At 72.2% G+C, this 115,343-nt stretch carries 96 protein-coding genes, 2 pseudogenes and 2 riboswitches (1 of these 100 only partly in view); of the genes and pseudogenes, 47 read left to right on the forward strand and 51 right to left on the reverse strand.

Annotated elements, in window-relative coordinates; translation table 11 throughout:
- Together Pma05_RS08825 and Pma05_RS08830 are read left to right on the forward strand one after the other, a co-directional pair.
- Window positions 1-2,107: the 3' portion of a PEP/pyruvate-binding domain-containing protein gene (locus tag Pma05_RS08825; protein WP_203856833.1), read on the forward strand. It extends 311 nt beyond the left edge of the window; only the last 2,107 of its 2,418 coding nucleotides appear in the window; its start codon lies off the left edge, out of view; the stop codon is at window positions 2,105-2,107.
- A gap of 102 nt (window positions 2,108-2,209) precedes the next feature.
- Window positions 2,210-3,205 (forward strand): endonuclease/exonuclease/phosphatase family protein, encoded by a 996-nt coding sequence (locus tag Pma05_RS08830; RefSeq protein ID WP_239311994.1) that lies wholly within the window; start codon window positions 2,210-2,212, stop codon window positions 3,203-3,205.
- 239 nt (window positions 3,206-3,444) lie between these two features.
- Here Pma05_RS08830 and Pma05_RS08835 read toward each other — a convergent pair whose 3' ends face one another.
- Window positions 3,445-4,398 (reverse strand): helix-turn-helix transcriptional regulator, encoded by a 954-nt coding sequence (locus Pma05_RS08835; RefSeq protein ID WP_203856834.1) that lies wholly within the window; start codon window positions 4,396-4,398, stop codon window positions 3,445-3,447.
- Between the two features lie 89 nt (window positions 4,399-4,487).
- Here Pma05_RS08835 and Pma05_RS08840 point away from each other — a divergent pair, with 89 nt between their 5' ends.
- Window positions 4,488-4,904: a VOC family protein gene (locus Pma05_RS08840; protein WP_203856835.1), complete on the forward strand. Its 417-nt coding sequence runs from the start codon at window positions 4,488-4,490 to the stop codon at window positions 4,902-4,904.
- A 147-nt stretch (window positions 4,905-5,051) separates the two neighbouring features.
- Window positions 5,052-6,014 carry a LysR family transcriptional regulator gene (locus Pma05_RS08845; RefSeq protein WP_239311996.1) on the forward strand — a complete coding sequence of 321 codons (963 nt, stop codon included), beginning with the start codon at window positions 5,052-5,054 and terminating at the stop codon, window positions 6,012-6,014.
- Between the two features lie 97 nt (window positions 6,015-6,111).
- Here the strand turns inward: Pma05_RS08845 and Pma05_RS08850 are convergent, their stop codons facing one another.
- From Pma05_RS08850 to Pma05_RS42415, 4 genes are all read right to left on the reverse strand, one after another.
- Window positions 6,112-6,921 (reverse strand): hypothetical protein, encoded by an 810-nt coding sequence (locus tag Pma05_RS08850; RefSeq protein WP_203856836.1) that lies wholly within the window; start codon window positions 6,919-6,921, stop codon window positions 6,112-6,114.
- 150 nt (window positions 6,922-7,071) lie between these two features.
- Window positions 7,072-8,298: a DEAD/DEAH box helicase family protein gene (locus Pma05_RS08855; RefSeq protein WP_203856837.1), complete on the reverse strand. Its 1,227-nt coding sequence runs from the start codon at window positions 8,296-8,298 to the stop codon at window positions 7,072-7,074.
- A gap of 132 nt (window positions 8,299-8,430) precedes the next feature.
- Entirely contained in the window at window positions 8,431-8,769 is a 339-nt protein-coding gene (locus tag Pma05_RS42410) for a hypothetical protein (protein ID WP_239311999.1), read from the reverse strand.
- On the reverse strand, window positions 8,762-9,043 hold the full coding sequence (locus Pma05_RS42415; RefSeq protein ID WP_239312063.1) for a class I SAM-dependent methyltransferase: 282 nt from the start codon (window positions 9,041-9,043) through the stop codon (window positions 8,762-8,764). Before Pma05_RS42415 ends, Pma05_RS42410 begins: the two co-directional genes overlap by 8 nt.
- Between Pma05_RS42415 and Pma05_RS42420 the strand changes: the two genes are divergently transcribed.
- Window positions 8,972-9,358: a hypothetical protein gene (locus tag Pma05_RS42420; RefSeq protein WP_239312074.1), complete on the forward strand. Its 387-nt coding sequence runs from the start codon at window positions 8,972-8,974 to the stop codon at window positions 9,356-9,358. The genes Pma05_RS42415 and Pma05_RS42420 overlap by 72 nt on opposite strands.
- A gap of 331 nt (window positions 9,359-9,689) precedes the next feature.
- Here Pma05_RS42420 and Pma05_RS08865 read toward each other — a convergent pair whose 3' ends face one another.
- Window positions 9,690-10,157, reverse strand: coding sequence for an HNH endonuclease (locus tag Pma05_RS08865; RefSeq protein ID WP_203856838.1), 468 nt, complete (start codon window positions 10,155-10,157; stop codon window positions 9,690-9,692).
- A 148-nt stretch (window positions 10,158-10,305) separates the two neighbouring features.
- Between Pma05_RS08865 and Pma05_RS08870 the strand changes: the two genes are divergently transcribed.
- Window positions 10,306-11,301, forward strand: a complete 996-nt coding sequence (locus tag Pma05_RS08870; RefSeq protein WP_203856839.1) for a tyrosine-type recombinase/integrase — start codon at window positions 10,306-10,308, stop codon at window positions 11,299-11,301.
- 191 nt (window positions 11,302-11,492) lie between these two features.
- Here Pma05_RS08870 and Pma05_RS08875 read toward each other — a convergent pair whose 3' ends face one another.
- Window positions 11,493-12,218, reverse strand: a complete 726-nt coding sequence (locus tag Pma05_RS08875; protein WP_239312002.1) for a recombinase family protein — start codon at window positions 12,216-12,218, stop codon at window positions 11,493-11,495.
- 391 nt (window positions 12,219-12,609) lie between these two features.
- On the opposite strand from Pma05_RS08875, the gene Pma05_RS08880 reads away from it, so the two are divergent.
- Complete coding sequence (locus Pma05_RS08880; protein WP_203856840.1) at window positions 12,610-13,155, forward strand: TetR/AcrR family transcriptional regulator; 546 nt, start codon at window positions 12,610-12,612, stop codon at window positions 13,153-13,155.
- Between the two features lie 86 nt (window positions 13,156-13,241).
- Entirely contained in the window at window positions 13,242-14,657 is a 1,416-nt protein-coding gene (locus Pma05_RS08885) for an MFS transporter (RefSeq protein ID WP_203856841.1), read from the forward strand.
- Between the two features lie 49 nt (window positions 14,658-14,706).
- Here Pma05_RS08885 and Pma05_RS08890 read toward each other — a convergent pair whose 3' ends face one another.
- Complete coding sequence (locus Pma05_RS08890) at window positions 14,707-17,709, reverse strand: Tn3 family transposase (protein WP_203856842.1); 3,003 nt, start codon at window positions 17,707-17,709, stop codon at window positions 14,707-14,709.
- A 581-nt stretch (window positions 17,710-18,290) separates the two neighbouring features.
- On the opposite strand from Pma05_RS08890, the gene Pma05_RS08895 reads away from it, so the two are divergent.
- Window positions 18,291-18,830, forward strand: coding sequence for a DUF1062 domain-containing protein (locus Pma05_RS08895; RefSeq protein ID WP_239312005.1), 540 nt, complete (start codon window positions 18,291-18,293; stop codon window positions 18,828-18,830).
- A 94-nt stretch (window positions 18,831-18,924) separates the two neighbouring features.
- Here Pma05_RS08895 and Pma05_RS08900 read toward each other — a convergent pair whose 3' ends face one another.
- On the reverse strand, window positions 18,925-19,410 hold the full coding sequence (locus Pma05_RS08900; protein WP_203856962.1) for a cytidine/deoxycytidylate deaminase family protein: 486 nt from the start codon (window positions 19,408-19,410) through the stop codon (window positions 18,925-18,927).
- A gap of 389 nt (window positions 19,411-19,799) precedes the next feature.
- Complete coding sequence (locus Pma05_RS08905) at window positions 19,800-20,366, reverse strand: hypothetical protein (protein ID WP_203856844.1); 567 nt, start codon at window positions 20,364-20,366, stop codon at window positions 19,800-19,802.
- 285 nt (window positions 20,367-20,651) lie between these two features.
- Here Pma05_RS08905 and Pma05_RS08910 point away from each other — a divergent pair, with 285 nt between their 5' ends.
- Complete coding sequence (locus Pma05_RS08910) at window positions 20,652-22,073, forward strand: hypothetical protein (protein ID WP_203856845.1); 1,422 nt, start codon at window positions 20,652-20,654, stop codon at window positions 22,071-22,073.
- 150 nt (window positions 22,074-22,223) lie between these two features.
- Here the strand turns inward: Pma05_RS08910 and Pma05_RS08915 are convergent, their stop codons facing one another.
- The 4 genes from Pma05_RS08915 to Pma05_RS08930 all read right to left on the reverse strand — a co-directional run bounded on the left by Pma05_RS08915 (window position 22,224) and on the right by Pma05_RS08930 (window position 26,172).
- Window positions 22,224-23,240, reverse strand: a complete 1,017-nt coding sequence (locus Pma05_RS08915) for an ABC-2 membrane transporter-related protein (protein WP_203856846.1) — start codon at window positions 23,238-23,240, stop codon at window positions 22,224-22,226.
- Window positions 23,237-24,154 (reverse strand): ABC transporter ATP-binding protein, encoded by a 918-nt coding sequence (locus Pma05_RS08920; protein WP_203856847.1) that lies wholly within the window; start codon window positions 24,152-24,154, stop codon window positions 23,237-23,239. Before Pma05_RS08920 ends, Pma05_RS08915 begins: the two co-directional genes overlap by 4 nt.
- Before the next feature lie 195 nt (window positions 24,155-24,349).
- On the reverse strand, window positions 24,350-25,213 hold the full coding sequence (locus Pma05_RS08925) for a hypothetical protein (RefSeq protein ID WP_203856848.1): 864 nt from the start codon (window positions 25,211-25,213) through the stop codon (window positions 24,350-24,352).
- Window positions 25,210-26,172: an ABC transporter ATP-binding protein gene (locus Pma05_RS08930; protein WP_203856849.1), complete on the reverse strand. Its 963-nt coding sequence runs from the start codon at window positions 26,170-26,172 to the stop codon at window positions 25,210-25,212. Before Pma05_RS08930 ends, Pma05_RS08925 begins: the two co-directional genes overlap by 4 nt.
- Before the next feature lie 96 nt (window positions 26,173-26,268).
- Between Pma05_RS08930 and Pma05_RS08935 the strand changes: the two genes are divergently transcribed.
- The 4 genes from Pma05_RS08935 to Pma05_RS08950 all read left to right on the forward strand — a co-directional run bounded on the left by Pma05_RS08935 (window position 26,269) and on the right by Pma05_RS08950 (window position 28,925).
- Window positions 26,269-27,492, forward strand: a complete 1,224-nt coding sequence (locus Pma05_RS08935; protein ID WP_203856850.1) for a sensor histidine kinase — start codon at window positions 26,269-26,271, stop codon at window positions 27,490-27,492.
- Window positions 27,489-28,148, forward strand: a complete 660-nt coding sequence (locus Pma05_RS08940) for a response regulator (protein WP_203856851.1) — start codon at window positions 27,489-27,491, stop codon at window positions 28,146-28,148. The genes Pma05_RS08935 and Pma05_RS08940 overlap by 4 nt, the downstream gene beginning before the upstream one ends.
- Window positions 28,149-28,359: 211 nt before the next feature.
- Entirely contained in the window at window positions 28,360-28,611 is a 252-nt protein-coding gene (locus tag Pma05_RS08945) for a hypothetical protein (protein WP_203856852.1), read from the forward strand.
- The gene (locus Pma05_RS08950) at window positions 28,608-28,925 is read left to right on the forward strand and encodes a type II toxin-antitoxin system PemK/MazF family toxin (RefSeq protein WP_203856853.1); all 318 of its coding nucleotides are present in this window, start codon (window positions 28,608-28,610) and stop codon (window positions 28,923-28,925) included. The genes Pma05_RS08945 and Pma05_RS08950 overlap by 4 nt, the downstream gene beginning before the upstream one ends.
- A 60-nt stretch (window positions 28,926-28,985) precedes the next feature.
- Here Pma05_RS08950 and Pma05_RS08955 read toward each other — a convergent pair whose 3' ends face one another.
- Entirely contained in the window at window positions 28,986-29,489 is a 504-nt protein-coding gene (locus Pma05_RS08955; RefSeq protein ID WP_203856854.1) for a MarR family winged helix-turn-helix transcriptional regulator, read from the reverse strand.
- A 69-nt stretch (window positions 29,490-29,558) separates the two neighbouring features.
- On the opposite strand from Pma05_RS08955, the gene Pma05_RS42425 reads away from it, so the two are divergent.
- Both Pma05_RS42425 and Pma05_RS08960 read left to right on the forward strand, forming a co-directional pair.
- On the forward strand, window positions 29,559-30,794 hold the full coding sequence (locus Pma05_RS42425) for an MFS transporter (RefSeq protein ID WP_239312008.1): 1,236 nt from the start codon (window positions 29,559-29,561) through the stop codon (window positions 30,792-30,794).
- A gap of 73 nt (window positions 30,795-30,867) precedes the next feature.
- Entirely contained in the window at window positions 30,868-31,365 is a 498-nt protein-coding gene (locus Pma05_RS08960) for a GNAT family N-acetyltransferase (RefSeq protein ID WP_239312010.1), read from the forward strand.
- 30 nt (window positions 31,366-31,395) lie between these two features.
- On the opposite strand, the gene Pma05_RS08965 is transcribed toward Pma05_RS08960, so the two are convergent.
- Window positions 31,396-32,070, reverse strand: coding sequence for a TetR/AcrR family transcriptional regulator C-terminal domain-containing protein (locus tag Pma05_RS08965; RefSeq protein WP_203856856.1), 675 nt, complete (start codon window positions 32,068-32,070; stop codon window positions 31,396-31,398).
- 121 nt (window positions 32,071-32,191) lie between these two features.
- On the opposite strand from Pma05_RS08965, the gene Pma05_RS08970 reads away from it, so the two are divergent.
- On the forward strand, window positions 32,192-32,710 hold the full coding sequence (locus Pma05_RS08970; protein WP_203856857.1) for a hypothetical protein: 519 nt from the start codon (window positions 32,192-32,194) through the stop codon (window positions 32,708-32,710).
- A 138-nt stretch (window positions 32,711-32,848) separates the two neighbouring features.
- Here Pma05_RS08970 and Pma05_RS08975 read toward each other — a convergent pair whose 3' ends face one another.
- Window positions 32,849-33,886 carry a helix-turn-helix transcriptional regulator gene (locus Pma05_RS08975; protein WP_203856858.1) on the reverse strand — a complete coding sequence of 346 codons (1,038 nt, stop codon included), beginning with the start codon at window positions 33,884-33,886 and terminating at the stop codon, window positions 32,849-32,851.
- Window positions 33,887-33,978: 92 nt separating this feature from the next.
- Between Pma05_RS08975 and Pma05_RS08980 the strand changes: the two genes are divergently transcribed.
- Entirely contained in the window at window positions 33,979-34,971 is a 993-nt protein-coding gene (locus tag Pma05_RS08980; protein ID WP_203856859.1) for a tyrosine-type recombinase/integrase, read from the forward strand.
- Between the two features lie 31 nt (window positions 34,972-35,002).
- Here Pma05_RS08980 and Pma05_RS08985 read toward each other — a convergent pair whose 3' ends face one another.
- Window positions 35,003-35,374: a VOC family protein gene (locus Pma05_RS08985; RefSeq protein WP_239312012.1), complete on the reverse strand. Its 372-nt coding sequence runs from the start codon at window positions 35,372-35,374 to the stop codon at window positions 35,003-35,005.
- A gap of 94 nt (window positions 35,375-35,468) precedes the next feature.
- Entirely contained in the window at window positions 35,469-37,169 is a 1,701-nt protein-coding gene (locus Pma05_RS08990) for an acyl-CoA dehydrogenase family protein (protein WP_203856860.1), read from the reverse strand.
- 222 nt (window positions 37,170-37,391) lie between these two features.
- Here Pma05_RS08990 and Pma05_RS08995 point away from each other — a divergent pair, with 222 nt between their 5' ends.
- Window positions 37,392-37,850, forward strand: a complete 459-nt coding sequence (locus Pma05_RS08995; protein WP_203856861.1) for an Rv0361 family membrane protein — start codon at window positions 37,392-37,394, stop codon at window positions 37,848-37,850.
- 48 nt (window positions 37,851-37,898) lie between these two features.
- On the opposite strand, the gene Pma05_RS09000 is transcribed toward Pma05_RS08995, so the two are convergent.
- The 4 genes from Pma05_RS09000 to Pma05_RS09015 form a co-directional block, all read right to left on the reverse strand.
- Window positions 37,899-38,570: a thymidine kinase gene (locus Pma05_RS09000; RefSeq protein ID WP_372441445.1), complete on the reverse strand. Its 672-nt coding sequence runs from the start codon at window positions 38,568-38,570 to the stop codon at window positions 37,899-37,901.
- Window positions 38,571-38,730: 160 nt separating this feature from the next.
- Window positions 38,731-39,102 carry a hypothetical protein gene (locus Pma05_RS09005; protein ID WP_203856862.1) on the reverse strand — a complete coding sequence of 124 codons (372 nt, stop codon included), beginning with the start codon at window positions 39,100-39,102 and terminating at the stop codon, window positions 38,731-38,733.
- A gap of 111 nt (window positions 39,103-39,213) precedes the next feature.
- A complete protein-coding gene (locus Pma05_RS09010; protein WP_203856863.1) occupies window positions 39,214-40,590 on the reverse strand; it encodes an MFS transporter in 1,377 nt (458 codons plus the stop codon).
- Window positions 40,591-40,630: 40 nt separating this feature from the next.
- The gene (locus tag Pma05_RS09015) at window positions 40,631-41,404 is read right to left on the reverse strand and encodes a glycerophosphodiester phosphodiesterase family protein (RefSeq protein WP_203856864.1); all 774 of its coding nucleotides are present in this window, start codon (window positions 41,402-41,404) and stop codon (window positions 40,631-40,633) included.
- Window positions 41,405-41,565: 161 nt separating this feature from the next.
- Here Pma05_RS09015 and Pma05_RS09020 point away from each other — a divergent pair, with 161 nt between their 5' ends.
- Window positions 41,566-42,930, forward strand: coding sequence for an Hsp70 family protein (locus Pma05_RS09020; protein ID WP_203856865.1), 1,365 nt, complete (start codon window positions 41,566-41,568; stop codon window positions 42,928-42,930).
- Window positions 42,931-42,984: 54 nt separating this feature from the next.
- Here the strand turns inward: Pma05_RS09020 and gnd are convergent, their stop codons facing one another.
- The 4 genes from gnd to Pma05_RS09040 form a co-directional block, all read right to left on the reverse strand.
- A complete protein-coding gene (gene gnd, locus Pma05_RS09025; RefSeq protein WP_203856866.1) occupies window positions 42,985-44,451 on the reverse strand; it encodes an NADP-dependent phosphogluconate dehydrogenase in 1,467 nt (488 codons plus the stop codon).
- Between the two features lie 108 nt (window positions 44,452-44,559).
- Window positions 44,560-45,198, reverse strand: a complete 639-nt coding sequence (locus Pma05_RS09030) for a hypothetical protein (protein ID WP_203856867.1) — start codon at window positions 45,196-45,198, stop codon at window positions 44,560-44,562.
- A complete protein-coding gene (locus tag Pma05_RS09035; protein WP_239312017.1) occupies window positions 45,191-47,122 on the reverse strand; it encodes a dynamin family protein in 1,932 nt (643 codons plus the stop codon). Before Pma05_RS09035 ends, Pma05_RS09030 begins: the two co-directional genes overlap by 8 nt.
- A complete protein-coding gene (locus Pma05_RS09040; protein WP_239312020.1) occupies window positions 47,119-48,552 on the reverse strand; it encodes a dynamin family protein in 1,434 nt (477 codons plus the stop codon). Before Pma05_RS09040 ends, Pma05_RS09035 begins: the two co-directional genes overlap by 4 nt.
- A gap of 289 nt (window positions 48,553-48,841) precedes the next feature.
- Between Pma05_RS09040 and Pma05_RS09045 the strand changes: the two genes are divergently transcribed.
- Together Pma05_RS09045 and Pma05_RS09050 are read left to right on the forward strand one after the other, a co-directional pair.
- Entirely contained in the window at window positions 48,842-51,484 is a 2,643-nt protein-coding gene (locus Pma05_RS09045) for a LuxR C-terminal-related transcriptional regulator (RefSeq protein WP_239312022.1), read from the forward strand.
- Between the two features lie 20 nt (window positions 51,485-51,504).
- Window positions 51,505-52,035, forward strand: a complete 531-nt coding sequence (locus Pma05_RS09050) for a LuxR family transcriptional regulator (RefSeq protein WP_203856870.1) — start codon at window positions 51,505-51,507, stop codon at window positions 52,033-52,035.
- Between the two features lie 153 nt (window positions 52,036-52,188).
- Here Pma05_RS09050 and Pma05_RS09055 read toward each other — a convergent pair whose 3' ends face one another.
- On the reverse strand, window positions 52,189-52,653 hold the full coding sequence (locus tag Pma05_RS09055; protein WP_203856871.1) for a hypothetical protein: 465 nt from the start codon (window positions 52,651-52,653) through the stop codon (window positions 52,189-52,191).
- A gap of 313 nt (window positions 52,654-52,966) precedes the next feature.
- Between Pma05_RS09055 and Pma05_RS09060 the strand changes: the two genes are divergently transcribed.
- On the forward strand, window positions 52,967-54,814 hold the full coding sequence (locus Pma05_RS09060) for an RNA ligase family protein (RefSeq protein ID WP_203856872.1): 1,848 nt from the start codon (window positions 52,967-52,969) through the stop codon (window positions 54,812-54,814).
- Between the two features lie 2 nt (window positions 54,815-54,816).
- Window positions 54,817-57,765: a poly(A) polymerase gene (locus tag Pma05_RS09065; protein ID WP_203856873.1), complete on the forward strand. Its 2,949-nt coding sequence runs from the start codon at window positions 54,817-54,819 to the stop codon at window positions 57,763-57,765.
- Window positions 57,766-57,858: 93 nt separating this feature from the next.
- On the opposite strand, the gene Pma05_RS09070 is transcribed toward Pma05_RS09065, so the two are convergent.
- Window positions 57,859-58,656 (reverse strand): lysophospholipid acyltransferase family protein, encoded by a 798-nt coding sequence (locus Pma05_RS09070; RefSeq protein ID WP_203856874.1) that lies wholly within the window; start codon window positions 58,654-58,656, stop codon window positions 57,859-57,861.
- Window positions 58,657-58,851: 195 nt separating this feature from the next.
- Between Pma05_RS09070 and Pma05_RS09075 the strand changes: the two genes are divergently transcribed.
- The 3 genes from Pma05_RS09075 (at window position 58,852) to Pma05_RS09085 (ending at window position 62,386) form a co-directional block, all read left to right on the forward strand.
- Window positions 58,852-60,306 (forward strand): cytochrome ubiquinol oxidase subunit I, encoded by a 1,455-nt coding sequence (locus Pma05_RS09075; RefSeq protein WP_203856875.1) that lies wholly within the window; start codon window positions 58,852-58,854, stop codon window positions 60,304-60,306.
- A 45-nt stretch (window positions 60,307-60,351) separates the two neighbouring features.
- Window positions 60,352-61,347, forward strand: coding sequence for a cytochrome d ubiquinol oxidase subunit II (cydB, locus tag Pma05_RS09080; RefSeq protein WP_203856876.1), 996 nt, complete (start codon window positions 60,352-60,354; stop codon window positions 61,345-61,347).
- A gap of 175 nt (window positions 61,348-61,522) precedes the next feature.
- Window positions 61,523-62,386: a siderophore-interacting protein gene (locus Pma05_RS09085; RefSeq protein ID WP_203856877.1), complete on the forward strand. Its 864-nt coding sequence runs from the start codon at window positions 61,523-61,525 to the stop codon at window positions 62,384-62,386.
- Between the two features lie 206 nt (window positions 62,387-62,592).
- On the opposite strand, the gene Pma05_RS09090 is transcribed toward Pma05_RS09085, so the two are convergent.
- Complete coding sequence (locus Pma05_RS09090; RefSeq protein WP_239312024.1) at window positions 62,593-64,131, reverse strand: glycine hydroxymethyltransferase; 1,539 nt, start codon at window positions 64,129-64,131, stop codon at window positions 62,593-62,595.
- 19 nt (window positions 64,132-64,150) lie between these two features.
- Window positions 64,151-64,241: riboswitch (ZMP/ZTP riboswitch) on the reverse strand.
- A gap of 49 nt (window positions 64,242-64,290) precedes the next feature.
- Window positions 64,291-65,016, reverse strand: coding sequence for a hypothetical protein (locus tag Pma05_RS09095; protein ID WP_203856878.1), 726 nt, complete (start codon window positions 65,014-65,016; stop codon window positions 64,291-64,293).
- A gap of 235 nt (window positions 65,017-65,251) precedes the next feature.
- Between Pma05_RS09095 and Pma05_RS09100 the strand changes: the two genes are divergently transcribed.
- From Pma05_RS09100 to Pma05_RS09120, 5 genes are all read left to right on the forward strand, one after another.
- Entirely contained in the window at window positions 65,252-65,980 is a 729-nt protein-coding gene (locus Pma05_RS09100; RefSeq protein ID WP_203856879.1) for an SDR family NAD(P)-dependent oxidoreductase, read from the forward strand.
- A gap of 134 nt (window positions 65,981-66,114) precedes the next feature.
- Window positions 66,115-66,564, forward strand: a complete 450-nt coding sequence (locus Pma05_RS09105) for a helix-turn-helix transcriptional regulator (protein WP_203856880.1) — start codon at window positions 66,115-66,117, stop codon at window positions 66,562-66,564.
- Between the two features lie 5 nt (window positions 66,565-66,569).
- Window positions 66,570-66,980, forward strand: a complete 411-nt coding sequence (locus Pma05_RS09110; protein ID WP_203856881.1) for a VOC family protein — start codon at window positions 66,570-66,572, stop codon at window positions 66,978-66,980.
- A 233-nt stretch (window positions 66,981-67,213) separates the two neighbouring features.
- A complete protein-coding gene (locus Pma05_RS09115) occupies window positions 67,214-69,589 on the forward strand; it encodes an ATP-binding cassette domain-containing protein (protein WP_203856882.1) in 2,376 nt (791 codons plus the stop codon).
- Window positions 69,590-70,346: 757 nt separating this feature from the next.
- Complete coding sequence (locus tag Pma05_RS09120; protein ID WP_203856883.1) at window positions 70,347-71,363, forward strand: tyrosine-type recombinase/integrase; 1,017 nt, start codon at window positions 70,347-70,349, stop codon at window positions 71,361-71,363.
- Here Pma05_RS09120 and Pma05_RS09125 read toward each other — a convergent pair.
- The 3 genes from Pma05_RS09125 to def form a co-directional block, all read right to left on the reverse strand.
- Window positions 71,360-74,098: an Hsp70 family protein gene (locus tag Pma05_RS09125; RefSeq protein ID WP_203856884.1), complete on the reverse strand. Its 2,739-nt coding sequence runs from the start codon at window positions 74,096-74,098 to the stop codon at window positions 71,360-71,362. The two genes, Pma05_RS09120 and Pma05_RS09125, sit on opposite strands and share 4 nt — an antisense overlap.
- A 369-nt stretch (window positions 74,099-74,467) precedes the next feature.
- On the reverse strand, window positions 74,468-75,247 hold the full coding sequence (locus Pma05_RS09130; RefSeq protein WP_203856885.1) for an endonuclease/exonuclease/phosphatase family protein: 780 nt from the start codon (window positions 75,245-75,247) through the stop codon (window positions 74,468-74,470).
- Window positions 75,248-75,398: 151 nt separating this feature from the next.
- A complete protein-coding gene (def, locus tag Pma05_RS09135; protein ID WP_203856886.1) occupies window positions 75,399-75,902 on the reverse strand; it encodes a peptide deformylase in 504 nt (167 codons plus the stop codon).
- A 119-nt stretch (window positions 75,903-76,021) separates the two neighbouring features.
- On the opposite strand from def, the gene Pma05_RS09140 reads away from it, so the two are divergent.
- Window positions 76,022-79,102, forward strand: coding sequence for an SCO1167/SCO6262 family helicase (locus Pma05_RS09140; protein WP_239312026.1), 3,081 nt, complete (start codon window positions 76,022-76,024; stop codon window positions 79,100-79,102).
- A gap of 99 nt (window positions 79,103-79,201) precedes the next feature.
- Window positions 79,202-80,449 carry an SWIM zinc finger family protein gene (locus Pma05_RS09145; RefSeq protein ID WP_203856887.1) on the forward strand — a complete coding sequence of 416 codons (1,248 nt, stop codon included), beginning with the start codon at window positions 79,202-79,204 and terminating at the stop codon, window positions 80,447-80,449.
- A 24-nt stretch (window positions 80,450-80,473) separates the two neighbouring features.
- Here the strand turns inward: Pma05_RS09145 and Pma05_RS09150 are convergent, their stop codons facing one another.
- Window positions 80,474-81,691, reverse strand: a complete 1,218-nt coding sequence (locus tag Pma05_RS09150; protein ID WP_203856888.1) for a chorismate-binding protein — start codon at window positions 81,689-81,691, stop codon at window positions 80,474-80,476.
- A 123-nt stretch (window positions 81,692-81,814) separates the two neighbouring features.
- On the opposite strand from Pma05_RS09150, the gene Pma05_RS09155 reads away from it, so the two are divergent.
- A complete protein-coding gene (locus Pma05_RS09155) occupies window positions 81,815-82,015 on the forward strand; it encodes a DUF5999 family protein (RefSeq protein ID WP_101365960.1) in 201 nt (66 codons plus the stop codon).
- A gap of 56 nt (window positions 82,016-82,071) precedes the next feature.
- On the opposite strand, the gene gcvP is transcribed toward Pma05_RS09155, so the two are convergent.
- Window positions 82,072-84,930, reverse strand: a complete 2,859-nt coding sequence (gene gcvP, locus Pma05_RS09160; protein ID WP_203856889.1) for an aminomethyl-transferring glycine dehydrogenase — start codon at window positions 84,928-84,930, stop codon at window positions 82,072-82,074.
- A gap of 80 nt (window positions 84,931-85,010) precedes the next feature.
- A riboswitch (glycine riboswitch) is annotated at window positions 85,011-85,107 on the reverse strand.
- A 328-nt stretch (window positions 85,108-85,435) separates the two neighbouring features.
- Between gcvP and Pma05_RS09165 the strand changes: the two genes are divergently transcribed.
- The 5 genes from Pma05_RS09165 to Pma05_RS09185 are packed head-to-tail and all read left to right on the forward strand — an operon-like array spanning window position 85,436 to window position 91,264.
- Window positions 85,436-87,109 carry an ABC transporter substrate-binding protein gene (locus tag Pma05_RS09165; protein ID WP_203856890.1) on the forward strand — a complete coding sequence of 558 codons (1,674 nt, stop codon included), beginning with the start codon at window positions 85,436-85,438 and terminating at the stop codon, window positions 87,107-87,109.
- A gap of 7 nt (window positions 87,110-87,116) precedes the next feature.
- Window positions 87,117-88,100 (forward strand): ABC transporter permease, encoded by a 984-nt coding sequence (locus Pma05_RS09170; protein ID WP_203856891.1) that lies wholly within the window; start codon window positions 87,117-87,119, stop codon window positions 88,098-88,100.
- 1 nt (window position 88,101) lies between these two features.
- Entirely contained in the window at window positions 88,102-89,022 is a 921-nt protein-coding gene (locus Pma05_RS09175; RefSeq protein ID WP_203856892.1) for an ABC transporter permease, read from the forward strand.
- Complete coding sequence (locus Pma05_RS09180; RefSeq protein ID WP_203856893.1) at window positions 89,019-90,272, forward strand: ABC transporter ATP-binding protein; 1,254 nt, start codon at window positions 89,019-89,021, stop codon at window positions 90,270-90,272. Before Pma05_RS09175 ends, Pma05_RS09180 begins: the two co-directional genes overlap by 4 nt.
- The gene (locus Pma05_RS09185) at window positions 90,269-91,264 is read left to right on the forward strand and encodes an ABC transporter ATP-binding protein (protein ID WP_203856894.1); all 996 of its coding nucleotides are present in this window, start codon (window positions 90,269-90,271) and stop codon (window positions 91,262-91,264) included. The genes Pma05_RS09180 and Pma05_RS09185 overlap by 4 nt, the downstream gene beginning before the upstream one ends.
- Here the strand turns inward: Pma05_RS09185 and Pma05_RS09190 are convergent.
- Entirely contained in the window at window positions 91,261-91,896 is a 636-nt protein-coding gene (locus tag Pma05_RS09190) for a carbonic anhydrase (RefSeq protein WP_203856895.1), read from the reverse strand. The genes Pma05_RS09185 and Pma05_RS09190 overlap by 4 nt on opposite strands.
- A 323-nt stretch (window positions 91,897-92,219) precedes the next feature.
- Here Pma05_RS09190 and mgrA point away from each other — a divergent pair, with 323 nt between their 5' ends.
- Window positions 92,220-93,215, forward strand: a complete 996-nt coding sequence (gene mgrA / locus Pma05_RS09195; protein WP_203856896.1) for an L-glyceraldehyde 3-phosphate reductase — start codon at window positions 92,220-92,222, stop codon at window positions 93,213-93,215.
- 32 nt (window positions 93,216-93,247) lie between these two features.
- On the opposite strand, the gene Pma05_RS09200 is transcribed toward mgrA, so the two are convergent.
- The 7 genes from Pma05_RS09200 to Pma05_RS09230 all read right to left on the reverse strand — a co-directional run bounded on the left by Pma05_RS09200 (window position 93,248) and on the right by Pma05_RS09230 (window position 99,598).
- On the reverse strand, window positions 93,248-94,156 hold the full coding sequence (locus Pma05_RS09200; RefSeq protein ID WP_203856897.1) for an SDR family NAD(P)-dependent oxidoreductase: 909 nt from the start codon (window positions 94,154-94,156) through the stop codon (window positions 93,248-93,250).
- 107 nt (window positions 94,157-94,263) lie between these two features.
- Entirely contained in the window at window positions 94,264-94,971 is a 708-nt protein-coding gene (locus Pma05_RS09205; RefSeq protein ID WP_239312028.1) for a response regulator, read from the reverse strand.
- Window positions 94,968-96,095, reverse strand: a complete 1,128-nt coding sequence (locus tag Pma05_RS09210; RefSeq protein WP_203856898.1) for a sensor histidine kinase — start codon at window positions 96,093-96,095, stop codon at window positions 94,968-94,970. Before Pma05_RS09210 ends, Pma05_RS09205 begins: the two co-directional genes overlap by 4 nt.
- Window positions 96,092-96,676: a hypothetical protein gene (locus tag Pma05_RS09215; RefSeq protein ID WP_203856899.1), complete on the reverse strand. Its 585-nt coding sequence runs from the start codon at window positions 96,674-96,676 to the stop codon at window positions 96,092-96,094. Before Pma05_RS09215 ends, Pma05_RS09210 begins: the two co-directional genes overlap by 4 nt.
- Window positions 96,673-97,809 (reverse strand): hypothetical protein, encoded by a 1,137-nt coding sequence (locus Pma05_RS09220; protein WP_203856900.1) that lies wholly within the window; start codon window positions 97,807-97,809, stop codon window positions 96,673-96,675. The genes Pma05_RS09215 and Pma05_RS09220 overlap by 4 nt, the downstream gene beginning before the upstream one ends.
- Before the next feature lie 14 nt (window positions 97,810-97,823).
- On the reverse strand, window positions 97,824-98,237 hold the full coding sequence (locus Pma05_RS09225; protein WP_203856901.1) for a hypothetical protein: 414 nt from the start codon (window positions 98,235-98,237) through the stop codon (window positions 97,824-97,826).
- Complete coding sequence (locus Pma05_RS09230; RefSeq protein WP_203856902.1) at window positions 98,234-99,598, reverse strand: DUF8832 domain-containing protein; 1,365 nt, start codon at window positions 99,596-99,598, stop codon at window positions 98,234-98,236. Before Pma05_RS09230 ends, Pma05_RS09225 begins: the two co-directional genes overlap by 4 nt.
- A gap of 436 nt (window positions 99,599-100,034) precedes the next feature.
- Between Pma05_RS09230 and Pma05_RS43935 the strand changes: the two are divergent.
- Window positions 100,035-100,109 (forward strand): annotated as a pseudogene (locus Pma05_RS43935) (hypothetical protein); the annotation flags it as partial.
- A gap of 44 nt (window positions 100,110-100,153) precedes the next feature.
- Here the strand turns inward: Pma05_RS43935 and Pma05_RS43735 are convergent.
- A pseudogene (locus tag Pma05_RS43735) lies at window positions 100,154-100,472 on the reverse strand (DUF4158 domain-containing protein); the annotation flags it as partial.
- 262 nt (window positions 100,473-100,734) lie between these two features.
- Between Pma05_RS43735 and Pma05_RS09245 the strand changes: the two are divergent.
- From Pma05_RS09245 to Pma05_RS09255, 3 genes are all read left to right on the forward strand, one after another.
- Entirely contained in the window at window positions 100,735-101,130 is a 396-nt protein-coding gene (locus tag Pma05_RS09245; RefSeq protein ID WP_203856903.1) for a hypothetical protein, read from the forward strand.
- Between the two features lie 570 nt (window positions 101,131-101,700).
- On the forward strand, window positions 101,701-102,018 hold the full coding sequence (locus tag Pma05_RS09250; RefSeq protein WP_203856904.1) for a hypothetical protein: 318 nt from the start codon (window positions 101,701-101,703) through the stop codon (window positions 102,016-102,018).
- Between the two features lie 45 nt (window positions 102,019-102,063).
- Window positions 102,064-103,617, forward strand: a complete 1,554-nt coding sequence (locus Pma05_RS09255; protein WP_203856905.1) for an FAD-dependent monooxygenase — start codon at window positions 102,064-102,066, stop codon at window positions 103,615-103,617.
- Here the strand turns inward: Pma05_RS09255 and Pma05_RS09260 are convergent.
- Complete coding sequence (locus tag Pma05_RS09260; RefSeq protein ID WP_203856906.1) at window positions 103,513-104,271, reverse strand: HpcH/HpaI aldolase family protein; 759 nt, start codon at window positions 104,269-104,271, stop codon at window positions 103,513-103,515. The genes Pma05_RS09255 and Pma05_RS09260 overlap by 105 nt on opposite strands.
- Before the next feature lie 269 nt (window positions 104,272-104,540).
- On the opposite strand from Pma05_RS09260, the gene Pma05_RS09265 reads away from it, so the two are divergent.
- Both Pma05_RS09265 and Pma05_RS09270 read left to right on the forward strand, forming a co-directional pair.
- Window positions 104,541-107,066, forward strand: coding sequence for a M4 family metallopeptidase (locus tag Pma05_RS09265; RefSeq protein ID WP_203856907.1), 2,526 nt, complete (start codon window positions 104,541-104,543; stop codon window positions 107,064-107,066).
- A gap of 79 nt (window positions 107,067-107,145) precedes the next feature.
- Entirely contained in the window at window positions 107,146-111,003 is a 3,858-nt protein-coding gene (locus Pma05_RS09270) for an NIDO-like domain-containing protein (RefSeq protein WP_203856908.1), read from the forward strand.
- A gap of 303 nt (window positions 111,004-111,306) precedes the next feature.
- On the opposite strand, the gene Pma05_RS09275 is transcribed toward Pma05_RS09270, so the two are convergent.
- The 5 genes from Pma05_RS09275 to Pma05_RS09295 all read right to left on the reverse strand — a co-directional run bounded on the left by Pma05_RS09275 (window position 111,307) and on the right by Pma05_RS09295 (window position 115,222).
- Entirely contained in the window at window positions 111,307-112,248 is a 942-nt protein-coding gene (locus Pma05_RS09275; RefSeq protein ID WP_203856909.1) for a hypothetical protein, read from the reverse strand.
- Window positions 112,245-112,577, reverse strand: a complete 333-nt coding sequence (locus Pma05_RS09280; RefSeq protein WP_203856910.1) for a PadR family transcriptional regulator — start codon at window positions 112,575-112,577, stop codon at window positions 112,245-112,247. Before Pma05_RS09280 ends, Pma05_RS09275 begins: the two co-directional genes overlap by 4 nt.
- A 325-nt stretch (window positions 112,578-112,902) precedes the next feature.
- On the reverse strand, window positions 112,903-113,619 hold the full coding sequence (locus Pma05_RS09285; protein ID WP_203856911.1) for a DivIVA domain-containing protein: 717 nt from the start codon (window positions 113,617-113,619) through the stop codon (window positions 112,903-112,905).
- Complete coding sequence (locus tag Pma05_RS09290) at window positions 113,616-114,794, reverse strand: globin domain-containing protein (RefSeq protein ID WP_203856912.1); 1,179 nt, start codon at window positions 114,792-114,794, stop codon at window positions 113,616-113,618. The genes Pma05_RS09285 and Pma05_RS09290 overlap by 4 nt, the downstream gene beginning before the upstream one ends.
- A 2-nt stretch (window positions 114,795-114,796) precedes the next feature.
- Window positions 114,797-115,222: a group I truncated hemoglobin gene (locus Pma05_RS09295; RefSeq protein ID WP_203856913.1), complete on the reverse strand. Its 426-nt coding sequence runs from the start codon at window positions 115,220-115,222 to the stop codon at window positions 114,797-114,799.
- Window positions 115,223-115,343 lie beyond the last annotated feature (121 nt).

The following is a 115,343-nucleotide window of genomic DNA, read 5'->3' on the forward strand; positions in this document are numbered from 1 at the left end:
CAAGTGCTGGAGTTCGCTGTACGCCGAACGGGCCGTCGCCTACCGGGAGGCCAACGACATCGACGGCGGGACCGTCCGGATGGCGGTGGTGGTGCAGTGCATGGTCGACGCCACGGTCGCCGGGGTGCTGTTCACCGCCAACCCGCTCACCGGGTGCCGTACCCAGATGGTGGTCGACGCCGCACCCGGGCTCGGCACCGCCGTGGTCGACGGCACCGCCCCGGCCGACCACTACGTCCTCGACGGCACCCGCTACGACGACCGCGGCTGCCTCACCCCCGCCCAGCTCGCCGAGCTGCACCGGGCCGGCGAGCGGGTTCAGGCCCACTTCGGCGCACCGCAGGACATCGAGTGGGCGATCGACCCCGACGGCGTACTCTGGCTGCTCCAGTCCCGGCCGATCACCACACTGTTCCCGCTGCCGCCGCCGACCGACCGGCCGCAACCCCGGATCTACCTGGAGTTCGGGCACGTGCAGGGGATGCTCCGCCCGGTCACCCCGATGGGGATGTCCGCGCTGCGGGAGATCCTGGCCGGCATCCTCGGCTCCTTCGGCATCAGGGCCGAGATCGTCGACATCGGCGGACGCCTCTACGGCGACCTGACCGACCTGGTCCGCGACCCGGCGACCCGCAAACGGCTGGTGAAGCTGATGGCGGTGGACTTCGGCCCGCGCGCCCAGGCCGTGGTCGCGCACATCCTGACCGACCCCCGGTTCGCGCCCGCGCCCGGTGTTCGGTCCGACCGTGGCGGTGGCCTCGGCCCGGCCCTGCGCAGCGCGCCACGGGCGGTCGCCGGGATCGTGGGTGCGCTGGCCCGGCCCGAGGCGACCCGGACCCGGCTGTTCGCGGAGATCGAGCAGCTCCGGCAGCGGGCCGCCGCCGCGCCGGCCGGGCTGCGTACCGCCGCCGAACGGCTGGACTTCGTCGCGGGCCAGGACCCGTCGACCCGGTACGACCGGATCATCTGGCCGATCGTGGCCGGCATCCTGACCACCGCCCTGCCGGCCGAACTACTCAAGGGGATCGCCAGCCAGTCCGAGATCCACACCGTACTCGGCGGCATGCCGCACAACGTCACCATCGAGATGGACCTGGCGCTGTGGCGGCTCGCCGAGCGGGCCAGCGCACACCGCGAGCTGCTCTCGACGACCCCGCCGGACGAACTCGCCGCGCGGTGGCGGGCCGGCACCCTGCCGGAGATCGGACTGTCGGCGTTCCTCGACACATACGGGCACCGGGCCGCCGCCGAGGTCGACCTCGGGGTACCCCGCTGGGCCGAGGACCCGACCCCGATCCTCGCCTCGATCGCGAACTACCTGCGGGTCACCGACCCGGAGCAGGCCCCCGACCGGCGGTTCGCCCAGGCCGCCGCCGAGGCCGAGGCGGCACTCGCCGAACTCGTCGCCCGGGCCCGTCGCCGCCGACCCGTCCGGGGCCGGATCGCCGGATTCCTGCTGCGCCGGGCGCGGGTGCTGGCCGGGCTGCGCGAGTCGGGCAAGTTCGCCGGGCTGTATCCGCTGCGGGAGAGCCGCCGGCAACTGCTGCTGGTCGGCGCGGAACTGGTCGACGCCGGGCAACTGGCGCAGGCCGACGACATCATGTTCCTGACCCTCGACGAGGCACGTGCCGCCGTACGCGACGGGGGTGACCAGCGGGCGCTGGTGGCGGAGCGCCGGGCGACGTACCAGCGGGAGCTGCGCCGCCGGCACGTACCGGTCTCGGTGCTCTCCGACGGTACCGACGTCGAGGCCGTGCTCGCTCCGGCCACGGCGGCTCCCGGCGCGCTACGTGGGGTCGGCGCGGCGCCGGGCACGGCGACCGGCCCGGCCCGGGTGGTGCACGACCCGGCGACCGCACACGTCGAGCCCGGCGAGATCCTCGTCGCCCCGACCACCGATCCCGGCTGGACGCCGCTGTTCCTGACCGCCGGGGGACTGGTGACCGAGACCGGCGCGCCGATGGCACACGGCCCGACGGTGGCCCGCGAGTACGGCATTCCCGCCGTCATCTGTGTTCCCGGCGCCACCGATACGATCAGAACCGGTCAGCTCGTCACCGTCGACGGCGCCGCTGGGACGGTGACGGTGGTCGACCGGGTACGGTAGGCGGCCGACGTCGGCAACGTCCTGTTCGGACGGCCGCTCCGGCCGGCGGTCCAGCGCGGAGGGCCACTGGCCGGTGGCCGTGGTGTGGGAGGGTTCGACCGGGTGGACGACGTTGCGACGGCGGTCCGGTGGCGGCCGAAGTGGCGGCACCGGGGCGTCGACGGACCCGGCCGGTCGGCCTGGCGACGCGGCTGGCTGCCCGCCGCCCTGGCGCTGCTGGTCAGCCTGCTGCTGATCGGGCACACCGTGCTGCCCAACGGGTTCGGCCGGCTGGGCAGCCTGCTGGAGACCTTCCTGCCCTGGCTGGGAGCCGCCGTTCCGGTACTGCTGGTGCTGGCGCTGCTGCGCCGCTCCGCTGCCGCCCTGGTCGCGCTGGCGCTGCCCGCCACCGCCTGGCTCGGGCTATTCGGCGCGGAGCTGGTGCCTGAGGAAGGTTCCGTCGGGGACATCACGGTGGTCCAGCACAACGTCAGCGACACCAATCCCGATCCGGCGGGTACGGCCGACGCGTTGACCCGGGTCCGGCCCGACCTGATCGGGATGCAGGAACTGACCGAGCCGGCGCTGTCGGCGTACGCGGCGGCGCTGGGGTGGGACTACCCGTACCGTACGGTGCACGGCACCGTCGGCCTCTGGTCGCGGTATCCGCTGCTGGACGACCAGCCGCTGGACATCAGACCGACCGGGTTCGGCCCGGACTGGAACCGGGGGCTGCGGGCCACCGTACGGCTGCCCGGCGGTGACGTCGCCGTCTACGTGGCGCACCTGCCGTCGGTGCGGATCGGCCTGCCGGACGGGTTCGGCACCACGCGGCGCGACGAGAGTGCCCGGCTGCTGGCCGGGGTGCTCGACACGGAGCGGCTGGGCACGGTGATCCTGCTGGGTGACCTCAACAGCACCGTGCACGACCGGGGGTTGGCGCCGGTCAGGGCACTGCTGCCGTCGACTGGCCGGGCCTTTCCGTTCAGTTGGCCGACGGCACTGCCGGTCGCCCGGATCGACCAGGTGATGGCCCGGTCGGCGACCGTCGCCGACCTGTGGTCGCTGCCGGCCACCGGCAGCGACCACCTGCCGATCGCCGCCCGCCTCAGGCTCTGAACGCGACACGGCCGAGCGGGATCCGACCGGCGGGGCCGAGCGCCCGCCCCGAGGGTGGCGCCGCCGAGCGGAAGCCGGCCGGCTGGGCTCCGAGGGTTGCGCGGTCGAGCGGGATCCGGCCGGCCGGGCTCCGAGGGTTGCGCGGTCGAGGATTGCGCCGCCGGGCGGGATCCGGTCGGCGGTGTCGGGGTGGCGGCAGGCTGGTGGTCACCGGGCGCCGGTGGGGCGATCGGCGCCGGTCAGGCTTCGGCAGAGTAGCGGGCGGCGAGTTCGGCGCCGATCCGGGCCAGTTCGGCCCGGACCGACGGTGGTGCGAGCACCTCGACCAGGTCGCCCCAGCCGGCCAACTGGCGGGCGATGTCCAGCGCGGTGGGTGCGGCGAGCCGGACCTGGGTACGCCCGTCGGCCCGCTCGCCGTCGTCAGGATGGCAGTGCCGGCCGAACTGGTCGCGCAGCACCGGCAGGTAGCGGGCCGGCACGAGTACCATGGCCCAGGTCCGGGAACGGCGCTGCTCCACCTCGCCGACCACGGTGCGCCAGGCGGCGTCGAGGGTGAAGTCGTCCGGGCGTGCGGCGGGCAGTTCGGTCGACTCGGCCGCGACGATCCGGTCGACCCGGAACGTCCGCTGCCCCCGCTCCGTGCCGGCCAGCAGATACCAGACGTCGTCCTTGTCGACGAGTCCCCACGGGTCGACCAGCCGTTCGGTACGTTTCCGGTCGCCGCCGACGTAGCGCAGCCGGACCTTCCGCCGGCGGATCACGGCCGCCTGTAGCAGGTCGACCAGGGCGGGGCGGGGCCGGTTCCGGCCGCTCCACCGGGTCGGGTCGAGCATGGTGGCGCTGGCCGCCGCCTCGGCCTCGGCCCGGAAGGTCTGCGGCAGTGCCCGGACGAGCTTGCGCAGCGCCGCGCGGGCCTGGTCCGAGGCGGCCGCTGCCGGGCCGACGAGCAGGAACAGGGCCCGCGCCTCCGTCGCGGACAGGCCGGTGAGGTCGGTGCGGGCGCCGCCGACCAGGGACCAGCCGCCGTTGCGGCCGGGCTGCGGATACACCGGTACGCCGGCAGTGCAGAGCGCCGCCAGGTCGCGGCGGGCGGTGGCCACCGAGACCTCCAACTCCTCGGCCAGCTCGGCGGCGGTCACCCGGCCCCGGGCCTGCATCAGCAGGAGGACGGCGACGAGACGGTCGGCGCGCATTCCAGCAGCCTGCCGCAAAAAGTGCTCAGTTGGTGAGCACTTCTGCTCCGAGGATGGAGGTTGTCACCGACCGGAAGGAAGGAACTGCCATGTTGCGTGGAGTCACCACCATCAGCCTCTTCGCCGACGACGTCACGGCGGCCCGGAACTGGTATGCGGAGCTGCTCGGCGTCGAGGCGTACTTCGTGCGCCCGATCGAGGGGCCACCGGCGTACGTCGAGTTCCGGATCGGCGACTACCAGCACGAACTCGGCATCATCGACAGCCGGTACGCCCCGCACGGCCGTCCCGACCAGGCCGGCGGCGCGGTCGTCTACTGGCACGTCGACGACCTCCAGGGCAGCTTCGACCGGCTGCTGTCGCTCGGCGCCACCGTGCACGAGAAGCCGAACGAGCGCGGCCCCGGCTTCGTCACCGCCTCCGTGGTCGACCCGTTCGGCAACATCCTCGGCGTCATGTACAACGAGCACTACCTGGGGGTGCTCCGGTCGCGGACGGGCCGCTGACGGCGTAGGCGCCATCAGGCCGTACGTCCTCCGCGTCGGACAACTCACCGTTGATCGCTGTGATCAACGCAAGGGTCGGGATGACGGACCAGACAACCGAACCGGCGGTGAGCCACAACTGATCGTTGTGTACGTAGGATCTGGTCCGTGGACTTCGACGCTGTCCGTACCTTCGTCGCCGTTGCGGACGCCGGCCAGTTCCAGGACGCCGCGGCCGTGTTGTCGATCACCCAGCAGGCCGTGTCCAAGCGCATCGCCGGGCTGGAGAAGGATCTGGAGGTACGGCTGTTCACCCGCACGGCTCGCGGCGCCCAACTCACGGTCGACGGCCAGGTCTTCCTGCCCCACGCCCGGGAACTGCTCCGGGTGCAGGCGCGCGCCGACGCTTCCGTGCGCCCCGGTCGGCGCGCGCTCCGCGTCGACGTCCACAGTCGACGGATCGCGTCGGCGGTGCTGCTCCAGGACTTCCACCGTACGCATCCGCGGATCGAGCTGGATGTCGTGACCCTCGACGCCGATGTCCATGCCGCGACCGCCGCCGTCGAGGCGGGGACGATCGATGCCACCTTCCACGCCGTCACCGTCCCCGCGCGCCAGTTGTCAGGGGCGATCAGGACCGCCCGGGTGATCGACGAGCATCACGAGGTCCTCGTCGGGCCACGCCATGCGCTCGCCAACGCCCGCGCCGTCACGCCCGCACAACTCGCCGAACACCGCATCTGGATGCCCGGCATGGCCGCCGGTACCGAATGGGCCGACTACTACGACGAACTCGCCGCCGCGTTCGGCCTCACCATCGACAGGGTCGGGCCGGTCTTCGGAAACGAGGCACTGCTGGCCGAGATCGCCGACTCCGCGGAACTGGCGACGCTGGCCGGTGAACGCACCCGATACCTGTGGCCGGACAGCTACGACCTACGGCGCATTCCGGTACGCGACCCGGCACCGGTCTACCCCCTGTCACTGATCTGGCGCGACGACAACCCGCATCCCGCGCTCAGCAAACTGCGCGGCTACCTCGACTCCAGACGAGCGGAGGCACCCGTCACCGAGGTCTGGACACCGACCTGGGAGTCGCGATCGGCCTCAGCGGCACGAGCCAGACATTGACGAGGTCGTCCCGGAATTCCTCGTTTCCGGGCCCCCTCACCGGACGCCGAGATCATCCTTGGTACGACGTTCCCGAACGTCAGTTCCTCAGGTGCCGTCAATCGTCTCCGGGCGGCGTGAGATCCCATCCCCAGAGCACACCCTGCCCTCGCTCGACGGCGATAGCGGCGACGGCGCGGACGGTGGCGCGTAGGCGTGGATGGCTCTGGCCGTCCGCGCACGTCCCGATCCCGCTCGCCCGAGCGGCCCGGATCGCGGCGAAACTGGCGTCGATCGGCGGCAGCGCGACCTGGTCCAGTTCGTCAGCGAGAAACCAGGTCTCGACCGGGTCGAGCCAGCCCCGTACCCCGATGACAGCGTCCTCGTCGCCGAGGCTCCAGGCGCGGCCACGCTCCGCCAGCCACTCCAGACAGGCCCGAACATCGGGGTGGAACATCACCGGTTCGTCGAGGCAGAAGGCGAGTTCCGGGGCGTCCACGGCGTTGCCCACGAAGACACCGGCACCGAGGCACGTCGTCTCCACCGCCAGCCGGAAAAGGTGCCGCAACTCCTGCCACTCCCGCTCGTGCTCGACCGCCTCCTGCTCAACCGCTTCGGGGTCGCCCGGACCATCACCCGGGCCGCCGGTACGCGCCGCCGGTCGACGCCTTCGAGGGCGCGTGGGCGGCGCGATCAGCCCGGACGGTGTGGTGCCGGCGAGATCGGGGCTCGCGATCAGATCCGCTGTCACCTCACGAAGATGTGACGTGAAGCGGGGTACGGGCGTTGGCGGGTGGTGCCTGCTCTGCCACGCCGCCTCGAGCCACGGCTCGACCTGGCCGGTGGCGTGTAGCCGCCGAACGGCGGAAACGACCCGCTCCCGATAGAGCCGATGGTCGAACAGGTAGATCCCGGCATCTACGATCATCGACCAGCTCTCGTCTCGTCAGGTACGCGGTCGTGGCCGGTGGCGATACCACCGGACGATCTTCGCATTGTCGACGGAGTAGCGCGGTTTGCCGCAGGAACGCGGGAGGGACCCTGTGGCAGCGGCGAACCGGCGGGGGCGGCACCGGGATCACCGAGCGCGGCCGGTCGGCGCCAGCGGGAATCGGCCGGGTCCGTCCAGCCAGCCGAGCTGCCGAACTACGCCCCGGGCGATGTCGGGCACCGGTCGGCCGTCCGCGTCGACGCGCAGGTCGCCGAGCGCCGCGCTCTCCAGGGCCTCGGCGACGGCCGTCGCCTCGTCGGCGACGTCGCGCAGCCGCGTCGCCGGCTGTCCCTTCAGCTCGTCGCCCGCGATCAGGGGACCCTGACCCCGACCCCGGAGCATGACCCGCTCGGTCAGCGAGTCGCGGCCGGCGTGCAGCCGGCACAGTGTGATCCGCACCGACGGCAGCGCTTCCCGGTACGTCCGCACGGCCTCGGCACTCTCGACCGGACCCACCACGATCAGGCGCTCCAGACCGGTGGCCCGGTAGGTCTGCCAGACTGTGGCGAGGTTGCTCGCCCGGAGTCGATGGTCGATCGGAGCCCGGGTACCGGCCGGGCAGAAGAACCCGATCTGGTCGAGGTCCACGAACCCGCACCAGACCCCGGCGTTGCTGACGGTGGTGAAGATCTCCCAGCCCACCGCGGACTTGCCGACCGCGGTCGCACCGCACAGCCACAGCATCTCGCCGGTACCGGCGGGATAGCTGGGGTAGCGTCCCGACGTTCCGTCCGGGGCCACCGACGGTGTCGTGCGCGGACCCGCCGGTGCCGGCCAGCCGCTGGTCTCGCTCAGCACCAGTTCGAGGACCTCGGCGACGCTCCGGCCCGTCGTGTCGACGCAGGGGCCGGCCGGATGGTTGCGGTCCAGCGCCTCCGCGTACTCCAGCACCTGGTCGGCGGCCTCGTCGCCGGCCCGGCCACGCCCGGCCAGCCGCTGCCGCAACTCGTACGGCTCGGCACGCAGCCGGCATGTTGTCAGCGCCGCGTTCGGCAGCAGGTCGACCTCGATCCCGCGGACGGCGTCGACGACCCCCGAGACGACGAGGCAGCGGGCGCCAGCGGCCCGGACGTTCGCCGCCACCAGGTCGAGGTTGCGGGTCTGCCGGCGGTGGCGACCCGGGTCGGAGGCCGGCTCCGGCGCCGATTCGTGCACAGTGGGCGCGGCGAAGCACATGCCCAACTGGTCGAGGTCGACGTAGCCGGTGGGGATCCGGCGGGACAGCTCGGTGAACAGCTTCCAGGCGACCGTGGTCTTCCCGACGGCGGGCGGGCCGTAGAGCCACAGCACCGGCAGCGGGGCCGCGACGCTCATCGGCGGGCTCGTCGACGTGCCCGCAACGGAGACACCATGGCCCGGGTCATGGGCTCGAGTATCGTGACGGCTCGCGGCCCGGTCCATCGATTACCCGGCCGTGACGGCCCGGGGCAGGGCCGGCGGTGGCGCTCACGCACCTCCTGGCGCGGTCGTCGCCGGGCTGTCGGGCGGGATGCGGTAGACGGAGACGTGGGACCGGGACTCGGCGGTGAATTCGGAACCGGTCCAGTCCGCGTGTCTGGTCTCCAACGCGAAGCCGGCGAGCTGGGCCATGAGATCCAGTTCGGCCGGCCAGATGTAGCGGTGCGGGCTGCGGTACAGGCGTGCGTGCCGGCTGTCGTCGAACCGGAAGTGGTGCGACACCACCTGCTGGCGCAGCGGGTCGTAGGTGTCCAGTCCGATGTAGCCGGTCTCCGCCCCGAAGACGACGGCCTGCTGCCCGGGTGGAAGTTTGCGCAGCTCAGGCACCCATAGCTCGATGACGAACCGACCACCGGGCAGTAGGTGACGGGCGGCGTTGCGGAAGCACTCGACCTGCTCGGTCTGGGTGAGCAGGTTGGAGATCGTGTTGTAGACGAGGTAGACGAGGGTGTACCTCCCCGCGGCGGTGGCGGTGGCCCATGTCTCCGATGACAACCGGGACCGTCGCCTCGTCGGCCTTGGTGCGCAGTTGGTCGACCATCGGACGGGACAGTTCGATGCCGGTGACCGGTACGCCGCGTTCGGCGAGCGGAACGGCCACCCGTCCGGTCCCGATGGCGAACTCCAGCGCCGGCCCACCGGCGGCGAGTGTGGCGAGGCGGTCGACGGCTGGCCCGAGGACCTCGGGCGCGAACATTCCGCTGCCCGGGGTGTCGTAACGCTGGGCGCTGTCGGCGTCCCAGATCTCCTCCTGTCGCATGCCGCCAACGATCGTGGACCGTCGACCGCGCTGTCCATCGAATTCGCCAAGGAGCTGGCCGGGGTCGAGTACGTACCGCCGGATCTCGACGATTCGGGCGCCGCCCCGGCCACGGACCTGCACCTGGACGGGGGTCCTCGGCGGGGCAGCCGCTGAGTGGGTTATCAAATTGTCGTTACTGGTAATCCGATAATTGGGTGCCGGAGAGGCTGCGGAAGCGATGCGATGAACGTGCATCATAATGACAGTTCTTTGCCGTAAGGGGCTAGGCTGGTGTAAGCCAGTCCTCGCTGCGACCGTCCCGAAGCCCGGCTCGACGGCGCGTACCCGATGTCGATCGACAGCGGTCCGTCAGCGGTTCAACCTTGGGGGCGCGGGCCTGCCGTGCGACGTCAGCGACGTCGGCGGCTCTCTTCCCGCCGAACGTTCTGGTGTCGTTCAACACGAGCGCCCGGAGACGCCGAAGCTCCGGATCCTGCGGCCGGCGTCAGTCCGTTGCGCGGCCGTAGCTGGCGCGGCCCTCGGCAACCTGGCGTGCTTGCCGTTCGCGCCACCGCTTCTGCGCGTCGCCGTTGCAGCGTCGGCAGACCTTGCGATAGCGGCCGGTGTGGATATCGATCTCACGGTCGTGTCCATTGCGGCACCGAGGTTGCTGCTTGCGTCTACGACAGTTCTCGGCATGACTGACCTGACGCAGGTGGGTCGGCTCGATACAGTCCGGCACACCGCAAAGGTGGTCGACTTCCAACTCAGGATCGTAGTCGCCGACAAAGACGACGTATGCGGCGATGTGGGCCCATGCCCGGCCCGCGAGCTTCTGGTACTCGCCGCGCTGGCTACCGTAGCCGCGTACGACGAGGCAGCCGTCTTCCACACGCGCCGAGCGGTCCAACAGGTACGCCCGGAGCGTTTCCTCGGTGAAATGGCGGGACAAGCCTTTGATCTGGGAGAGCACGTCGGGAGGATAGCGAGCGCCTCCGATATTCCCTGTGGTCGGCGGCACTACCCCGCCATCCTGACCCGACCGGCGGGTCACCGGACGATGGCGTTCCGCCGGGCGCGCCTCGGCACGAATCCGCAGATCAGCTGAGAGTCTTTCTCACATGCTCTCTCCCGAAGTCGTGCCCCGCAGGTCGAGCAGCCCCGCGCTGCCAGCCGCTGGCCCCGCCGACTTCACCGAAGCCTGGCTGTACAACCGCCGGCTGTCCGAGCACACCCGCGACGCGTACCGGCGGGACGTCGCCGGGTGGCTGAGGTGGTGCGAGAGCCGAGACCTCGATCCGCTGCGGGCCACGTTCCTCGACGTCAACGCGTACGCCCGTCAACTGGAGGCGACGCTGGGGCTCCGCAGTGGCCGCCCGCTCGCCCCGAGCACCGTCGCCCGCCGCCTCTCCGCCTTGTCCAGCTGGTACGAGTTTCTGGTCAAGCTGCACGCCGTCGAAGCCAATCCGGTGGCCGCCGCCGACCGCCCGCGGGTCGACCGGGACCACTCCGCCACCGTCGGGTTGACCCCCGACGAGGTCGATGCGCTGCTGGCCGCGGCCGAGGCCGACACTGGACCGACCGCCATCCGGAACCGGGTCACCATCACCCTGCTGGCCGATCTGGGGCTGCGGGTCGGTGAGTTGATCTCGCTGGATCTGACCGACCTCGGTACCGAGCGTGGGCATCGCAGCATCCGCTTCGTCGGCAAGGGGGGCAAGGTCCGTCGCCGCGCCCTCAGCCCCGGCACCGCGTACGCGGTGGACGCCTATCTGGCCGCCCGGGCCGCCGCCCAGGGGCTGAGCGTGCCGGAGCTGACCGGTCCACTGCTGGTCACCGCGACCGGTGCGAGGCTGGATCGGAACACGGTGTTCCGGCTGGTCCGCCGGCTCGCCCAGGCAGCAGGCATTCACGCCTGGGCGAGGCTGTCGCCGCACTCGCTGCGGCACGCGTTCGCCACCACCGCCCGCGCCGAAGGGGTGTCCCTGGAAGACGTGCAGGATGCGATGGGACACGCGGACCCGCGCACGACCCGCCGCTACGACCGAGACCGGCACAACCTCGACCGCGATCCTGCGTATGTCATCTGGGCGGCCCGGGCCCGCCGGCGCGGCTGACGGAACGGGATCGGCGAGCCGAACGTCTCTTGAGACGCCGGTTCTTCCCACGTTGTCTGGTCACCCCGCCCTGTGGTGCTGCCAGACAACCGCGTGGGGGTTTCGGTTTGGCGGCTGTGAAGGGCACTCGGGGTGCTGGTAAGAAACGTGTCACCGGCCGCAAACGGCGTTGATCTCGCGGTGGGGTGGCCTCACTTGCCGTGCGTGGACAGCAGTCCGTCGTGCGGCTCGCCGGAGGGCGCCGGCCGACGGTCGGCGGGCAGCCGGGCGATCTGGGCGTCCGGCCGGGTCTGGGCGAGTTGGGGTGGGACGAGTTCGGGCAGGGCTTTGTAGAGGGTGCTGCGGGAGATGCCGAGCAGTTTGGCGATGGAGGACATCGACCGGTCGGGCTCGGCGAGGAGTTGGAGCGCGTAGGCGACCTTCTCGGGGGTCATCACCGGTGGGCGGCCTAGGCGTTGTCCTCGGGCGCGGGCGGCGGCTAGGCCCTCGTTGGTGTTGGCCACGATGATGGTGCGGATGAACTCGGCCAGGGCGGCGAAGACGTGGAATACGAACATGCCGCCGGCGGTGGTGGTGTCCAGCTTCTCGTGCAGGGACTGGAATCCGACGCCGGTGCGCTTGAGCTGGCCGACGATGGTGATGAGGTCTTCCAGGGAGCGGCCGAGTCGGTCGAGGGACACGACGGTGAGCGCGTCGCCGGGGCGCAGGTACTCGAACGCGTCGTGCAGGCCGGGCCGGTCGGCGTTCTTCCCGCTGGCCTTGTCGAAGAAGCACTTGGCGCAGCCGGCCACGGTGAGCGCGGCCTGCTGCCGGGCGAGGTTCTGCTCCCGGGTCGAGACCCGGCCGTAGCCGACGAGCACACCGGCAAGCGGGGTCGGCGCGAGCAGGTCGCCCTGGACGGGCGTGGGGGTGGCCACTCGGTCAGGCTGCCCGACAAACGCCTCGCCGCGTTGTTGGACACGCCGGTTTTTCGGACGGGTTTTTCGTACGGGGCTGCCCGCCTGCGCTACTCGTTTTTGATCTTGTCCGGGAATCGGCCGATTCCCGGACAAGATCAGGAAGCTGGGTGTTCACCGAGGGGATGATCAGTTGGCGTCGCTCGGCCTGGCGCACACGGAGGCCCATGCTGGCCGACGCAGTGCCATTGAGTCGACGTGCCGGTTTGCTGCCTGAGAGCGGCAGCCCGTCCTGCTTGCAGCCGGAGTGCCGAGGATGTTCCCCGGGCGGGTGGCGAGCGACGGAGACCCCCAATCAGATCGTGCGCGGCCTGACTTGACACCGCCATTATGCGAGTGATTAATTACTTCCATGATGAGCAAGCCGCGGCAACGCTCGACCGCCGACGAGCGCCGGCAGACTGTGCTGAGCACCGCGATCCGTGCTTTCGCGGCTAAGGGCTACTACGGCACCACGACCGTCGAGGTGGCCAAGGCCGCGGGGATCTCGCAGGGTTACCTGTACCGCCTGTTTCCCGACAAGGAGTCGCTGTTCATTGCGGTGATCGAGCACTGCTCGCAACGCCTGCGCGAGAACATCGCCAAGGCCATGGCGAGCGTGACGAGCACCGAGCCATCAGTCGTACTCTCCCAGCTGTCCGCCTCCTACCTCGCCCTCATCGCCGACCGCGACCTGCTGATGCTGCTCATGCATGGCAACTGTGCGGCTGGCGAGCCGGCCATCGGCGAGGCCGTACGGCAGTGTTACGCCCAGCAGGTCGAGTACGTCAGGGCCGCGTCGGGCGCCTCGGACGAGGAACTGCGCCGCTACTTCGCCGAGTCGCTGCTGGCCAACGTCGTGATGGCCGTCGGCGCCGAGTCCGTCGATGCTCCTTGGGCCCGCACCCTGCGCGCCTGATCCGCTTTCCTCTCCGGCCGCTTCGGCGGCCTCTCTTTTGACTACAGATGTAAGCGGTCAACCGCTTACTTAGAAGGGAATGTCTCGTGCCCAAGACCGTTCGCCGGACCGGCCCGCTCCTGGCCCTCCTGGCCTTCGCCCAGTTCATCAGCGCCATCGACTACAACATCGTCTACGTGGCCTTACCCGAGATCGGTCGAGAGGTCGGATTCTCCGCGCAGAGCCTGCAGTGGGTGGTCAGCGCCTATGCCGTGACCTTCGGCGGGTTCCTGCTTCTCGGTGGCCGAGCCGCCGACCTACTGGGCCGACGCCGCATGTTCGCCCTGGCCCTGGCCCTGTACGGCGCCTCCTCCCTCGCTGGCGCACTGGCGAGCGCGCCCGGCCTGCTCGTGGCAGCGCGCGCCGTACAGGGCCTTGGCGGAGCGCTGTTGCTGCCCGCCACCCTGTCCCTGATCAACACAACGTTCGCTGAGGGCGCTGCCCGCAACAGGGCCATGGCCGTCTGGGGCGGGGCGGGCGCGGTGGGCCTGGCTCTCGGTTCCCTGCTCGGCGGTGTGCTGACCAGCGCGTTCGGCTGGGAGGCGGTGTTCTATGTGAACGTGCCGCTGGCCCTGGGCGCGGCCGCCGCCGCCTTCGGCGTGATCGCCGCCGACGCTCCCCGCACGGCAGGCCGCGGCTTCGACCTACTGGGCGCGCTCACCGCAACCATCGGTTTCACCACGCTGGTCTTCGGCATCGTCCAGGGTCCGGAACTCGGCTGGACCAGCCCGGCGACCCTGGCCGGCCTCCTCGGCGGTATCGCACTCGTCGGACTGTTTCTGCTTGTCGAGAGCAGGACAGCGCACCCGCTCATGCCGCTACACCTGCTCCACAACCGCAGCCTCGTCACCGCCATGGGGATCACGTTCATGTTCATGGCCACCTTCGGCTCCCAGTACTACTTCTTCACCATCTACCTGCAAAACGTTCACGGCTTCAACGCGCTGCAGACCGGGCTGGCCTTCCTGCCCTCCGCCCTGATCGGAATGATCGGCACCAAGACCAGCGAGAAGCTTCTCGGCAGGCTCGGCATGCGGCCCACCCTCCTCATCGGTCTGCTACTCGGCGCGGCCGGAATGACGCTACTGGCAGCCGCCATGTCACCGACCAGCGGCTACCCGGCGCTGCTGCCCGGGCTGGCCCTGCTCAGCCTCGGTCAGGGCATCGCGTGGACCGCGATGTTCGTCGCGGCGGGCACCGGCGTTGACGCCGCTCAGCAGGGCATCGCCTCAGCGATGGCCTCAACGACGCAGCAAATCGGCGCCGCTGTCGGCCTGGCCGTCCTGGTCGCCGTCGCCAGCCTCGGCGAAAGAGAGACGACCGGCGCCGCACTGGTCCCCGGTCTGCGTGTCGCCGTATGGGTCGCAGCCGCCCTCACACTCGTCGGTGCCGGCATCGCTCTCACACTCCGTTCCCAGGGCGGGGCCACCATCGATGAGCGTCCGCTCGTCACCACCGGGTAGCCGAAGAATCAAATCACCGCATCATCTGGCTTGACCGGCTCGATGCGGGTCAAGGCTGCGGCCCGGTATCAAGTTCCCTGATCCGGGACACCGTGTTCGGAGCACCGAGTGCCAGTCGGCTGTTCATGTCGAGCTTGACCTCGCCGTACGGGGCCACGTGGGTCCAGAACAGCGGGGTCAAGCCGCGCCGGTCGGCGTCGGTCAGCCGCGTCGCCCAGTCCTTGTCGGCGAGGACGTCCTGCACCATCAACGTGTTGACGTAGACCAGCGCCGCCTGCAGCACGCGCAGGCAGAGCACGGAGAGTTCCTGCTCGTCGCGGCGGTTCGTGGCGATGTCGCCACCCTTGCCGTAGAAGATCACGCTGTTCGCCCGGTTCCACGACTCGACGACATTGAGGCCCTCGTTGATCTCGCGTTGCAGGTAACGGTTACGCAGGTAGCGGGCGACGAAGATGGTGCGCTGGGCTCGGCCGACCTCAATCATCGCCTGGTAGGTGGGGTGGATCGCGTTGGTCCGGGTGAATCGGCGCAGGATCGCCTCGGTGCTCGCGGTACCGGCCCGGATCGCGGTCGCGTACTTGATCATCTGGTCGTACTGTTCGGCGATGATGTCCCACCGGATCGGCCGCGACAGCGCCGGCATGAGCCTCGGGTACGCGTCGGGTTCGCCGGCGGCCGGGCGGTAGAGCCGGACCTTGTTGATCCGCTTGATGCGCGGTAGCAGATCGAAGCCGAGCAGGCGGGTGATGCCGAAGCCGACCTCGGACTGGCCGTGGGAGTCGACGTAGTTGCCCTCGACCTCCATGGTCGTGCCGTGCCGCATCGCGCCCTCGACCATCGCGGCGACCTCCGAGGCGGTGCACGAGATGAGCTGGGAGTGGATGGCCATGCTCTTGCGTTCGACGTGCCAGTAGATGAGCACGCCGCGGCCTCCGTAGCGGGAGTGCCACTCGGTGAAGATGTTCTGGTCGAACGCGCCGAAGTGCGTCGAGTCGCTGGCCACGGCGGTGGAGCCGGCGCCCCAGACGGTCTGTGCCCGGGCCGCGAAGGTGGCGTTGGCGATCTCGGTCGCGATCGTCCGGGCGACCTCGGCGGTCAGGTACCGGCGCCGCACGTAGCGGATGTCGTCCTCGCCGTGACCGTGCTGGGCGTTCCCGGCGATCGCCCGGATCCCGGTGTTGGTGCCGTACGCGTAGATCGCCAGCAACAACCGTTCCGCGAGCACCTCCGGCGCGAGGTCGCCGCGGCCGGCAGCGCCAGTCACCCCGTTCAGGCAGCCGGTGCGCAGCACCGCTTCCTTGAGCATGTCGATCAGCGGAACCGTGCCCCACCGGGTGCGGACCTCGTTCTTGAGCCGTCGCAGGTTCCGCGGCTCGGGCGCGGCGTCCAGGTCGGTCAGCTTGATCGCTCCGTTCTTGGCCCGGTCGGCGATCTCCAGCCAGGCCAGCTTCGGCAGGCCGGCGTCGAGCGCGGCCAGCTCGTCGCGCATCTCCTCGCGCAACTGGTCGATGAACGCGGTCGGGTCGAGCGGTTTGCGCAAGGCGGCGTAGTGGGCGTCGCGGTGGGCCTCGAAGTCGTGCGGAAGGTCCTGGTCGGGGTTGCGCCACTTGTCGGCGCCGACGACCCAGATCTCCTTGCAGCGCAGTTGCTCGCGCAACGCCTGGAAGGTGCAGATCTCGTACACGCTGCGGACCACCCGCCGGCCGGCCTTGCCGGCGTCCTTGAACACCAGGGTGGTCCAGTCGCCGAGCACACCCTTGTGGCTGGGTACGGTCTCGCCGGCCGGGTAGTAGGTGAGCCGGGCGTCGGCGTGCCGTTTGATCAAGTCCAGGGCGTCGAGAACCGGCCGGTGGGTGGCGTTGTTCGACCTGAACTCAAGCACGTCCAGCAGCTCGATCAGGCCGCGACGGTAGTGGTTGGAGTAGGACGCCTTCAGCGTGGTCTGCACAGTCCGCCGGTAGACCGGGCCCTTGGTCTTGAACTCGTGCACAAGCTCGCGCAGGGTCTGCTCGCCGCCGGACACGACCGGATAGACGACCTCGCGTACGGCGTCGTCGGGCCTCTCCAGCGCGGCCTCGGCGATCGCGAATAGTAGGTTCTCCTTGCCGGTGACCCGCTTGAACGCGTTGACCAGTTCCTCGGTGACCTTCCGGTCCGCGCGGGCGCCGATCCGGTGCACCGTGGAGATCAGCAGCTCGACCAGGGTGTCGGTGATCTCCCGCAGCCGGGTGTGTAGCAGGGCCGCGAGCAGGGTCAATGTCAGCGGCTCGGGGTGATCGCGCAGGTGCGACGGGGACTCCACCATCACGCGGGCCCGCCACCCGGCGAGCACCCGTGGGGCGACGTCGGCGAACAGGTCGCCCGGCAGGCCGATCGCCCGGGCCGCGCGCAGCTTGCGGATCTCGGTGAGCATCGACTCCAAGCTGACGTTGCCCGGCACCGACTTGATCAGCGCCAGCACCGAGTCCTCGCCGGTGTCGTCGTCCAGGACCTCGACCTCGACCGCGACCAGGGCGCGCAACCGATCGGCGACGTCGGCGGGAAGCCTGGCCGCGATCCGCGAAGTCACCGTCTGCTCGGCCTGGTGCAGCGCCGAGCGCACGATCCGATCGATCCGCCCAGCCGCAGGCGGCTCAATCCGCTCCGTCCGGCACCGTCCGAACAGCTCGTCGCGGACCAACTCCGGGCGACGCTCGGCCTCGCACACGTTCGAGGTAAGCCACTCAGTCAGCTTGTCCGCGTCAGCGACCGTGCACTCCCGGAAGCCCAGATGGGCCCGGATCTGCGCCCGGTGGTACTCGATCGTGCGGCCCGACCACTCGTACAGCCCGAGCACGCCCTGATCGACGCCAACCTGCCGAGCCACGAACTCGACCGCTTCGCCCGGCAGCTCGCTACGGCCGCGCGGAAACCGGCCGGCCCGGACGTAGAACTTCAACAGCAGCGCGAACCCGAGCCTCGTCGGCCCGCGCTTGCCCGCGATCAACTCTCGCTCGTCATCCAGCAACGTCCAATGCTCGATCAGCTCATCGAGATCCAGCGATCGCGCCATAACCAGACATCATGTCGTACCAGTCCCCAGGCTCAGGGTCGCCCCTCGCCAGGCCGCACCCCACCCTCCTGACCAGCGCGATCGCTCTCGTTTGCGGCCGGTGACACGTTTCTTACCAGCACCCCCACTCCGCGGCGAACCCTTGACCGCCTCGATCGGCTGTACGGCCGGTGGGGGAGTCGGGGTGCCATCGCCCACTCACAGCTACTTTGCGGCTCGCCGTAGCTTCGGGAGTCCCTGGCCCCACAGGCCGACATCGCACAGCAGTCGGATGATCGCGCGGGTGCGGAGGGCGGCCAAAGGCCAGGTCGGGCTCGACCAGTACGCCACCGGAAAACCCTTTGAGCCTTCCTTCCGCGTTCCCGTAGGTTGCCTGCGGCCCCGTCGTAGTGAGGACCGAGGACAACCGCGTGACCCCGCCTGCTCTCTAGACCTGACACCTTCTTCCGCGCACCTTCAAGCTGACCCTCCGGTCGGCTCTGCCGGGCTGCCCGTGTGCGCCCAGTCACTCAGCGTTTGAGGCCGCGCGCAATCGGCCTCGTGTCAGGTCTAGAGAGATCATGTCTTCACAACCTCATATCGTGCTGCCCTGGGTCGTTCGTCGAACCAGGCTGCCTCTGCTGTCGCTGCGCTGCGTGCGCTGCCGGTCGGAGTCGGCCACCACTGGCGAGGGCAGATTCCGCGTCAACGCCAACGGCAACCTGCTGGACGTGTGGCTACTGGTCCGCTGCGCGTCCTGCGATCGGACGAGCAAGCTCACCGTGCACGAGCGAGCGCCGGTCAGATCCATCGATCCGGTCGAGCTCGACGGCTATCACGCCAACGATCCGGAACTGGTGGCGGCCAGGCTGTTGGATCCGCTGCTCGCCCGGCGCAACCGCTTCACCCTGGACTGGAAGGGGGCCTGGCGGCTGGACACCCCGTCGGCATGGCACGCCGAGGCGTGGCCGGTGAAGGTGGAGGTCGTCTTCGAGGATCCGGTACCGGTGCGCCCGGAGTGGCTCATCGCGCAGGGGCTCGGCCTCAGCAGGAACGAGGTGCTGCGCCGGATCAAGTGCGACATTCCGCTACGCCGTTCGACGAGCTCCGGGTTCGCCTTCACGGTGATGGCCGGGGACTAGTGGGGATGTAGCCGCAGGCGCGGATCCCCTCAAGGATCCGTGCGAGATCGGCCTCATCCGGGGGCGGCTCCGGCGGCATGGAGTCGCCCCCGGCTCACCAGCCGTCGCGGGTACGGTCGGCCGGCCCGAGTACGTGGGCGTTGATCTCGGCCACGAGATGGCCCAGCTCGCTGATCTCGACGACGTCGACCCCACTCCGACGGAGGGTCTCCACGCCGTCGCAGTCGGCGAAGAGGAGCGGCTCCCGCAGCGCCAGCACCACCCGCGCGATGCCGGCGTCGAGCAGTAGGTCGGTGCAGGGATCCGGCCGTGACCTGCGGACGGTGCAGGGTTCCATCGAGGTGTAGATGGTCGCCCGGGACAGCTCCAGGTCGGCGCGGCCGGCAAGCTTCGCCAGGGCGGCCTCCTCCGCGTGGTAGTGCGGGTCGGTCTCGCCGGTGTAGCCGGTGGCCAGCGCGACGCCGTACCGGTCGACGATGATCGCGCCGACGGCGTAGTGGGTGGGCGAGGGTGGCGACAGCCGGGACAGTTCGATGGCCGACCTCAGCCATCGCCGATCCTGTACGGTGCCGTCGTTCATGCCCGGCCGTGCCGGACCGGCCCGGTCGTCACACATGCCGGGTCACCCGCGCTGCCGACGGTCACCACGTCGCCGACGCGGTGCCGGGCCCTGTCCTGCGCCCGCGACGCACGCCCCAGCCTCCCGAGCCTCTCGGTGTTCGCCCCCCGCTCCCCGTACGCTACGGCCGTGGTCAGGGGCCTGCTGCTCGGTTTCTACGGCACGGTGGTGGATGACGACGACGTCAAAATGGACGAGATCGCCGAACGGGTGGCCGCCACCGCTCACGGTGTGCGGGACGTTCTCGACGGTGTCGTCCTGCGGCTGCTTCGGAATCAGCCGTCGCTTCGGATACGGAATCTCTCGCCCGTCCTCGGTCACATGCACGGCGGACGGCACAGCGGAACTCTTCATCCTTCAAAGTCCACTCCTGTGCCTTCCAGCAAAATCCGCGCATTCTCTCTGACGTGCCCGACAGGATCATGATCTCGTAGATGCTCGACCAAGCCAAGCAAACCCGGCCACGGGACATACCCCGCAGCGATAGTCAAAGCCTGACGTACCCCCGCATCCGGGTCTTCCAAGAACTCTCGATAAGCATTGACCAATGAATCATCTTGACTCTTTGGCGCGGTAAGTGCAGCCGCATGGATAGCGACCAGCTTGTCAACTCTTGACCTCGCGATACGCAGCCGGTCAGTAGCTTCCGAAAATGACCAGAGATCGCATCGTTCCATCAACTGTGCGACCACGCTAGCACCGCCCTCTCCGCGCAACGTGATGTACCGCATCCCGATTGGACGGTCGTCTACGAAGTGGATCTCGACCCGCCCGTCATAGGTGACCCAAATATCAATGAGCGCCCCAGCCTCCTTCCTGCGAAAATCCACAACATCCCAATCGAGATCCCAAGCAACCCTCAGCAGCTCAGATCGTTCATAGTCAGGCTTCAGTACGAGCCGATTTTCGAATTTCATAAGACCCACTCCGCTCACTCAAGTCCGTAGAACCTTAGTCGGCGGACCCTCTCGCGAGACAGCACTGGGCAGGGTGGTCGAGTCATCGGCCGCCGTCACGCGCCGCCGGTCGGGCGGTACGGCGTCGGTCCGGCCACCCGCCGGTCGGCGATGGTTCGCTGGGTTGGTGCACCGCGCCTAGATTGACAGAGTGTGTGATCTCCGGTGGCTGGCCCGCGCGCGGAATGAACGCAGGTCGGGCCGTTCCGCTGAGCTACGCCGCTCGCCCCGGACGGGGCAGGGCTGATGATCGGCCGGAGAGCCGCCAGTTCGGCGCTGGCCGCGTTGCTTGACCGGTCGGTCGCGCAGATCGGGGCGGCTTCCGACGCCCGCCGGTTCGACCGGAGTGCGATCTACCGGGTCGCCGACGTCTGGGACAACAACACGTTCGCGCTGTTCCGCGCGGCCGTGACCCGGCCGTCCTGGTGTCGGGAGCGTCGATCCCGGGCGGCGCTCGCCTGGATGGCGGACCTCGGCCCGACCCGTCGGCAGTGGATGACAGAGCAGGCCGAGGCCGCCGGCTGTACCCTCGCCGGCCTGCTGCCGCCGCCGATGGAGGAGCCGGCGCACCACCGGGACCATCGGGGCGTCGTGATGCCGGCGGACACCCCGCTCACCGCCGGCGTCGCGGTCGACCTGGAACAGGACTACCACCTCGCCGGGGGTGAACTCCGGGCGCTGCGGGTCGAACGGGCGGGACACCGGCACGACGGCCTGCTCACCATCGCGGTTCCGCGCCGTTACCCGGTGCCGGGGGAGCCCGACGAGCCGGCGCTGCTGCGGCTGACCCTCACCGACGTGTCCACGGCGGACGTCGACTCGGCCGACACGTCCGGCGTACGCCTGCATGCCGGCCCGGACGGCGGCAGCGTACGCGTCGGGACACACGGCGTCGTACGCGCCACCGGCATCGACGTCGGCTACGAGGATCCAAGCTGGCATCTGTCGGCCGTCGGCCGTGCCGCCGACGCGCGGACGCCCCGACGGCAGGACCGACCACGACGCCCACGTCCGGTCGAGTCTCCTCCGTTGACCGAGGCCGGCGCGGTCGCCGCCCACGTGGTCCACCGGGCGATGCTCATGATCCGCATGGTCGGCCACCAGCACCTCGTCGACACGGTGCCGCTGCGCGCCCTGTGCCTCGCCTTCGCCGACGCCGGAGCGAAGGTCTTCCGGGCGGGTGCGACCGTACCGCGCCGCCGGGAACAGGCGTTCCGGACGCTGGTGGAGGAGTGGGTCCAGCACGACGCCCTGCCGGCCGGGTGGCCTGGACGGCTCCTGGAGCTGCCCCGGCGAGGAATCCGGGACGGGCAGACCGCCGAATGGCTGCGGGCACTGGTGTCCGACGCCGATGTGCGCCCGCGTACCGACCAGCCGCCCGCCGGGCTCCGGTCGACCGCCGAACTGGCGCTGGTCTCGTACACCGCCCGCCACGACCGGTACGGCGTCCAGCGGGACGCCTCGGCCGTCGTCCAGTTGGCCCTGCCGCCAGACAACCCGGACGACACCTGGCGGCTGCGGGGGCTGCGGATCGACGCCGTGCGACGTTTCCGCCTGACGGGTGCCGCCCTCGACGGTACGCACACCGTCCAGGTCGGCGACGGCGGCGACTCGGTGGAGACGGTCGACGGGGCACTCGCCGTGACCGGCGGACCGGCGGCGGTGTGACGGCGGCGTACCGGCAACCGAGCTGGTACTCCGACACCCCGGCACACCGCCGTCACCCGCTCGACCGACCCCCGCCGCTCGGGCGGGCCGATCGCGGACGAGCGTTCTCTGCTCGTCAGTCGGTCGTGACCGTGCCCCCGTCCGGCCGTACTAGCTGACCCGTCGCTGGATCCGCCACAGCCCGAAGACGGTCAACAGTGCGCTGAGGGCCAGGTAGATCACCGACTCCAGCCACTGGAACGGCCAGTAGCGGTGGTTGGGCTGGTAGGAGAGGTCGACGTGCAGGTCCAGCTCGCCGAGGCAGCGCGCGGCATCCCCGAACGTGCCGGTCGCCCCGGTCTTCGGCGGCCGCATCAGGCAGTCGTCGAACCGGTCGGCGTCGAGCGCCCGGCCGTCGGTGGTACGTAGTTCGCTGGTCCGGGTGACCCAGGCGTCGGGCACGGTCAGGCCCCGGACGACCGCGGCGCTGCTGATGCTGCCCAGTCCACGCGCCTCGTTGATCGCCTCGGCGGTCATCGGCCGGGTGACGTCGACCGGCGTCATCAGGTACGGCCGGACCAGGTTCGGCATGCCGAACTGGACGACGCCGAAGACGAGGATCGTGAGGGCCATCGCGGGCAGGGTACGCCGGACGAGGAGTCCGACGACGGTGCCGACCGTGACCGCGAAGAGGGCGTACCCGATGGGTGCGATGTTCCGGGCGCCGAACACGACGGTGCTGAACCGGTCGTCGGCGACCGCGTCGACCGGGCTGGCGGCCCAGGTGAGCAGCAGGCTGACCAGGCCGGTCATCGCCGCGCCGGCCAGGCCGACGAAGAGCAGCCGGGTCAGCAGCCAGCGGCGGCGGGAGACGCTCTGGTTCCACACCAGGCGGTGGGTGCCGGCGTCGAGTTCCCGGGCGACCAGCGGCGCGCCCCAGAACATCCCGAGGATCCCGGGGAGCAGGCCGAACAGGCCGGCCAGGATCAGCAGGGTGTTCTGGTGTTCGCCGACGAACTGGCTCATCGCCTGGGCGCAGTCGCCCTGCGGTTGGCAGCGGCCGAGATAGCTGTCCCGGCTGTCGCGGATCCGCATCCCGAGCTGTAGCAGGTAGGCGGCGAGCACCGCCAGGGCACCGACGCCGACGATCGCCTGGGTGCGGAACTGTCGCCAGCTCATCCAGATCATCGCCGGACCTCCCCGGCGGACGGCGCGGCACCGGCGGCGGACGACTCGGACGCCCGGGTCAGGTAGCCGAGGACCAGCTCTTCGAGCCGGACCGGCTCCACCGGCCACGGTATCGGCGGCAACCCGCCGGCGGCCCGGACGAGCACCCGAACGTGCCGGTCGGCCCGCTCCGCCCGGATCACCTCGACCCCGGTCGGCAGCCGGTCCAGCTCGTCACGGGGCGCGAGGATCCGGTGGTGCGCGGCGAGCAGATCGGGTACGTCGCCAGCCACCTGCACCCGGGATCCGGAGAGCACCACCAGGTGGTCGCAGACCCGTTCGACGTCGTCGAGCAGGTGCGACGACAGCACGGCGCTGGCGCCGAGTTCGGCGACGAACTCCCGCAGGTTTCCCAGGAATCCGTTACGGGCCAGCGGATCGAGCGCGGCGGCCGGCTCGTCAAGGATCAGCAGCTCGGGGCGTTTCGCGGCGGCGACCGTCAACGCCAGTTGGGCACGCTGGCCGCCGGAGAGCCGGCCCGCCCGCTGCCCGGGGTGGAGCCCGACCTGTGCGATCCGGCGTTCGGCGAGGGCCTGGTCCCACGATGGGTTCAGTCGGGCGCCCATCCGCAGGTGGTCGGCGACGGTGAACGACGCGTACACCGGGGTGTCCTGGGCGACGAAGCCGACCCGGGCCAGGTGTGCCGGGGTCGACGCCGGGCGTGACCCGAGCACCCGCAGGGTACCCGAGGTCGGGGCGATCAGGCCGCAGGCGAGCTGCAACAACGTCGACTTGCCGGCCCCGTTGGGGCCGACCAGGCCGATCAGCCGCCCGGCGGGGATCGTCAGGTCGCAATCGGTCAACGCCGGCCGGCGACCGTAGCGTTTCGTCAGGTGCTCGGCGTGCAGCACCGCAGGGGAGTCCGCTGTTCGCATCGCCCCATGCTTCGGCGGCCGGACCGCCACCGGCATCGGTCCACAGTACGGTCGCCGGTGCTCACGACCGTACTTCCGGCCGGTTCGGGGCAGGTCGGATCCTTCGTAGCGGGGTGCTGCCGGGTGGCGGCCGGCCGGAGCGCCACCCGGCCGGTCCGGGTACCGGTGACGCGGCGCTCCGGCCGGGCGGTCGGGTCAGACGTCGCGGCGGCGTACCACGATCAGGGCGAGGGCGATCGCGACCAGTGGCCAGGCCGCGTAGACGACCCACGACTCGGCGACGCCGGGCCGGTAGAAGCCGTCACCGGAGGGCGGTGCCCACATCGCGGTCAGCCGTTCCCAGGCGGTGAGCACCATCGCGTGGTTGATCTCGGCGGACCAGCGTGTCCGGATCGAGAAGAACTGCGGCAGCATCAGCAGGGTGAAGATCCCGGTGACCATCGTGGTGGCGCCGTGCCGGATCAGGACTCCGAGGCCCAGCCCGATCAGCGCGCAGACCGTGGGGAGCAGCGCCGCCGCGACCAGGGCGCGCAGCGCGACCGGTTCGGTGATCGAGATCGCGGCGTCCCGCCCGCTGAGGATGGCCTGGGAGACCGTGAACGCGCCGCTCGCGGCGATGGTGCCGGTCACCGTCCAGAGCGCGGTCACCACGACCGCCTTGGCCAGCACCACCGATTCCCGGGCCGGTACCGCGACGGTGGTGGTCCGGATCAGGCCGCTGCCGTACTCGCCGACCACCACGATCGCGCCCGCGCTGACCGCGACGAGCGCCAGTGTCCAGTAGCCCATCAGCGGAAACGCGTCGGAGAGCGCGAACATCGGCTCCCGCTGCATTGCCGGGTTCATGTTGGGGAAGGCGCGGTAGTCGTCGATCGCCTCCAGCGTGGCGGTACCGACGACGAAGAGCGTGCTGACAAGCAGGGTCCAGGGTGTCGAGCGCAGCGACCACACCTTGATCCACTCGGCGGCGACCAGGTCACGGAACCGGGCGGGTGGCTCGGCGACCGATTCGGAGCGGCTCGGCGGCGGCGCTGCCGAGGTGGCGGTGTCGGTGCTCATCGGGGCTGCCCGGCCAGGTAGTCGACGCGGTCGGCGGTGAGTTCCATGAAGGCGTCCTCCAGTGAGGCGGTCCGGGTGGCCAGTTCGTGCAGGATGATCCGGTGGTCGAAGGCGAGGGTGCCGATCTCCTCGGCCAGCAGCCCGGTCACGGTGAGGGTGCGTACCCCGGAATCGACCTCCTCCGCCGACTCCACCCGGGCCCCGGCGGCGGTGAGCAGCGCGGCGAGTTCGGCGTCCCGTGGGGTACGCACCAGAACGCTGCGCCGGCTGCCGCGCCCGGCGAAGCTGGCCAGCGACTCGGCGGCGACCATCCGGCCCTGGCCGATCACGACGAGCTGGTCGGCGGTGTTCTCCATCTCCGTCATCAGGTGGCTGGAGAGGAAGACCGTCCGGCCCTCGGCGGCCAGCCGACGGAACAGGTGGCGGACCCAGAGCACCCCCTCCGGGTCCATCCCGTTGATCGGCTCGTCGAAGAGCAGCACCGGCGGGTCGCCGAGTAGCGCCGTCGCGATGCCGAGCCGCTGCTTCATGCCGAGCGAGAACCCGCCGACGCGTTGCTGGGCCACCTCGGTCAGCCCCACCTCCCGGAGCACCTCGTCCACCCGCCGGGCGGGGAGGCCGTTGCTGCGGGCCAGCGCGGACAGGTGTGCCCGGGCGCTGCGTCCGCCGTGCAGGTGGGTCGCGTCGAGCAGGGCGCCGACGTGCCGTAGCCCACGCCGGTGGCTCCGGAACGGCACGCCGCCGACCGTGGCGGTGCCCCGGGTCGGCGCGTCCAGGCCGAGGATCATCCGCAGTGTGGTGGTCTTACCCGCCCCGTTCGGACCGAGGAAGCCGGTGACGTGCCCCGGCCGTACCGTGAAGGAGAGGCCGTCGACGGCGGTCTTGCGGCCGTATCGCTTGGTCAGGTCGTGAACTTCGATCACGACCGCAACCCTGCCGGGCCGGCCGGATCCGGACATCGGGCCGGCGGCGGTAACCGTCGGCCCGCCGCCAGCCTGCGGGATTACGTCCGTGGACTGATGCCGGGCCCGCCGGTCGGTGGCTAGTCTCGCGGCGTGGACACCCCGCACCTGCTCCGGCCATCGCTGCGGCACCGCTTGCCGACGGCGGTGCGCACGGCCCTGGTCTGGTGCGGAATAGCCGCGTTTCCGCTGGTACTGGCCCTTACCGTGGCGATCGTCCCGGACGATGGTCCCGGCCGCTACTACTACAACGTGCTGGAGACGATTCCCCGGTATGCGTTACCGGCCCTGGTGATGGCGCTGCCCGCCGTCCTGCTGCGGCGCAGCCCGCTGACCACCCTGGTCCTGATGCTGCTCGGGTCGGCGGCGATGACCGTGCTGATCCACTCGTGGGAGCGGGGCTACCTGGCCGACCTGCGGTACCTGCAACTGTTGGCGATCAACCTGGTCGTCGGGTTCGTCGCGGCGACCAGGTCCCGTCGGTTCTCGGTGACCGTCGCCGGGCTGACGCTCATCGCCGAGATCCTCATCGGCTACATCGAACCCGGCGACAACGCCGTCTTCCAGCCGGAGATCCCCACCCTGGGCATGCTGGCCACCTGGATGCTCGGCAATTCGGTGCGGACCCGGCGGCGGTACGCCGAGGCGCTGCGGTCGCAGGCCACCGCCCAGGCGGTCACCGCCGAACGGCTGCGGATCGCCCGCGAACTGCACGACCTGGTGGCGCACAGCATCGGCATCATCGCGATCCAGGCCGGGGTGGGCAGCCGGGTGATCCAGACCCAGCCGGCCGAGGCCGGCGCCGCGCTGCGGGTGATCGAGACGACCAGTCGGGAGACCCTGGCCGGGCTGCGCCGGGTGCTCGGCGGGCTGCGTCAGGCGGGCCCGTCCGACCCGGTGTCCCGGGATCCGGCGCCCGGGCTGGCCGACCTGGATCGGCTGGCCGTGGCGACTGCGGAGGCCGGAGTCCGGGTCGAGCTGTGCTGGCGGGGGGAGCGGCGCCCGCTGCCGGCCGACATCGAGCTGTCCGCGTACCGGATCGCGCAGGAGGCGGTGACCAACGTCGTCCGGCACGCCGAGACGCCGCAGTGCCGGGTCACCCTCGACTACCGGGACGACGACCTGTACGTCGAGATCGTCGACGAGGGGCGCGGCGGTCCGGTCGCGGCCACCGGGTTCGGGATCACCGGGATGCGGGAGCGGGTCGGCCTGCTGCACGGCGACTTCGAGGCGGGACCGGTTCCCGGAGCCGGTTTCCGGGTGGCGGCCAGGCTGCCGTTGCCGGAGAGCGTCCCGTCCTCGGCGGTGCCGGGATGAGCGTCCGGGTGGTACTCGTCGACGACCAGCCGCTGGTCCGCTCCGGTCTGCGGGTACTCATCGCCGACACCCCCGACCTGTTGGTGGTCGGCGAGGCCGGGACCGGCGCGGAGGCGGTCCGGCTGGCCCGGGACGTCCGGCCCGACGTGGTGGTGATGGACATCCGGATGCCCGGCATGGACGGTATCGAGGCGACCCGGCAGATCGTGGCCGGTAACGGACCGACCCGGGTACTGGTGCTGACCACCTTCGACGAGGACGAGCACGTCTACGGGGCGCTCCGGGCGGGGGCCAGCGGTTTCCTGGTCAAGGACATGGCCGTGGACGACATCCTCGGAGCGGTCCGGGTGGTCGCCGCCGGTGACGCCCTGATCGCGCCGAGCGTCACCCGCCGGCTGATCGCGGGCTTCGTCAGGGCCGCCCCGGCGACCGCCCGTCCGGTACGCCCGGTCGCCGGCATCACCGAACGGGAGCGGGAGGTGCTGACCCTGATCGGGCAGGGCCGGTCGAACGGCGAGATCGCCGAGGAACTGTTCATCACGATGGCGACCACCAAGTCGCACGTGGCCCGGCTGCTGACCAAGCTCGACGCCCGGGACCGGGTACAGCTCGTGATCATCGCGTACGAGCTGGGGCTGGTCGCGCCGGCCCGCTGACCGGCCGGCCGGTGTCCCGGGATTCCGGTCGCCGGGACCGTCCGCCGGGTGTTCGCCGCCGTCCTGACCGGGGACGCCGGATCGGGACGCTGGGCCGCGACCCGGTCCGTCGATGGTCGGGTTGGCCGGCGTCGACGACACGGTTGCGGTGTCGCCCCGACACACGCGCGCGAATACCTCCGCCGATACCACCGGGCGTACGATCCCGGATATGGCAGACAAGGTCACGCTCAGCCTGAACCCGGACACGCTCGCCCGAGCACGTGCCGCGGCGAAGCAGGACGGCCTGTCCCTGTCCGCCTGGATCGACCGGGCGGCCCGCAAGGAGGCGCTCCGGGCCGCGGCCGCGCAACACGAGGCGTGGCTGGCCGCGCACCCGGAGGTGCGGGACGAACTCGACGCCTTCGACCGCTACGCCGACCGGGTCGACGCGGGCTGGGCCGACCTGGCCGGCGCCGCGTGAACCGGGGCGAGATCTGGACCGTCGGCGACCGTACCCAGCAGGCCAGACACCGGGTCATCGTGCTCTCCGGCGCGGGGCACAACGACCGGCCGTCCACCTCGCCGTACTGTGCCCCGATCGTCCGGCAGCGCGGCAGCAGTGAACTGCCGCCGTTCGTGGTACCGCTGGCCGAGACGGATCCGGTGACCGGGGTCGTGGTGGTGAACCGGCTGCGCCGGGTGCCGGCGGCGGTGGCGGTGGAGCGGGTGGGGATGGCGACCGGCGCGAGCATGGCCCGGATCGGCGAGGCGCTGCGGGACCTGTTCGAGCTCTGACCCGTCCGCCCGGCGTTCGACGACCTCGGCCTGCCGCGGCCCGCCCGGCAGTGGTGCCGGTCAGGACGTCGGCGGTCGCTCGGCGGCGATCATGACTCGGCGCAGCAGGTCGGAGAGGGTCCGCCGTTCGTCTGCGGTCAGCGTGCCGAGCAGCCGGTATTCCTCGTCGCCGAGGATGTCCATCGCGCCGAGCCAGGCGGCCCGGCCCTGCTCGGTCAGCTCGACGTCGACCCGGCGCCGGTCGGTGGCCGACGGGGTCCGCCGGACGAAGTCGCGGGCGACCAGGGCGTCGATCCGGGCGGTGACCGAGGGTGGCGCCAGGTTGAGGTCGTCGGCGAGTTGGGACGGTACCGCCCGACCGTGCCGGCCGGCGAGCGCGTGCAGGGTGTCGAACTCGGGCCGCTGGAGGTCGAAGTCGACCAGCGACTTCTCCCGGACCCGGCGCAGGTGCTGGGCCAGCAGTTTCGCCCGGGTCACCGCGCCCTCGACGTCCGGGTCGAGGGCGGGCAGCACGGGGAGCCAGCGGGCCACGTGCCCGTCGGTCCAGTCCTCCTGATGGTCCACACCCGGATTCTACGTCGAAGCGGAATTATTCGTTGACGAAAGGTTCGGCTCCGAAATAATCTCCGGGACGTGACCCACCCGCTCCGGCTCCGCGCCTTCCAGTTGCTCTTCCTCGGCCGTACGCTCTCCGCGCTCGGCGACGCCGTCATCCCGGCCGCGCTCGCTCTCGCCGTACTGCGGGCCACCGGTTCCAGCTCCGCGCTGGCCCTGGTGCTCGGCTGTGCGATGGTGCCGAGACTGCTGCTGCTACCCCTCGGCGGCGTGCTCGCCGACCGGGTAGACCCCCGGATCGTGGCCATCGGCAGCGACCTGGTCCGCTGCGCCACCCAGGTCTTCGTCGGTGTCGAGCTGCTCGGCGGCGAACCGACCCTGCTGTCGATCGCCATCGCCTCGGCGGTCGGTGGGGTCGCGTCCGCCTTCGCGATGCCCACCACCTCACCGCTGGTCGCCGGGGTGGTCGACGCATCCGGCCGGCAGCGGGCCAACGCCGCGCTCGGCGCCGCCCGCAGCGCCACCAGCCTGGCCGGACCGGCGCTGGCCGGCGCGTTGATCTGGGCCGCCGGCCCCGGCTGGGCGTTCGTGCTCGACGGTGCCAGCTTCGCGGTCAGCGCCGCCCTGCTGGCCGTGCTCCGGGTACGCCGCACCACTGTGGAACGCCGCTCGCTCCTCGCCGACCTGCGGGAGGGCTGGTCCGAGGTCCGCTCCCGCGACTGGTACTGGACCAGTCTGGTCGCGCACGCGGTCTGGAACGGGGTGGCGGCGGTACTGGTCACCCTCGGCCCGGCGGTGGCGATCGACCGGCTGGGCGGCGAGGGTGTCTGGGTACTGGTGCTGGAGGCGGGTGCCGTCGGCCTGCTGGTCGGCTCGCTGCTGGCCGGGCGGGCCCGGCTGCGCCGGCCGATCCTGGTGGCGAACCTGGGCCTGGCCACGTACGCGCTCCCGCTCACCCTGTTCGCGGTGGCCGCTCCACCGTGGACCGTGGTGGTCTCGTACGGCGTCGCGCTGGCCGCCCTCGGCTTCCTCAACCCGGTCTGGGAGACCGTCGTCCAGGCGGAGGTCCCGCCGCACGTACTCGCCCGGGTCACCTCGTACGACTGGCTGCTCTCCCTCGCCGCGATGCCCCTCGGGTACGCGCTCGCGCCGCTCGCCGCCGATGCCTGGTCGCCGGCCGTTCCGCTGGCATTCTCCGCGGTCGCGGTCGCGGTGGCCTGCCTGGGCACCGCCGCGGTCCCCGGGGTACGCCGGCTCGTCGCCACCCGTCCGGAGGCCGCACCGGAACCCGAGCCGGTCACGGCCGTCCGCTGACCGGCCGCCACGCCGCGCTGACCGCCTGCTTGGAGCGGGGAAAACCGCTGGACGCGACGGTCAGACTGACCGGGTGGGAGACATCCTGACCCTGGGCTGGACAGTCCGCGCCGAGCCCGTCGACGGTCCGGTGGCGAGCGCCCTGCTGCGTGACTACTACACCGAGATCGTCAGCCGGTACCACCGCCGGCCGGCCGACGACACCGAGATCGACCAGGTGCTGGCGGACGAGCCGAGCGACGACCTGACCCCGCCGACCGGGCTCTTCCTGGTCGGCTGGTACGCCGGCGGGCCGGCCGGCTGTGTCGGCGTACGGCTCGGCGCCCTGCCGTACGCCGAGGTGACCCGGGTGTTCGTCCGGCCCGGCGCGCGACGGCGCGGGGGCGGGGCGCGACTGCTCGCCGCCGTGGAGGAGGCCGCTGCGGCGCACGGTGCGACGACGATGCGGCTGGACACCCGGCACGACCTGGTGGAGGCCCGGGCGCTGTACGCCAGGCACGGCTACCGGGAGGTGCCGGCCTACTCGACGGACCCGTACGCCGACCACTGGTTCGAGAAGCGGCTGGGTTGACCCTGCTCCGGACCCGCTCGGCCGGCCGGGCTATGCGGCGACTTGCTGCTCCAGGCCGTCGAGGAGGATCTGGAGGCCGACCTCGAATGCCTGGTCCGGGGCGGCGGCGTAGGTGGCCGCCGCCGGGGTCTCCAGGCGGGCGCGTAGGTGCGGGTAGCGCATGGCGATCTCCTGGGCCTTGGCCATGGCGTCCTGGAACTGTTCTTCGGCGGCGGTGTCGTCCCGGGTGAGTTTCCGGGTGAGCGAGGCGGTCGCGGCGACGCCGGCCGCGTTGCCGAGGACGTAGGTGAACACGGCGGAGGCGGCCTGGTCGGCCTGGTCGCGGGTGAAGCCGGCGGCCTCGTAGACGGCGAGGCTGTGGTCGTCGTGGCGGGCCTTGCCCTCGCCGTAGAGGACGTGGGCGGCGAATGCCTGCACCAGCCAGGGGTGCCGGGTGAACATCCCGTACAGGTCGACGGCCATGGCGGTGGTCGCGGTGCGCCAGTCGACCGCGTCCAGGTCGGGCAGCTCGAGTTCGCCCCACACCTGGTCGGTGGCGAGCAGGACGAGGTTGTCCTTGTTCTTGACGTGCCAGTACACAGCCGTGGCGGCGGAGTCGAGTCGCTTGCCCAAGGCGCGCATGTTCAGGCCCTCGAGGCCCTCGGCGTCCAGGAGCGCGACGGCGGTGTGGACGATCTGGTCCCGGGTGAGGGTGTCGCGTGGCATGACCGACACGGTACGCAGTGTCTTGCACAAAGTTCAAGATAGCTCTTGCACTTTGTTCAACTTGCCGGCTACGGTCGTTCCCGCCAGACGGTTGAACTAAGTGCAAGTGAAGGAGAGTCCAATGAACACCCTCGCCGCCGTCATGCAGCTACTCGTCGCCGTCGCCTTCGTCAGCATCCCGGTGGTCCGCCATCGCTTCGGCCCTGTCGCGAAGGCCGCCGCGGAGGCCGAGCTCCGCCGCCAGAACGTCCGCCCCGAGGTACTGGCGGAGAACAAGATCCGGTTCGACGCCAGCGGCCATGAGACCGCGGCCCCGGTGACCGTCGCCGCGGTGATGACCGCCACCGCGGCCCTGAACCTCGTCGGCGCCGACCTGGCCCAGCTACTGACCTGGATCTTCTCCTCGCTGGTCGTGCTGATGAACGTGGCGATCATCTACAGCAACCTCACCGCGGTGAAGTCCGTGCAGGCCGCCTTCCGCCGCAAGGGCGACCCGGAGCTGACCCGTGTCGAGGTCGCGCCCTTCCTCCGGGCCGCCGAGGGCGCTTTCCCTCGCTGGGTGCGCGTCCAGACCTACCTCCGCAACACGGTGGTCTTCGGCGGCTCCGCCGTCGCCCTGGTCGCCGTCTCCCTCGCCTGACAACCCGCCCGTGATCCCGGGCGGCGAGCCGACGGGTGCAACGCACAGGGCCTTCGCGGCAATGCTGTCGCCGCGAAGGCCCTGTGCGTGTCCGCGGACTGAAGTCGGGGGTCGGCCGCCGGAGCCGCAGGCACGGAGCTACCCGTCGGCCGTCCGGGGGAGCGGCGCCGGTCCGTCGGATGCGAGATCCAGTCGGTGCGGTGCGATCCGGTACCGGTCGGCCATCGACCGGGCGGTGGCCACGAACGTCGCCCGCAGCTCGGCCGGAGCGAGTACCTCGACGTCGGCGCCGAGCTTCAACAGTTCGATGTGCCCGTGCCGGACCGACTCGATCGGCACGGCCGTGTACCGCCAGCCGGCGTTGTCGACCGGTCCGGCCACGGCCCGCGCCGCCCGGGACATCGCCGGCGGGAAGACGAACGGCATCAGGTCCAGTGCCGCCTCGGTCAGCCGTACCGTCGCGGTGGCCCGGTAGACGCTCTCCTCGTAGCGGCGGCTCCAGGTGTGCCAGAAGGCGGCCAGGTCGAAGTCGTCCGGCCGGCCGAAGGTCTCGTCCAGCACCGTCAGCTCCAGCACGCTGCCGATCCGGTAGGCCCGGGGCTCGTCACCGGCTCCGGCCACCAGATACCACCGGCCCGCCTTGAGCACCACACCCAGCGGTGCGAGCCGCCGGGTCACCTCCCGGGGCGCCTTCCAGCGGCGGTACCGGATCTCGACCATGCGCTCCCGCCACACCGCGTCGGCGAGCGCGGCCAGGTACGGGGTCGGCTCGGCGTCGCGGAACCAGCCCGGCGCGTCCAGGTGGAACCGGTCGCGGGCCCGGGCGGCCCGGCCGCCCAGCTCGGCTGGGAGCGCGGCGAGCAGTTTCAGCTCGGCGCCGGCCAGTACCGGGCCCAGGCCGAGTTCGGCGGCCGGGCCGGGCATGCCGGCCAGGAACAGCGCCTCCGCCTCGTCGGTGGTGAGCCCGGTCAGCCGGGTCCGGTAGCCGTCGAGCAACTGGTAGCCGCCGGCCGGGCCGCGGTCGGCGTAGACGGGTACTCCGGCGGCGCCGAGCGACTCGACGTCCCGGTAGACCGTCCGGACCGACACCTCCAGCGCGGTGGAGAGTTCCTGCGCCGTCATCCGCCCCCGGGCCTGCAACAGCAGGAGCAGCGAGACGAGTCGGCTGGCGCGCACCCGAGCAAGATTATCCCGGTATTTCCGAGAGTTGGAGATCGCCGGGCGCGTCTGGCGGGGTCTCGGGCGAATGGTCTGAAAAACTTTCTCGCGTGTCCCGATCCACCCTGGTTCGCCGGGCGGCGACCCGACCGGCGCCGACCTCCGCTCCGGCCGACTTCACCGACGCCTGGCTGCGTAACCGTCGGTTGTCCGAGCACACCCGGGCCGCGTACCGGCGGGACATCGCCGGCTGGCTCGGCTGGTGCGCCGGCCGGGAACTCGACCCGCTCGGCGCGACGTTCCTGGACGTCAACACGTACGCCCGGGAGTTGGAGTCGAGCGTCGACCCGCGCAGCGGCCGGCCGCTGACCGCGGCCACGGTGGCCCGGAAGCTCTCCGCGCTGTCGAGCTGGTACACGTTCCTCGGCAAGCTCGGGGTGGTGCCGGGCAACCCGGTCTCCGGTGCCGACCGGCCCCGGGTCGACCGCGACCACTCCGCCACCGTGGGCCTGACCTCGGACGAGGTCGACGCGCTGCTCGCCGCCGCCGAGGCCGACACCGGCCCCAACGCGCTGCGCAACCGGGTGGTGCTGGCCCTCCTCGCCGATCTCGGGCTGCGGGTCGGCGAGTTGGTCTCGCTGGACCTGTCCGACCTGGGCCAGGAGCGGGGGCACCGCAGCGTGCGGTTCGTCGGCAAGGGCGGCCGGGCCCGCCGTCGGGCGCTGACCCCGAGTTCGGCGTACGCGGTGGACGCCTACCTGGCGGCCCGCGCGATCGTGACGGGGCGGTCGGTGGAGCAGTTGACCGGCGCGCTGCTGGTGACCGCCACCGGCAACCGGCTCGACCGGCACGCCGTGTTCCGGCTCGTCCGGCGGCTGGCTCGGGTGGCGGGCATTCCGGCCTGGGAACGGCTCTCCCCGCACTCGCTGCGGCACGCCTTCGCCACCTCGGCCCGTGCCGAGGGGGTGCCGCTGGAGGACGTGCAGGACGCGATGGGGCACGCCGATCCGCGCACCACCCGGCGGTACGACCGGGACCGGCACAACCTGGACCGGGACCCGGCGTACGCGATCTGGGCGGCCCGGGCCCGCCGCCGGAGTTGAGGCGGCGGGCCAGCACGCGGGTGGTGGTTGCTCAGTCCGATGCCCGCAGGCAGATGCAGAACGGCTGCCCGGCCGGGTCGGTGAGCACCCGCCACCGGTCACCGCCGGGCTGGAAGTCGGGCCGCGCGGCACCGGCTTCGCGGCAGGCCGCCTCGGCCTTGTCCAGGTCGTCGACGTAGAGGTCGAGGTGGTAGCGCTTGCCGCCGGAGCTGTCCGGCCAGGCCGGCGGCTGGTAGCCCTCGACCAGCCCGAAACCGAGCGAGGCGTGCCCGTCGCTGATCATCGCGTACTCGGCAGCGCTGGCGGTGACCTCCCAGCCGAGCGCCCGCGAGTAGAACTCGGCGTGCGCGCGGGGATCCGGGCTGTCCAGGTTGACCATGATGAGGTCGCCGATCTTTTCCATGCCGGCCAGCCTGCCGGCCGTACCTGACACCTCCTGTCAGGTACGGCGCCCCGACCGACCCCGGATGTTGGCGGGGACCTGGGCGCTGGGCGGGTCAGCAGAGCAGGTCCAGTTCGTGGTGCGCCTCCGCCGCGATGTCCGCGCCGCGCAGCCAGCGCCGCGCCCAGAGCCGGGCGGCCACCTCCGCCGCCTCGTCGCCGCCGGCCGCCTGCTCGACCAGCAGGGCGGTGGCCAGCGCGTACGCCATTCGCAGCGCCAGCCCGCGCGCCCCGGCCAGTACCGCGACCGACTCCGGAGTCACCTCGGCGATCGAGTCGCGCAGCTCCGCCGCCGTGCCGGCGAGCGCGTCGGCCAGCGCCGGGTGCAGCCGTCGGGCGGTGTCGGTGGCGGCGTCCAGCCGGGCCAGCAGTGGCGTGGCGGCGTCCTCCCGGAGGACCGCCCGGAGCACGTCCAGCGCGAGCACGTTGGTGGTGCCCTCCCAGATCGGCAGCACCTGGGCGTCCCGCAGCAGCCGGGGTATCCCGGTGTCCTCGACGTATCCGGCACCGCCGAAGCACTCGACGTACTCGCTGGCCGAGGAGACCGCCAGCCGTCCGGTGGCGAGTTTGGCCAGCGGCGCCACGATCCGCAGCTCGGCCGTGGCGGCCGGATCCGAGCCCACCTCGACCCGGCCGAGCAGCGCGAACGCGTGCCCGGCCAGTACGAACGCCCCGGCCGCGTCCACCGCCAGGGTGCCGAGGGTGGCCCGGTGCAGGGGTGAGGTACTCAACCGTCCGCCGGCCACCTGACGGGCGTCGGCGTACGCCCGGGCGTACGCGAGTCCTCGGCGCATCCCGGCGGCAGCCGCTGCCGCGTTGTGCAGCCGGGTCACCACGACCAGGGTCATCGCCCGGCTCAGACCCGGCCCGGACGGGTCCCCGAGCGGCCAGGCGTACGCGTCGTGCAGCCCGATCTCGGCGGTCGGCAGTGCCCGGGTACCGAGCTTGTCCTTGAGCCGGTGCACGGTGATCCCCGGCGCCGGGGCGTACCGGTCGGCACCCGGCCCGGCCAGTGGCGAGTCGGCGGCATAGCGCGGGATCAGGAACGGCACCAGCACCCGGCTGCCCCGACCGGCGCCCTCCGGGCGGGCCAGCGCGACCGCCAGCTCCGCGTCGGCGGCCGAACAGAACCACTTCTCCCCGGTGAGCCGCCAGGAGCCGTCTGCGGCGGGTCGGCCGGTGGTGGTCGACCCGGCCAGGTCGGAGCCGCCCTGCGACTCGGTCATCCACTGCCCGCTGCTCACCGCCACGGCCGGGTCGGTGGCGGTGAGCCGGGGCAGCCAGGCGTCGCGTACCGCCGGATCGACCTCGGGGCGGGCGAGCAGCGCGGCGGCGCCGTCGCTCATCGCCACCGGGCAGGAGAAGGTGGCCGACTCCGGACCGTAGAGGTGCAGCAGGGCGTGCTGGACGACCCGGGCCGCCGCTCCCCAGGTGCCCCGGGCCTCCGCCAGGTACGGCAGCGCGACCACGGCGTGTCGGGCTGCCGCCGCGCGCTGGGCCTGCCAGCCGGCGGAGGTCTCGATCCGGTCGATCCGGGCTCCCCACGGGCCGTAACGGACCAGGGTCGGCGGGTGTGCCTCGGCGTCGGCGTGCGCGGCCCGCAGCGGACCGGTGACGTCGGTGGCGAGCGCGGCCAGCCGGTCCGCCACCTTGGCGTGCCCGTCCGGGCCGAGCTGGCGGTCCAGCCAGGACCGCAGCAGCCGGTCGCTGACGTACGGGTCGGCGGGTACCGGGACCACCTGGACGTAGCGCTGCATGTTCGTCGTCCTCGGGGGCGAGGGCCGGCCGGGATGCCGGCGAGGCTGGCGGGGATGGTCCCGACCGTAGACCACGGCGGCCGGCCGGTGGCACCGCCCAAGCCGATCATGGTCGATCGATGCCGAACCCGGCCGGTGTCGATGCCGAACCCGGCCGGTGTCGACGGCGAACCCGGCCGGTTCGGCACCCGCCGGGCGGGCCGGCTATCTACCGTCGGTGGCATGGCCTACGAGCTGCCCGGCGGAGGTGGGGCACGGCGACCGCGCCGGCTCCGGGGCGTGCTGTCGGTGGTCGCGGCCGGCCTCTTCGTCTGCTGTGTCGGCGCGGCCGGCCTCGGGGCCTGGAACTTCCAGCACCTCCGGCAGTCCTCCGGCGCGGCCCAGGAGGCGGCGGAGGCGTTCCTCCAGGACGTGACCAGCGGCGACCCGGGCGGCGCCTACGACCGGCTCTGCGTCGACACCCGCGAGCGGTGGAGCCGGGAGGAGTTCGAGCGACGGCTCTCCGTACCACCGACGATCACCCGGTACGCCATCGACGACGTCAGCGTCGCGAGCGACCAGGGCCAGCTCCGGGCGACCGCGACAGCGAAGCTGACCCGCCGGTCCGGTGCGGTGGACCGGCGGGAGATGCCGATGATCAAGGACGGTGACCAGTGGCTGGTCTGCGGCGACCCGTTCTGAGCCCGGTCGCACGGCCGGCGCCGTCGGACCGGGGCCGGTACCGGTCGCTCAGCGGTTGTCGCCCAGGTCGCCGGAGCGGAAGTGTCGCCGGCAGAGCACCTGGTAGCGCACCTCGGCCGCCTCGACGGTGTCCCCGATGACCACCTGCTCGCCGTGCCGGGCCACCGCGCCGCCGACCACCCGGGCGTTGAGCTGCCCCGGGCGTCCACACCAGCAGAGCACCTCGACCTGGATCCGGGACACCTCGTCGGCAAGCTCGAAGAGCCGCTGCGCGGCCGGGAACAGGCAGGACCGGAAATCGCTGGCCAGGCCGAACGCGAAGACGTCCACGTCGTAGCAGTCGACCAGCTCGGCCATCTGCTCCACGTGCCGCACCGTGTAGAAGCACGCCTCGTCGCAGATCAGGTAGTCCAGCCGGTCGCCGTCGGCCCACCGGCCCTTCACGAGTTCACAGAGGTCGAGGTCGTCGGTGACCTCGATGGCCTCGTGCGCCAGACCGATCCGGGTGGTGATCTGCGGGCCGAGGGAACGGTCGATCCTGGTCAGTACCAGTCCACGCCGACCCTGCCGGGCGTGGTTGTAGTTCATCTGCAAGGCCATGGTCGACTTGCCACAGTCCATCGGTCCCCAGAAGAACTTGAGGGCGGCGCCCTGACGTAACCGGCCGTCGCCGGCGGCGAAACACGCCTGGGCGAGAGCGGATTCGTCGCCGGCGGACAGGGTACGGCTGGTGCGGCTGTCGTCGGTCACGGTCGGGGAGCCTAGGCCACCAGGCGTTTCCGGTTCGACCCGCCGTGTCGTTGACCACTCTGGTCGCCGATCTCCGCCGGGCCGCGACTCAGCCCGGAGCGGCGGTGACTCAGCTCGGTCGGGTCGCGACTCAGCTCGGTCCGGAATCCCCGCCCGGTGGCCGGCCGGTGATCCGGGCCCGCTCGTCCGCCGACAGCGCCGGCACGAGATGCTGGTCGACGAGATTCCGCAGGTCAGCGGCGAGGGTCGGGTCGCCCTGCACCAGGGTCCGCAACCTCTGCTGCCAGGTGTCGGCGAGGGTGCGTTCCAGGGCGGGGTCGCCGGCCTGGCGGGCGGCGAGGACCTCGGCGCGTACCTCGGCCAGCTCGGTGGCCGCGTCGTCCGCCTCCGCCGGCCGGACCCGCCGCCAGAACGCCACCACCTCGGCCCGGGCCACCGGCCAGCCGGCACCGGCCATCGCGCCGACCAGTGCCGTACCGGCGGCCACCTCGATCGGCTCCATCCCGCGCCTCCTGCCCGGCTAACGCCCCGGGCCCACCCTAGGCCAGATCGTGCCCCCGATTGGCCCGGTCGGCCCGGACAGGCTGGCTGTCCGGGCCGACGAAGCCGCCGGTCAGAGGCGTTCCGGCGGGGTGTTGCCGGCGGCGACGATCGCCCGCCGGATCGGTACGGCGGCCAGCAACACGAACCCGATCACGAAGAACGCCAGCAGCGAGATGATCGCCACCCGGTAGCTCTCGGTCATCCCGTACGCCAGCCCGAACAGCAGCGGCCCGAGCCAGCTCGTGCCCTTGTCGGAGATCTCGTAGAGCCCGAAGTACTCCGCCTCCTTGCCCTTCGGGATCAACTGGCTGAAGAGCGACCGGCTCAGCGCCTGGCTGCCGCCGAGCACGATGCCGATCCCGCCACCGAGCAGTACGAACGGCAGCGCCTGGTTGGCCGGCAGTCGGAACGCGACCGCCAGCACCACCGTCCAGAGCACCAGGCTGACCAGGATGGTCTTCCAGGCGCCGATCCGCTTCGCCAGCGCGCCCATGCCGAGCGCGCCGAAGAAGGCCAGGAACTGCACCATCAGGATGGTCGGCACGAGTACGTCGTCGGAGAGCTTCAGCTCCTCGGTGCCGTACACCGCCGACAGCGAGATCACCGTCTGGATGCCGTCGTTGTAGACCAGGTAGGCGACCAGGAAGAACAACGTCAACGGGTACGCCTTGAGGCTGCGCAGGGTGTGCCAGAGCTGGCGGAACCCGTCGAGCAGTACCGGTCCCTGTGCCGGGCCGGCGACCGGCGGCCGGTTACGCAGCCGGATCAGCGGGATGGTGGTGAACGCCGCCCACCAGATGCCCGCCGACACCATGCTGTACCGGGCGACCTCGCCGGTGTCCAGCCCGAGCGAGTCCTTGAACAGCACCGCCGCGACGTTGATCGCCAGCAGCAGGCCGCCGCCGATGTAGCCGATCGCCCAGCCGATGCTGGAGACGCTGTCCCGTTCCTCCGGCCCGGCTATCTGCGGCAGGAACGAGTAGTAGACGACGATGCTCGCCCCGTAGGAGATGTTGGCGATCAGGAACAGCCCGGCGCCGAGCAGGTAGCGGTCGCCGGTCAGGAACAGCAGCCCGACGGTGGCCGCCGAGCCGATGTAGGCGAAGAGCGCCAGCATCTCCTTCTTGCGCGGCGACCGGTCGGCGACGGCACCGACCAGCGGCAGTACGAAGACGGTCAGGAACACCGACAGCGAGACCATGTACGGAAAGAGCGAGCCGGGCGCGATGTCGATGCCGAGCAAGCTGACCCGCCCGCCCCGACACGGGTCGTCGGAGGCACAGCCAGCGGCCGACTTCGCGATCGAGGTCAGGTACGGGCCCAGGAAGACGGTGATCACCGTCGTGTTGAACGCCGAGTTCGCCCAGTCGTAGAAGTACCAGCCGACCCGTTCGTGCCGGGTGCTGGGTGGCGCCTCCGGCGCCGTCGCGGGGATGGTCTCGGCCATGTCGGTCCTTCGGTATCGGGGGCGGCCTGGTCCGGCCGACCTACCGATCGGACGGCCAGTGACCGCGGCTCTGGTACGCCTCGCGCAGCACGTCGACGTGATCGGTCATGATGCCATCCACACCGAGGTCGAGTAACTCGTTCATCTCGGTGACTTCGTCGATGGTCCAGACGTGCACCTGGAGCCCGAGCCGGTGCACGAAGTCGACGAACCGCCGATCGACCACCTTGATCCCCCGGTAGCGGACCGGCACCTGGGCGGCGACCACCGTCGGCGGCAGTACCAGCCGCCGGTTGGCCAGCGAGGCGAGCCGTACCCGGGCCACCCCGCGCAGCCCGAGCGAGGTGGCGATCTTCGGCCCGGCCAGGATCCGCAGCCGGGCCAGCCGGGTGTCGCTGAACGAGGCGAGCAGCACCCGGTCGCCGGCCCCGGCCCGGTCGACGGTACGCACGGTCGGCGTGACCGCGTCGTCGGCCTTCACGTCGACGTTGAACCGGATCTGTGGCCAGGCGGCGAGTACGTCATCGAGCCGGGGCACCGCCGCCGCCCCGCCGATCCGGATCGTCTTCAGGTCCGCCCAGCGCAGCCCGGCGATCCGGCCGTGCTCCCCGGTCATCCGGTGCAGTGTCGAGTCGTGGAAGACCACCGACACCTCGTCGGCGGTGGCGTGCACGTCGGTCTCGACGTACCGGTAGCCGAGCTGGACCGCCCGGGCGAACGCCTCGGTGGTGTTCTCGTCACCGCGTGCGGCGCCGCCCCGGTGCGCGAACGCCAGCGGCGTCGGCGCGTCGAGGTAGGCGAAGTCCCGGATCACGTTGCGTAGTATGCCCCGCCCGGTTGGCCGTCCGGTGACCGGTGGGCGGCGCCTTTCCCCGCCCGACGGGAACTTTTGCCGGCAGTGGGCCGTTTTCGACCCTGGCCGGCGCCCCGGCTTCCGCCCGGGGAGGTCGACGAGGCTTCAGTATGGTTCTCGCCATGCGGCTGCTCGCCATCGACTTCGGCACCTCCAACACCGTCGCCGTGGTGCGGGGCGCCGACGACCGGGCCCGGCCGCTGCTCTTCGACGGCACCCCGCTGCTGCCGTCGGGAGTCTGCCTCGACCCGGGCGGCACGCCGCTGACCGGCCGGGACGCGGCTCGGGCGGCCCGGCTCGACCCGGCCCGGTTCGAGCCGGCACCGAAACGGCGGATCGACGACGGAGCGGTGCTGCTCGGCGACCGGGAGGTACCGGTCACCGAGCTGGTCGGCGCGGTGCTGCGGCGGGTCTCGGCCGAGGCGTACCGGCAGCTCGGCGGGGTCGACGAGGTCCGGCTCACCCATCCGGCCCGGTGGGGCGAGCGCCGTCGTGCGGTGCTGGTCGCCGCCGCCCGCGCGGCCGGGCTGCCACCGCCCCGGCTGGTCGCCGAGCCGGTCGCGGCGGCGGCCTACTATCCGGCGGTACTCGGCACGGTGCTGCCGCCCGGCCGGGCGCTGGCCGTCTACGACCTGGGCGGCGGCACCTTCGACGCCGCCGTGGTCCGCCGCACCGCCGCCGGCTTCGACGTGCTGGCCGAGTCGGGCCTGACCGACCTGGGCGGGCTGGACTTCGACCACGCCCTCGTCGAGCATCTCGGCCGGGGCTACGCCGGCGGCCGGACCGAGCGGTGGCACGGCCTGCTGAGCCCGGCCGACGCGGGCCAGCGCCGGGCGCGGGAACTCCTCTACGACGACGTCCGGACGGCCAAGGAACTGCTGTCCCGGGCCGCCAGTGCCGAACTGCACCTGCCGGCGCTGGACCTGCGGGCGCATCTGACCCGGGACGAACTGGAGTCGCTGATCCGCCGGCAGCTCCAGCAGACGGTCACCTGCCTGGCCCGGACGATCGCCGCCGCCCGGCTCGACCCGGCCGACCTGGTCGGGATCTTCCTGGTCGGCGGCTCCAGCCGGATTCCGCTGGCCGCCCGGCTGATCCACGCCGACCTGGGCGTCGCCCCGAGCACCCTGGAGCAGCCGGAGACGGTGGTCGCCGAGGGAGCCCTCCGGCTCGACGACCCGCCGCCCCGGCCGGTTCCGGGGCCGGCGGCACAGACCGCTTCGGTGCCGCCGTCCGGACCGGCCCAGGGCCGACCGACTCCCGGCGGATCGACTCCCGGCGGGCCGGTTCGCGGTGGATCGGCCTCGGCCCGGGCCGTGGTGGTGGTGCCGCCGCCAGCCCCGACCCAGCCCGGGGTGGAGCCGGTCCCCCCGGGCGGTCGGTTCTGGACCGGCACGGCCGGGCTGGTCTGGACCGGAATCCTGGCCGGGTTGGTACTGGTCGCGCTTGTCGTGCTGGTCGCGGTCGTCAACGCCGGGCCCGGCTGACCCGGTGAGCCGGACCCGGCGTCGCTGATCGCTGAACCCGGTGGCGGCCGGCCGTCAGGCCGGGGACTCGGCGCGGTCGCCGGCCCACCGGGTGTGGAAGCTGCCCTCGGTGTCGACCCGCTGGTAGGTGTGCGCGCCGAAGTGGTCCCGCAGCCCCTGGATCAGCGCGGCCGGCAGCCGGTCCCGGCGCAGGCCGTCGTAGTAGGAGAGCGAGGAGCCGAAGGCGGGGGCGGGTACCCCGGCCTGCGCGGCGTAGCTGACCACCCGCCGCCAACTGGCGACGCTCTCGGCGACCCCCCGCACGAAGTAGGGCGCCACCAGCAGGGTCGGCAACTGCGCGTCGGCGTCGTACGCCTCCCGGATGCGGTTGAGGAAACGGGCCCGGATGATGCAGCCGCCGCGCCAGATGGTGGCCAGCGCCGCCGGGTCGATGTCCCAGCCGTACTCCTGACTACCGGCCCGGATCTGGTCGAAGCCCTGCGCGTAGGCGACGATCTTCGAGGCGTACAGCGCCTTGCGGACGTCCTCCACGAAGGCGTCCCGGTCGACGTCATCGGTCGGCGTCTCCCCGCCCGCGTCGGCGTACGCGCGGGTTGCGGCGGCGCGCTGGTCGGCGTGCCCGGAGAGCGAGCGGGCGAACGTCGCCTCGGCGATCCCGGTGATCGGCACCCCGAGGTCGAGCGCGCTCTGCACCGTCCACCGGCCGGTGCCCTTCTGCTCGGCCTGGTCCTGGACGATGTCGACGAACGCCCTGCCGGTGCCGGCGTCGACGTGCCCGAGCACGTCTGCGGTGATCTCGATCAGGAACGACTCCAGGTCGCCCTCGTTCCAGCCGGCGAAGATCTTGCCGATCTCGGCCGGTGTCGCACCCAGCCGCTCCCGGAGCAGGTCGTACGCCTCGGCGATGAGCTGCATGTCGGCGTACTCGATGCCGTTGTGCACCATCTTGACGAAGTGGCCGGCGCCGTCCGGCCCGATGTGTGCGCAGCACGGCGACCCGTCGACCACCGCGGCGATCGACTCGAAGATCGGCCCGAGTTTCCGGTACGCCTCCACCGAACCGCCGGGCATGATGCTCGGCCCGAGCAGCGCGCCCTCCTCGCCGCCGGAGACACCGGTGCCGACGAAGTGCAGCCCGTGCTCGCGCAGCGCCTCCTCCCGCCGCCGGGTGTCGGCGAAGTGGGCGTTGCCGCAGTCGATGACGATGTCGTCGGGTTCGAGCAGCGGGATCAGCTCGTCGATGACGTCGTCGGTGGGCCGGCCCGCCTTCACCATCACGATGACGGCGCGGGGCCGCTCCAGGGAGGCGACGAAGTCGGCCAGCGACTCGCTCGGCACGAACGTCCCCTCGTCCCCGTGCTCGGCGACCAGGCTCCGGGTCCGCTCCGGCGACCGGTTGTGCACCGCCACCCGGTGACCGTGCCGGGCCAGGTTGCGGGCCAGGTTGCGGCCCATCACCGCCAGCCCGGTGACCCCGATCTGGGCCGTCGCCCCGGTGCCGCCGCTCGTCGTCTCCGCCATCTGCTGCTCACTTCCGTCTGGGCCAGAGGTTCGGCCGGTTGCCAGTTCCCGTGCCGGCGTCGGAGGAGCGCGCAGAATCCCGCAGCAGGGCGGAAGGCCCGGTGTTCGTCAGCGCTCGTCCGGCAACCAGAACCGGGCAAGCGTACTCGTCGCCGGATCGTCGGAGGCGGCCAGCGCCGACCAGGGATCGCCGTCGGCCGGCAGCCCCTCGCCGGCGTACTCGGCCAACTCGTCGGGGCCGACAGGTGTGGTGTCCGGCCCGGACAGTGCCGGCGGTACCGCGTCGACCGGCTGGCCGAGCAGGGCGGGATCGGTCCACGGAAAGCCGTCGACCGGCTCCGGCGGTACGCCGAGATCCGGCAGCTCGGTCGACTCCCACCAGTCCGGTCCGGTGTCGGCGTACGGGTCGAGGTCCGGGTCGGCGCCGAGCGGCGGGTCCGCCGCACCGAAGCCGACCTCGGCGGGTACCTCCGGATAGCCGTCCGGCCCGTACTCCGACTCCTCCGCCGGGTAGGGATCCGTCTCGGCGTACGGGTCGGTGGTCGGCAGGTCGTCGTAGCCGAGCGGCATCGGCGGGTCGGCGGGTGACCCGGAGAGGTCACCTGGATCGGGGTCGGCGGCGCCGAACCCCTCGACCGGGAAGCCGACGTCGTCGGGCTGGTCCGGGGTGAGGTCGCCGAAGTCCTCGCCCTCCGGGCCGCCGAACTCCGGCTGGTCGGCGGACCAGCTTCCCCAGTAGTCAGTCATGATCCCGCCCTCGTGCGTCGGTGGCCGGGGCCGGGGCCAGCACCCGGGCCCGCACCAGCACCTCGTCGACCTGCTTGACCCTGGCCCGGGCCGTCTCCCGCTGCTGCTGCGTCGCGGCCCGGCGCCGGGCCCGGACGGCGGTGTCCTCGGCCGCCGCCGCGTCGATCTCCGCGATCCGCTCGTCGAGCTGCCGCAGCCGGCGCTCGATCGCGTCGTCCAGAGCGAGGGTCAGCGCATATTGCAGATCGGTGAACCGGTTGGTGATCTCGTCCGAGAGCGCCGCCCGGGCGTCGGCGACCACCTCCCGCAGCCACATCCGGGCCTGCTGCCGGTCGGTGTGCGCGCGGCGCCTGTACAGGATGAAGCCGCCGGCGGCGAGCCCCAGGCCGAGCCCGGCGAACGGGATCAGCAGGCTGCCGCCGACCAGCGCGCCCGCGCCGAGCGCCGAGGCACCGGCCATCGCGCCCCGGCCGGCCAGGAACGCCATCGACCCGGCCGACATCGCGATCATCATGTTGTCCGGGCCACCACCCTCCCGGCGCGGCTTGCTGGCCAGCGCGTGCCGCAGGGTCGCGTTCAGCCGCCCCAGCACGAACCGCAGCTCGTCCGGCTGGAACACCTCGGCGAGGACCCGCTCGCCGACCTGCCGGAACCGCACCTCCAGATCGTCGGAGAGCCGCACCGACAGCGCGTGCAACGCCTCGTCGACCTGCTGCGGCAGCCCCTTCAGCTCCTCGCCCCGAGCCTTGTCGACCCGGTTCAGGAACTCCTCCTGGAGGGTACCGACATAGCCCCGGAGCAGCCCGGTCGCCTCGACCCGGGCCCGCTGCGTCTCGGTACTCAACGCCAGCGACCACTGCCGCGACTCGGTACGCTTCCGCGCCGCCAGCGCCGCCCGGTCCTGCTTGATCCGGGCCAGGTCCGCCGGGTCGGGGTCGGCGGCCCGCATCCGCTCGCCGAGTTCCAGGTCGTACCGGACCAGTTCGCTGCGTACCGTGCGGAGCAGGTTCGCCTGGCGCAGCAGGTGGCCCCGGCCGGCCACCCCGATCAGGGCGTGCTGCAACTCGGCGATCCGGGACTCCCGGATCAGCTCCCCGGCCGCCTCCGCCGGCATCGTCCGGGCCAGCTCGGCCAGCCGGGCCGAGACCGGAAACCACGACGCGCCGCCGAACCGGGGGGCGTGGGCCTGCAACTGTGCCCGGTTGTCGGCCAGGATCGTCCGCCATCCCGGGTACGCGTCCGTCTTGGCCAGCGCAAAGACCACCAGGTTGACCCGCTTGCTCGCCTCGACCAGGAAGTCCAGTTCCGGCTGGGCGAACGGGGCGGCGGCGTCGACCACGAAGAGCAGGGCGGTGGCCCGGGCCGCCGCGTCCAGGGCGATCTGGGCGTGCGCCGGATCGAGCCCGCCGGTACCCGGGGTGTCGACCAGGCTCAGGTATTGCAGCAGCGGCGCCGGATGGGTCACCTCGATGTGCCGGGGCGGGCGCTGGTCGTCCGGCAGCCGGCCCAGCGGGGTGGCCCAGTCCCGCAGGTCGGCCAGGCGCAGCGGCAGCGGCTCGGACCGCCCCGGCACGAAGGCCCGGGCGCCGGCCTCCGCCCCGGGCACGAACTCCAGATAGCAGCAGGTGGCGACCGCGACGTCGACCGGCGACAGCCCGGGCACCCCGACCAGCGCGTTGACCAGGGAACTCTTCCCACGTTTCGTCTCGCCGACCACCACGATCGACGGGCGGGTCACCACCTGGCGGCGCAGCGTGTCGACCTCGGCGGCGGCGTCCGGGGCGACCTTGCGCAGGAACGCCAGCCCGCCGTCGACCGCCCCGGTCAGCGCCGCGCCGAGCGCCGCCTCCGGGTTCCCGCCGCCCTTCGCCATCGGGGCACCGGCCCCAGCACCGGCCCCGGTGGCGGTACGGCCGGCGGTCACCGCGGGCTCCCCTCGGCGCGTACCCGCTGGGAGAGCAGGAAGAAGCCGCGGTGCGCCACCTGTGCGACCCGGGACTGCGCCGGGCTCGCCCCGGCGACCGCGTACACCCGCCACCTCGTGGCGGCCTCCAGCGCGGCCCGGGTCAACTGCTCCGGCGCGGCGGCCGGCAGGCTCAGGATCCACCGGGGGTCGGTGGAGAGCGCCAACCGGGTCAGCTCCTGCTCCATCGGCTCCGGCAGCTCCACCGACCCGGAGCTGACCAACTGGGCCACCTCCAGCAGCCGAAGGCGGTGGTATTCCGGCTGTTGCAACACCTGCTCGATCGCGTCCCGGAGCAGTTCCCGGTCCTCGGGCCGGGGAGCGTGGCTGGCCAGCTTCTCCAGTGTGGACAGCCCCCAGCCAGCCTTGATCGCGTCGGTACGCCACCGGAACGCCTGGTCCAGGGTGTTACGGAGCCGGGGGAACCCGGACGCCTGGAACAGCAGCCGCACCAGGTCACCGCTGGCCAACTGCGGCTGGGCGGCGAACTGGGCGATGGCGAAACCGATGCCGTACAGGTCGAGCAGCCGCAGCAGCCGTTCCCGCTGCTCCCGGGGGACCGGGCAGTCCCGGGAGGTGAACAGGTCGACCGAGGCGAGCAGCACCATCCGCTCGCTCACCGGCAACCCGGCCATCGTCCGCAGCGCCTCGCAGTCGGCGGCGGTCAGCCGGCCGGCCTCGGTCGTCTCGGCCAGCAGCCCGACGATCGGCACCACCTCGGAGACCACCCGGCGCAGCACACCGGTCTGGTCGGCGGCCAGCGGACCGGCCACCGGCCACGGGTCGGCCGCCCCGCCGACCAGCTTGTCCACCTTGTTGAACAGGCCGAGCGAGTTGATCGGGTTGCTGGCCAGCCGAGCCGAGACCGACCGGAACGCCTCGAGCGCCGCCACGTCGTCGTCCCGGACCGACTGGGTGAAGACGTAGACGATCGCCTCGGCGCCGGCGATCGCACCGGCCGAGTCGTCGTCGATGTTGTCGTCGAACGGGGCGGCGGCGGCCTCGAAGAGGAACCGCCGGGCACCCGCGCTGACCGAGGTGTTCGTCGAGGCGAGCCCGGGGGTGTCCAGCACGGTCAGGTCGCGCAGGTGGTCGCTGGTCAGCGTGACGTCGACGTACCCGATCTCGGCCCGGGGCACGCCGAGCCGCTGCGGGATCATGCCGGCGTCGTCCAGCGGCAGGCTGAGCCGGCTGCCGTCCCGGCGTACCACGTCGACCCGGTCGGCGGTGCCGTAGCGGAACTGGGTGACGATCCGGGTGCACTCGCCGACCTCGGTCGGGGCGACCCGCCGGCCGATCAGCGCGTTGACCAGCGTCGACTTGCCGGCCTTGAGTCGACCGGCGATCGCCACCCGCAGCGGCTCGTCGAGCCGGCGACGTACCCCCGACACCTGGGTTCCGGTAGCGGCACCGAGTCGTGGACCGACCTCGTCACAGAGGCCGGCGACCCGGGCGCTGAGCGGACCTGCTCCCATCGCTCGTCAGCCGGCGGTGCGGTCGGCGACAATGGCAGGAACCCGGTGGAGCACGCTCATCTCGTCTGCTGTCCTTCCGACACAACGGCGGGGGCGGGCTGCCCCTGCCGGACATCACACTACGAATATCCTGCCGGCGCAGGATCCCATGTTCGTGCCACCGTCTTCCACGGTGGTAAGGCTCGACCCGGGCGGGGGAGGGACAGTGCGGCACGCGTCGGTCGGTGATCTGCCCGACCAGTTCCGGCCCGCCGACCTGCCGGACGACGGGCCGGTCGGCGATCGGGCCCCGGACGTCGTCGCGGTCGGCTCCGGCCTGCTCGGCAGCCCCGGCCTGGTGGTGCTGCACAGCGGGCCCGGTGGCGGGCGCAGCACCGCGCTGGCGCGGCTCGGCGACGCCTTCCGGGGACCGGTCTTCGCCGGTGGCGGCCTGGCCAGCCTGCCCGGCGAACCGGCGTTCGCGCTGGCCCGCGCCGTCCGGGTCCGGCTGCCGGGGCACGATCCGGCCCTGCTCGCCGAGGCGGTCCGGTCCCGGGTACGCGGCGGCCTGCTGCTGCTGGACGACCTCCAGTGGGTCGATCCGGCCACCCTCGCCGCTCTGGTGCCACTGGCTACGCACTGCCGGATCGCGGTCGCGCTGCGTACCCCGCACCGGCTGCCGGGCGCGGCGGTGGCGGCGCTGCGGGCCGTCGCGGCGGGCTGGCTCGCGGTGCCGCCGCTGACCGTGCGGTCGGCGACCGCCCTGGCCGGACGGATCGCCCCCGGACTCGGCCCGTCGACCGTCGCCGACGTGGTCCGGCGAGCCGGTGGGACACCGCTGGCGGTGGTGACCCTGGCCCGCCAGGCGGCTGCCCACCGGCCGGCCGGAGTGCCCCGACCCGGCGGCGGTGCCGAACGGCGACCGGAGCCGGTGCCGGCGGACCACGACGCCGACCAGGTCGGCTACGCGGTGGCGGCGGCACTGGCCGACCTGACCCGGCCGGCGCGTACCACGATGGCCGCACTCGGGCTGCTCGGCCGGCCGGTGCCGGCGAACGTGCTCGGTACCGGGGTCGACGAACTCTCCGCCGCCGGCCTGGTGACCGTCGGAGCCGGCGGTGTCGCCCCGGTGTCGCCGTACGTCGCCGAGGTCGCCGCCGGGCTGCTCGACGAGACCGGCCGGCGGGCGCTGCACCGACGGCTCGCCGAGCTGGTACCTCCCGACGAGGCGGTCCGGCACCTGGCGGCGGCCGGTGACGGTGTGGCGGCGTACCGGCGGGCGCTGGCGGTGGCGGCCGACGCCGACACCGCCGGTACCCGGGCCGAGCTGCTGCTGCTCGCCTGCGCGCTGCCCGGCGTCGAGCCGGAGCCGGCGGTCCGGGTCGACGCCGCCCGGGCCGCGCTGGCCTGCGGCCGGCCCCGGGCAGCGGCCCGGGTGCTGACCACCGGCACACCGCTCGGCGTCGACCCGGACCTGTTGCGGGCGGAGGCGCTGGTCCAGCTCGGCGACCTGGCCGGCGCCCGGTCGGCGGTGGCCGGAGTACCGGACTCGGCCACCCCGGAACAGCTCGCCGCCCGGGACCGGATCGTGCTGCTCGCCCAGCTCGGCACCGACCCGGCCGAGGCGACCCGGACCGCGGCCCGGATCACCGCCGGACCCGGCCCGGAACCGGCGCATCCGGGCCTGCGAGCCGCACTGGCGGCGGTACGCGCCGCGAACCGTGCCCCGGGCTGGGAGTCGGCGCTGGCCTCGGCCGCCGGGGCGGCGGGTGCGGCCGGTGATCCGCTCTCCGCCCGGTGGAGCGCCTGGCTGCTGGTCGAGACGCTGCTCGCCGACGGCCGGCTCACCGAGGCCGGGCAGGCCGCCGAGGCGGCGGAGCGGGCCTGTGCGGCCGACCTCGCCTACAGCTGGCAGACCCGGTTCCTGGCCGCCCGGCTCTGGTCCGCGGCGCTGCGCGGTGGGCCGCCCGCCCTCGACTCCGATCAGGCATCCGACTCCGCCAACCCGCTCGACGCCGCCTGGGCGCTCGGTGCTGACGAGGCGCTGCGCCGGGCGGGCGACCTCACCGACCGCACCCTGCCCGCCCTGGCCCGGGGCTACGCGGTGGCCGCCGCCAGCCTGGTCGAGGCCGACGGTGGGCTGCTCGGCCCGGCCCGATCCCGACTGGCGGCCACCACCGGCGGCTCCGCCAGCGCCGACGCGCTGCTCGACTGGGTGAGCCGGGAAGCGGCCTGGCTCGACGGCCAGCCGGACCGGGCCGGCGGATCGTCCTCCGGCGGCCCGCCGCTGATCGACGGGCTGCGGCAGATCACCGCCCGCTGGGCGGCGTACGACGGCGCCGAGGCCGCCGGCGGTCCGGGGCTGCCCGACGGGGCGGTGACCACCGTTCCGCCCGAGCCGGCGCCGGTGTGGCAGACCCTCGCCGCCTGGGACACCCCGGGCGGCGACCCGGCCGGCTTCACCCGGGCCGCCGACGGCTGGCGGGAGCTGGCGGTCCGCGAGGAGGTACGCTGCCTGCTCGCCGCCGGCCTGCACGAACCGGACCCGGCCCGGAGCGTTCCGGTGCTGCTGACCGCCGAGGAACGCGCCGAACGCGCCGGACTGGTCGTACTGCTCGGCCGGATCCGCCGGGCGCTGCGCCGGCACTCCGTACGCCGGGACATCCGGGGCGCCCGCGCGGACGGCGACCTCACCGACCGGGAACGTGAGGTACTCCGACTGGTCGCGGCCGGCGAACCGACCCGACGCATCGCCGGCCAACTGGGTATATCCGCGGAGACGGTGGAGACCCACGTCCGGTCCGGGATGCGCAAGCTGGGCGCCCGCACCCGTACCGAAGCCGCGGCCCTCGCCCTGGAGGCGCTGTGACTGGTGCTGGAGGTGCAGCGATGACCGACCCGCCACGCTACGTCGTACCGTCGGCGACCGACGCGACCACGGTGCTGCGCCGACTGGCCCGGGACGGATGGTCGACCCGGGAGGGGTTCGCCGTCGCCGAGCCCGGCTGGGACCTGGCCGCTGCCCGGCTGGTGCTGTTCGGCCGGATACCGGACGCCGAGACGGTCCGGCTGGCGATACTGGCCGCCGCCCGTGGTGCCGGGGTGGTGGCCATCGTGGACCCCGCCACCGAGCTGGGTCGGGCACTCGTCGACGACCTGAGCCGGCTCGGGCCGGTACACCGGGATCCGGACGAGGCGCCGGAGTCCGATACCGAGTCGGTGTTGAGCCGGCTGATCCCGGAGCAGCGGGCGCTGCTGGAACGGCTCGCCGACGGGGAGACCATCGCGGCCGCGGCGGCGGCGGAGTTCCTGTCGCTGCGTACCGCGAACCGGCGGATCGCCCAGGCCCGCGAGGCGCTCGGGGTGCGGACCACCCGGGAGGCCGTGCTCGCCTACCTGCGGCAGCGCCGCTCCGACTGACGGACGCGACCTTTCACGAGGGAGTGCGAAGGCGCTGTGCGGTCCGCTGGTGCACCGAGGACCTTGACTGATGGCCCATCGGCGGCGGCGACCGGGGTCGGCCCGAGAATGAACTGTGTCCATGCCGGGCCGACCCCGTCGACGCTTCGCCGGCTACCTGATTGTGATGCCGACCATGTTGATGTACGGCAGTTTGAAGTTGCCGCCGGCCGGAAGGTCGTAGCTCCACAGGCTGCCATCGGGCTGGGTGAAGTAAATGATGCACGACCATACTCCGGTGGACACACTGTGCACCCCGGCAATGTGCGCGGGGTCGAAGCCCGAGCCGGAGAACGCCTGACAATCGAAAATCGTGCCAGCACCGTACGCGATCCAGACATCGTCGACGTACGCCAGCCAGCATGGCCGGCTCCCGATGAGGACGGAGGGTCCCTCGGCAGGAAGGCTGTCGACCCGGGTGGGGCTGGGAGTCGGAGCGGTCGGAAGACCGGTGGTGATCGCAGTGCCGCGGGTGTCGTCGGGTGCCTCGGCGGCGGACGCCGGCGCGGTTATCACCAGGCTCGCCATTGTCAACGCTCCAGCCAGCGCACCCAATATCATCGCCTTCTTGAGACGCATTAGACAGACCTCCAGTAATGTGATGGTTGGATGGAGCATTTCTGCACCCGGACTCGTGGTGGATCGGGCCCGATTGATATCGAACCCGCCGCTGCTTTCAGCGCTCTGTCACAGCCCTTTCGGTGAGCGGGCGGGGCGGTGGGTCGCGGCATTCCGGCGGTGCGAACGACGATGACCTCGACGACGGCGTTGCCGGGTGACCGGGGCCGCCGAACGAACGTCCGCCAGTCCCGCCGGCCTAAATGGTTGGTCCGGGATCCTCGTGGTGCGTACCGTTTTCGATCACCAGGTCGGTCGTCGTCAGGAGCGGATCATGCGAGTGCCCTACCCTCGTACCCCGCACCTGCCCTGGTCGCCCGGAGTGGCCGCCGACGACCTGCGGGTCGGGGACCTGTCCGGCCTGCGCGGCCGGGAGGTCGTGGTGACCGAGAAACTCGACGGCGAGAACACCACCCTCTACCGGGACGGCCTGCACGCCCGCTCGCTGGACTCGGCGCACCATCCGTCCCGGGCCTGGCTGAAGGCGCTGCACGGCCGGATCGCCGCCGGACTGCCGGCCGGGTGGCGGATCTGCGGCGAGAACGTCTACGCCCGGCACTCGATCGGCTACCAGGAGCTGGCGAGCTGGTTCTACGCCTTCTCGGTCTGGGCCGGTGACCACTGCCTGGACTGGGACCGGACGGTCCGGTTCACCCGGCGGCTCGGCCTGCCGGTGCCGCCGGTGCTGTGGCGGGGCACCTTCGACGAGAAGGCGCTGCGTACGCTGCGGCTGGACCCGGCCCGGCAGGAGGGGTACGTGGTCCGGACCGTCGACGGCTTTCCCCGCGCCGAGTTCGCCGCCCGGGTCGCGAAGTGGGTACGCCGGAACCATGTCCGCACCGACGCGCACTGGATGCTTGCTCCGGTGGTACCGAACGGCCTCGGCCCGCACGCCGCGCTCTGGGAGGTGCGGTCGGGCGGCCCGGTGGACGTCCCCGCGCTACTCACCGCCACCCTCGGCGGCAACACCTCCAGCAATGGCGCCGATGCCGCCGGCCCGAGCGGTGCCGGCGGGACGGTCGAACGGGCCGAGGAGGTCGTTGCTGACGTCCGGGCCCGGCTCGACCTGTTGGGCCGCTCCGGTGACCCGCGCCTGGCCGGGGTGCTGGCCGCCCTCTTCGCCGAAACCCGCCGGTCGGGGCTGGCGGCTCACCTGGTGGCCCCGCTGGGGATGCCGCTGGCGCGCCGGGTCGCCGACCTGGTGGACCTGCACACCGGCCCGCACCGGCCGTTCCCCGACGAGGCGCGCCGGGCCGGCCTGGTCCGGCTCGCCGACGCGGTCGACATCGGTGTGCTGCACGCCGTCGCCGCTGCGGTGCTGACCGGCCGGGACGACGCCGCCACCGCCGAGGCGCGGGAGCAGGTCGCCTGGTCGGAACTGCACGCCGACGAGGCCGGCCTGCTCGGCGAGGCGCCACTGCGACCGCTGCGGGCCGAACTGCGTACGGCGTTGCGCGGGTGCGACCCGGAGGCGGCGGACCGGTGCTGGGCCGAGGCACGCCAGGCGTACGCGGACGGCCGGATCGGCGTACCCGAGGAGGCGCCGGCCGCGACCTGGCGGTGGCGGTCGGGGCACTTTCCCCGGCTCGTGCTGATGGCCGGGCCGGCCGGCAGCGGCAAGAGCAGCTTCGCGCAGCGCCTGCCGGGCGTCGACGGGATCGTCTCGCTCGACGAGCTGCGCCAGGCCCGGGGGTCCCGCGCCGACCAGCGGGCGAACGCGGCGGTGCTGCGTACCGGCCTGGACCGGCTCGACACGCTGCTGGCCGGCGGCGGGACGGTCGTCTGGGACGCGACCGCGCTGAACCGGCAGCAGCGTTCCCTGGTGCATGCCGTGGCCGGCCGCCGCGACGCGCTGACCACGCACGCGGTCCTGCTGGTCCCGGACGACCTGCTGGAGCGGCGCAACGCCGACCGGACGTACCCGGTGCCGGCGGAGGTGCTCGCCGGACAGCTTCGCCGGTTCCGCCCGCCGCTGCCCGGCGAGGCGCACCGCACCTGGTACGTCGGCCCGGACGGCACGGTCGGGGACGTCGCCGGCAGCCTCGCCGACGAGGAGCCGGAGATCCCGGTCGAGGGCGGCTCCGTGCGCGACGGGACACCCGTGTTCGGTGAGGTGGGTTGAGGGTGCGGACCAGCGAGGAGATCTACCACCGGATCCGCTGGGATCCGCGCTTCGACCCGGCCCGGTTCGTGCTCGGGGTCAACGTCCGGGGTACCGATCCGAAGCGGGTGCCGTTGCCCGCGTTCACGCCCGGCGGCGACATCCCGTGGCACCGGGTGCTGTTCATCGAGGCGGACGGCGAGGTGGTCTGGGACCGGGCCGCCGGCCTGGACCGGATCGACTCGGCCCGGCTGGGCCTCAGCCGCCGCCCCCGGCTGCTCCGGGCACCGTCGTTCACCGCCGGTACGCCGTTCCGGTGGTCGGCCGGGCCGGGCGGCGACCAGTCCGGCGTACCGGCCGACGGCTGGCACGCCGCGCCCGCGCCGCCCGGCGCCGTGGCGCTGCCCGGCCCGGCCCGGCTGCGGGTGCTGACCTGGAACACCCTCTGGGACCGGTACGACAGCGACCGGATCGACACCGCCCGGCGTCGACCGCTGCTGCTGGCCGCGCTCGAACACGCCGACGCGGACGTGATCGCCCTCCAGGAGGTCGAAGCCGACCTGCTGCGCCTGCTGCTGCGCGCCCCGTGGGTGCATGCCGGCTACACGCTCGGCACCGACCCGACCGGCCGGGACGTCGACGCCACCGGGCTGCTGCTGCTCAGCCGGCTGCCGGTCCGGGAGGCGGGCCGGCACCTGCTCGGCCCGCACAAGGCGGTCGCGGCGATCACCGTGGAGTCCGCCGCTGGGCCGGTGGTGGTGGCCGGTACCCACCTGACCAGCGACCACACCGACGGCGGGGCGGCCCGGCGGCAGGTCGAACTGGCCCGGCTCGCCGAGGCGCTGGCCGGGATCGACGGCCCGGTGGTACTGGTCGGCGACTTCAACGACGGCGGAACCGGCCCCGGCGTACTACCCGAGGTGCGGGACGCCTGGTCCGACGTGCACGGGTCCGACGACTGGACGCCGACCTTCGATCCGCTGGTCAACCCGTTGGCGGCCGTCTCGTCACTGTCCGGCCGGGCGGCCCGGCTCGACCGGGTACTGCTGCGCGGCACCGGGTTGCGGGCCGAGGCCGCCGTCCTGCTCGGCGACGCCCCGGCCTCCGTCGACGGACTGTTCGTGTCGGACCACTACGGCGTCGCCGTGGACATCGTCGTCGACGGCTCGGCCGACCCCGCCGACGTACCCGCCGACCCGGCCCCGCCCACCGGAGTCGACGCCTCGCCGACGGCGCGTACGGCGGTCGCCTGGATCCCGCCCCGCTCCTGCTGGCCGGCGATCGACGAGATCCGCCGCCGGTACGACCCGCAGGTCGACCGCTGGCCGCCACACGTCAACCTGCTCTTCGGCTTCGTGCCGGAGTCCACCTTCGCGCAGGCGGCGCCCCGGCTGGCCGAGGTGGCCGCCGGCATCGCCCCGTTCCCCGCCCGGCTGGCCGGGGTGCGCAGCTTCGCCCACCGCGACGACAGCACGGTCTGGCTCGACCCGTCGGCGGCCGGCGCACAGCCGTGGACCGCACTCCACACCGCGCTGGAGCGGGCCTTTCCGCAGTGTCGGGGACGCGCCGACGGCTACCTGCCGCACCTGACCCTTGGCCGGGTGCCGGCTCCGGAACGGCTGACCGCCGAGCTCGCCACCCGGCTCGGCGAGATCTCGACGCAGGTGGGTGAGCTGGTTCTGCTCTCCCGCCGGGGCACCGAGCCGATGCGGCCCCGCGCGGCGATCACGCTCGGCACCGGCGAACTCCGCTGGCTCGACGCCGATCCGTCCCGGCCGGCCGCGACCGTACCGGAGGAGTCGCCGTCCGACCCGCTGACCCGGCAGGTGGTGGCGCGGCTGCGAGACGTCCTGCCGGCGGCGGTGGTGCACGTCGTCGGGTCGCGGCGGCTCGGCTGCGCCCTGCCCGGCGCCGACCTGGACCTGGTGCTGGCGCTACCGGGGGTGGTCGAACTGTCGGCGGTCGAGGCCCGGGTGCGGGCCGGACTGCCGGCCGCGACCGGGCTGCGCCAGGTGCTCGGTGCCCGGGTGCCGGGGCTGCGGCTGCGCGTCGGCGACCGGGACGTCGACCTCGTGGTGGTCGCCACAGGGGACGTCCCGGTCACGGCGGCGGTGACCCGCCGGGCCGAGTTGGGCGCGGCGGCGGCGGTCGCGCTGAGCGCGGTCAGCGACGCCGAGGAACTGCTCGCGGCGGTACCCGCGCACCGGTCCGCGTTCGTCGGGCTGGCCCGGCAGGTGAAGGCGTGGGCGCGGGTACGCGGACTCGACTCGGCGCCGTTCGGCGGACTCCCCGGGCTGGCCTGGACGGTGCTGGCGGCTCGCACGGTACGCCGGGCCGGCGACCTTTCCCCGGTTCCGCTGCTCCGGCAGTTCTTCGCCGACTGGGCGGCCTGGGACTGGCGCGACCCGATCGCCCTGCACCCGCCGGCCGCCCCCGCCGAACCGGGCGGCTCACCGGCCCCGGCACCGGTCGACGACGACACCGATCCGCCGGTACAGATCATGACGCCCAGCGCACCGGTCCGGTCCTGCTCCGAACAGGTCTCCGCCGCCGGCCGCGACCTGCTGACCCGGGAGCTGTACGCCGGGTGGGAACTCCTCGACGCGGCCGGAGCCGCCCCGGAGCCGGTTCCCGGGCTGTTGTCGCCGCCACCGCTGCACCGCCGGCATGCCGCCTGGGCCGTACTGACCGTACGGGCGGTCCGGGGCGAGGCGTTCAGCGTGACGCTCGGCCGGGTGCGGGGCCGGATCCGTGCCCTGCTCAGCGCCGTGCAGCGGGCCGGCTCGGCAGAGCCGCACGCCTGGCCGCGCCCGTTCGAGCGCACCGCCGAGCTGACCCGGTACGCGATCGGCCTCGGTCCGACGCCGCCGGATCGGGCCCGGCTCGCCGAGGCGACCGCGACCTGGACGACGGGACTGCCCGGCACCACCGTCGAGTGGCTGCCCGGCGGCGACGTACCGACCCTGCCGTAACCCAGACCCGCCACACCCGAGAGAGCTTCTCCAGGAGCCTGGAAGGGGGTCCTTCAGGACCGCCCGTCGCGCGCCGGAGGACACCTGCCCGGTTCAGGTGCCGGCCGTGCTGTCGGGGTGCCTGCGGCGGTGCTGCCGACGGATCTCGGTGGGCCGGGTCGGGTCGACGTACCGGGGCCGGTCGGGTTCGTCGGGGCGCAGCGGTGCCAGGGTGACGGTGAGCGCCTCGATGATCGCGTCGGTGGCCCGGGCGGCGGCGCCGGGGCTGGCCGGGTCGATCCCGGTCAGGTCGACCGGCGGGCCGAAGTGCACCCGGATCACCGGCCGGCGGAGCATCGCCCGGCCGACCGACCGGAGCATTCCGGTCGGCGCCGCGTACGGCAGCACCTCGTGCGCGCCCCACTGGGCGACCGGCACGACGGTGGCGCCACTGGCGAAGGCGAGCCGGGCGGTGCCGGTCTTGCCCCGCTCGGGCCACATGCCGGGGTCGAGTCCCATCCGCCCCTCCGGATAGACCAGCACCACCGAGCCCTGGGCGACGGCCACCGCCGCGTGCTCCAGGGCGAGTCCGACGCTCGGGGTACGCCGGTCGACCCGGATGTGTCCGCTGGCCCGCATCGCGGAGCCGACGATCGGGGCCCGGAACACCCCGCCGGTGGCCATGATCCGGGGCGCGATCCGGCGTACCCGGCAGGCGGCGGTCAGCACCACCGGGTCGAACGGGTTGATGTGGTTGGCAGCCAGGATCAGCGGCCCGTGCCGCAGGTCGTCCGGTACGTCGCCGGTGACCCGCAGCCGGGCGAGCAGCCCGACCACGCCCCGGGCGAGTACCTGGAGGAAGAGCCAGAAGCGGGGGGCGCGCCAGGGTGCGGCGGTGGTGGTGGTCTCCATCAGCGGTCGATCGTCGCACGGGCCGCCCGCCGACCGGGGGTGGGGCGGGGGTGTCGCGCCGGCCAGGACGCGTGCACCGCCGACGACCGCACAACGACTCGGGTGCCCGGCGGACGTGATCGACCTCCCAGCACCATCGTCTACGACGGCAGGTAGTATTTACTACGTCCGGTAGTAAATACCTGGGGGTTTGCCGTGGACGCGCTCGACGTCGCCCGGTGGCAGTTCGGTGTCACCACCGTCTACCACTTCCTCTTCGTACCGCTGACCATCGGGTTGTCGGTGCTCGTCGCGATCCTGCAAACCCGCTGGCATCGGACAGGGGAGCTGCGCTACCTGCGGCTGACCAAGTTCTACGGCAAGCTCTTCCTGATCAACTTCGCGATGGGCGTGGTCACCGGCATCGTGCAGGAGTTCCAGTTCGGGATGAACTGGAGCGACTACTCCCGCTTCGTCGGCGACGTCTTCGGCGCCCCGCTGGCCATCGAGGCCCTGCTCGCCTTCTTCCTCGAATCCACCTTCCTCGGCCTGTGGATCTTCGGCTGGGACCGGCTGCCCCGGCGGATCCACCTGGCCACCATCTGGGCCGCCGCGATCGGCTCGACGCTGAGCGCGTACTTCATCCTGGCCGCGAACTCCTGGATGCAGAACCCGGTCGGCTACCGGATCAACCCCGACACCGGCCGGGCCGAACTCACCGACATCGTCGCCGTACTCACCAACAAGGTCACCCTGGTCACCTTCCCGCACACCCTCGCCGGCTGCTTCCTGGTCGCCGGGGCGCTGATGGTCTCGATCGCCCTCTGGCACCTGCGCCGCCCGTCCGGGAAGAAGGCCGACAGCGGCAGCCAGCAGAGCGCGGCGGCGGGGGAGGACCGCGCCGCGTTCCGGTTCGCCGCCCGGTTCGGCGCCTGGGTCACCCTCGCCGCCGCGGTCGCCGTCGTCGTCACCGGCGACCTGCAAGGCAAGATCATGACGCAGGTGCAGCCGATGAAGATGGCCGCCGCCGAGGCGCTCTACACCACCGAGCAGCCCGCCTCGTTCTCCGTACTCACCGTCGGCAGCCTGGACGGCAGCCGGGAACTCTTCGCCATCAAGATCCCGTACCTGCTCTCGGTGCTCGGCACCGGTGACCCGAACGGCCAGGTCCGGGGCATCAACGACCTCCAGGCCCAGTACGTCGCCCAGTACGGCCCCGGCAGCTACACCCCGATCATCCCGGTGACCTACTGGAGCTTCCGATTCATGATCGGCTTCGGGTTGGCCGCCGCAGCCATCGCGCTCTGGGTGCTCTGGGCACAGCGCCGTGGGCGTACCCCGAATTCTCGCTGGCTGGTCCGGGCCGGCCTGGTCATGCCGGTCCTGCCGCTCGCCGCGAACTGCTTCGGCTGGATCTTCACCGAGATGGGCCGGCAGCCGTGGGTCGTCTTCGGCGAGATGCTCACCCGCGACGGCGTCTCCCGCAGCGTCTCCCTCGCCGAGGTGATCACCTCGTTCACCGCCTTCACCCTGGTCTACGCCACCCTCGCCATCGTCGAGGTCCGGCTGCTGATCCGGTACGCCCGCGCCGGCCTGCCGGACACCGCACCACCCGCCGAACCGGACCCCGACACCGACGACGAGAACCGCCCCCTCGCCTTCGCCTACTGACCGGCGCCCGCAGCCCGAACCCCCACCGACCCGACGGAGTCCACGATGGACCTGCCCACCTTCTGGTTCCTGCTCATCGCCGTGCTCTTCACCGGCTACTTCATCCTGGAGGGCTTCGACTTCGGCGTCGGCATCCTGCTGCCGGTACTCGGCCGCGACGACCGGGAACGCCGGGTGCTGATCAACACCATCGGGCCGGTCTGGGACGGCAACGAGGTCTGGCTGATCACCGCCGCCGGTGGCCTCTTCGCCGCCTTCCCCGGCTGGTACGCCAGCCTCTTCTCCGGCTTCTACCTGCCGTTCCTGCTCGTGCTGCTCGCCCTGATCTTCCGGGGCGTCGCCTTCGAATACCGACACAAGCGCCCCGAGGCCCGCTGGAAGGCCCGCTGGGATCTCGCCATCTTCCTCGGCTCGCTGATCCCGGCCGCGCTGTGGGGAGTCGTCCTCGGCAACCTGCTGCGCGGCGTACCGCTGGACGCCCGACACGACTACACCGGCGGCCTGCTCGACCTGCTCAACCCGTACGCCCTGCTCGGCGGGGTGACCACGACGGCGCTGTTCGTCACGCACGGCGCCGTCTTCCTCGCGCTGAAGACCACCGGCGAGATCCGGACCCGGGCCGGCCGGCTCGCCGCCCGGGCCGGCACGGCCACCGCCGCCGTCACCGCCGCGTTCCTGGCCGTCGGCCTGACCATCCGGCACACCCCGGCCGCCGTCGGGCTCGCCGTGGCCGCCGCCGTCGCCCTGGCCGGCACGCTGGTCGCCACCCGGGTACGCCGGGAGGGCTGGGCCTTCGTCGGTACCGCCGCCGCGATCGGGCTGACCGTCGCCGCCCTGTTCGCCGCGCTCTTCCCGACCGTGCTGCCGTCCACCACCGACCCGGCCGGCACCCTCACCGTCGACAACGCCGCCTCCAGCGCCTACACCCTGAAGGTGATGACCTGGGTGGCCGTCTTCTTCACCCCCGTCGTCCTCGCCTACCAGGGCTGGACCTACTGGGTGTTCCGCAGGCGGATCGGGGTCGCCAACATCCCGCGATGACCACCCGCCGACGGCCACCACCGTGATGCCTACCGCAAGTTGAGACTTTCCAAGCCGTCGACCGGTGCTGGCCACACCAGCCCGCGCACAAAGTCTCATGAAGGACTTCAATGAAACAATTGAAGCGAAAGGCTCACCCAGGGCATCGACTTCTCGTAACCTTCGGAGGCCCCCGATGGGACCACTGCCGATCCGGTTCATCCGGGTCGCCGACGTCGCCCGGATCACGCCGCGGATGGCTCGGATCACCTTCACCGGCGACGACCTCGGCGACCTCCACCTCGACGGACCCGACCAGCAGGTGAAGCTCTACTTCCCGAGGCCGGGGCAGCGCCGCCCCCGGCTGCCCGACCCCGACCCCGACCTCTGGCGCTGGTACGCCGGCTTCGCCGACATCCCCGCACCCGACCGCCCCTGGACCCGCAGCTACACCATCCGGGCACACCACCCGCACGGGAACCTGATCGACATCGACTTCACCCTGCACGAGCACGCCGGCCCCGCCACCCGGTGGGCACAGTCCGCCACCCCCGGCGACACCCTCGGCATGTTCGGCCCGTCCGCGGTCTTCGCCCGCCCCGTCCCGATCGGCAGCACCGACTGGATGCTGCTCGCCGGCGACGAGTCGGCGCTCCCGGCGATCGGCACCATCGTCGAGGCGCTGCCCGCCGGCGCCCACGCACACGCCTTCGTCGAGCTCCCCGACCCGGCCGAGGAGCAGCACTTCGACACCCCGGCCGCGCTCACCCTGCACTGGCTGCACCGTGGCGACCCGCCGACCGCGCACGGCAGCCGGCTGCTCGACGCCGTACGCGCCGCGGCCTTCCCGGTCGGCTCCGTCTTCGCCTGGCTGGCCGGCGAGGCCGGCACCGTACGCGCCCTGCGCCGGCACCTCGTCGACGACCGGGGCCTGCCGAAACAGTCGATCGACTTCACCGGCTACTGGCGGCGGAACCTGACCCAGGACGACGACCCGACCGACGAGGACCTCGCCGAGGCACGCGAACGCCTCGCCGACGCCGCCGCGCCCACCGGGTGACCTCCACACCCTCGGGTGCCGGCCCCACCCCTGGGACCGGCGCCCGACCCGGCGGCGGCACCCCGACGACGAGCCCGCCAAGCGGCACCCGACCAAGCGGGACCCGGCCCACGGTTGCGGGCCGTCGACCTGAGCCGGCTCGACCTGAGCCGGCTCGGCTTCGGGCCGGACGTCGCGGGCCCGGCCGGATCACCGGCGAGCCGGAATCAGCCCAGGTCGACCACCGGATACAGCGGATAGTCCGCCAACAGGTCGGCGGCCTGCCCGGCCACCCGCTCCGCCACCGCCCGGTCCAGCACGTACCGCGCCTTCGACGGCGCACCGTCCGGGCCGACCCCCGGCCGGATCGCCGACAACACCGTGTGCAGCAGCCCGGCGACGTCGTCCATCTCCGCCACCCCGAGCCCCCGGGTCGTCAACGCCGGCGTACCGAGCCGCACCCCGGAGGTGTACCAGGCGCCGTTCGGGTCCCGGGGCACCGAATTGCGGTTCGTCACGATGCCGGCGTCCAAGAGCGCCGCCTCGGCCTGCCGCCCCGTCAGTCCGTACCCCGACACGTCCACCAGCAGCAGATGGTTGTCCGTACCCCCGGTCACCAGCCGCGCCCCGCGCCGCGACAGCCCCTCCGCCAGGGCCACCGCGTTCTCCACCACCCGACCCGCGTACGCCGCGAACTCCGGCCGCCGCGCCTCCGCCAACGCGACCGCCTTGCCGGCCATCACGTGCGGCAACGGGCCACCGAGCACCATCGGACAACCCCGGTCCACCTGGTCGGCCAACTCCGGCCCGCACAACACCATGCCACCGCGCGGGCCCCGCAACGACTTGTGCGTCGTCGTGGTCACGATCTGCGCGTACGGCACCGGATCGAAGTCACCGGCGAACACCTTCCCGGCCACCAGCCCGGCGAAGTGCGCCATGTCGACCAGCAGCGTCGCACCGACCTCGTCGGCGATCTCCCGCATCAGCCGGAAATTCACCCGCCGCGGATACGCCGAATAGCCGGCCATCAGGATCAGCGGCCGGAACTCCCGGGCAATCCGGCGCACCTCGTCGTAGTCGAGCAGACCCGTCTCCGGATCGGTCCCGTAACTACGCTGGTCGAACATCTTGCCGGAGATGTTCGGCCGGAAGCCGTGCGTCAGATGCCCACCCGCATCCAGCGACATGCCCAACATCCGCTGGTCACCCAGCTCCCGACGCAGCACCGCCCAGTCCTGGTCGGTCAGCTCGTTCACCTGCCGGACCCCGGCCCGGCGCAATGCCGGCGACTCCACCCGGTCGGCCAGTACCGCCCAGAACGCCACCAGGTTCGCGTCGATCCCCGAGTGCGGCTGCACGTACGCGTGCGCTGCCCCGAACAACTCCCGGGCATGCTCCGCCGCGATCGACTCCACCGTGTCGACGTTGCGGCAACCGGCGTAGAACCGGCGGCCGACCGTGCCCTCCGCGTACTTGTCGCTGAGCCAGTTACCCATCGCCAGCAGCACCGCCGGAGACGCGTAGTTCTCCGAGGCGATCAACTTCAACGACTCGCGCTGGTCGGCCAGCTCCGCGCCGATCGCGTCCGCGATCCGGGGCTCGACCGCCCGTACCACGTCCAACGCGGCGCGGAACGCCACCGACTCGGTCGACCCCGTCTTCGCGGACTCCGTGGCTGGCGTGGCCTTCGCGGCAGTTCCGGTCTTCGCCGTCGTCGTGGTCATCGCTGCCGTCGTGCCGAGCGGGGACACCTGATTCGCCATGCAAGCCTCCTGGGCAGGGAAAAGCGGCCCAGGCGCACGGCACACGTCACTCGACGGGACCGCTTCCCGATGGTTGACCCCATCCCAGCACGCCAGTCACGGTCCGGGCCGAGCGTACCAACCCGCCCGGCCCGCAGCGACCAACCACGCCAACCCGGCTCAGCCCGCGTCGCGCAGCTCCGCCAACCGCGCCTCGATCTCCGCCAGCTCGGCCCGCAACTTCTCCGCCTGCTGCTCGGCCTCCCGCCGCTCCACCGCCATGATCTGCTCCACCGCCTCGTGCACCCCGGGGACGTCGATCAACGCCACCATCTTCAGCGCCTCGGCCGGCTTGATCACGTACGGCTTCGCCAGCGACTTCGTACCCTGCGTCGCCGCCAACGTCCACTCGCCGTCCACGTACGTCAGGGTGACCGTCAACGCCGCCGGACCCTTCGGCTTCACCGCCTTCGTCGCCCGACGGGCCGGCCTCGCCTCACCCTCGCCCTCACCGTCGGCCGGACGGGCCGGGGGAGTGTCCACTGCGGTCACTGTTGCCTCCTCGCGGGGCGCCGGAACCGGCTCCCTGACAATCTTGAACTCTGGTTCGGCGGCCGGCTCGGGCTCCGGCTCCGGCTTTGCCGCCGGCCGCCGCGTCGCACCCTTCGGCGCAACGGCCAGGTCGGTGGGGGAGAAGGGCAACTCGTCCCGGCCGAACCGGACCACCACCCACTCCTCGGACACCTCCGGATCGGTCAACTCCACCACCTGACCGAGCTGACCGGCAATCTGCCCCGCCGCCTCGGTGAACATCACCTTCGGCTTGCGACCACCCGCCAACGCGTCCCTGATGTGCTGTAACTCCTCGGTGGACAACCCCTGTTCAGCAGTACGCGCGGCAGCCATCGGATCCCTCTTCCGTACACCTGTTTGATTCATGACTTACTACCAGGCCGACCCGACAACGTCGAGACGGACACACCGGTCCGAGATCAACAAAACCAGGTCCCGATCCCGACCGGCCCGCCGCACCCACACGTGGCAAGATCCCCAGCTACCGGACTCGCGTGGACAACCCCGCGACACCGGCACCGCCGGCCCGGGCACCACCGCGCAGGCGACAACCGAGGGGGAGAGGCCCATGACTCCGTTGACGGTGGTGACCGGCGGCGGCCGGGGTATCGGCGCCGCGACCGTACGACAACTCGCCACCGCCGGACACGACGTGGTCTTCTGCTACCGCCGCGACACCGACGCCGCCGACGCCGTACTCCGCGACATCACCGCCGCCGGACGCCGGGGCCTGGCCGTCCGCGCCGACACCACCGACCCCGACCAGGTGGCACGACTCTTCGACGAGGCCGGGAAGCTCGGCGAACCCACCGGCCTGGTCAACAACGCCGGAGTGACCAGCCCGATCGGCCCGTTCGCGGAGCTGACCGTCACCGACCTGCGCCGCGTCGTCGACGTCAACCTCATCGGGTACGTCCTCTGCGCCCAACAGGCCGCCCGCCGGTTCGCGTCCGGCGGGGCGATCGTCAACGTCTCCTCGGCGGCGGCCACCCTCGGCAGCCCCGGCGAATACGTGCACTACGCCGCCGTCAAGGCCGCCACCGACACCCTCACCGTCGGCCTGGCCAAGGAACTCGCCCCCCGAGGCATCCGGGTCAACGCCGTCTCACCCGGCATCGTCGACACCGAACTCCACATCATCTCCGGGGTACCCGACCGGGCCCGGCAGGCCGCCGGCCGGATCCCGCTCGGCCGCGCCGGCCGGGCCGACGAGATCGCCGCCGCGGTCGTCTGGCTACTCGGCGACGGCGCCTCCTACACCACCGGCGCGGTACTCCGGGTCGCCGGCGGCCTGTAGCAGCACCACCGCCCCCGGCACCGTCCGTCGTGCGCTGCCGGAGTGCGACACCGCCGAGGGGGCTGACACGTAGACGCCAGCCGGGGCGCCGGCGGCGCTGGGCAACGTCGGCCCGGTATGGCACCATCTCGCAGGTGACCAGCACATCCGCCGAGGCACAGCACCTGCGCGATCTCGCGCGGCTGCGCCGCGTCCGCGACCGGATCGACCGGGAACACGCCCGGCCGCTCGACGTCGAGGCGCTCGCCCGCGGCGTGAACATGTCCGCCGGGCACCTCAGCCGCCAGTTCCGGCTCGCCTACGGGGAGTCCCCGTACGCCTACCTGATGACCCGGCGCATCGAGCGCGCCATGGCACTGCTGCGTCGTGGCGACCTCAGCGTCACCGAAGTCTGTTTCGCGGTCGGCTGCTCGTCGCTGGGCACCTTCAGCACCCGCTTCACCGAGCTGGTCGGCGTGCCACCGAGCACCTACCGGGCCCAGGCAGCGCACGCGACCGCCGAGATGCCGCCGTGCGTCGCGAAACAGGTGACCAGACCGATCAGGAATCGAGAAGCGCGGGTCAGCGAGCCGCAACTAGCGTGATGGCCATGGACATCACCATTCACGCGGCCTTCCTCCCGCAGACCGACCCGGACGCCGCCCTGGCCTTCTACCGCGACGCCCTCGGCTTCGAGGTCCGCAACGACGTCGGCTACGCCGGCATGCGCTGGATCACCGTCGGTCCGGTCAAGCAGCCGGAAACCTCCATCGTCCTGCACCCGCCGGCCGCCGATCCCGGCATCAGCGAAGACGAGCGCCGCACCATCCTCGAACTGATCGCCAAGGGCACCTACACCGCCATCACCCTGGCCACCGAGGACCTCGACGGCGTCTTCGACCGGCTACAGGCCAGCGGCGCCGACGTCGTCCAGGAGCCGACCGAGCAGCCGTACGGGATCCGCGACTGCGCGTTCCGCGATCCTGCCGGCAACCTGATCCGGATCAACCAGCTCCGCTGACCCGCGCCGTTCACCCCGATCGCGTCCGGGAAGTCGACGCAGTCCCGGAATCGCCACCGAACCGTCCCGGATCACCGCCACCACCCGACCAGGTGGACACGCGTACCGTTGTCGCGACCGCCGACGAGAGACAACCCGACATACTGCCCGAACTCGGTCAGATCGCGCCAGGCGACGCCCGACGGGAGACCGCGAAGACGGCCCCGCCAGAACAAGATGGAGACACGACAAGCATGGCCCCGAGGACGGACACCCAGTCGCCCGCGCCGCACGTCGCGGACAGCCACGATCTGATCCGCGTGCACGGCGCCCGGGAGAACAACCTCAAGGACGTCAGCGTCGAGATCCCGAAGCGCCGGCTGACGGTCTTCACCGGCGTCTCCGGCTCGGGCAAGAGCTCGCTGGTGTTCGGCACGATCGCCGCAGAGTCGCAGCGCATGATCAACGAGACCTACAGCACCTTCGTGCAGGGCTTCATGCCCACGCTGGCCCGGCCCGAGGTCGACGTACTCGACGGCCTGACGACCGCGATCATCGTCGACCAGGAGCGGATGGGCGCCGACCCCCGCTCCACGGTCGGTACCGCCACCGACGCCAACGCCATGCTGCGCATCCTGTTCAGCCGGCTCGGCGAGCCACACATCGGCTCACCCAGCGCGTTCTCCTTCAACGTCGCCTCGGTCCGGGCCAGCGGTGCGATCACGGTCGCCGGCAAGACCACGAAACAGACCTACAGCCGCACCGGCGGCATGTGCCCGCGCTGCGAAGGCCGAGGCAAGATCTCCGACATCGACCTCAGCCAGCTCTACGACGACTCCAAGTCGATCGCCGAGGGCGCCTTCACCATCCCCGGCTGGAAGTCGGACAGCTGGTGGACCGTAGGGATCTACGCCCAGTCGGGCTTCCTCGACCCGCACAAGCCGATCCGCACGTTCAGCAAGCAGGAGATGCAGGACTTCCTCTACCGGGAGCCGACCAAGGTGAAGGTCGAGGGCGTCAACCTCACGTACGAGGGGCTGATTCCCAAGATCCAGAAGTCGTTCCTGTCCAAGGACCGCGAGGCGATGCAGCCGCACATCCGGGCATTCGTGGACCGGGCGGTCACCTTCACCAACTGCCCCGAATGCGGCGGCACCCGGCTCAGCGAAGCCGCCCGGTCGTCACGGGTCAAGGGCGTCAACATCGCCGAGGCGTGCGCGATGCAGATCAGCGACCTGGCCGCATGGGTCCGCAGCCTCGACGAGCCGTCGGTGGCACCACTGCTCACCACACTGGGGCAGACCCTCGACGCGTTCGTCGAGATCGGGCTCGGCTACCTCTCCCTCGACCGGCCGTCGGGCACCCTCTCCGGCGGCGAGTCGCAACGCACCAAGATGATCCGCCACCTCGGCTCCTCGCTCACCGACGTCACCTACGTCTTCGACGAACCCACCATCGGCCTGCACCCGCACGACATCCAGCGGATGAACGACCTGCTGCTGCGGCTGCGCGACAAGGGCAACACCGTACTCGTCGTAGAACACAAGCCGGAGACGATCACGATCGCCGATCACGTCGTCGACCTCGGCCCCGGCGCCGGTACCGGAGGCGGCACCGTCTGCTACGAGGGCACCGTCGACGGACTCCGGACCAGCGGCACCATCACCGGCCGACACCTCGACGACCGGGCCACCCTCAAGAAAACGGTCCGGAAACCCACCGGCCAGCTTCCGATCCGGGGCGCGACCGCGAACAACCTGCGCGACATCGACGTCGACATCCCACTCGGGGTACTGGCCGTCGTCACCGGCGTCGCCGGCTCCGGCAAGAGCACGCTCGTGCACGGCTCGATCCCGGCCGGCGCCGGTGTGGTCTCGATCGACCAGGGCGCCATCCGCGGCTCACGACGCAGCAACCCGGCCACGTACACCGGGCTGCTCGACCCGATCCGCAAGGCGTTCGCGAAGGCCAACGGCGTGAAGCCGGCGCTGTTCAGCGCCAACTCCGAAGGCGCCTGCCCCAACTGCAACGGCGCCGGCGTCATCTACACCGACCTGGCGATGATGGCCGGCGTCGCCACCACCTGCGAGGAGTGCGAGGGGAAGCGGTTCGAGGCATCGGTACTCGAATACCACCTCGGCGGTCGCGACATCAGCGAGGTACTCGCGATGTCGGTCAGCGAGGCCGAGGAGTTCTTCGGCACCGGTGCGGCACGCACCCCGGCCGCGCACGCCATCCTGCACCGGCTCGCCGACGTCGGACTCGGCTACCTCAGCCTCGGCCAGCCGCTCACCACGCTCTCCGGCGGCGAGCGGCAGCGGCTCAAGCTGGCCACCCACATGGCCGAAAAGGGCGGCGTCTACGTCCTCGACGAGCCGACCGCCGGCCTGCACCTCGCCGACGTCGAGCAGCTACTCGGCCTGCTCGACCGGCTCGTCGACTCCGGCAAGTCGGTCATCGTCGTCGAGCACCACCAGGCGGTCATGGCACACGCCGACTGGATCATCGACCTCGGTCCCGGCGCCGGCCACGACGGCGGCCGGATCGTCTTCGAGGGCACACCCGCCGACCTCGTCACCGCCCGCTCCACCCTCACCGGCCAGCACCTCGCGGCCTACGTCGGCCGCTGACCGACCCACTCACGGACCGTGAGACGAACCCGACACAGGTCCTGACCAGGGCGATCTTCGACATGCGCCGACGTCGATGATTCGGCTGGGGTGCCCGGGGGAGTCACGCGCCGGTCGTCGTCACGGTGGTGCTCGATCCGGCAGGGAGGACCCGGGCGCCCGGCGATGACGGCCGCCGGTTTCGGCGCGGTGAGCCGTCCGGGCAGGTCTGCCGAACTCGCGGCCCGGGTGCCGACCGGCGCGGCCAAGCCTCGCGCGCGCCGGTCGGACGTCGCCGAGCGGTTGTCAGAGGTGCCGCGAGGGGCTGGGACGAGTCCAGTCGTGTCCCGTCCAGTTGGACTCTCGCCCGGGTTCTGTCAGGTCGATAATCTACATTATGTCAACTAGTCACCCTCGGGGGTGCGGTGATGCCGGGTGGGAGAAGGTCCTCGGTTGTCCCGCCCGGCATCGCTCGGCCCGTCGGAGGTTCGCGAGTTGGCGGTACATGGGCGTGTGGGACTGGCCGGCCGACGTCGACCTGACGGCGACGGGCTGGGCTGTGGCTGGTCGGGTGCTGGAGTGATCGCGCCGTGCACCGTCACCGGCGAGAGCCGCAGCACGTGCTTGGTCTGACGGAAGCCGAGTTCGGCGCCCCTCTCCTGGTGGCTCCTCTCCTGGACCAGCGGGTCCGGCTAGCCGAGCTGGTCCGGCTCGGGAGCACCAACTTTCAAGATCATTCGACTGGCCGTACTGTCCTAAATCATGCATAATATTCGTTATGCAGGACAAAGAGGACTTTCTGCTACTCCCCCTCGTCGAGCAGTTCCTGACCTCCCGCGCCACCCGCAAGCCCTCCCCGCACACGCTGGCGGCGTACCGTCGGGATCTGCTGGCGGTCGCCCGGTTGGTCGCCGACGACCCCGCCACTCCCCTCCCCCTGGCAGCGTTGCCGATCCGCGCCCTGACCGCCCGGTCGCTGCGGGCGGCCTTCGCCCGGTTCGCCATGCCCCGGGCCGCCGCCTCGATCTACCGGGCCTGGTCCACCTGGAACGGCTTCTTCGACTTCCTGGTCGCCGAGCAGGTGGTGACCGGCAACCCGATGCCCGCCGTGGACAAGCCCCGGGTGCCACCCGCCCCACCGAAGCCGCTGCGCGGCGAGCGTACGCCGGAGCAGTTGCTGGCCGGGGTCGCCGGTCCGGACCAGCGGCAGCGTGATCCGTGGCCGGAGCGGGACCTCGTGGTACTGGCCCTGGCGCTCTGTGCGGGGCTGCGCCTGGCCGAGTTGCTGGCGTTGCGGACGGGGTCGCTGGCTGGCCGGGACGGTGAGCGCCGGGTCGAGGTGACCGGCAAGGGCAGCCGGTCCCGGTTGATTCCGGTGGAGCCGGAACTCGACCAGGTGGTCGTGGACTACCTGGAGAGCCGGCGTCGCCGGTTCGGCTCCCGTACGGTCGGGCCGGACTCGGCGCTGCTGGTCGATCGGCAGGGTGCGCCGCTACGCCGGGGTGGCCTTCAGTATCTGGTGGAGTCCTGTTACCGGCGGGCGGGGATCACCGACCGGGTTCCGCCGGGGGCACGGCTGCACGCGCTGCGGCACACCTTCGCGACCCGGTTGGCGGAGGACGGGGCGAGTGCTCCGGAGATCATGCGGCTGTTGGGGCACGCGAGTCTGGCGACGAGTCAGAACTACATCGAGGTGACCGCCGAGCAGGAGCGGGCGGCGGTGCGGGCCAACCGGACCAACCGGTCGCTGCGCCGGCTGTTGTCGGAGCGGTCGGCGGCGGGTGGGCCCGGTTAGCGGGGTGCGGCGGTGCGCAGGCCGGAGACGCTGAGGACCAGGGTCCGGCGGTCGGCGGTGACGACTCCGACCAGGTTGTCGTCGATCGCCACCTGTTCGGGGGCCTTGTCGCCGACGGCGAACCGGTTGGTGCCTTCGCCGACGGTGGTGTCCTCGACCTGTAGGTGCCAGCGCGGTGGTGATCCGCCGACGGTGCTGAGCAGGAGTCGTCCGTCGGCGGTGGCCTCGAGGCTGGCGAATTTGGGGAGTTCGCGTTCTGTCTCGCCGGTGGTGCCGTTGACGAGTCGGGGGTTGTTGATCGTGTCGAAGGTGCCGCGTCCGGTGACCAGGGTGTTGCCGTGGGCGTACCAGTTCTCGTCGGAGTGCTCGACGGTGCTGGTCCAGCGTTTGTCGCCGGTTGCGGTGTCGAGGGCGATGACGCGGTGGTCGCCGCTGTTGGTGACGGCGACGCAGACGAGGGTCGCCGCGCAGGGTTTGATCCGTTCGACGTACTCGCCGGCGGCGAGCGGCACGCTCCACTTGGCCCGGAGGTCGGGTACGGCGTAGGCGGCGAGGACGTGGTCGTCGCCGGTGGTCTTGCCGATCACCGTGTTGTCGTACGCGGTCCAGAGGTCGGGTTCGAGTGGTAGTTTGCCGCTCCCCCGGATCTTTCCGGTGTTGGCGTCGAGCACGTGGCCGCGGTCGTTGGCGGGGTCGAGTTCGACGATGGTGGTGCCGCCGCGGGGTGCGTCGTGGAGGGTTCCGGCGACGGCGGGCAGGACGCCGGGGGCGGGTGTGCCCAGGGTGCCGGGGGTGCTCCACTGCCGTACCGGTTCGGCCCGGTGTTCGCCGGAGGTGAGCAGGTCGGGTTCGCCGGGTCTGCTCCACACCTGGCGGCCGGTGCGCAGGTTGACGCGGCTGATTGCGAGGTCGTCGGAGCTGCCGAGGGTCTCGACGACGGCGTGGCTGCCGTAGTAGGCGACGTCGACGCGGTCGGGCCAGGCGCGTTGCCAGAGCACCGTGCCGTCTTTGCCGGAGAGTACGGCGCGGACGTCCTGGCCGCCGTTGGTGACGGAGTTCTCGCCGTCGACGATGATCAGGTCTTCGACGGCGGTGAGCCGGAGGTCGGTGGGTTCGATCGGCAGGGTCGCCGTCCAGCGGGGTGGGCCGGCGGAGGGGGTCAGGGCCACCACTTCGGTGCTGCGGTCGCCGGCGACGGCGGAGATCACGTCGGTGCCGTGCACGGTGACGGCGGCGGCGCCCCGGCGGGTGCCGGTGTACGCGTTGGCCTGGTCGAGGGTTCCGGCGGGTGTGGCGCCGGGGCCGAGGATGCCGAGGCCGCTGAGCTGGTTGGTCAGCCATTCGCCGCCGACGACGACGGTGCTGACGCAGCCGGCGACGGCGAGGAACGCGGTGGTGGTGACCAGGAGGCGACGGATCCGTCGGCGGCGGGGGTTGGCCGGGGGTGCCGGTCGGGCGGGGACGGGTCGTGCCGTGCTGGTGGTCGGGGCGGGTGGCTGCGGTAGCCGTGCGACGGCCGGGGTGGCTGCCGCTGGCCCGGGTACCGCTGGTCCGGTAAGCCGTGGAGGGGCGGGGCTCGCGGGTGCGGGCGGGCCGCTGGTCGGGTGGCCGGGCGGGCCGCTGGTGGGGTGGCCGGGCGGGGTGGCCGGCTGTCGCGGATCGGGTCCGGTGTGCTGGATGGCGCCGTACGCGACGGGGAGTTCGGGTTGTTCGGGGACGGTGGGTGCGATGCCGAGCCGGGCGTGTAGGCGGCTGGCGACCAGGGGCAGCCGGCTGGATCCGCCGACGAGCAGCAGGCTGCTCAGGTGTCGGGCGTCGATGCCGGCCCGGTCGAGGGTGCGGCGGGTCTCGTCGACGGCGCGGGCGACGAGTGGTCCGGCGATCCGGTCGAGTTCGTCGCGGGTGAGGTGCAGCGGGTCGTCGCGGCCGGGTACCTGGACGGGGGCGCTGGCGGTGCGGGAGAGCATTTCCTTGGCGGCGCGGACCTCGGTCCAGAAGGTCTGCCGGTCGCGGCGTTCGGCGGGGGTGTCGGGGTGCCGTAGTCGCCGCCACTGTTCGGGGTCGCGGAGTTCGACGAGTTGGCCGAGGTGGGCGACGAGGGCGTCGTCGATGTCGAGGCCGCCGAGGTCGTCGAGGCCGCCGGTGGCGAGGACGTGTGGGCCGGTGGGGTCGAGGCGGACGACGGCGACGTCGAGGGTGCCGCCGCCGAAGTCGAAGATGCCGATGCTGCCGCCGACGGGGATCTGCTGGTGGAGGATCTGGGCGCAGTAGGTGGCGGCGGCGACGGGTTCGTCGAGGAGCCGGACGGCGCCGAGGCCGGCGTCGGCGGCGGCGGTGCGGAGCAGGGTACGGCGGGGTTGGCCCCAGTCGGCGGGGCAGGTGAGTACGGTGCCGCCGGTGGGGTCGACGCCGGCGGTACGGGCTTCGTCGGCGACCCGGCGCAGGGTGGCGGTGAGGAGTCGTTCGACGGGTACCTCGTCGGTGCCGAGCAGCAGGGTGCCGTCGTCGACCCGGCGTTTCGGGTGTGGTTCGTAGCGTTGCGGGTCGGTGCCGCCGAGCCGGACGGCGTCGCGTCCGGTGTGCACGGTGCCATCGGGGGTGAGGTGGCCGGCGGAGGCGAGTAACGGGGTGCCGTCGAAGATGAGGGCCCGGGCCGGTTGGTGCGGGTCGCGGCGGACCACGGCGACGGTGTGGGTGGTGCCGAGGTCTATGGCGAGCCGGACCGGCTGGTCCACCGATGTCACCTCCGGGTGCGGCGGGCGCGGCGGGTGGGTCGGCCGCGTGCGGATGCTACTTCGCGCCGGGTTGCCGGCCGGGCGGGGGTGTCGCGGGTTCGGGCGCCTGCGCTCCCTGTCCCGGTGGCTGCTGGCTGTGGGATGTTCGGCCGGCTCGGTCTTTCCGGCGGCTGCTCGCTGGCGACCGGACGCTGGTGCGCGCCGGGTTCCGGTCGATTGCGCTCCGGGTTCCGGTCGATCCTGGACGGCGAGGAGGGCGTCGAGGTGGTCGACGAGGAGGGCGTCGAGGTGGTCGACGGTGCCGGACCGCCGCCGGGTGACCCGTGTCGTTGCCGCCGCCGGCTCGACGCCGCCCCAGAGCCGGCGTGGTCAGGCGAGGTCGACGACGAGTGGCCGGTGGTCGGAGATGGTGGCGATCGGGGCGTCGACGGCGGTGACGGCGGGCAGTGGGTGTCCGTCGCGCGGGTCGGCGAGGATGTGGTCGAGTTGGACTCGGGGTTGCCGGGCCGGGTAGGTGGGGCGGCGGGCCAGGGAGCGCCAGCCGGAGACGAGGGTGGCGAGCCCGGCCGGCAGGTTGAGGTCGCCGAGCAGGATCCGGGGCGGTGGCAGGGTACGCAGGGCGCGGATCACCTGGCGCAGTTGTCGGATGTTCCAGCCGGGTACGAAGGACAGGTGGGTGGCGGCGGCGGTGATCGGCCCGTACGGGGTGTCGAGGATGGCGGCGAGGACGACCCGGGGTTCGTCGCGGAGCATGATGATCCCGCCGCGTGGGCCGGGGTCGAGCACCGGAGAGCGTACGGGTACCGGGGCCAGCCGGGTGACCTGCCAGGTCCGGACCGGGTAGCGGCTGATCAGGCCGATGCCGTAGAGGGGTTCGCCGTGCCCGTCGTCGTCGTGGGTCAGGGGCCGGAACCGTTCGCCGGGGGTACCGACGACGGCGGCGGCGAACCGGTGTTCGGGGGCGTCCATCGCGCTCGCGGCGATGGCGGTCAGGTCGAGGTGGTTGCTGCGGGACTGGTCCCGGTCGACCTCCTGGAGGGCCAGGATGTCGGCGTCGAGGGTGGCGACCGCGGCGGCGAGCCGGGTCTCGTCGACGAGGCCGTCGTGCGGGGATCGGCCGTGCAGGAGGTTGAAGGTTGCCAGGCGCACCTGCACACCTTACGGCGGGATGTGCGACAGTTTCGGCGTGATCTTCAAAGCGCTGTGTTGTTCCGCGCTGGTCTTCGTGCTGCTGGGCGCGGTCGGTGTCTGGTTGCGGCGTCGGCGGAGCCGCTGACCCGGGGGCCGGCTCCGGCTGGGGTCACCGGTCGGGGGTGGCGAACCGTCCGGCGCGGATTTCCCGCAGGGCGCGGCGTCGGGTGTCGCCGCGCAGGGTGTCGACGTAGAGGCGGCCGGCGAGGTGGTCGGTCTCGTGTTGCAGGGCGCGGGCGAGGAAGCCGCTGCCGGTGATGGTGAGCGGTTCGCCGTACTGGTCGACGCCGTGTGCGGTGGCGTGCATGGCGCGCGGGGTCGGGAAGTAGAAGCCGGGTACGGAGAGGCAGCCTTCGTCGTCGTCCTGTGTTTCGGTGGAGAGTTCGAGGGTGGGGTTGATCAGGTGGCCGCGCTGCCCGTCGGCGTCGTAGACGAAGACCTGGGCGCTGATGCCGATCTGCGGTGCGGCGACTCCGGCTCGGCCGGGTGCGCCGAGGAGGGTGTCCATCAGGTCGGTGACCAGCTTACGTAGTGCGGCGTCGAAGCTGGTGACCGGTTCGGACGGGGTGCGGAGCACGGGGTCTCCGATGATCCGGATGGGCCGCATCGTCATGACCGGAACCCTATCGGTTCGTTACCCGCCCGGGTGTCCCGGCGCACTCGCCCGTCGGCCTGCCCGTCGTCCCGTAGGTAGGGCCGGCGGGCTCGGACGGAATTTCCGTACAGTGTATAATGTCCCGGGCCGGTACGGGTGGCGCCCTGGTCGGTGGGAGTTCCGAGGCGGGGCGGCTGGCGGACGAGGGGGCACGACCGGAGATGCGACCGAAGGCGACGGCGGAAGCCGGAACACCGCCCCGAACCCGGGACCGGCGCATCGGTGGCCCGGACGACCGGTGGCCGGCGAACTGTGCGGTGGTGTTCGAGCCGTCCGATCCGCCCCGGGCCGGTGTGCTGGCGTTCTGGCGGCCGGACGGCGGTCGGCTGCCGGACGGCGGGCCGGGACGGGACGGCGAGCTGACGGTCGTCGTACCGGACGGGGCCGGAGTGCGCGCCGAGGTGGTGCCGGCCCGCCGGCTGCCGGTCGGCGACGCGCTGCCGCTGCTGCTGGCCATGCGCGAGAAGGTGAGGGCGGCCGAGAGCGACCACCCGGCACCGGCCGACCCGGCGCTGGCGTACTGGGCGGCGGCGACGGTGCTGGCCCTGCACCTGGTGGCCCGGCGCCGGATCCTGCCGACGGTGTCACCGGCCGGCTTCGACGCCTGGACGGTCGGGGCGCTGGACGCGGCCGACGCGGGCCGGATCCGGGAACTCGCGGCGGCGATGCCGGCCCGGGCCCGGGCGAATCCGGTCCCGACCGACGAGGCACCGCCGACCGACGACCGCAGCCAGCTCGCGCAGCCGGGCCGACCCCCGTCCCCGCCCAAGGACGAGTCCGTGGCCCGGCAGGACGAGCCCGTGGTGGGCCCGGTCCTGCCGGACGCGGCCGGCCTGCTGCGCGGCTTCCTCGACGCGGTCGCCGACACCCTGCCCCGGTCCCCCGCCGCCCGGCACGCCGCCGGCACCGACGCGTACGCCGCGACGGCGCCGCAGTCGGTACCCCGGCTGCGCGGCTGGGCGGAGGAGGTCCGCGCCGGTCTGGACTCCGGGATACACGTCTCGGTGCGGCTGGAGCCGGTCGACGGCGACTTCACCCGGCCCGGGCTGCGCGCGGTGGTACAGGTGCACAGCCTCGTCGACCCGGCGCTGGTGGTCGACGCCGCCGCGCTGTGGCAGGGGGACGTCGCCGGGTTCGGGCCACGGGCCCGGCTCGACACCACACTCGCGGTCCGCCGCGCCGCCGGTGTCTGGCCGCCGCTGCGGCACCTGCTCGACGCCGCCGTCCCCGACGAACTCCTGCTGACCGACGAGGAGGTCACCGAGCTGGTCGCCGACGCGGCCGGCCGGCTCGACGCGGCCGGGGTACCGGTGCACTGGCCCCGCGAGCTGGCGGCCGGGCTGACCTCCCGGGCGGTACTCGGCGCCGCCGAGGAGCCGCCGTCGGACCTGGCCGCCTTCTTCGGCGGCGACGGGCTGCTGCACGTCGACTGGCAGCTCGCCCTCGGCGGGCGACCGCTCACCGCCGCCGAACTGGATCTGCTCGCCGAGGCGCACCGGCCGGTGGTCCGGCTGCGCGACCAGTGGATACTGCTCGACCCGGAACTGGCCGCCCGGGCCCGCAAGCCGGGGCTGCCGCCGGTCGGCGCGATCGAGGCGCTCGGCGCCGCGCTGACCGGGACGGTCGAGGTCGACGGGCGGCCGGTGGAGGTGGACGCCACCGGCTGGCTGGCCGGGCTGCGGCGGCGGATCGCCGACCCGGAGCCGGCCGCCGGCGCCGGGCCGGAGCGGGTCGCGGTGCCGGCCGGGCTGACCGCCACGCTCCGGGACTACCAGCTGCGTGGGTTGCGCTGGCTGGCCCGGATGACGGAGCTGGGGCTGGGCGGCTGCCTCGCCGACGACATGGGGCTCGGCAAGACCGTCACGCTGATCGCGCTGCACCTGCACCGGCAGGCGGATCCGGCGACCGCCGGCCCGACCCTGGTGGTCTGCCCCGCCTCGCTGCTCGGCAACTGGGAGCGCGAGATCGGCCGGTTCGCCCCCGGCACCCCGGTACGCCGCTTCCACGGCGGCCGACGCAGCCTGGACGCGCTGACCGACGGGTTCCTGCTGACCACGTACGGGACGATGCGGCTGGACGTCGAGCGGCTCGCCGCCGTGCGGTGGGGCCTGGTCGTCGCCGACGAGGCGCAGCACGTGAAGAACCGCGCCTCGGGTACCGCTCGGGCGCTGCGTCGGATCCCGGCCGCCGCCCGGGTCGCCCTCACCGGTACGCCGGTGGAGAACAACCTGACCGAACTGTGGGCGATCCTGGACTGGACCACTCCCGGGCTGCTCGGCCCGCTGTCCCGGTTCCGGGCCCGGTGGGCGGGGCCGATCGAGTCCGGTCGGGATCCGGCGGCGGCGGGTCGGCTGGCCCGGCTGATCGCGCCGTTCCTGCTGCGCCGCCGCAAGTCGGATCCGGGGATCGCTCCGGAGCTGCCGCCGAAGACCGAGACCGACCATCCGGTCGGGCTGACCGGTGAGCAGGCCGGCCTCTACGAGGCGGTGGTCCGGGAGACGCTGGCGCGGATCCGGGACAGCACCGGGATGGCCCGCCGTGGCCTGGTGCTGGAGTTGCTGACCTCGTTGAAGCAGGTCTGCAACCATCCGGCGCACTACCTGCGGGAGGCGCGACCTCGGCTGGCCGGCCGCTCCGGCAAGCTGGAGCTGCTCGACGAGCTGGTCGACACGATCCTCGCCGAACACGGCGCGGTACTGGTCTTCACCCAGTACGTCGCGATGGCCCGGCTGATCGAGCGGCATCTCGGCGACCGGGGCGTACCGACCGAGTTGCTGCACGGCGGCACCCCGGTGGCCCGCCGCGACGAGCAGGTACGCCGGTTCCAGGCCGGTGAGGTGCCGGTCTTCCTGCTGTCGCTGCGGGCGGCCGGGACGGGGCTGAACCTGACCCGGGCCGACCACGTGGTGCACTACGACCGGTGGTGGAACCCGGCCGTCGAGGAGCAGGCCACCGACCGGGCGTACCGGATCGGGCAGACCCGTCCGGTGCAGGTGCACCGGCTGGTCACCGAGGGGACGGTCGAGGACCGGATCGCCGCCCTGCTCGCCGTGAAGCGGGACCTCGCCGACGCGGTACTGACCGGCGGGGAGGCCGCGTTGACCGAACTCTCCGACGCCGAACTGGCGTCCCTGGTCGAGTTGCGCGGGCCGGCGTGACCGGGATCGGGTGCGGGGCGCGGTGCACCGGCTCCGGTCGCCCCGAGCCGCAGGACGACGGCAGCCGGTGGCCGCGCCCGCCGTGGAAGGTGGGGGCCGATGAGTAGCGGCGACGACCGGGTCCGGGGCTTTCCGGCGTTCCCGCCGGGGCGGCGTGCCCGGCAGAGCCGCTCCTGGTGGGGGGACGCCTGGATCCGCGCCCTGGAGGAGACCGCGCTGGACCAGACGCTGCTGCGCCGGGGGCGGCGGGCGGCGTCGGCCGGGCAGGTCGGCTCGATCACCGTCAGCCCGGGCCGGATCGCGGCCGAGGTGCACGACGGGGTACGGGACCTGCCGTACCGGACCCGGGTCTTCGTGGAGCCGATGACCGACGCGCAGTGGTCCCGATTCCTGGGCCAGGTGGCGGCGAAGGCCGGGCACATCGCCGCGCTGCTGGACGGGGAGATGCCGCGCGACCTGGCGTCGGCGGCCGACGATGCCGGGATCGCCCTGCTGCCCGGGCTCGGCGACCTGCAACCGGAGTGCGACTGCCCGGAGTGGGCGGCGGCGGCCTGCCGGCACGCCGCCGCGCTCTGCTACCAGGTGGCCTGGCTGCTCGACGCCGACCCGTTCCTGCTGCTGCTGATCCGGGGCCGGGGTGCCCGGGAGGTACTCGCCGAGTTGCGCCGCCGAGGCCACCGGCCGGCGGCCGACGCGCGACCGGAGGCGCCGGCCGGTCGGTCCGGCGCCGGGGTGCCGGCCGCGCGGGCGTACGCGCGGCCGGATCCGCCGCTGCCCGCCCCGCCACCACCGCCGGAGCCTGGGGTGTCCGGGCCGGTGCTGCCGGAGGCGCCGGGTATCGCGGCGGAGGTGCTGCGCGGGCTGGTCGAGAACGCCGCCGTACGGGCCGCCGCGCTGCTCGGCGCCGCCCCGTACGGTGCCGGCCCGCCGCTGGCGCTGCCGGAACGGGTGGACGCGGTCCGGCTCGCGGTCGGGGCGAGCGGTCCGGTGCTGGCCCGGCTGCGCCAGGCCGGCGCCCGGACCGCCCGGGAGTTCAGCCGGGCCGTCCGGGCCTGGGAGTACGGCGGGCACCCCGGCCTGTCGGTACTCGACGAGCCGTGGGCTCCGCCGCCGGTACGGCTGGCCCGGGCCCGGGCCGAGCTGGCCGCCGGCTGGGCCGGTGACGACCCGCCGCAGCCGCAGGTGTGGCGCAACCGGTGGACGTTCCCCCGGCACCGGGCCCAGTTGCGGTACGGCCGCGACGGCCGCTGGTACCCGTACCGGGAGCTGACCGACGGCGACTGGTGGCCGGCCGGGGTACCCCGGGACGACCCGGCCGACGCGCTCGCCGATCTGCTCGGCGCCTGACCGGACCGCCGGCCGGCGCGGTGGTCAGCGGGCCCGGTGGTGGGGGCCGGCCAGGGTGGCCCGGACCGGGCCGGACTTGGCGGCCGCCTCGGCGACCTCGGCCGCCGGGTCGCTGCCCCAGGTGATGCCGCCGCCGGCCCAGACGTGCACCCGGTCGGCGTCGACCGCCGCGGTCCGGATGGTCAACCCCAGGTCGATCCGGTCCGGGCCGATCCAGCCCAGTCCGCCCATGCTGGCGCCCCGGCCGACCGGTTCCAGGGCGGCGATCTGGGCCAGGGCGGCGAGCTTGGGCGCACCGGTGACCGACCCGCCGGGGCAGACCGCGCGGAGCAGGTCGGCCAGCCCGCACCCGTCGACGAGGGTGGCCGAGACGGTCGACTCGGCCTGCCACAGGTCGGACCAGCGCCGGATCGCGTAGAGCTGGTCGACCCGGACGGTGCCGGTACGGGCAATCCGGGCCAGGTCGTTGCGCTCCAGGTCGACGATCATCACGTGTTCGGCGCGTTCCTTGGCGGACTCCAGCAGTTCCCGTCGGCCGGGGCCGGTCGCCGGCCGGGTGCCCTTGATCGGCCGGGTGTAGATCATGCCGCCGGTCACCTCGACCAGGGTTTCCGGGGAGGCGCAGCCGATCGCCCAGCCGGCGCCGGTGAGCACGCCGCCGTACCGGGCGCCGGGTAGCCGGGCCAGCCGGTGCAGCGCCGGCAGCGGGTCTCCGGCGTACCGGGCGGAGCCGTGGCCGACGACGTTGACCTGGTAGACGTCGCCGGCCGCGATGGCGTCCCGGGCCCGCCGGACCGCGTCGGCGTGCCGCTGCGGCGTCCAGCTCTCATCCCACGGGCCGAGTTCCCAGTCGCCGGCCGGGCGCCGCCGGGGCCAGCCGTCCGCCGGGGCGGTGCCGTGCCGGTAGACCACCGCGACCAGGTCGGGGACGGCGGGCGCAGGGCTGGCCGGGCCGGCCGCCGCGCCGACCATCCGGGCTCCGGCGGCGGCGGAGACGAAGACGGCGGCGCCGCAGACCGTGCCGGCCGGGCCGTCCGGCCGGTGGACGCCGGGCCGGGTCAGGTCGCGGACCGGCAGGCCGTGTCCGGCGAGGAACTCTTCCAGCAGCGTGGCGGGGTCGTCCGGGCCATCCGCCCGGCATTGAAGCCGGTCGTGTTCGACGAGCCGGGGTGCGCAGCCCGCCGGCGCTCCCGGCGGCGCGAATGGGAGCGCTTCCACGACGTACGGATAAATCTGCCTCATCCGAAAAGTGGATTCTTCCGGTCAGAGACGGATACCCGCTCGTCATCACTGGGCGTGAGGGGGTACCGTCCGTCACTGGTCATGTGAACCATGCCACAGCGCCCCCATAGTCCGGAGAACCCGATGTGCCAGCACGAACCGACCTGCCCCTCCGCTGAAGCAACCGACCGGGAAGCGGCCCGCGTCCTCGCCTGCTTCCGTGAGCAGGGGTGGAGCCTGCTCTGCAATGGCGTCATCCTCTTCGAGGACACCGGCGAGCTGCTGCCCGACGGCAGCACCATAGCGCCGCACCGCGGTCCGGCCCGACACGCCCTGGTCGGCTGATCCATCACTTACAGTGACCGGCCGACGCCTGGTGCGCCGGCCGGTCATCCCGGTCACTACTCGAACGCCTCCGGCGGCGGGCAGGCGCAGACCAGGTTGCGGTCTCCGTAGGCGCCGTCGATCCGGCGTACCGGCGGCCAGTACTTCGCCCGCCGGTCGACCCCGGTCGGATAGCCGGCCACCGACCGCGGGTACGGGTGCGGCCACTCGTCCCCGGTCACCATCGCCGCGGTGTGCGGCGCGTTGGCGAGCGGGTTGTCCCCCTTCGGCCAGTCACCTGACCCGACCTTGTCGATCTCGGCCCGGATCGCGATCATCGCGTCGCAGAACCGGTCGAGTTCGGCCAGGTCCTCGCTCTCGGTCGGCTCCACCATCAGGGTGCCGGCGACCGGGAACGACATCGTCGGGGCGTGGAAGCCGTAGTCGACCAGCCGCTTCGCCACGTCGTCCACGCTGACCCCGGTCGCCTTGGTCAGCGGCCGTAGGTCGAGGATGCACTCGTGCGCGACCAGGCCCTTGTTGCCGGCGTAGAGCACCGGGTAGTGGCCGCGCAGCCGGGCCGCGACGTAGTTGGCGGCCAGTACCGCCACCCCGGTCGCCCGGCGCAGCCCGTCCGGCCCCATCAACCGCAGGTACGCCCACGGGATCGGCAGGATCCCGGCCGAGCCGTACCGGGCCGCCGAGATCGCCGGCCGGGCCGCTCCGTCCGCACCGAGCGGGTCGCCGGGCAGGTACGCCGCCAGGTGGGCCCGGACCGCCACCGGGCCTACCCCGGGCCCGCCGCCCCCGTGCGGGATGCAGAACGTCTTGTGCAGGTTCAGGTGTGACACGTCGGCGCCGAACCGGCCCGGCTTGGCGTACCCGAGCAGGGCGTTGAGGTTCGCGCCGTCGACGTACACCTGGCCGCCGGCGTCGTGCACCTTGGCGCAGAGCGCGGCGATGCCGCCCTCGTAGACCCCGTGGGTGGACGGGTAGGTGACCATGATCGCGGCGAGGGTGTCCCGGTGCGCCTCGATCCTGCGGTCCAGGTCGGCCAGGTCGACGTCGCCGTCGGTGTCGCAGCCGACCACCACCACCCGCATCCCGGCCATCACCGCACTGGCCGCGTTGGTGCCGTGCGCCGAGGACGGGATCAGGCAGACGTCCCGGTGCCCCTCGCCCCGGTCGCGGTGGTAGGCGCGGATCGCCAGCAGGCCGGCGAGTTCGCCCTGTGAGCCGGCGTTCGGCTGCACGCTGACCGCGTCGTAGCCGGTCACCTCGGCGAGCCAGCCCTCCAGGATGGCGACCAGGTCGCGGTAGCCGGCGGTCTGGTCGGCCGGGGCGAACGGGTGCACGTCGGCGAACTCGGGCCAGCTCACCGGTTCCATCTCGGTGGTGGCGTTCAGCTTCATCGTGCAGGAGCCGAGCGGGATCATGCCCCGGTCGAGGGCGTAGTCGAGGTCGGCGAGCCGGCGCAGGTAGCGCAGCATCGCCGTCTCCGAGTGGTGCGACCGGAAGACCGGGTGGGTCAGGTAGTCGCTGCTCCGGGCGATCTCCGCCGGCAGGGCGGTGGCCGGTGCCGCCGGGGCCACGGCCTGTCCGGCGACGGCGCCGAAGGCGGCCCAGACGGTCGTCAGGTGCGCCTCGGTGGTGGTCTCGTCGCAGGCGATCCCGACCTGGTCGGCGTCGACCAGCCGCAGGTTGATCCCGCGTCGTCCGGCCTCGGCGACCACCTCGGCGGCCCGGCCCGGGAACCGGGCCAGCACGGTGTCGAAGAACGCCTCGTGTACCACCTCGACGCGATCGAGGGTGCGTAGCCCGGCGGCGAGGGCCGCGGTCCGCCGGTGGGTCCGCTCGGCGATCGCCCGCAGCCCGGCCGGGCCGTGGTAGACGGCGTACATGCTGGCCATCACGGCGAGCAGCACCTGGGCGGTGCAGATGTTGCTGGTCGCCTTCTCCCGGCGGATGTGCTGTTCCCGGGTCTGTAGCGCCAGCCGGTAGGCGGGATCGCCGGCCGCGTCCCGGGAGACCCCGACCAACCGGCCGGGCAGCATCCGCTCCAGTCCGGCCCGGACCGCCAGGTAGCCGGCGTGCGGGCCACCGAAGCCCATCGGTACGCCGAACCGCTGGGTGGTGCCGGCGGCGATGTCGGCGCCGATCTCGCCGGGTGGCCGGAGCAGGGTCAGCGCGAGCAGGTCGGCGGCGACGGTGACCAGTGCCCCGGCGGCGTGTGCGGCGTCGACCAGCGGGGTGTGGTCGCGGACCGCTCCGGAGGCGCCCGGGTACTGCAGGTGCAGGCCGAAGTACTCCGCCGGCAGCGGCTCGGTGCGCAGGTCGAGGACGCGTACCTCGATGCCGAGCGGCTCGGCCCGGGTGGCCAGTACGGCGAGGGTCTGCGGCAGGGTGTCGGCGTCGACGACGTACACGCTGCTCTTGTTCTTGCCGGCGCGGCGGGCGAGGGTCATCGCCTCGGCCGCCGCGGTGCCCTCGTCGAGCATCGAGGCGTTCGCGGTGGCCAGCCCGGTCAGGTCGGTGACCATGGTCTGGAAGTTCAGCAGTGCCTCCAGGCGGCCCTGACTGATCTCCGGCTGGTACGGCGTGTACGCGGTATACCAGGCCGGGTTCTCCAGCACGTTGCGGCGGATCACCGCCGGGGTGTGGGTGCCGGAGTAGCCGAGGCCGATCATCGAGACCGCGACGGTGTTCCGGGCGGCCAGCGCGCGCAGCTCGGCGACCACCTCCTGCTCGGTGGCGGCCGGCGGCAGGTCGAGGCCGCCGGTCCAGCGGATCACCTCGGGGATCGCGGCATCCATCAGGTCGTCGACCGAGTCGTAGCCGACGGTCTCCAGCATCCGGCGTTCGGCGTCGGTGTCCGGGCCGATGTGCCGGTCGGCGAACTGCCTGCCGTCACGGGTGGGGTGCTGCGCTGTGGTCATGGGGGACGCTCCCGGGCGAGGTCGAGGCTGCCACCTCCCCCTCTGTCACGCTCCGCAACGTCGCGGGCGCTCCACAGTCGCCTGCCCGCGGGCTCCTTTTGCCTGAGAGGTTCCGGGGAGGATTTGCCCCTTCGGCGCCGCCCGACGCTGCCGGGCGGTCTCTCGCTCGCGAGTGGTGTCGGCGTTGGCAACGGTACCAGTGACCGGATTTCCGTCGGGTTTCGGCCGGTCCCCGTTGATCACCGTCAGCAGCGTCGGACCTGCGGGGGCGGTCGGGCCGCCGGCCGGGCCGGGGCCATCGGCAGAACCGGTTAAGCAGCGCGCCTCCGGCTCGCCTTCCGGCGGATTTCAGGTCTGGCCGTGCGTGTCCGGCCCGGGCGGGTGCGGCGGGTAGCGATCGTTTGTCGTCTATTGACTCTGAACCGGTTCGGTGTTGTCATCGATCTCACCCGCCCCGGACACCAGGCGGCAACCCGTCCGAAATCCCCCGACCCGGGAGGCAACGATGCGCCCCACCCTCGCCCGCCGGCTGCTCGCCGCGCTGGCCACGGCGGCGCTGGCCGTCGGTGTCACCGCCGGCTGCGGCGACGACGGCGACCGGTCCTCGGCCGCCGAGGGCAAGATCATCAACGTCTTCTCGGGGGCGAACGCCGGGTTCGTACCCAACTTCAATCCGTTCTCCCAGAACAGCGTCGCCGGCACGATGAGCGTGCTCTACGAGTCGCTGCTTTACTTCAACGCCGCCCGGGCCGACGACGTGCAGCCGCAGCTCGCCACCGGCTACGAGTTCGCCGACGACGGCCGGCGGCTGAACCTGACGATCCGGGAGGGGGTGAAGTGGAGCGACGGTACGCCGTTCTCGGCCGAGGACGTGGCGTTCACCTTCAACCTGATCCGGGACAACCCGAAGATCAACCAGAGCGGGCTGCCGATCGTCGAGGCGGTCGCCACCGACCCGACCCACGCCTCGATCACCTTCAGCCAGGGCGTCTACACCCAGCTCAACCTGATCGCCGGCCGGACCTGGATCGTGCCGAAGCACCTCTGGACGACCATCCCCGACCCGTCCGCCTTCACCAACGAGAAGCCGGTCGGCACCGGCGCGTTCACGCTGGCCTCGTTCAGCCAGCAGAACTACGTCTTCGAACGCAACCCCAACTACTGGGAGACCGGCAAGCCGAAGATCAAGGGGATGCGGTTCCACCAGTTCGCCAGCGCGGACAGCGCGATCGCGGCGCTCGCCGCCGGCCAGCTCGACTGGGCCGGCTCGTTCATCGCCGACATCGACAAGCAGTACGTCAGCAAGGATCCCGAGCACAACAAATACATCAACGAGTCGCAGCTCTACCTGACCAACCTGATCCCGAACCTGGAGCGGGCGCCGTTCGACAGCGCCGCGGTGCGCAAGGCGATCAGTCTGGCCCTGGATCGGGACCAGCTCATCCGGCTGGCCTTCTCCGGCTACGGCAAGGAGGCCAGTCCGGCGCAGCTGCCCCGGCCGCTCTGGGACGACTACATCAAGCCGGAGTACCGGGACCGGAAGCTGGAGTTCGACCCGGCCCGGGCCGAGCAGACCCTCCAGCAGGACGGCTGGGCCAAGGGCGCCGACGGGATCTACGCCAAGGCCGGCCGACGGCTCTCCTTCACGGTCAAGGTGGTACAGGGCTACAACGACTACATCTCCGCGTTGCAAATCATGACCCAGTCCCTGAAGTCGGTCGGCATCGAGCTGAAGACCCAGGAGATCTCGTTCACCGCCTTCTCCACCGACCAGCAGACCGGCGACTTCGACGTGATCATGACCAATCTGTACAGCGAGGGCACTCCCTACTCCTGGTACAGCCGGGCGTTCTCCACTGCCCGGACCGCGCCGCTGGGCCAGCAGGCCGGCTCCAACTATGGCCGCTTCCGCAACGCCGCCGTCGACGCCGCACTGCTGGCGATGGAGACCACCCCGCCGGAGGCGAAGGACGCGATCAGGGAACAACTGTTCAAGATCCAGGACGTGATCATGGAGGAGTTGCCGTACATCCCGATCCAGCAGTCCAGTTCGCTGATCGAGTACCGGACCGAGAACCTCGGCAACTTCCCCACCGAGCAGAACCACTACGCGCTGACCACCCCGTACAACGGGCCGGACATGGGGATCGTGGCCAAGAACCTCACCCCGGCCGGCTGAGCACCCGATGCGGTACCTGCGGCGCAAGGCGCTGTTCTACCTGGTCGCGGTCTGGGCGGCGGTCACCCTCAACTTCCTGATCCCCCGGCTGATCAAGGGCAACCCGGTCGACGCCGTACTGGCCAAGACGCAGAACATGACCCCGATGTCGCCGGAGGCCCGCCGCGCCCTGGAGTTGCAGTTCGGGGTCTCCGACGACCCGCTCTGGCAGCAGTACCTCGGCTATCTCGGCAACCTGCTGCGCGGCGAGTTCGGGCTGTCGGTCGCCTACTACCCGACCCCGGTGTCGAAGGTACTCAGCCAGAGCCTGCCGTGGACGGTGGTGATGGTCGGCATCGCCACCGTACTCAGCGTGCTGCTCGGGATCACCCTCGGCATGCTCGCCGGCTGGCGTCGCGGCACCTGGCTGGACGCGCTGGTGCCGACCACCACCTTCCTGGCCGCCATCCCGTACTTCTGGCTCGCGCTCGTGCTGCTCTACCTGCTCGGCGGGGTGCTCGGCTGGTTCCCGCTGAACAGCGGCTACAGCTACGAGACCACCATCGGGTTCAACTGGCCGTTCCTGCGCAGCGCGATCTACCACGGCATCCTGCCGGCGGCCTCGATCGTGCTCGCCTCGGTCGCCGGCTGGCTGCTCGGGATGCGCAACATGATGGTCTCCACGATGGCCGAGGACTACGTGCTGACCGCCGAGGCCAAGGGGCTGCGCCCGGGCCGGATCATGGTCCAGTACGCGGCCCGCAACGCCGTACTGCCCAGCGTCGCCGGGTTCGCCATCACCCTCGGCTTCGTGGTCAGCGGCTCCATCGCCACCGAGATCGTCTTCTCCTATCCCGGCGTCGGGATGAGCCTGGTCGCTGCGGTCGCGAACGCCGACTACCCGCTGTTGCAGGGCATCTTCCTGGTCATCTCGCTGGCCGTGCTCGGCGCCAACTTCGTCGTCGACCTGCTGTACGCGGTGATCGACCCCCGTACCCGGCAGGCCGGCTGAGATGGCGACCATCGAGACCCCGCGGGACGTGACCGGCGAGGTCGTACCCGTGGTGGTGCCGACCCGGCGACCCCGCTGGCGTGGCCTGCTGCGGTCCCGCAAGCTGGCCGCCGGGCTGGCCGTCGTCGGCTTCTTCGCCGTGGTCGCCGTGCTCGGCCCGCTGCTGGTCGACGACCCGAACCTGGTCAGCGACGACCGGCTGCTCGCCCCCTCCGCCGAGCACCTGCTCGGCACCACCACCACCGGTCAGGACGTGTTCCGGCAACTCGTCGTCGCCACCCGGGGCTCGATGCTGGTCGGCCTGGTCGTCGGGCTGCTCGCCACCGTCGTCTCGGTGCTGGTCGGGGTCCTCGGCGGCTACGCCGGCGGGCACGCCGACGAGAGCCTGTCGCTGGTCAGCAACGTCTTCCTGGTGCTGCCGGGGCTGCCGCTGGTGGTCCTGATCACCGACTATGTGCAGACCCGGGGCGCGCTGGCCATCGCCCTGATCGTCTCGATCACCGCGTGGGCCGGCTCCGCCCGGGTACTGCGGGCCCAGACCCTGTCGCTGCGCTCCCGCGACTACGTCGACGCGGCCCGGGTCAGCGGCGAACCCGGTTGGCGGATCGTCACCTTCGAGATCCTGCCGAACCTGCTGCCGCTGATCGCCGCCCAGTTCGTCTTCGCGGTGATCGGCGGCATCCTCACCGAGGCCGCGCTGGCCTTCCTCGGCCTCGGCGGCGCCGGCTCGTGGGGCACGATGCTCTACTTCGCGCAGAACTCGCAGGCGCTGTCCCAGGGCGCCTGGTGGTGGTTCGTGCCGCCCGGGCTCTGCATCGCGCTGGTCGGCGCCGGACTCGCACTGATCAACTTCAGTCTCGACGAGCTGATCAACCCGAGGCTGCGGGTGGCCCGCCGCCCCCGACGGACCGGACCGGCATGACCCTCGACACCACCGCAGTCACCGGCACCGACGTGGTGCTGTCGGTCCGCGACCTGAGCGTCGTCTACGACGGTGCCGATCCGGTACGGGCGGTCCGGGACGTCAGCTTCGACCTGGCCCGGGGCGAGGTGCTCGGCATCGCCGGCGAGAGCGGCTGCGGCAAGTCCACCCTCGCCTACGCGATCACCCGACTGCTCAAGCCACCCGGCCGGGTCGCCTCCGGCGAGGTCGTCTTCCACCCCGCCGACGGTCCGCCGGTCGACCTGTCGACGCTGCACGGCGAGCCGCTGCGCCGGTTCCGCTGGAACCGGGTCGCGATGGTGTTCCAGGGGGCGATGAACGCCCTCAACCCGGTGCTCTCGGTACGCCGGCAACTCGCCGACGTCTTCACCGCGCACCGCCCCGAACTGCGCCGCGCCGAGCGGGAAGAACGCTGCCGGGAACTGCTCGACCTGGTCGGGATCGGCCCGGAACGGCTCTCGGCGTATCCGCACGAACTCTCCGGCGGGATGCGCCAGCGGGTGCTGATCGCGATGGCGATGGCGCTGCGCCCGGACGTGGTGGTGATGGACGAGCCGACCACCGCGCTGGACGTGGTGGTGCAGCGCGACATCCTGGAGGAGATCGACCGGCTCCGGGCCCGGTTCGGCTTCGCGGTCGTCTTCATCACCCACGACCTGTCCCTGCTGCTGGAGATCAGCGACCGGCTCGCCGTCATGTACGGCGGCCGGATCGTCGAGTACGGCCGCGCCGCCGACCTGCACGCCGCGCCGGCCCACCCGTACACGGTCGGGCTGCTGCGCTCGTTTCCCCGGCTGCGGGGCGAGCGGACGGTACTGCACGGCGTCCCCGGCAGCCCGCCGGACCTGTCCCGGCCGCTCACCGGCTGCGCGTTCACCGCCCGCTGCCCGTACGTCTTCGACGCCTGCCACCACACCGATCCGTCGCTGCGGGTCGCCGGTACCACCCGGGCCGCCTGCCTGCACTACGACCCGGCACTGCGCCCGGACGGCCCACCCGAGGCGCTGCGCGCCGGCCGGTTCGACTCCGGCCCTGCCGAGTGCGCGGTCGAGGAGGCCGGCGGCGACCCGCCGGTCGACACCACCGGGCGGCAGCCACGGCGCGAGGCCGCCGAGCCGCCGCAAGCGTCCACGGACCCGGTGACAGCACAGGCCGAGTCGGCACCGGAGCGCGACGGGGCGGCGCCGGAGACCGGGCCGTGGCCGCCGACCGGAGGTGGGACGCGATGACCACGCTGACGGTCAGCCAGCTCAGCAAGCATTTCCCGCTACGCGACGGGCGGCGCCGCCGCACCCTGCGGGCGGTCGACGGAGTCTCCTTCGAGCTGCGCTCCGGGCAGACGGTGGCGCTGGTCGGCGAGAGCGGCAGCGGCAAGTCGACCATCGCCCGGATGCTGGTCCGGCTGACCCGGCCGACCACCGGCGAGATCCGCCTCGACGGTATCCCGGTGGCCGCCGACCGCCGGGCGGTCCGCCGCTACCGCCGGGACGTGCAGATGGTGTTCCAGGACCCGTTCGGGTCGCTGAACCCGGCACACACCGTCGAATACCACCTGCGCCGGCCGCTGCGCCTGCACGGGGTCGCCCGGTCCGCCGGCGACGTCCGGGCGGCCGTGCACGACCTGCTGGCCCGGGTCAACCTCACCCCGGCCGACCAGGTCGCCCGCCGGCTGCCGCACGAACTCTCCGGCGGGCAGCGGCAGCGGGTCGCGATCGCCCGCGCCCTGGCGCCCCGGCCCCGGATCCTGCTCGCCGACGAGCCGGTGTCGATGCTCGACGTGTCGATCCGGCTGGAGATCCTCAACCTGATCGACCGGCTCAAGCGGGAGGAGGAGCTGGCCGTGCTGTACGTCACCCACGACCTCGCCACCGCCCGCTACTTCGCCTCGTCGATCATGGTGTTGTACCGGGGCCAGGTGGTCGAGTCCGGCCCCGCCGACGAGGTGATCCTGCGCCCCGCGCACCCGTACACCCAACTGCTGGCGTCGGCGGCACCGGACCCGGGCCGGCCGCGTAGCAGCACGCCGGGCGGGATGCGGGCGCTGCGCGGCGGGCAGCAGACGGCCACCGACAGCGGCGGCTGCCTGTTCCGGGACCGCTGCCCGGCCGCGATGCGGGTGTGCCACACCGAGGTGCCGGAGTTCCCGGTCGGCGCCGGGCACATGGCCCGGTGCTGGCTGCACCGGCCCGACGCCGGTCAGCTCCCGCCGCAGCCCCGTTAACCGCCGGTCGGGGCGGTGCCGGGTACCGTCACCGACACCCGGCCGTCGGCCAGTTGGTAGAACATCCCGACCACGTCACACCGGCCACCGGCGACCGCGTCGGCGAGCTCGGTACCCGGACGGGTGATCATCTCGACGGTGTGCCGGGTGTGTATCGCGGCGATCCCGGCGTCGTCGGTGATCTGCCGCGCCTGGGCGGCCTCGATGCTCGGGGTGACCCGCTCGACGATCGAGCCGAGTTCCCGACCCGGCAGCCGGGCACCGTCCCGGGCCGCCCGGGTGGCCTGGATCGCCCCGCACGAGTCGTGGCCGAGGACGACGACCAGCGGCGCCCCGAGCACCACCACCCCGTACTCGATGCTGGCGGTCACCTCCGCGCCGACGATGTGCCCGGCGGTGCGGACCACGAACAGGTCACCGAGCCCCCGATCGAAGATGATCTCGGCGGCGAGGCGGGAGTCGGAGCAGCCGAACACCACCGCGAACGGCCGTTGCGCCGCGGCGACCACCGCGCGGTGCTCGGCGTCCTGGTGCGGGTGGATCCGGGTACCGGCGACGAACCGCTCGTTACCGGAGAGCAGCTCGTCGAGCGCCTCGCTGGGTGTTGCCGGCCGGTGGTCCAGGTATGCCATGACGTCCCCTTTTCGACGGCACCACCCCGAGGTGGTGAACCGAGGTCGGCGCCTTCGGCGACCTGATGCCTACCGATCAGATACCACGGAACACCGCGCCGCCCCGCCCGGAGTTGGCCCGACCGTGATCGACGGAACACCAGGCGGCGCCCCGGGGAAGCCCGCGTACGAACAGGCTACGGCCTGTCTCCCACCCGCACCGGCCGGCACGCGGCCGGACCGGATCCCGACTCTCGCCACGCGGTCCGTCGTGACCGCAGGCGGGGCGCCGGGCGTGACCTCCGCGCGGTCGAGCCGCGGACAGGTTCAATAGGGTGGCGACCGTGACCTACCTTGCCGTGGACGACCGCTACGACTCGATGACCTACCGCCGGGCCGGCCGCAGCGGCCTGCGACTGCCCGCCATCTCGCTCGGACTCTGGCACAACTTCGGTGACGAGCGGCCGTGGCAGCGGCAGCGGGAGATCTGCCGCCGGGCGTTCGACCTCGGGGTGACCCACTTCGACCTGGCCAACAACTACGGCCCGCCGGCCGGCTCCGCCGAGGAGAACTTCGGCCGGACCCTCGCCGCCGACCTCGGCCCGTACCGCGACGAGCTGGTCATCTCCACCAAGGCCGGCTACTACATGTGGCCCGGCCCGTACGGCGAATGGGGTTCCCGCAAGTACCTGGTCTCGTCGCTGGACCAGTCGCTGCGCCGGATGGGCCTCGACTACGTCGACGTCTTCTACCACCACCGGCCCGATCCGGACACTCCGCTGGAGGAGACGATGGCGGCCCTGGACGCGGTCGTCCGGGCCGGCAAGGCCCTCTACGTCGGGTTGTCGAACTACACCTCGGAACAGACCCGGCAGGCCGCCGCGATCCTGGAACGCCTCGGCACCCCGCTGCTGATCTCGCAGCCGTCTTACTCGATGGTCAACCGGTGGATCGAGGCGGACCGGCTGCTCGACACCCTCGAAGAGGTCGGTGCCGGCTGCATCGCCTACAGCCCGCTCGCCCAGGGTGTGCTCACCGACCGCTACCTGGACGGCATCCCGGCCGGCTCACGGATCCGCACCAGCGTCTTTCTCAACGAGAGCGCCCTCGACGAGACCACCATGGCGACCGTACGGGCGCTGCACGCCATCGCCGAGCGGCGCGGCCAGTCCCTGGCTCAGCTCGCGCTCGCCTGGGCGCTGCGGGACTCCCGGATGACCAGCCTGATCATCGGTGCGAGCAGCGTCGCCCAGTTGGAGACGAACGTGGCCGCGCTGGACAACCTGACCCTGACCGACAGTGAACTCGCCGAGATCGGCGACCACCTGACCGTCGGCTGACTCCGGGCGATCACCACCCCTCGCCGCGCGGCTTACAGGTACGCCCGCAGCAGTTCCGCCGAGCGCTCCCACAACTGGGTCGCGAGCCGGGGATCGTCGGCCTGCGGATTGACCCTGGCGTCCCGGTGGAAGCCGTCGTAGTACGCACCGCTCGACCCGGCGACCTCGGGCGCGGCGGCGAGCCAGACCAGCGGCATGGCGCCCTGCTCACCGGTGAGCTGGATCCGCCGCAGCGGCGTACGGGCGACCAGTGGAGCCAGCCGGGAGCCGGAGGCGAAGTTGGTCGGCGTCGCCTCCGGCCTGGTGCCACCGGCACGCTTACCGGCCCGCCCCGGGTCGGGATGGAAGGACACCGCGTCGATGTCGACGGCGGCGGTACGCCGGGCGAGTTCCCGGGTGAACAGGACGTTCATCAGCTTGGTGGTGGAGTACGCGATCCAGCCTCCGCCGTACCGGCGCCGCTCCCATTCGAGGTCGTCGAGGCGGAGCCGGCCGAACCGGTTGCCGAGACTGGACGTGGTGACGATCCGGACCGGGGCCTGCCGGGCGGACTCGCGCAGCCGGGGCAGCAGCAGGTTGGTGAGCAGGAACGGGGCCAGGTGGTTGGCCTGGAACGTCAGTTCGTGCCCGTCGCCGGTGACCTGCCGGGTCGAGACCAGCGCCCCGGCATTGTTGGCGAGTATGTCGATGCGCGGACACCGGGCCAACAGGGTCTCCGCGAGCCGGCGGACCTCGGCGAGCCGACCGAAGTCGGCGACGATCGGCTCCACCCCGAGCCTGGCGGCGACCTCGGCGGTGCGCCGGGCGGACCGGCCGACCGGTACGACGGTCGCGCCCAACCCGGCCAGCCGGAGCGCGGCGGCGGCACCGATGCCGGAACTCGCCCCGGTCAGTACGACGGTCCGGCCGGTCATGTCGACATCGATCACGCGAGCAGCCATGAATCATCTCCGTCTTGAAATGAGACACTATCGTCTCACTCGCGGGACCGCCCCGTCAACGCGCCCACTCGGCGGCGGCCGGCAAAGGTGGCCGGCAAAGGCGCCCGTCAGAGGTGGTCGCGCAGCCGCGACCAGGCCAGGACCACCTGCACCCGGTCCGGAACACCGAGCTTGGCCAGCACGTTCGACACGTGCACCTTCACCGTGTAGCGGCTGATCGTGAGCCGCTGCGCGATCTCGTCGTTGGAGAGCCCGTCCGCGACCAGTTCGCAGATCTCCCGCTCACGCCCGGTGAGCCGATCCAGCGAGCGCAGCAGCGTCCAGTCCTGCGGCACCGCCAGCCGGGGCCGGAGCACCTCGACCAGCCGGGTCGTCGCCTCCGGGGCGAGCACCGCCTGACCGGACGCCACGATCCGGATCCCGTCGCGCAGCCGTTCGCCCGGGGCATCCTTCAACAGGAAACCGCTGGCGCCGGCCTGGAGCGCGGCGTACACGTAGCTGTCCAGGTCGTACGTGGTCAGGATCAGGACCCGACTGCGCGGCCCGTCGTCGGCAGAAGCCCGGGAGACGATCCGTCGGGTCGCCTCGATACCGTCCATCCCGGGCATCCGGATGTCCATCAACACCACGTCGGGACGGTGCTCCCCGACCAACTCCACCGCCTGCTCGCCGCTGGCAGCCGTACCGACCACCGTCAGCTCCGGTGCGACGTTGACGAGCCGGGTCAGCGCCTCCCGGAGCAACTGCTCGTCGTCGCAGACCAGCACCCGGACCGGAGTCACGACGGCGCCCGTACCCGTACCGGCAGCAGTCACGACGGCGCCTGTACCGGCAACAGCGCCCGTACGGCGAACCCGCCGTCCGGCAGCAGGCCGGCCTCGAACGACCCGCCGACGAGTTGGACCCGCTCCCGCATACCGGTCAGCCCGATGCCACCGCCGGTCGAGATCGGCCGCCGGTGTCTCGGCGCCGTGTTGCTGACCCGGACCACGAGTTCCCCCGGCGAAAAGGTGATCGACACGTCCACGTCCACCGCGCCCGCGTGCCGGACCACGTTGGTCAACGACTCCTGCACCACCCGGTAGGCCGCCAGCTCGACGCTGGCGGCCACCGGGCGGGCGGTACCGCAACGGCGGAGCCGGACCCGCGGGCCCCGCTCCGGCACGGCCCGGACCAACTCGTCCAACTGGGCCAACCCCGGCGGCACGGCCAGCGGGTCGTGGCCGTCGTCACCTCCGGCACTGCGGAGTACGCCGAGCAGCCGGCGCAACTCGGCCAGCGAGCCCCGCCCGGTCTCGGCGATCCGCCGCAGCGCGACCCGGGCCTCGGCCGCGTCCCCGGTCTCCGCCGTCGCGTCCGCGTCCAGCACCATCGCGGTGACCGCGTGGTTGAGGATGTCGTGCAGTTCCCGGGCCAGCAGGACCCGTTCCCGTTCCGCGGCCCGGGTCACCGCCAGTTCCCGTTCGACCATCAGCCGCCGGGAATAGGCGTCCAGCTCACGGATCCGGCCGCGCTGCCGGGCGCCCAGCCGGCCGATCGTCCAGAACCCGGACAGGATGACGGCGACGACCACGAACGCCGAGGCGCTGAGCGCCGGGTTGCTTCCCTTGGTCACCAGACTGAACACCAGGATCGACAGCAGTACGCCCAGCCCGAAGGCGATGCCGAGCCGCTGCTGACGCCGCCGTCCCCAGGCGCCGAGGCCGGCGACCGCCACCAGCACCCCGACGAAAATCGACTGGTGCACCAGCGCCAACACCAGCTCCAGCCCGGTCACCACGACCAGGACGGCCAGCGGAAAGCGCCGGTATCCCAGCAGCGCGACGGACTGGGCGACGGCCAGCCCGAACAGCCGCCAGTGCCCGTGAGCCGGCCCGTCGGCAACCGCGACGACCCAGGCGGCCAGCGCCGGAAGCCCGACGACCAGGCCGTCGCTCAACCACTCCAGCCCTCCAGACCGGCCCGCCGACGCAGCGGCCTGGTCCGGATCCAGCCGTACACCAGGAGGGGGACGATCGGGATCCAGGGGAGCACCGAGACGATCCAGCTCACCGCGAACGGCGGCCCCGGCGCCGGCTCCACCCGCAGCGGGAGGACGCCGGTCACCGTACCTTGTGGACTCTCCACCGTGAACTCGAATCGCCACGTGCCCTCCTCGGTCAGCGCGACGACGTCGAGACCCCACACGTCGCGCGCCCGGGGGTGCCTCGGCAGCACCAGTGCGTCGCCCCGCCGGTCGAGGCCGATCGTCCGGACCGCGTCCTCGGTCTCGCCAGACGGCGAGACTACCCGGAGCAGACCCGTACGGCCGTCGATGCCGCCCTCGGGCTCGAAGGTGAAGTCCAGGGAACGGTGCGACTCCAGTGGCCACCGGCTGAACGAGGCGGTCAGGGTCGACGCGCCGATCTGGACCCGTTCGGCGTGCACGATGTCGATCGGCGCCGGTGCCGCCGCGGCCGGTGCACCGGTCGCCACCACCAGCAGGACGGCCGCCGCACAGGTGGCCCACAGTCGCCTCATGCCGGTGCCCCGTCCAGGGCGAGCCCTGCCGGTCCGGTGCGGCCCGGTGCGGCCAACTCCCGGCCACGAACCAGGGCGGCGCAGCGCCAGCCGAACCAGCCCGTCGCGCCGGAGAGCAGGGCGGTGACCAGCAGGGTGACCGGCCGGTTGAGCCCCGACTCCAGGAACGCGTACATCAGGGCGGTGAGCAGGCCGGCGACCACCCCGAGGACCGGTACGACCCGGGTCGGCGCGGCGGCGCGGCGGCGGGCGTACCAGAGCACGGCCGCGACGAGCAGCATCACCACCGGGTACGCGGCCGGCAGGAAGATGCCCGGGGAGATGCCGGCGGCGTAGTCCCGGAACGGCATGTCGATCGCGTCCGCGTACCAGCGGGTGGCGGCCGGGGTGAAGAGGATGATCCCGACCTGCGTCGTGAGGAAGACGAGTCCACTGGCCAGCAGCCACCGCACGCTCCGGGTGACCCCGACCGCGAGACAGACGACCAGGGCGGACGCCACCCCCATCAGCACGGTACGCGGCCCGAGCGCCGGAAACACCCGGCTGACCGGATCCGACAGCACGTTCGCCAGCTGCGTCGAGCCCATCACCCCGACCGCGCAGGCTGCGGCGAACGCCCACCGCTGCCCCCGGCTCGGGCCGAGCACCGTGGCGGCCATCACCACCCCGACAAGCTCGGTGAAGATGCAGAGCGCGAGGCCGAGATGTGACGGGGTGGAGGCGAGCGCGATGTCGAAGCCGTAGAAGTCGTGCCACCACAGGTCGGCGACGCCGTACAGCAGGTTGCCGGCCGCGCCGACCCCGCCGACCAGGAACGGGAGCGGGGCCCGGAAGACCCCGAACACCCGTACCGCCGGGCGGTCGCCGTCCAGGCCGGGCCGCCAGGTGTTCACCAGGACCACGGTGAGGCAGGTCAGGCCCATGATCGCGGTACCGGAATAGAGCAGCAGGTGCGGCGCGGTCCAGAAGTTGTCCGGTCCCACGTCGTTGTGCCACTGCCCGTCCCAGGTCAGCCCGAGCAGCAGGCTGAGGTACCCCGCGAGCAGGAACCAGGCGCCGATCACCTCCCGGCGTGGACGGCCGGAGCCGGCGGTCGCCGCCGGTTCGGACCCACCGGATTGCAGCACGGTCATGCTCTCTCCCTTTCCTATCGCTGGACGGAAATGCCGATGGTGACGGCGTCGGCGCCGGCGGCACCGTGGATCCGGATCGTCAGCTCCCAGGCGCCGGGCATGGCGAAGAACTCGCCCCGGGCCCGGAACCGGCCGGGCCGCTCGGGTTCGGCGGCAATCTCCGGCATCGCGTGGCCCATGCTCGGCATCGCCGCCGAGAGCGACACCACCGTGCCGGCCGCCGCCGGTACACCACCGGACGCGACGTCGAGGTCGGCCTCGACAACTCCGGTACGGGCCGGCACCAGCGCGATGCTGACCGCGTACCGCTCGCCGGAGCCGGTCAGCCGGGCCGGCGCGGAGTCGGACCCGACGGCACCGACGACCCGGAGCACCCCGACGGTGGCGGCCAGCACCAGCAGGACCAGGAGCAGGCGGGCCCGCTTCATGCCGCCCCCGGCCCGGGTACGACGTCGACGACGAACGGCACCGTGACGATCTCGAAGTTCCGGACGTACTGCGTCCAGGCCAGGTAGCGGCCGGGGGCGGGGAAGCTGAAGGTGAACCGCAGCCGCGGCCCGTACCCGCCGACGGTGTCGTCCGGTGCCTGACCGGTGCCCGACATCGCCATCGCCATCGCCATCGACCCCGACTCGTGTACGTGGCCGAGGAAGTCGCCCCGCTGGTTCCGTACGATCAGGTGCCCCGCCATCCCCAGCCAGGACTGTAGGTCGGCGTGCCCGGTGTCGACCTCGACCAGGGTCGGCCGGCCAACGACGGGCCGCTGCGGGCTGGTCGTCACCACCACCCCGGCCTCCGGTACGGCCGTCCCGGCCCGGGCCTCGCCCGCGACGGTGAACTCCCCGGTCAGCAACTGCGCGCCGGAGTCGAGCCGTTCGACCTCCACCGCCGCCAGATACCGGCCGGGTCGGTCGACCCGCAACCCGACGGCGAGCCGGCCGGCAGCGGTCCTCAGTGGATGGGCGTGCCGGAAGAAGCCGCCGTCCTGACTGGTCACCACCAGGTGGCCCAGCGCCGCGTGGTGCGGGACGAGATCGTCCACCGGCCGCCCGGTCGCGCCGTCGAACAGGTCCAGCCGCAGCGTGAACTCCTCGCCGGCCCGGGGCACGGCCGGATCGGTACCGACGACCGGCTCGACGTACGGGCGGCCGGCCGGCACCGTCCCGGCCGCCCGTACGGCCGCCGCTGCGCCATCGGGCGGCACCGGTGGCAGTTGTGCCGACATCACCGCGACGGTGAACGCGACCACGAGCGCGACGACCGCGCCGCCACCGAGGGCGGTCGCTGGCAGCCGCCGGGACGCGGCGGCGGTGAACAACGCCCCGACCAGCAGGAGCGCGGCGACCCCGAACGCCACATGCCCGGCCAGGACCCAGGGCGCGACCCGGGGCCGCAACACCCGGAACGGCAGGATCGACCGCTCCGCGCCGGCCCGGAGTTCCAGCTCGTGTGCCCCGGTCTGGGTCACCCGCAGAGTGCTGGGATAGGTGCCGGCCCGGGCCTGCACCAGGTGCACGGTGCCGGTACTGGCCCGCTGCCCGGTGCCGGGACCGACCGCCAGACCGACGGCCAGGTCCCGGACCGGCTGGTGCGCGATCACGTCGACGTACAGCGGTCCGGGGACCTGCCGGGCGTACCGGATCACCACCGTCAACTCGACGCTGCCGATGGTCTGGGCCAGGCGTACGTCGTCGGTGTCGGCACCGCCGTGCGCCGCCGCCGGGGCCGGCCAGCCGAGCACCACGACGAGGCCGAACACGAGGACGGTGCCGAACAGCCGGGTGAGCATGCGCAAACACTAGGAATTCGCGCTGCCGCGCACATAGGGCCCGGGAACTGACCCTGGCTAGTTCCCAGGAACTATCCCGACGGGCCGGTCCGGGACCGGGACGCCGCCGGTCGAGCAACCCGAACCGGTGCGTGGCTCCTCGGTTAGTGTCTAGGTTGTGGCGCGGCAACATCGAATCCCTGATGGTCGGGTTCCCGAGTGCAAGAGACTCATCGGGCGAAGATCGAGCGAGCCGCCCAGGCCGGCGGCCGGCAGTGGGGCGTCCGACCGTGGCTGAGCGGATCTTGATTACCGGCGCCACCTGTCACCTGGGGTCGCGTGTGGCCGAGCGCGCAGCAGCTGCGGGTGGTCGGTCGTCGGCACCTACCTGCGCGCCGCCAGTGAGGTTGCTGACGAGCAGTTGGACGTCCGAGACGCTGCCGCGGTTCGTGCGCTGGTGCGCCGGTTCCGTCCGGATGTGGTGATCCATACCGCTGCCGGCCGAGGTGACTGGCGGGTCATCGCCGATGGCGCCGCCCACGTCGCGGTGGCCACGGCTACGCAGGGCAGTCGCGTGGTCCAGATGATCCGTACGGGTCTGCTCCCGCTCGCCGTACGCCCGCAGCTCACCCATCGCGATCCCGAGCCGCTGCGACAACCGGCCCACCGCGGCGGCCGGCGCCGCCGACACCTCATCGGGCACGAACCCGAGTCACGGCAGCGTCCACAACTGGACCGCCACGCCCAGCACGTTGCGGCCCGTACGGAACTGGCGCACGAACACCTCGTCCGCACCGGTCAACGTGAAGTACCGGATCAGCTCAGCCCGGTTGAGCTCCGGGAAGCCCCGAAGCCGCGCCAGTTCCTCCGCCGAGAACACGTCCTGAGTCGCCACGAACCCACCACCTGAGCATCGACCGTCACCAAACGGGACGGGACGCTACGGCCCGGGTCAGAGCTTGATCAACCCTCAGTTCTTGGCGTTGTTTTGGTCTGGAAACTACGGGAGGGCCCGCCCGCGTCGCCGGCGCCCAGTGGAGGAATGCCTCCAGCAGGGCGAACAACGTCCACCCGAACATGGAGTTTGGGGGAGCACCTCCGTCCGGTTAGGGTACATCGACGTAACAAGATCCGTTCCCCGGAAGAGGAGTTGCAGCATGAGGCTGAAAAGATGGCGTGCCTATGTGGTGGCGACCATGGTGGCGACTCTCAGCGTGGTGGTCGGACTGCAGGCTCCGGCCGCGGCGGAAGAGCACACCATCTATGTGACCGGTGGCTACGGAGTGTTCAATGACGACCCGTACGGGCCGTGGCCCGGTGACGCGATTCGGGCTTGCGACACTTATAGCGACGGGTGGGGAATCGAGGTCCGAATGGACATCAGCAACAACGGCAGTTGGGACCTTATCATCAGCACCCGGGGTCACAATGCGATCTACTGCACCGATTACCACAGCAAGAACGCGGTCGAGAATGACTTCATTCGCATCCGCGTTACCCCGGTGAGGGGCGATGAGAGAGGGCAATGGACCGAAGCGATCCGTCGCGCCTGACAGAGGGACCTGCTTACCAGAGTCTGGGTGGGGACCGTCCTTAGGAGTCCCTGACGCGGGCAGTGTGGGCGTGGGTGTCGTACCCGCAGTCCCGGTAAGCGCGGCGGTGCCCTGTGGAGAGGTCTCTTCGCAGGGCACCGCTGAAGCCCGCGTCGTCCTGCACGGTTCGGTCGCCAGACTTGCTGACGGGCGTCCTGCTGACCGCCGCCGGGTACGCGATCCTGCGCAGCGGAGTCCTGCCACGCTGGACCGGCCTCCGACGGGCCACGTAGTTGCGCACCGTCGAGTACGACGCCTCGGTGAAACTATGCTCAATCGCCAGACGGTCATATCGGGAGGCCGGGGTGTTCACGCGTGTCGAGTTGAACCGTGTTCGCACAGGCCCGCAGGTCCGGGCGGCCAAATCAGAGCCACGGCGACCCACGATGAACATGATCGGTCACAAGACCATGCTCGGCCGGCCCGTCGGCACGTGCACGCCCTGGCGGCCGGCTGACGTCGGCGTCAGCGTTCACGGAAGGTGACGATGGTTGCGCCCGGACGCGCCCGCACGGCGGCAGATCCGCGCACGTGACCGTGGGCTTGCTGCTCGCCATCTCCTTCGGCGGCGCCCCAGTCGTGCTCGTCGGCCCGCTCTACACCGCCCGCAACTACCGACTCAGCCACCGAGGCCAGGTCACCGACCGGCTCACCAACGCCCTGGAACGCCTCGGCTCCGACTGGGCTGGCCGGTCAGGTCGGCCATCTTCTCGCCGACCAGCCCATCACCGTCCTGCGTTCGGGCACGACGAACTCGCCGCGCTGGTCGGGGACCTCGGCCCGACCGACCTGGTCCGGCGAGGGGCCGTCGTCCGACGTGAGGTACTGGCGGAACAAGTCGGATCTTGAGCACACCATGGGACGGCGGAATTCCGCTGGCTAGCTTTGCCGGCTATGGGGGACAACAGAACAGTACCGGTGATCATCGTCGGGTGTGGACCGACCGGAGCGACCGCCGCACTCGAACTGGCGCATTATTCCGTTCCGTCCATTGTGCTCGACTCGGGCGCCGAAAGGCCGCAGGGATCACGCGCGATCGCCATTCATCGCACCGCGCTTGCAGTCTGGGAGAAGCTCGGCTGCGTCGAGCCGATGTTGGCGCGGGGCATCGCCTGGCGTACCCGGAGAACCTATTTCCGGCAGCACGAGATGCAGACCCAGACCGCAGCCGCACCGGCGCCCGGAGAACTACCGCCCTTCCTCAACCTGCCGCAGCACGAGACCGAACGCCAACTGCTGGCGGCGATGGCCCGTTCACCCCTGGTCGACCTGCGCTGGCAGCACACCGTGGTCGGGCTGCACCAGGACGCCGACGGGGTCACCGTCACCGCGCGGACACCGTCCGGCCCGGTGTCGATCCGGGGCCGATACCTGCTGGCCTGCGACGGCGCGCGCAGCGCCACCCGCAAACTGCTCGGGCTCGACTTCCCGGGCCGGACGTATCCGGACCGGTTCCTGATCGCCGACATCCGCGCGAAGTTGCCCTTTCCGGCCGAGCCGCGGTTCTTCTTCGACCATCCCGCCAACCCCGGGCACAACATCCTCGTCCACCCGCAGCCGGACGACGTGTGGCGCGTCGACTGGCAACTCGGCGGCGACGCGGCCGTCGAGGACGAGCGCTCCCCCGAGGCGATGGACAGCCGGATCCGGGCGCTGATCGGGGATCTGCCGTATGAGCTGGTGTGGCTGACCGACTACCGCTTCCACCAGCGTCTGCTGCGCCGGCTCCGGCACGGCCGGGTCTTCCTGCTCGGAGACGCCGCGCACCTGGTCGCGCCCTTCGGGGCACGGGGCATGAACGGCGCCATCCACGACGTGGAGAACCTGTGCTGGAAGCTCGCCTACGTGCTGACCGGCCGCGCCGGGCCGGACCTGCTCGAGACGTACCAGACCGAACGCTGGGCGGCGCAGCGGCACAACCAGGAGGTCACCGAGGCCACCATGCGGTTCATGGCGCCCCGGACCCGCTGGCAGCGCCTGCGCCGGAACGTGATCCTGCGACTGCGACTCCGGCGGCTCGTCGACAGCGGCAGGATGAGCACGCCGTACACGTACGCCACGTCGCCGCTGTCCCTGGCCGACGACGTAGCGAACTGGGGCGGGGCACCCGCGCTCGGGTCCAAGCTGGTACCCGCGGATCCGGACGTACGCCGACGGCTGGGGCACGGCTTCACCGCCCTGTACTCTTCGCCCGAGCCGGTCGACGCCGTCGGTGTCGTGACGATGCCGCCCGACGAGGTGTCGCCACCGGGCACCTGCTACCTGCTGCGGCCGGACGGACACGTCGCGGCACGGCGGCGGGACATCGCGCCCGCCGCCCTGCCCGCCCTGGTACGGACGGTGCTAGGCGAGCCGGTCCCGCACACCCTGGCTCAGCACGGCCACGTCGGTGGCGACGTTGACCATGACGAAGCCCTGCTCGAGCCGCTCGGCGGCCGCCTCGGGTGACGAGCAATAGATTCCTGCCGGCAGCCCGGCCGCCCTGGCCGCGCGCAGGATCTCGTCCAGCGCCTGGCGGAAGGCCGGATCGCGGCTGTCCGAATCCGGACCCAGGCCCAGCGAGATCGCGAGGTCGACGGGGCCGACGAACACGCCGTCGAGTCCCGGCACACCGCAGATCGCGTCGAGGTGATCCAGAGCCGCACGGTTCTCGATCTGCACCATCGCGATGGTCTGCTCGTTGGCGACACGCAGGTAGTCCGGCGCGGCCACATCGAAGGCGAGCCCTGCCCAGGCGCTGCCGAAGCTGCGCTGCCCGACCGGCGGGAACTTCGCCGCCGCCACGAACGCCTCCGCCTCGGCGCGAGTGTTGACCATCGGGCCGATCACGCCCCACGCACCCGCGTCCAGGGCGCGTTTGACGTTCTCCACACCCGGGCTCGCCAGCCGTACCAGCGGTGCCGGGCCGCGGGCGTCGGCGATCGTCGCCACCATCCGGGTCATCGTCTCCGCACCCACCGGGGCGTGCTCGACGTCGACAACCAGCCAGTCCGCCGGCATCCGTGCCATCAGCCGGGCGGATTCCACGCTGGGCAACGCCAACCACACTCCGCGGACCGGCTCGCCCCGCCGCATCCGATCCTTCAACGTGTTCCCCCGCATCCGCCCGAGCCTATACCCGGGTCGGCGGTCACCGGCGGGTCGATCGTGGTGCCTGCCCCGACGGGCCCAACCGACCACGCCGACGGACCGGGTCAAGGCCGGCCCGCTCCGAAAATACTTGCCTAGGGGTCTGTGCTCGTTGACACTATCCTTCATCGATCGACTGCGACCTGCCTGATCGCCCGATCCACCGTGGAGTCTCTGTGTCTGGTTGTCGACGTCTGTTTGGACCCTGGTCACGGGTTGCCGGCGAGGCTCTGGCCGCGGCGTTGCTGACCATCGCCTGTTGCTGGCTGGTACTGACAATTCTGGGCGGCGGTGCGGCCGACGCCGGCCCGATCGGCGCCTTCCTCGCCCGTGACCTGCCCGGACTCGCTGCGGCGGTTGCCGCGAGTACCGGAGCGCCGGTCGACTGGACCCTGGCCGGATCCGGCGGTCGGCTGTATCCGGTCTCGATGCTGCTGTCGGGTTCAACCCTGTCCCTGCTGGCGGTCGGCCCGGCTGCGGGCGTCACGCTGCTCGCCTGGCGGGTCCGCCGCCGCGCCTACGGCCACCCGGTCCAGGCTGCCGGCGTTGCCGTCGGGTACGCCGCACTGATCGCCGCTTTCGCCGCCATCGGCGCCGGGGTGGGCAGCGATCCGCTGGTACGGCTGGCCGCGCCGGCCGGGCTCGCCGGGCTCGCCGCGCTGGCCTGGGCCGGCACCGCGTTGCTGCTCAGCGCTGCGGCACCGAACCGGCCCTGGCGCCGGGTCGGTCGGGCCCGCGTGGCCGTGTTCGCAGCCGTGCTGCTGCTGATCCCGACCGTGGTCCCGCCGTCGGCGCAGGCGCAGCCGGTGACCACGGACCGGGTGGTGCCGTTCGGCGCCGATGCCTCGCCGCCACCCGTCGGGTACCGGCGCTCCGGGGTCGCGGCGGCGCTCTCCCGGCTCCGCGCCGAGCAGGGCTCCGATCCGGTCGTCTCGTACGAGCCCTGGCGGGGCACCCCGTCGATGGTGAGCCTGCGCAGCCGGGTCGACGGCGACGTGACCGGGTGGTTGCGCCGTAACTCCGGCCTGTTCGGTGTCCCCGACGCGGCTGCCCAACTCCGCCCACTGCGCGAGGAGCGGGAGCCGACCGGCGAGCGGCACCTCTGGTATGAGCAGTACGTCGACGGGGTGCCCGTGTTCGGCTCACGCGTCGGCGTGCACCTGGACACCACCGGTCGCTACGTGGAGTTCTTGACCAACGCGCTGGAGCCGGCGCTGGCGGTCACCGGCGCCCCGGCCAGCGTCCCGGCAGCGACCGCCATCGGCACCGCCGCCAAGGCGCTGCCGCAGGGCCGGCTGGTCGAGCCGGCGAAGCGCTACCTGCTGCCGGCCGGCGCCGACCCGGGCCGCAGCACGCCGACCGTACTGGCCTGGCACGTCTGGCTCACCGACGACAAAGGACTGTCCACGTCGTACTTCGTCGACGCGACCTCCGGCCGGCTCGTCTACGCCCTGCCCCGGACCGCACACGCGAAGAAACGTTCCATCTACGACCTGAACAAGCTCAGCGAGGACAAGATCCCGGCGTTTCCCGTACGCACCGAGGGCGAGGGCCGGTCCGGGATCGCCGACGTCGACGAGGCGTACGACAATCTCGGCCACACGTACGACTACTACCACGACACCTTCGGCCGGGACAGCTTCGACGGGAACGGTGCCACGCTGCGCACACTGGTCCGGGTGCGACAGAACGTCAACGAGCCGATGCGCAACGCGATGTTCGTGCCGGGCGGCATCGACACGATGATCTTCGGCGAGGAGATGACGAAGCTGGACGTGGTGGCGCACGAACTCACCCACGGGGTGACCTTCCACAGCGCCGACCTCTGGTACATGTACCAGTCCGGCGCGCTCAACGAGAGCTTTTCCGACATCTTCGGCGAGGCGATCGAGCACTTCGCCACGGGCAGGAACGACTGGTTGATCGGCGCCAGCATCCCGGGCGGTGCACTGCGCAGCATGGCCGACCCGCCGCAGTACGGCGACCCGGGCCACTACACCGACTTCGAGCGGAGCTGTCTCGACCTGGGTGGCGTGCACACCAACAGCGGCATCCAGAACAAGGCCTTCTACCTGCTGGCCAAGAGCATCGGCATCGAGAAGGCGGCGAAGCTCGCGTACCGCACGTTGACCACGTACCTGGCGCCGAGGGCCCGGTTCACCGACTCCCGGGTCGGCTTCATCGAGTCGGCGAACAAGCTGTTCGGCAAGGGCTCGAAGGAGGCGACGGAGGCGGCGGCGGCATGGACCGCGGTCGGTGTGGACGGCGTCTACGAGCAGCCCCGACAGGACTGTCTGTGCATCGCCGACACGTCACTGACCGGCGCCGGTCCGGAGGGGATGGATCCGCAGGGACCGAACGTGGACGCGGTGCTCGGCGCGCTGCTGCACGTGCGGGACCTGTTCAGTGACGCGCGTACGCCCGCGCTGCGGCACTACGAGGTCGTCTACGCGCACGGCGGCGACCGCGCGATCGAGCTGATGACCGCTGACGACGGCCTCCGGCGTCGCACCGCGCACGCGCTCCAGACGCTGCAACCGGTGCTGCGTACCGTCGGGACGTCCGAGGGGGACACCACGCCGGTTACCGCGGCCATGCTCTCCGAACTGGAGACGCTGCTGCGCGACTACGCCGCGGCGGACCGGACGGCAGGCGGCGGCGGGCTGGCCAGCACCATCGAGAGCGAACTGGCCAAGGCGAACATCCAGCAGCTCGCCGGGCAACCCGCCAACCAGGCGCTCGCGTTGCTCGACGAGCGGGTCGGCTGACCCGGTTCCGGCCTCCTGCCGACGGTGGCGGGCGTGAGCGCGCCCGCCACCGCCTCCCTTCCACCGTGACGAGGTCTCCATGCCCAGCCCGCTTTCCCGGCGACTTGCGTCCGTGCTCACCGCGCTGCTCGCCGCCACCCTGCTGCCCACGCCGACACCGGCCGGGGCGGCGCCGCCCGGTGCCGCCCCGGCCGACCGCCTCCAGCCCGCGGCCCGACAGGCGCTCACCGGCGGCCGGACCGCCGACCTGATCGTGGAGTTCACCGAGCGGGCCGACCTGAGCGCGGCCCGTGGCCTGCGCAGCCACGGCCAGCGCACCGGGTACGGCCGGAGCGCCCTGGCCGCCGTCGCCGAACGCAGCCAACGTGACGTTCGCGACCTGCTCACCGCCCGGAAGGTCCGCCACCAGCCGCTCTGGATCGTCAACGCCGTGCACGTCACGGGCGCCGACGCGAAGCTCGCGGCGGAGCTGGCCCGCCGGCCGGAGGTGCGGACCGTCCGTACCGCCCGTACCTTCGCCGCGCCGAAGCCGACCCCGACCCGGACCGCCGCCGCGGCGGCCGGGGTCGAGTGGAACATCGAGCGAATCCGCGCCAACCGGGTCTGGTCCGAGTACGACATCCGCGGCGAGGGCATCGTGGTCGCCAACATCGACACCGGGGTGCAGTACGACCACCCGGCGTTGGTCCGGCAGTACCGGGGCAACCTCGGCGACGGCCGGATGGACCACCGCTTCAACTGGTACGACCCGTACGGGGATTGCAGTGGCGAGCCGTGTGACACGAGCGGCCACGGCACCCACACGATGGGCGCGATGGTCGGTGACGACGGTGAGGGCAACCAGGTCGGCGTGGCCCCCGGGGCCCGATGGGTGGCGGCCCGGGGCTGCTTCGCCGACGGCTGTAGGGAGCTTGCCCTGCTGCTGGCCGGCGAGTGGGTGATGGCACCGTTCGACGACACGCTCCAGTTCCGTCCGGACCTGGCCCCGCACATCGTCAACAACTCGTGGGGCTCGGACGTCGGTGGGGACCCGTTCTTCCAGGACGTCGTGCGGCGGTGGACCGAGGTCGGGATCATGCCGGTGTTCGCCGCCGGCAACGCCGGCCCCGACTGCGGCAGCGCGGGCTCGCCGGGGGACTACCCGCTCTCGTTCGCGGTCGCCGCGTTCGGGAGCGACAACGCCATTGCCGACTTCTCCAGCCGGGGAGCGGCCGGCGCGGCCGAGGTCAAGCCGGACATCGCCGCTCCGGGGGTGGCGATCCGCTCCACCGTGCCGGGCAGCCGGTTCTCGTCGTACGACGGCACCTCGATGGCCGCCCCGCACGTGGCCGGCTCGGTGGCCCTGCTCTGGTCGGCCGCGCCGGAGCTGATCGGCGACGTCGCCGCCACCCGCGCGCTGCTGGCCGGCGCCGCGATCGAGACGGCCGACCTGAGCTGCGGCGGCACCGCCGCCGACAACCCGGTGTGGGGCGAGGGCCGGCTGGACGCGTACGCCGCGGTGACGGCGGCGCCCCGCGGACCCCGCGGAACGCTGACCGGCGTGGTCCGGTCGACGGCCGGGCAGCCGGTGTCTGATGCGCTGGTGCGGATCACCGGCGGCAACCGCACGGAACGGGTCACCCGCACCGACGCGACCGGCCGCTACACGGTGACCGCGCCGCCCGACGACTACCGGCTGACCGTGGCGGCGTTCGGCTTCACCGAGGGAGGTACGTCGATTCGGATCACCGCGGACGCGACCACCACCGGTGACCTGACGGTCAACGCCCTGCCCCGGCACACGATCCGTGGCGTCGTCCGCGATCCGGGTGGCACCGGCGCCCCGGGTATCGCGGTCCGGCTGCTGGCCACGCCGCTGCCCACCATCCCCACCGGAGACGACGGCAGCTACCGGATCGACGACGTGCCGGTCGGGTCGTACCGCCTCACCTTCGGGTCCGGCCGCTGCCTCACCGCCGGCAGCCGGTGGGTGACGGTGGACGGCGACGAGACGGTCGACCTCGAACCGCCGGCCGAGGTGGACGCTCAGGGCTACCAGTGCAACGGTACGGACGCCGGCTACGTGGCCGGTACCGATGTGCTGCCGCTCACCGGCGACGACGAGTCGCTGCGGGTCACGCTGCCGTTCACGATGCCGTTCTACGGGCGTTACCAGAGCAGCGCGTGGATCGCGACGAACGGCTTCCTCTCCTTTGACAGGGCGGCCGACAACTCCATCAACCGCGAGGTGCCCAACCCGTCCATCCCGAACGCCGCGATCTTCGGGTTCTGGGACGACCTGGTCGTCGACGCCCAGGCCAGCGTCCGTACCGCGAGTTTCGGCAGCGCGCCGGACCGGCGGTTCGTGGTGGAGTGGCGCAACGTGACGTTCTACGACGAGCCGGAGCGAGTGAGCTTCTCGATCGAGATGTTCGAGTCTGGCGACGTCGTCGTGCACTACGGGGACCTGTCGGCCGGCGCGTTGGCCCGGGGCGCGGGCGCCTCGGTCGGGGTGGAGAACCAGGCTGGCACGGTCGGCCTGGAGTACTCCCGCGACGTGGCGGCACTCCGGCCGCACACGGCGATCGCCTTCCGGGCCGCCGGGGCGATCCACGGCACGGTGACCAAGCCGGACGGCTCGCCAGCCGATGGTGCACTGGTGTCGGCGACGACCGGCGACTCGGCGGCGGTCACCACGACCACTGCCACCGACGGCATCTACCTGCTGCATCTGCCGCTCGGCACCTATCAGGTGGAGGTAACGCTCGCCACGTTCGGCGTGCACCGCTCCACGGTGGCACTGGACACCAGCGGCGCCCGGGTGGTGCACGACGTCCGGTTGGCGCTCAACGAGCGGGTGGTCAGTGGCGTGATCCGCGATTCACTCGGCGCGCCGGTGCGCGGCGCCCGGGTACGCCTGCAGCATCCGCGGTTCACCACGCCAGCGGTGACCACCGGGGGTGACGGGGCGTACCGGTTCGAGAAGGTGCCGGAGAACGACACCGCGACGTACGTCTACGCCAGCGTCGACGGCTGTCAGCGCGACGGCCGACTGTACCTGCCGGAGATCATCGGCGGGGACGTCGTCGGTGATGTCACGGTCGTCGCGCCCACGGGTGTGGTGGACGGCGCGGACAGCTACGGCTACCAGTGTCTGCTGGGCGGGGTGGAGCAGAGCTTTGCCACCACCCCGGTGGCGGTCGACACGGCGGCCGGCCCGACCGCCGTCGCCCTGCCCTTCCCGTTCCGGTTGTACGACGAGTCGTACTCCACCGCGTACGTCTCCGCGTACGGATACCTGACGTTTCTGCCCGCCACCTACCAGAGCGGCTCGAACTCGACCCTGCCGACGACTGTGTCGCACCAGCCCGACGCGGCGGTCTACGGCTTCTGGGACGGCCTCACCCTGGACGCGACCTCGCGGGTCAGCTTCGGGACGGCCGGCAGCGCCCCGAACCGCCGGGTCATGGTGTCCTGGCAGAACGTGCTGCTGGGCGACGCCGCCCGGGCGAGTTTCGATATCGTGCTGCACGAGAGCGGACGGATCGACATTCAGCACCGGGCGCTGCCGGACACCCCGGCCGGACGTGGGCGCTCGGCGACGGTGGGAATCGAGGATGAGTCCAGCGACCAGGCGCACGAGTACCTGTACATGGACGAGCGTCTGCGGTCCGGGCAGTCGATCCGCTATCTGCCGCCGGGCACCGTCACGGGGCTGGTGACGGACGCCGTGACGGGCGCGCCGGTGGCCGGGGCGACGTTGGAGTTCCTGCGCCTCGACGACGTGGAGGAGCAGGTCACTACCGACGCGGCCGGTAGGTACACACTGCGCGCGCCGCTCGGCACGTACGCGGTGAGGGTCCTTCGGACCGGCTGGTTCGGGGCCGACGGTCAGGTCACGCTGGACCTTCCGTTCGGCACAGTGCACCGGAACTTCGCGCTCGACGCCGTGGGCTGATGCCCGATCGGGGATCGGTCAGCGATGAGGTCGTGACGACGAGGCGGCCCCGCCGTTGACGATGGAATGTCGAGGAACCATTCCTCGGCGGCGGCCAGACGCGCCCACGGGTCGGAAACCTAGGGGCCGCCTGGCGGTGTCAGACGTCCGCCCTGCCCCCTCCCCCCGAAGGGAGGGGGCAGGGTTGGGTAGGGCAGGGGTCGTGTGAGTCTCACGCGTGACACCGGGGCGGCCGGCGGCGTGCCAGCGCCTGTCCGATAGAGGCGAGGGCGGTCACCGGAGCCGATGACCTGCTCACTCCCGCTAGGTGCGGGCCTGGCGGCGGAGGCCGAGGGCGCCGCCGGTTAGCAGGGCGATGGCCCCGATGACGAGTGTCCAGAACCACGTGACGCCAAGAACCTCGGGCTGATCCCAGGCGCCCAGGGCTCCGAGTGACAGCATGGCGATGATCAGCGGGATGAGCAGCACCCCGGCCGCGATGGTCGCTCGCGCATCGACGGCAACCCATAGCAGGAAGCCGGCCATCACGACGACGGTGGCCCCCGGTTGCAGGCCGATCGTCACGTCGTAGTCCGTGGGTAGCAGAAACACCGCGACCGGCACAGTGAGCAGCCAGGCCACAGGCCGCCGCGTGCCCGGCGCCGGCCAGAGAATCAACGGCACGATCAACAGCACGGCGAGCGGCAGCGGCCAGAGGGTCGAGTCAGTCATGGCGCCGTCGCGGACGAACTCGATCGGTGGATAGTGGCGCTCACCGGTGACGCTGTCTACGCCGACCGAGACGAGGCGCAGAACGACCAGCGCCGCGGCGAGCGCGCCAAGCGTCGCCAGTAGGCCCAGTACGTATCGCCCGCCGGCTACCGCGACGACCGCCAAGGCGGCGATGACGGTTACCAGTGGATAGATGAGCTCAGGTGGGTATTCCACGCCGTCCGTGACGATGCGGGGAAGGACTCTGCCGGTCTCGGCCAGGCTGCCGGCCGTGGCATACACCAGCAGCAGGAGCACCGCCAGGCGCAGCGACCCACGCAGGCCCCGGCTTGTCGAACCCGCGTCGTGCGTCCTGGCACGGGTTTGCAATCCCCTTAGGACCAGCATTGCCCCCTCCCGCACCGTTGGGCGCCGCTGATCAGGGCCGGCCGCCTCCATGAGCGTGCCGATCATCTCAGCGCCACGCTCACGCCGGTAGCGCTTCGGGTACGCCAACAGCAGCCGGTACCGCGCCTCGAGTACCTCCTGAGTCATGCCGGCCTCACCACCCGAACGGCCAGCGCCGGTCGGTCGGTCACGACGCGCGCAGCCTGGATCATCCGATCGGCCTCGGCTCGGAGCACGGCGGTGCCCTCCTCCGTGAGGTTGTAGTAGCGGCGGGCCCGCCCGTTGACCACCTCCTCCTCGACGACGTGTAGGAGCCCTTCGGTGCTGAGTCGATCGAGCGCCGCGTAGAGGGTGCCAGCCGCCATGCGTACCCGACCTTCCGACAGTTCCTCGGCGCGCTTGATGATCGCGTATCCGTGGAGTGGGCCGTCCATCAGCGCGGCGAGCGCGAAATAGCTCTGTTCGCGGATAGTCATGACGAAAGGATATCTAGCTGAACTGAGTATGGCAAGGTTGGTGCGATAGAGGGCGGAAACGACCACACATGGCTGACACGCTCCAAGGCAAGAGTTCCGCACGGCGCGCAAGCGCCGTACAGCAGCGAGATCCCCCGAACGGCCAAACAGAGCGGCTCGACTTCCTCGTCACCCAGATCGCTGGCACCAGGTGGACCGGCCACGAGGTGAGGGAAATCGAAGGGCCAAGGATCGCGTCGCCCGGCCGGCGGCCCCCACAGCCGCCGGCCGGCCCAACACGCATACCAGGGCCGGCCCACCACCGGACCGGGCCAGGGCCGGCAGCTCACATCTGCCGCGGATGCTCCGGACGCGGCGACAGGGCCGGCCGGGCCCCACCCGGCGGTGTGTTGCCGATCCCCGGACTCGCCTCCCGGACGATCCGGTCCATCGTCCGGGCCAGATGCTCACTGCCGTCGTCGAGATGCCGGGCCGCCGCCTGCATGTGCGAGATCATCATCTCGCCGAAGATCCGCAGCGCCTCCCGGGTCGCGACCGTGTCGTCGAAATTCGACCCGGCCGACGCCCGATAGTCCTGCACCGCCCGCTCCGCCTCGGCCCGGGCGTCCTCGGCCGCCGCCCGCAGATAGTTCTCGTACTGCACCCGGGCGTACTCGGCGACCCGGCGGGCGTAGTCGTGCGCCTGGGCGATGATCTGCTCGGCCTCCCGCTGCGCCGCCGACAGCAGGTTGACCTCCTTCGACCCCGGCAACTGCGGCCGGCTGCTGGCACTCGGCAGCACCCCGTGCCGGTGCAGCTCCACATGGTCGTGCAGCCGCTGGTTCTCCGCCCGCAGGTCCGCCAACTGGGTCGCCAACAGGTCCAACTCGTCGGCGACCTGGTGCCGGAACCGGTCGACGTCCCGGTCGTCGTAGCCACGCCGGGTGAACGACGACGTCGAGAACTCCCACCGCCGCACCCGGTCCGCCGTCATCCTCACCCGGGGACTCGGACCCGACAGCGCCGTGGCGCGGTCGTACTCGCTGATCGGGCTGACGCTCACTGCGTACCTCCGTCTGCCGGCCTATGCTCCTGCACCTCGCCGATCCGCCGCCCGGGCGAATACCACTGCCCACCCAGCGCCTCGTAGTGCAGCTGCCCGGCGTGGTAACCCGCCTGCGCCAGTCCGGAGACCGAGCCCGACACCATCGGATCGGACCCACAGACGAAGACGTGCCGGTTGCGCCAGTCGCCGTCGGCGAGGGCGCGGTCCACCACCTGGACGAACTCTCCGGGCCGCGACGGGTCGGCATTGACCACGTACGTCACCCGCAACCATGGGTACGACGCCACCAACTTCTCGGTCGCGTCGACGTCGTAGAACTCGGTACGGGACCGGGCGCCGACATACGCGTCGACCCGCCGGCCGCCGCCCTCGGCCGCCGCCTGCTCCACCAGCGCCTTCAACGGCGCCCAGCCGGTGCCGTTCCCCAGCAGCAGCAGGTCGGCACCGCCGGACGCCTGGCGCAACGTCAGCCGCTCCCCCACCGGGGCCGCCAGATGCACCTGGTCACCGACGCTGGTGCCATACACCAGCCGGGAACTCACCGCCCCGCCCGGGGCCGCCCGCACGTGCAGCTCGATCGTGCCGTCGGCGCGGGGCGCGTTCCCGGGTGAGTAGAAGCGCCACGCCCGGTTCGCCGGACTCGACACCCCGATCGACTGCCCCGCCTCGAACGGCAGCAGATACTGCGGGCGCAGCGTCAGTACCGCGATGTCGAACGTCCGCGGCTCGTGCGCGACGACCTCGCCGACCCACCACGGCGGGCTGACGTTCTCCGCCGCCGTCGCACCGTCCGACATCACCTTCGCGACCAGCCCGTACGCCGCCGTCCAGTCCGCGGCCAGCTCGTCGGTCCAGTGCTCGCCGAGGAAGTGCGCCAGGGTGGCCAGCAGCGCCTCCCCGACCGCCGGATAGTGCTCCGGCCGGACCGCGAACTTGCGGTGGTCGGCGCCGAGGGAGGAGAGGAAGCCGACGAGCTGCTCCACCTGGTCCACGTTGGACACGATGTGACCGAGCGCGGTGACCAGCCGGTCCCGCTGGCCGGCCATGTTCGTCGGGAACATCTGCCGGACGTCGGGATGGGCGAGGAAGAGAGTCGAGTAGAAGTAGAGCGGCACCTGGTCGCCGTGTCCGGCGACCAGGTGCCAGCTCTGCTTGAGACGAGCGACGTCCACGGTCAGACGCCCGCGGAGGTGCCGCTCGACACCACCTGGTCACGCACCGAACCCAGCGTCGCCCGCACGTCGTCCAGGATGTCGTCCGGCACGCCGAGCCCGGTCAGGGTGTCGACCAGGTGCACACCGACCCGGGCGTAGTGCTCGTCCGGGATGTTCAGCGGCTGATGCGCCTCGGCCAGGCCCCGACCGGCGTAGGTGTTCGGCCCGCCGAGCACCACGGTCAGCATCAGCACCATGTGCCGCCGCTGCTCCTCCATGTTCACCGAGGTGAAGTAGCCGGCCAGCTCGGGGTCGACGAGCACCCGGTCGTAGAACAGCCGCACGGCCGCCTTGACCGACTCCGCCCCGCCGATCCGCTCGTAGTGCGTCGGCTGGGGAGCCGAACCGTTACCGCTGGTCGTGGCGCCGTCCGCGGGGGATGACACGGCGCTGTCATGTGGATCCGTCACGGTCTTCCTTCCAGCGCGAGGGGGATCGCGCGGCGTGTGGGGGTGTAGCACCGACAGTGCCGAACCGACGGGCCGACGGGCGACACTGGGTGGGGAC

The sequence above is a fragment of the Plantactinospora mayteni genome, assembly GCF_016862935.1.
Taxonomy (GTDB): Bacteria; Actinomycetota; Actinomycetes; order Mycobacteriales; family Micromonosporaceae; genus Plantactinospora; species Plantactinospora mayteni.

Coding starts and splice junctions, on each gene's coding strand:
- Pma05_RS09200 (WP_203856897.1), bottom strand. CDS start 94,156: ATGGCTGCTCGCGTGATCGATGTCGACATGACCGGCCGGACCGTCGTA.
- Pma05_RS09115 (WP_203856882.1), top strand. CDS start 67,214: ATGGCCCCGAGGACGGACACCCAGTCGCCCGCGCCGCACGTCGCGGAC.
- Pma05_RS09110 (WP_203856881.1), top strand. CDS start 66,570: ATGGACATCACCATTCACGCGGCCTTCCTCCCGCAGACCGACCCGGAC.
- Pma05_RS09220 (WP_203856900.1), bottom strand. CDS start 97,809: ATGACCGTGCTGCAATCCGGTGGGTCCGAACCGGCGGCGACCGCCGGC.
- Pma05_RS08905 (WP_203856844.1), bottom strand. CDS start 20,366: ATGAAATTCGAAAATCGGCTCGTACTGAAGCCTGACTATGAACGATCT.
- Pma05_RS08925 (WP_203856848.1), bottom strand. CDS start 25,213: ATGAGCACCGACACCGCCACCTCGGCAGCGCCGCCGCCGAGCCGCTCC.
- Pma05_RS08985 (WP_239312012.1), bottom strand. CDS start 35,374: ATGGAAAAGATCGGCGACCTCATCATGGTCAACCTGGACAGCCCGGAT.
- Pma05_RS09260 (WP_203856906.1), bottom strand. CDS start 104,271: ATGCGGGGGAACACGTTGAAGGATCGGATGCGGCGGGGCGAGCCGGTC.
- Pma05_RS09070 (WP_203856874.1), bottom strand. CDS start 58,656: ATGGAGACCACCACCACCGCCGCACCCTGGCGCGCCCCCCGCTTCTGG.
- Pma05_RS09255 (WP_203856905.1), top strand. CDS start 102,064: ATGGGGGACAACAGAACAGTACCGGTGATCATCGTCGGGTGTGGACCG.
- Pma05_RS09095 (WP_203856878.1), bottom strand. CDS start 65,016: ATGGCTGCCGCGCGTACTGCTGAACAGGGGTTGTCCACCGAGGAGTTA.
- Pma05_RS09020 (WP_203856865.1), top strand. CDS start 41,566: ATGCGGCTGCTCGCCATCGACTTCGGCACCTCCAACACCGTCGCCGTG.
- Pma05_RS09190 (WP_203856895.1), bottom strand. CDS start 91,896: ATGGCATACCTGGACCACCGGCCGGCAACACCCAGCGAGGCGCTCGAC.
- gnd (WP_203856866.1), bottom strand. CDS start 44,451: ATGGCGGAGACGACGAGCGGCGGCACCGGGGCGACGGCCCAGATCGGG.
- Pma05_RS09100 (WP_203856879.1), top strand. CDS start 65,252: ATGACTCCGTTGACGGTGGTGACCGGCGGCGGCCGGGGTATCGGCGCC.
- Pma05_RS08840 (WP_203856835.1), top strand. CDS start 4,488: ATGTTGCGTGGAGTCACCACCATCAGCCTCTTCGCCGACGACGTCACG.
- Pma05_RS09030 (WP_203856867.1), bottom strand. CDS start 45,198: ATGACTGACTACTGGGGAAGCTGGTCCGCCGACCAGCCGGAGTTCGGC.
- Pma05_RS09175 (WP_203856892.1), top strand. CDS start 88,102: ATGGCGACCATCGAGACCCCGCGGGACGTGACCGGCGAGGTCGTACCC.
- def (WP_203856886.1), bottom strand. CDS start 75,902: ATGACGATGCGGCCCATCCGGATCATCGGAGACCCCGTGCTCCGCACC.
- Pma05_RS09170 (WP_203856891.1), top strand. CDS start 87,117: ATGCGGTACCTGCGGCGCAAGGCGCTGTTCTACCTGGTCGCGGTCTGG.
- Pma05_RS08880 (WP_203856840.1), top strand. CDS start 12,610: ATGATGAGCAAGCCGCGGCAACGCTCGACCGCCGACGAGCGCCGGCAG.
- Pma05_RS09150 (WP_203856888.1), bottom strand. CDS start 81,691: ATGAGGCAGATTTATCCGTACGTCGTGGAAGCGCTCCCATTCGCGCCG.
- Pma05_RS09275 (WP_203856909.1), bottom strand. CDS start 112,248: ATGACTCAGGAGGTACTCGAGGCGCGGTACCGGCTGCTGTTGGCGTAC.
- Pma05_RS09280 (WP_203856910.1), bottom strand. CDS start 112,577: ATGACTATCCGCGAACAGAGCTATTTCGCGCTCGCCGCGCTGATGGAC.
- Pma05_RS08940 (WP_203856851.1), top strand. CDS start 27,489: ATGAGCGTCCGGGTGGTACTCGTCGACGACCAGCCGCTGGTCCGCTCC.
- Pma05_RS08835 (WP_203856834.1), bottom strand. CDS start 4,398: ATGCGCGCCGACCGTCTCGTCGCCGTCCTCCTGCTGATGCAGGCCCGG.
- gcvP (WP_203856889.1), bottom strand. CDS start 84,930: ATGACCACAGCGCAGCACCCCACCCGTGACGGCAGGCAGTTCGCCGAC.
- Pma05_RS09225 (WP_203856901.1), bottom strand. CDS start 98,237: ATGAAGCGGGCCCGCCTGCTCCTGGTCCTGCTGGTGCTGGCCGCCACC.
- Pma05_RS08890 (WP_203856842.1), bottom strand. CDS start 17,709: ATGGCGCGATCGCTGGATCTCGATGAGCTGATCGAGCATTGGACGTTG.
- Pma05_RS08855 (WP_203856837.1), bottom strand. CDS start 8,298: ATGAGCGTCGCGGCCCCGCTGCCGGTGCTGTGGCTCTACGGCCCGCCC.
- Pma05_RS08900 (WP_203856962.1), bottom strand. CDS start 19,410: ATGAACGACGGCACCGTACAGGATCGGCGATGGCTGAGGTCGGCCATC.
- Pma05_RS09085 (WP_203856877.1), top strand. CDS start 61,523: ATGGGACCACTGCCGATCCGGTTCATCCGGGTCGCCGACGTCGCCCGG.
- Pma05_RS09140 (WP_239312026.1), top strand. CDS start 76,022: ATGTCCCGGGCCGGTACGGGTGGCGCCCTGGTCGGTGGGAGTTCCGAG.
- Pma05_RS09055 (WP_203856871.1), bottom strand. CDS start 52,653: ATGCGTCTCAAGAAGGCGATGATATTGGGTGCGCTGGCTGGAGCGTTG.
- Pma05_RS09180 (WP_203856893.1), top strand. CDS start 89,019: ATGACCCTCGACACCACCGCAGTCACCGGCACCGACGTGGTGCTGTCG.
- Pma05_RS09090 (WP_239312024.1), bottom strand. CDS start 64,131: ATGGCGAATCAGGTGTCCCCGCTCGGCACGACGGCAGCGATGACCACG.
- Pma05_RS08850 (WP_203856836.1), bottom strand. CDS start 6,921: ATGATCGTAGATGCCGGGATCTACCTGTTCGACCATCGGCTCTATCGG.
- cydB (WP_203856876.1), top strand. CDS start 60,352: ATGGACCTGCCCACCTTCTGGTTCCTGCTCATCGCCGTGCTCTTCACC.
- Pma05_RS09185 (WP_203856894.1), top strand. CDS start 90,269: ATGACCACGCTGACGGTCAGCCAGCTCAGCAAGCATTTCCCGCTACGC.
- Pma05_RS09005 (WP_203856862.1), bottom strand. CDS start 39,102: ATGGAGCCGATCGAGGTGGCCGCCGGTACGGCACTGGTCGGCGCGATG.
- Pma05_RS08990 (WP_203856860.1), bottom strand. CDS start 37,169: ATGCAGCGCTACGTCCAGGTGGTCCCGGTACCCGCCGACCCGTACGTC.
- Pma05_RS09120 (WP_203856883.1), top strand. CDS start 70,347: ATGCAGGACAAAGAGGACTTTCTGCTACTCCCCCTCGTCGAGCAGTTC.
- Pma05_RS09230 (WP_203856902.1), bottom strand. CDS start 99,598: ATGCTCACCCGGCTGTTCGGCACCGTCCTCGTGTTCGGCCTCGTCGTG.
- Pma05_RS08945 (WP_203856852.1), top strand. CDS start 28,360: ATGGCAGACAAGGTCACGCTCAGCCTGAACCCGGACACGCTCGCCCGA.
- Pma05_RS08995 (WP_203856861.1), top strand. CDS start 37,392: ATGGCCTACGAGCTGCCCGGCGGAGGTGGGGCACGGCGACCGCGCCGG.
- Pma05_RS09010 (WP_203856863.1), bottom strand. CDS start 40,590: ATGGCCGAGACCATCCCCGCGACGGCGCCGGAGGCGCCACCCAGCACC.
- Pma05_RS08920 (WP_203856847.1), bottom strand. CDS start 24,154: ATGCGAACAGCGGACTCCCCTGCGGTGCTGCACGCCGAGCACCTGACG.
- Pma05_RS08910 (WP_203856845.1), top strand. CDS start 20,652: ATGATCGGCCGGAGAGCCGCCAGTTCGGCGCTGGCCGCGTTGCTTGAC.
- Pma05_RS08930 (WP_203856849.1), bottom strand. CDS start 26,172: ATGTCCGGATCCGGCCGGCCCGGCAGGGTTGCGGTCGTGATCGAAGTT.
- Pma05_RS09165 (WP_203856890.1), top strand. CDS start 85,436: ATGCGCCCCACCCTCGCCCGCCGGCTGCTCGCCGCGCTGGCCACGGCG.
- Pma05_RS09145 (WP_203856887.1), top strand. CDS start 79,202: ATGAGTAGCGGCGACGACCGGGTCCGGGGCTTTCCGGCGTTCCCGCCG.
- Pma05_RS08965 (WP_203856856.1), bottom strand. CDS start 32,070: ATGCCACGCGACACCCTCACCCGGGACCAGATCGTCCACACCGCCGTC.
- Pma05_RS09215 (WP_203856899.1), bottom strand. CDS start 96,676: ATGAGGCGACTGTGGGCCACCTGTGCGGCGGCCGTCCTGCTGGTGGTG.
- Pma05_RS09245 (WP_203856903.1), top strand. CDS start 100,735: ATGAGGCTGAAAAGATGGCGTGCCTATGTGGTGGCGACCATGGTGGCG.
- Pma05_RS09060 (WP_203856872.1), top strand. CDS start 52,967: ATGCGAGTGCCCTACCCTCGTACCCCGCACCTGCCCTGGTCGCCCGGA.
- Pma05_RS09270 (WP_203856908.1), top strand. CDS start 107,146: ATGCCCAGCCCGCTTTCCCGGCGACTTGCGTCCGTGCTCACCGCGCTG.
- Pma05_RS08870 (WP_203856839.1), top strand. CDS start 10,306: ATGCTCTCTCCCGAAGTCGTGCCCCGCAGGTCGAGCAGCCCCGCGCTG.
- Pma05_RS08915 (WP_203856846.1), bottom strand. CDS start 23,240: ATGATCTGGATGAGCTGGCGACAGTTCCGCACCCAGGCGATCGTCGGC.
- Pma05_RS09050 (WP_203856870.1), top strand. CDS start 51,505: ATGACCGACCCGCCACGCTACGTCGTACCGTCGGCGACCGACGCGACC.
- Pma05_RS09155 (WP_101365960.1), top strand. CDS start 81,815: ATGTGCCAGCACGAACCGACCTGCCCCTCCGCTGAAGCAACCGACCGG.
- Pma05_RS08970 (WP_203856857.1), top strand. CDS start 32,192: ATGAACACCCTCGCCGCCGTCATGCAGCTACTCGTCGCCGTCGCCTTC.